Here is a 114686-nt window from a genome sequence, read left to right on the forward strand (position 1 = left end):
CGCGGCGAGTAACCAGAGCTCGAGGCAACCTGTCCATTCGGCCTGGCACTACCCCGCTTCCACCGCCCCCGAGGCCGGATCAAACACCCATGGTTCGTCGCCGAGGCGGAACCGAAGAGTTCCCTCCACCCAGCCCAGCGCCTCGTAGCGTTGCGCCTCCGGATCCAGCTCCCCGTGGTGCTCAACACGCACTGGGATCGCATTCGCTTCCACCGAGTCGCCCAGCGATTCGCGATCCACGACCGTCAGGGTACGGTTCCCTGCAGGTCCTTCCTGCGCGAACACCACATGGCGCCCATCGTCGCTCCAGGGCCCGATCGTGACGCGGCCCCCGTACTGAAACGCCGCCGGGCTCGCCGCGCCGCTGTCCGCCCGCACCAGCCAGCCGGCGCTGTGGGCCGCACCGCTGGTGACCACCGCTACCCAGGCATCGTCCGGGGATGCCCTGGCCTCCCGGAATCGCGTTGTCGCACCGAAGGCGTTCTGCGCGTCCACCTGGATATCGCCGGGCAGGTCTTCAATGCCAAGGAGCGTGGCACCCTCCGCCGTCCGAACAGACGCCTCACGGATGTCGAGCGGCGCCGGAACGGACGCCTCGCCGTACCCGGACGGATGCTCTTCCTCCCCCCACGGCGTGCAACCACTGATCACGAGCAACGTGACCACCACACCCGCGGCGACCCGGGGCGCGAAGCGTCGAACCGAGCGGCCGCGTCCAGGCCAGAACGCGCCCACGCCCGACCGCTCCGCCAGCACATCCTCGCGTTCTCGACTGTTCGCGCGCTCCCGCATCACCTCTCCAACGACACGCACCTGCACCCGCATCTGATCGATGGCTTCCCCCACATCGATGCTCGAGGCGTGGGCCTGGTGGGCCAGTGGCAGCTCATCCGTGCCGTAACCAACCTGTTGGCTCGGCGGGACAACTGACCTGCGACAGGGGCACCTTCTCGCCCGGTCACCGCCTACTGGACTGACCTCGTCCCGCGGCAGCCGGGATACTGCGTGCACCCCCAGAACTCCTGCCCCATATTGGAGCCCCGACGGGCCTTGCGCTTCACCATGGCGCTGCCGCACTTCGGGCAGTCCGGAATAGCCGGCGCCGCGTGTCGCTCACGCAAACCCTCCACGTGTGCTCTGCGGGTCTGGCGCGAACGCTCGAGTCCGCAATTCTCCAGCGTTGCGAGCATGGCGTGGACCTCGTCTTCGCTCCACACCTCATCCCGGAATGAGCGGATGTAGCTCACCAGCCCCAGCCCATGGACCACGTTGTCCGGCATCCGTGTCTTGAAGGTGCTGCCACCGACGAAAACCACTACCGAGTGAATCTGCTCCGGGTCTACCCCCAGCGCCTCGGCTACCGCGCGTTCATGGCGATAGTTCTGGCGCAATGGATTCTGGAAACGGAACGACCGGCGGTAGATCTTCTGTGTCCACTGGGCCTGGCGCTCACTCCCGAAAATCCAGCCCCGCATATTCTTCGTCTCGATGACGAAGACCCCGAACCGCGACACCAGCACATGATCGACCTGCGTAGTCCCGTCCGCGGTCTGGAGCATAACGTCGTGAACCACGCGGCCGGACTTTCCATCCAGGCCAACCGCCAGGATCAGGCGAACCCACAGCTCGCCAAGCCAGCCCTTCACCTTTGGAAACCGAGCGATTGCAACCAGCGCCGCCAGTACCCAGGCCCACCAGAACTGCAGAGCCGCGTTGACCAATACTGCGCCCAGATCGATATCCATCTCGATTTCCTGCTCCGCTCCAAGGATCCCGCATCGCCGACTGCGCGGGATCAACGAAATCGCGGCTGTCCTCTCGTCGCTCTTCCCGCCGAGACCGTTGTCCTCAAATCAATATGGGACAGGGCCCCACTCCCGGCGCAACCGCGTCAGTGTCGGATCGAATTGGCAGCCAATCCGCCGGTCCACCTGCTCGAAATGGCGTGTCAGTTCCGGCATGGCCTGGCGCAGCTTTTCGACTTCGTCCGGAGGAATTTCCGGATCCCCCTCCTCCAGGCAGATTCGCGCCAGGTCATAGCCCCAGGCCTGACCGAAGTAGTTCACCTTGTGGTGATCACAAACGTCTTCCGTACCCCGCGCTACCTGCATCAACTGCCGCGTGAACTCATCGTATTGCCGACGCTTGATGGCACATTGCTCGCCCCCACCGGGCGCGCCCGCGACACCGTCGGCCACCGACTCCGGCGCGACCCCCGTCAGGGTCGGGTCATACTCGCCGTCCAGAACCGCGGCCAGCAACGCGTCCGCCGTCTCGCCAGTCTCCAGCCATTCCTCGGCAGCCGCAGCCAGCTGACCGCGTTCCTCGTGAAGCTCACTGTACTGCTCCACAGAAGCTTGGACCTCGTCATCGAGACGCCAGTAGGCCTCCAGGGATGGTCGCGCGTCCCGGTTCAGTTCCGCTTCGCACCGCTCTTCCATCCGCCAGGGATCGTTCTCCCATGCGCGGCGCCCATACTGTTCAAAGCAGTACCCCAGCGCCGACCGGGTAATCGTGTCGTCTATATCCGGGCCCGTGAAGGGTGGGCGCACTTGCCACCGGCTTTCCAGTTCATCCCGGAGATCGTCTTGCTGCCTTACCAGCGCTTCGTAATGCGCGCGCCGACGATCCAGCTCTTCATCCTGCCGCTCCAGGGCCACCCGCACCCGCTCACCGTCACCATCCAGCCTCGCATCATTCCGAGCGATGGCGGGCTCCTCGTCGCCGTCTTCCGTCCTGGTGTCCGCAGCCAGCTGCTCCCCGCTCTCTGCCTCCGGCTTTGACGCTGACTCCGAATCCGGCGCCTCTATTTCCACCTCTGCCTGCGCCTGCCGGCTCACCGGCACCAGTCGAGCGGCCTCCGGATACGCCTCCAACAGCTCTTCGTAGCGCGCCTCGGGGGCGTCCGACTCTTCAATGCGGTCCACCATGCGCTCGAACACCGCCTCCCGCAGTGGCGTCGCGGGATAGGTTTCGAGAAACTCCTGATACGCCTCCAGCGTGTCGCGCTCCCGATACGGCGCGAAATCGTCCTCATCGCCACGAGGTGCCAGCTCCAGGTGAATCGCGATGGGCTCGCCCCCCATAGCCGACGTGGGCTGTTGATGAAGCTCCGAGTCGTGATACCCCTCCTTGCGCGCCAGGAAGTACATCCCGGACCATCCCTCGGACCGCGAGGTCGTCAACCGGAAAGGCGTGGTCGTGTAGTGATAAAGGCGATCCGGACGATCGCCCCGATAGATATCGGCTCCCGGCGGATCCGACGTCAACACATACTGGGTAGGCCCATGCTGGGGTCCAGCGCAACCCGCCATGGCCCCGACCAGCCATAGCCCAACCGCCGCCAACCCTACCCGCCTCAGCCCCATGATCATCCTGCCGCTCCCTGACCCGTCGCCCAGGCCAAGCGAGCCTGAGCCAGTCCTACCGAATATGCCAACGGCATCTTCGGAGCCTGCCTTTGGCGAGACGCATTTGTAAGCAATCCTGAGTGCCCTCTTCCCTGCCCCTCAACTAGCAGCCACCACCCCCGCCGCCTCCGGGGCCTCCACCGCCCCCGGCGCCTCCCGACCCCCCAACGCTTTCTTCCAGCCACATGGCCATGTGGCTAGCGATTGCGATCGCGGCCACGGGGAGGGGCCGCGACGCCTCGACGAACCAGCCGCGTTCGGATAAAAACCCCGTCTTCGGGTCGAATGTGGCGACAGGCCCTTGGGCATCGTAAAGGGTATAGGCGAAATGGTAATGCCAGTCCGCCTGCTGGCCATTTAACACGTAACCGACATCACGCAAGCGAAATCCGCCACTCAGGGTCTTGCGATCTTGGCTGTTTTCCTCGATGCGGGTCACCGTGCCAGCTCCCGCTCGCCACTCCCGTTGACGCCGGGGCATCGAACCAAAGAAACTGACCTCCTGCCGCAGGGTTTTCAGAATCCCACAGTCCGAGCGTCGTGCCAGCCGCATACGGGTCGTGGCGAAGTGCAGTTCGGGTTCCCCGAACAAGGCTGCGAATGTCCCGGGCGGGCGTCGAAGTCGCGCGATCGTGGTGCCGGACCTGTTCAGTTCAGCGACCGTGCGGCCATCGTTCTTGCCCACAAACGGCAGCCGCTTCAGGGACGACAGCAAGACAAACTCCAGCGCCCCCTCCACCGTGGTCTGTTCGCCCGGAGGTGGCGCGGTCCCGGTTCCCGATCCGGTTCTCTTGCCCGGGGTCCCAGCGGAGGAACGATCGATCGATTGCCAACGACTAGCTGGTCCAAAACCACGCTTTGCCATGCTGGGCTCCTTTCCCTGCGTTGAGACCGAGGTCAAACCTCGCTAACCGCCGGTTCTCGCGAGCAAGAATGATGGGTACCCTGTTCTCGCCCACCCCTGAAACCTAGACAGCCCGCCTCAGACCGTCAAGAAATCATGCGTGTCCGCTATTTGCAGCCACACGCCTTTGTAAGCAATCCTGAGTTCCTCTTTTTGCTATTTTTTCTCTGGCTTTTACCTTGGGGGTACTCGAATCACATCGAAGCCAACAGCGTCCGGGGCTAGTCGAAGGGAGATTGCCAGGCGAAAACCGCCGACTCTGCTTGCCCGGGTCGCCTCAGGCACAGATGCAGTTCCTGATCATTGCGCCATTGCATGGCGTAGACGGCACCGCTGAGTAGTTGCACGGGCTCGGCATCGACAGCCGTCAGCCAGGTATGCGACAGCCCACCCCAGCTTCCGCGCAGCTCGCGAACCACGTAGGCAAGCTGCGTCTGGTCGGGTGACCAGGCGTGGTCGGATACCATCAGCGAGCGCGTACTCCAGCGAACGGGTCGATGTTCACCCAGCACGCGACCACCCGATAGTTCCAGCCTGATCAGGCGCGGATCCACCTTCTTGACTTGCTCCTTGCCCAGTTGGGTCCAGTCATCCTGATACGGCGCCTGAAATCGCCAGTGACCGATATCTTCGGCACCACATGCAGCGGTATCGGCACGTTCCATTCGATCAGGCCGGTCAAGGTCGATTGCGTGAACCACAGCCGGTCGTTGCTGGCCACGCGGTTTCACTCTCAACGATGCGGAGGACGGCTGTACGGGCGTCGCCTCGTTGGCGTCGGGAGGCAACACACCGGTCAGGAGGCGTTGTCCATCACGACTCCAGCAAAGCTTGTCGATTCGTGGTGCGGCGGTTGCCGCGTCACCGCTGCTGTCGCGCCCATCGGGTTCCGGCAGATGGCGGATGCCAGTGTCCAGATCGAGCAAGGCCAGCCGATGCTTGGGAGGTGCATTTTCACCGCGATTGGTCCATAGCCAGAACGCCAACCATTGCCCATCGGGCGAATAACTCAGCGGCAGATGATCGCCGCAATCGATGCCCTCGGTACCGGCTACCATCTCACCGCCGGTGCTGGCAGGTTCAGTGTTCGGGTGACATCCTCCCAGGCCAACAATCAGCAAACCGCCCAGTGCCAGCCCCGCCAACGCCCGTTCGAAACACCACATAGACAACTCCACCAAAAGCCCCCGGCCACAAAGCCGCCCTGAACGGCGTGCGTGACTCTCGAAAACATGCGCTCAAGTAGCTGGCGCCTTCCTGCGGCACCCACTTCTGTTGCTACATCGCCATTTCCCTGGCTCCGCTACGTTGGGTCTCGGCTTCGCCGGATCAATCTTACCCAAACAAGACATCATAGGTGTCCTCTTCTTCCCATCTTCGACCTGGCCCGACAGCCCGGCCGGAGAACGCGGCGCCGCGCCCCGGTCAGGCCAGTAGACGCGCCCCAGATCTTGGGTATGCTGCAAGCCTAGCCCCGGCTATCGCTCGCGATCGGCAGCGGCCGGGATTCCGGCACCCGCACGGGCGTCGGGGCGCGTCCCGAACCACGCGGCGCCGCATCCCGATGTCGCGTGCGTTAACCAGGAGCCTCACCGTCATGGGCATGGCCTGTTGTGCACCGCACGGCGCGAACGCCGGCATCAACCCCTGCCACTGTGGCGCGGCCCATACCCAGGCGGCCCTCCGGCGCATCGAGGCCGACCTGAACCGGCGCCAGTTCCTCGGCGGTGCCGCCGCCGTGCTGGGCATGTTCGCGGGCTTCGGCCTCGCCCCGCGCGAGGTCAAGGCCGGTGAACCCGGGCAACCGCTGCTACTCACCCACCTGCGACTGTTCGACGGCGAGACCCTCGAGATGCGCGAGGACGTGGACATCCTGATCGAGGACGGCCGCATCGCCACGCTGCCCCGGCGCGGCGAGGGCCCGACCGCCGCACGCACCATCGACTGCGGCGGGCGCGCGGTCATCCCCGGCCTGATCGACGCCCACTGGCACAGCACGCTGGTCGGGGTTAGCCAGATGACCGCCATGACCGCGGACATCGGCTTCCTGCACCTGATGGCCGGGCGCGAGGCCGGCGCGACCCTGATGCGCGGCTTCACCACCGTGCGCGATCTCGGCGGCCCGGCCTTCGGCCTGAAGATGGCCATCGACCGCGGCGCGGTGGCCGGCCCGCGCATCTTCCCCTGCGGCGCGATGATCTCCCAGACCTCCGGGCACGGCGATTTTCGCCAGCGCCACGAGTTGCCACGCATGCCGAGCACCCCGCCGAATTACATCGAGAGCAGCGGTGTCGCTGCGATCGCCGATGGCGTGGACGAGGTGCTGCGCCGCACCCGGGAACAGCTGATGCAAGGCGCCAGCCAGATCAAGATCATGGCCGGGGGCGGCGTCTCCAGCCTGTACGACCCGCTGGACACCGCCCAGTACCTGGAAGAGGAGATGCGTGCCGCCGTGCGCGCCGCCGCCGACTGGGGCACCTACGTATGCGCCCATGTCTACATACCGCAGGGCATCCAGCGCGCGATCCGCGCCGGGGTGCGCTCCATCGAGCACGGCCAGCTCGCCGACGAGGAGACGGCGCGCATGATGGCGGACGCCAACGTGTGGTGGAGCATCCAGCCCTTCCTGGACGACGAGGACGCCAACCCGAAAACGGACCCCGTCTCCCGGGCCAAGCAGCTCCAGGTGAGCGCGGGCACCGAGCGCGCTTTCGAACTGGGCCGCCAGTACGGCGTGCCCATGGCCTTCGGCACCGACATCCTGTTCAGCCCCGAGGGCGCCGCCAGCCAGGGCCGCCAGCTGGCCAAGCTGACCCGCTTCATGTCCCCGCTGGAGGCCCTGCACATGGCCACCGGCGCGGCCGGCCAACTGCTCGCCCTGTCCGGCGACCGCGCCCCCTACCCCGGCCGCCTCGGCGTCATCGCCGAAGGGGCCCTAGCCGACCTGCTCGTGGTCGATGCCGACCCGGCAACCGGCCTGGACTGGCTGGATGCACCCGCCGACCACCTGGACCTGATCATGAAGGGCGGCAGCATCGTCCGGAACCAGCTGGACCACACTCGATAGATCAATATCCGCCGGTCCGCCTCATATTCCATTCTCCGGATCGCCACTACCCGCCATGGAGTCATGCACGAATGATCGAGAGAATGTTCACCACCAGCCGGCTGCTGGTACTGGTGACGGTCGTGGTCAGCACCATCGCGGCTCTCCTGCTTTATGCCGCCAACGTATACATCGTGTTCAATATCGTGGTCGATTTTGTCCAGCAGGTTCCCAGCTCGGTCGATGAGGGCAAGAGCCTGGCGGTGAGGTTCCTGAAGGTCCTCGACATGCTGCTCATCGCTGTGACTTTCCAGATCATCGCGGTTGGCTTGTTTCGGCTGTTCATCAAGCCGGATTCCGGCAGCAAAAGCAGCTTGCTCTCCGTGTTGGAGATCCGGCATTTCCACGACCTCAAAGTCACGATCATTCAGGTCGCGATCGTGATCCTGGTGGTGCTTTTTCTGGAGCAGGCAGTGGAGGTTGGCGCATCACTGGAAACGCTCTACTACGGCCTCGCCATCGCGGTGATCATCGCCAGCGCTGTGTTTGCGTTCCGGAATATGACACATCGCGGGGACTGACTCACCGAACGCACAAACCATGTGACTCCCTAACGTCGGCCTCACGCTCGTGCCGCCAAACGCTCAATCGGGTCTGTGCCAGCAAGTAACCTGAGGTCTATCCCGTACACGCCAGTCTGGGGCTCGCGGCTGCCAGCCAGCGCCGGCTGCCACTAGCCATATACCGTACTCGAGGACGGCTATCCGCCATGATGCTCTCTCGCCTTCGCCGATGGTTCAGTCGCGTGGGCGACAACAAACATCTGCCACCCAGCGACCCGCCTCCATCCAACAAAGAGTTCGCCAACAGCCCTCGGGAACAAGAACACGACGGCATGGAGCAGCTTCTCTCGGAACGAGAGCTCTCCTCGCGCTACTGTGCGGGCCTATTCGAAATAGGGCTCGATTCCCGGGACGAGCCCTCCCCGGAAGAACGAGCCTGGCTGCGTGGCCTCCGCGACCGGCTTATGGAGAATGCCACCTCATTCAGTGCCAAAGTGCCGCGGCTTCCCCGAATCGCACCCCGGCTCATGGCCACGCTGCGCGACCCCGAGCAATACCGGTCAAAAGAGATCGCGAAAATGCTGGAAAGCGATCCGGTTCTGGCCGGAAACATGCTCAAGGTCGTCAATAGCCCGTCCGTACGCCCAACCCGGTCTGAGATTTTGAGCATCGAACAGGCCGTTACGATCCTCGGCAATCAGCGCATGAGGGAAGCAGTCGCAGCGGCCATCGTAAGCCCCATAGCCCAGTTCGAAAGGGACAATCGTCTGAGCCCCGCGGGGATCCAGAAAATCTGGCCAGAAACGCTGCAAACGGCCATGAATGTCAAAATTGGTGCCCAGCATTTAGGCGGAGGGTGCGAAGGATTCGCACTCTATCTATCCGCCCTGGCACATAGCAGCGGACTCATGGTTCTTCTGCGGGAACTACAAACACTCAGCGCATCCACCCTCTCCCGAGGCTTCATCGACGAGTTCGAGGGACTGACACGCAACGTCTCTGTTGCCATCGCTCGCCACTGGGAGTTCGATGAAAGCGGTGTTCAATTGCTTCAGGCCTGGGCCAAATCAGATCGTTCTACGCTCGAATCCGCACTCCTAATGGATGCCATCGGATTCACTCGAATCAACAACCTGTGCAACCGCGGCGAACTGGAATCCGGTTCCTGTAAGGTCTTCCGCAAGACCCTGCCCCGCTATGCGAACGAGTGGACACCCGAACCAAGTGCCAGATGACGCCAAAGGCGGACCACAGCGGGTTCCATTCGCGCGGCCCCAAGTCGCATGCCCCAACCCCCTACCCTTGTTTTCTTCTGGTTTTAACATATGCTTGTAAAAAGCCCGTGGGCCTGCCGCTGCGAGTCAGTGGGCACCGAACGCCATGGTCTGGGGGAGCATTCCTGTCGCTCCCAGCAAGGAGACACCGCCATGAACATCCGCTTCACCCTTGCCCTGCTGTTCCTGATCTCGCTTCCGCTCGCCGTTAGCGGCTGCGCATCCACCTCCCAGCCGAACACACCGGAAGCACTCGCTTCCGAAGATGCGCTCGCCCAGATCCTGTTCGATTACGAGGCGGACGCCTTCACCGCCTACAACATGCGCCGCAACGGCACCGTCGATATCACCTTCGCACGCGACGTCCCGGACGGCCTGTACAGCCAGATGGTGGATGACCTGCGAGCCCACCCGGACATCCGCAACGTCCGCTCGGCACGCACCGGCCCCGCCTGCGGCCTGTTCTAGCCCAATGCGTCGGTGCCCCCGGGCGCCGGCGCTATGGGCGCACCGACCCACGAAGCCACATCGCATCAATCCAGGCTGTCTCCATCGTCTGTCGCAAGAAATCATGGCTGTCCCTTTCTTCGGTCCCCTTCCTGGCTCGCGTCATCTCCGGACCCTCCCTGGTCCATGCACTCCCCCTGAAACCTAGACAGCCCGCATCAGACCGTCAAGAAATCATGGGTGTCCTCTTCTTCTGTCAAGAAATCATGGGTGTCCTCTTCTTTCCCCATTTCCGAGCCTTCAGCCTGCTGGAGCATCTGAATCTGCATCGCAACAGCGGCAATGCCCTGAGACATAGTTAATAGAGTGCCCTTAGAAGGCCCGCCGAAGAATCCCATACCCCCTCCTTTGCATATAACGCTTTGCACAGCGGCGCGAGGAACGAGCGTCCGGCGCCGTAGGCGCGAACTGCTGCAACTTGTTATGAATTTACAACCCCCTGGATGAACAAGTACGCGCCTACTGTATAAGCTAAGATTTGTAGCCAAAAAAAGCCCCACGTAACCGGGCCGCTCCATTTCGCCATGAAAGTGTTGAAACACCCTCCGTCCTTGATCTTCTTCGCGGTGTAACGGTAATCAAGGAGCCGCGATACAGTTGCTGCACAGCCAAGCGCTGCCGAAACAGACCACAAAATAATTACACAATCCAGAGGCACCGCATGAGAAGCACCTTCCCCTAGCTTCAGGTTGATGGCATAGGCTAATGACGCAACTGCAAATCCAAGGAACAGGTTGATCGAAAATGACAACTGTGTGATGCGGTAATTCTGCCACCGCACGTATCGTTCTTTCTGGTCCTGGTTCATGGGCTCCCTATGCATAACGCCCGGCTTTGCGGCGTGCCGGAGCGCAGCGTAGGCACGTCCGACAACAGCCGATTGTTATGCCAACCCTCTTGACTACGCTACACAGGTGCAAATAGTGTTCGAGGTGAAATTTTCGACTCAAGCGCATTTAGGATTTGCTGTAGTTCAACTTTTGCTTCGGCCTGTAACCCCAAGCATTGGCCAATCCCATCTGCATCTGTACTCAGCCGGCTTTCCATTGATATTGCATATTCTGATGATTCTTGCTCAGAAATGCTGTAAGCATGAAAATGCATAGGGTCGCCAATCTTTGCTGGACTGCTTAAATGCGCAAAATTGAACCCCTTTGTCATATAATCCAATAAGTTATCCTGGACGATCAAAACAAGTTTTTTATTCACATGCTCGAACGTGTGAATTTTATGGTGCATCTGAACCAAAATAGTCTTTGCCGTCATTTTCCAGTTCATGCCAAAAGACTTTTTGGAATCCTCACCATTTCCTTCTTGGTCTATATCCAAGTCTTTCAGAAGGCGCTGCCGTTCAGGCCAAACTGTGCCAGATGTATCAAGTGTTTGTAGTTCAATTCCGACGAAATCCTTCACCTTTCCGCTTTTTACAGAAACCAAGAAGTAATCAACGCTACCGCCTGGAATTGATACTTCCGGGACAATATGCAACTCATTTCCCGGCTCATGCGTAGTCAATAAGTGAAGGCAATCAGTAAATATCTTACGTTTGTCAATTAACCGCGTAGGGCAAATAATGATTGGATTCTCTTCTCTGCCATACAAAACAGTACAAGTTCCAATCGAAATTTCCGGATTACTTTTTCTAACCTTGTAACAGGTCTTACCTAGAAATGGGCATTGTTGCTCATCCACAATAGTCTGCCAGTTTTCGTTGGCGACTTTAGTGGAATGGCCAAATAGTTCCAAAACCTTACTCATAAAAGCGACCAACTCCGTTCTTCTGACATATCAAGATATTGTTTGGATATATCAATACCAATGGATTTCCTATTTAGCTGTTTCGCTACCAAAAGAGTCGTTCCGGTGCCACAAAACGGGTCTAACACAATTCCATCTTCTGGGCATGTAGCTAAAATGGGAATCCTGCACAAATCCTCTGGGTACGGCGCAAAATGCGCATCTCGTTTTTGCGTATCCTCTGGAATAATGTCCCATACATCTGTTGGTTTGCTTCCCTTTGGATGGTATTTAAGGAAATAAAAACCCTTGTCCCGAAGCTCTTTTGCACGGCCAGAAACCTTCTCTTTGTCCGAGTGCGTAGATCGCTGTTGCCCCCGAATAACCATTCTAAAGTCTGACAGCCTGCCTTCTGCAACATCAGATAATACGCTATCTAGGGCTTCACGAGCCAATAACTTTTCTTCATCGCTTAACGCTGTTGATAATTCTATTTGTCGCTTGTAGCGGACTCCTGAAACACCTGTTGCTGAAACTACCGCCCCGTTTACAACCTTTGTTTGGCGAGATTTAGATCTTATCGAGTCAGCGTCATAGTAGTACTTATTTTTTTTAACAAAATGAAATACATTCTCATGAACATTGCCAAGGCGATCTTTAGTGTTGTCCATACCGCTCTTTACTTTGTTCCATATGACGCTATTCCTAAGAATCCATCCTTGGTTATCGGTAAGCTCAAATGCCACACGCCAAGGAATCCCAAGTAACTTCTTGGCTTTGTACGAGTCACCCATGTTGAGCCAGAACGACCCATCATCTTTTAGAACACGCTTTAGCTCTAGAAAAATAGCGCATAAATCTTTAACGAAGTCTCGATAATCCGACTCTAAGCCAATCCCGCCGTTGTCGTACTCTCTTTTGCCCCAGTAAGGGGGTGAGGTTACTACACAATCTATTGATGAATCTGGGAGTTCTTTAAGAACACCCAGTGCATCACCAAGCATCAGCAATGGCGATGTCGTTGAACTGCTCTTGTACTCTTCAAGTCTCTCCGAGAAACCATTTTCGATAATTCCTCGTTCACTAAGAAAAGGTGATTCTTTTGCTTTCTGCATAATTCTCTCTGTTAAAGCCATTTAGGCCGGAATCTATTCTTTGCCTCAAAGGGGCATAACAGTGATTGGGTAGCGCGCACGGATATGAAATGAACGTGCGCGCGTGTTCATTCGGATATTGGACCGTGGCAGGAATCCGGGATTCTCCCCGATAATCCGGTTCTTGCGGTTGTTCGGTGCGACCTACGCCGTGGATATCTCGCAGGGCCGTTGCGCCACATGGCAGGTTACTGTATAGCTAGACAGTATACTGTTTGAGTGGAGGCGTGGCATGGACGCCACTTCGAAGGGACTCCGGTTGATGGAGAGGGTACGGACAACGCTGCGCACCCGGTGGTACAGCCCGCGGACGGAAAAGATGTATTGCTACTGGATTCGGTACTACATTTGGCGATGAACGCGACGTACTGGCATTTGCCGTTTCGCAGGGGTAAGCGCTGCCGAGGAAATATCCCAACGCAGCACCGCGCTGGCTTCGCAATGGATAAGGGCGCCGAGCCGACCGGAAAATCACGGACGCGCCCTTCCCCGCGTTTTTGCTTATTTGGTATGGCACGCAGGTGAACAGTAAAAGCAACCGTCCACGTTCGCGTAGTGCCTGCGAGCCTCACGAATGGCTGACTGACAAGTGCTGTGCACGCCAAGGTCAATATAGTCCCGCGGGTAATGCACGCATCCACGTTTATGCACTTCGCGCTCACCGGACGACTGAGGGTTTTTGTTTACGCAATACCGGCCCATAGTAGCCTCCACATCAGTTAACTCGGCAACGTAACAGTGCACTCGCCTGCCTCACCGCTGACGGTATTGTTAGCGACGAAGTCCGACTTCTTTTAGTCGGATTGCCATGGTGGCAATTGAGACGCAAAAGGTTGAGGCCAAGGGTTCGAAGCGATCTCCGCCGAAAGACGAAGCACCTGCAAGGGCGGCCGCATATTCCAGAGAGTCGTCAACAGCCTCCATCAGCTGCCCAGGATTCCCCGGGCTCAGGAAGAACGCGGTAGTATCGTTCAAGCGGAATTGGTCGATATCTCCAAAACGCTGACGGAAGTGTTCGAGAAGCAATTTGCTCGGGACGCAGAAGCAGGCCGCGTAGTAATCAGCTTCACGCTCCATGGGTATACGAGTGCGATTGCGTGCAGGATAGCCTTCAATCGGTCGATCACGATGCATATGCGTATGGTCAGGATGAAGCTGCCAGTGCCCGACCTCATGGGCACCGGTAAATCTCTCGACGGTTAATCCGAATTTTGTAGAGACCGAAATGCGCTCCCGATTTCGATCGATCGACCCCGCCACCTCATATCGACCTTGAGGTCCTCCGAAACGGCCAAGATCTGGAACGCGGTCGTACTGAAACCCCAAGATTTGGGATGCAACGGACGCACTGAACAATTGTGGCAGGGGCGGAATCGGTTCATTTCCCCACAGGGTATTTCGGGAGCGCCAGATCTCCTTCTGAAGGTCCCTCGCCTGTTGTTCAATCCGCTGCTTATTCATAGCTCACCTAAGGCGTTAATTCATATAGAGGTTCCGATTCATGGAAGATTGCTCCTAAACGCTCAATCCCAACTCAACGCCCCACCCGTTTGATACTCCGTAACCCGCGTCTCAAAGAAGTTCTTCTCCTTCTTCAGATCGAGCACCTCGCTCATCCACGGGAATGGGTTGTCGGCCCCCGGGTACAGCTCGGCCAGGCCGATCTGGGCGCAGCGACGGTTGGCGATGAAGTGCAGGTATTCCTCGAACATCTGCGCGTTCATGCCGAGCACGCCACGCGGCATGGTGTCGCGGGCGTACTGCGCCTCGAGCTCCACGGCATCCGAGATCAGGGTGCGCATCTCGTTCTTGAAGTCTTCGGTCCACAGGTGCGGATTTTCGAGCTTGATCTGGTTGATCACGTCGATGCCGAAGTTCATGTGCATGGACTCGTCGCGCAGGATGTACTGGAACTGCTCGGCCACGCCGGTCATCTTGTTGCGCCGGCCCATGGAGAGGATCTGCACGAAGCCAACATAGAAGAAAATGCCCTCGAACACGACGTAGAAGGCGATCAGTTCGCGCAGCAGCTTCTGGTCCGCCTCCGGCGTACCGGTGCGGAAGTTCGGGTCCGCCAGGTGCTTGGTGAACGGCAGGGCCCACTCCGCCTTGGTGGCCACGGAGGGCACCTCGCGGTACATGTTGAAGATCTCGCCCTCGTCCAGGCCCAGGGATTCCACGCAGTACTGGTAGGCGTGGGTGTGCAGCGCCTCCTCGAAGGCCTGGCGCAGCAGGTACTGGCGGCACTCGGGGTTGGTGATGTGGCGGTACACGGCCAGCACCAGGTTGTTCGCCACCAGCGAGTCGGCGGTGGAGAAGAAGCCCAGGTTGCGCTTGACGATGGTGCGCTCGTCCTCGGTCAGCCCATTCGGGTCCTTCCACAGGGCGATGTCCGCGTTCATGTTGATTTCCTGCGGCATCCAGTGGTTGGCGCAGCCGTCCAGGTACTTCTGCCAGGCCCACTTGTACTTGAAGGGCACGAGCTGGTTGAGGTCCGCGTGGCAGTTGATGATCTTCTTGTCATCCACGCGGATGCGCTCGGCACCCATCTCCAGGTCTTCCAGGCCGGTGCCGGTCAGGGCGTCTTCGTTCGGCTCGGCCAGCGGCTGGCCGGCGTTTTCCGGCTCCGGCGAGACGCTGGGCGCGGCGCCGGCGGTGCTCATCAGCGCTTCGTTCTCCTGAAAGCCCATGCCGGGGCGGACGGCGGGTTCTTTCTGGCCTTCGCCTTTGATGGCTGCGATCGGATCGTCCCAGGAAAGCATAGTGTCCCCTCTTGTTTTCGGTGGCGGCCCGACGCGGTGGCCGGGCCTTTTGTTCAGTGCGTTGTGATCAGTGTGTGGTGCGTATTCGGTGCCCGTGGGCGGGCCCGCCTTACTGGCAGGCCTCGCAGTCCGGGTCGAGGATGGAGCACGCCTTGGGCGCTTCCGGCTCGGCCGCCTGCTGGCCGCCGGAGACGGCGTTCAGCTTGTTGGCGCGCGAGGAGTCGGCCACGGTGCTCTTTTCCACGTGGGTCGCGCCCATGGAGCGCAGGTAGTAGGTCGTCTTCAGGCCGCGCACCCAGGCCAGCTTGTACAGGGCGTCCAGCTTGGGCCCGGAGGGCTCGGCCATGTAGAGGTTCAGGCTCTGCGCCTGGTCGATCCACTTCTGCCGGCGCGAGGCGGCCTCGACCAGCCAGCGGGTGTCCAGCTCGAACGCGGTGGCGTACAGGGCCTTGATGTCCTCCGGCACGCGGTCCAGCGGCTGCACGGAGCCGTCGTAGTACTTGAGGTCGTTGACCATCACCTCGTCCCACAGCTCGCGGTCTTTCAGGTCGCGCACCAGGTACGGGTTGATCACGGTGAACTCGCCCGACAGGTTCGATTTGACGAACAGGTTCTGGTAGGTCGGCTCGATCGACTGGCTGACCCCGCAGATGTTGGAGATGGTCGCGGTCGGCGCGATCGCCATGGTGTTGGAGTTGCGCATGCCGACCTTCTTCACCCGCTTGCGCAGCTTGTCCCACTCCAGGCGCTGGGTGGTGTCCATCTGCAGGTAGTCGCCGCGGGTCTCGGCCAGCTTGTCGATCGAGTCGATCGGCAGGATGCCCTGGCTCCACAGGCTGCCGGGGAAGCTCTCGTAGCGCCCGCGTTCTTCGGCCAGATCGGTCGAGGCCTTGATGGCGTAGTAGGACACCGCCTCCATGGAGGTGTCGGCAAACTCCACCGCCGCCTCGGAGGCATACGGCACGCGCAGCTTGTACAGCGCGTCCTGGAAGCCCATGACCCCCAGCCCCACCGGGCGGTGGCGCAGGTTGGAGCGCCGCGCCTGCGGCACGGAGTAGTAGTTGTAGTCGATCACGTTGTCGAGCATGCGCATGGCCGTGTTCACGGTCTGCTCGAGCTTGTCCTGGTCCAGCTCGCCGGCCTCGTTCACATGCGCGGCCAGGTTGATCGAGCCCAGGTTGCACACCGCGATCTCGTCATCCGAGGTGTTCAGGGTGATCTCGGTGCACAGGTTCGAGCTGTGGACCACGCCGGTGTGTTGCTGCGGGCTGCGCAGGTTGCACGGGTCCTTGAAGGTCATCCACGGATGGCCGGTCTCGAACAGCATGCCGAGCATCTTCCGCCACAGGTCCACGGCCTTCATGGTCTTGTGCACGCGCAGCTCGCCGCGCGCGGCCTTCTCTTCGTATTCGCAGTAGCGCTTCTCGAACTCGGCGCCGACCAGGTCGTGCAGGTCCGGGGTCTCGTTCGGGGAGAACAGGGTCCAGTCGCCGTCCTCGGCCACGCGCTTCATGAACAGGTCCGGGATCCAGTTGGCGCTGTTCATGTCGTGGGTGCGGCGGCGGTCGTCGCCGGTATTCTTGCGCAGCTCGATGAACTCCTCGACATCGATGTGCCAGGTCTCGAGGTAGGCGCACACGGCACCCTTGCGCTTGCCGCCCTGGTTCACGGCCACGGCGGTGTCGTTGGCGACCTTCAGGAACGGGACGACGCCCTGCGACTTGCCGTTGGTGCCCTTGATATGGGCGCCCATGCCGCGCACGCGGGTCCAGTCGTTGCCGAGGCCGCCGGCAAACTTGGACAGCAGCGCGTTGTCGCGGATGGCGCTGTAGATGCCGTCCAGGTCGTCCGGCACGCTGGTCAGGTAGCAGCTGGAGAGCTGCGGGCGCAGGGTGCCGGAGTTGAACAGGGTCGGCGTGGAGCTCATGAAGTCGAACGAGCTCAGCAGGTTGTAGAACTCGATCGCGCGCGCCTCGCGGTCGATCTCGTTGATCGCCAGGCCCATCGCCACGCGCATGAAGAACGCCTGCGGCAGCTCGAAGCGGGTGCCGTCAGAGTGGATGAAGTAGCGGTCGTACAGGGTCTGCAGGCCCAGGTAGGTAAACTGCAGGTCGCGCTCGGGCTTGATCGCCGCACCCAGCTTGTCGAGGTCGTAGCGGGTCAGCTCGCTGTCGACCAGCTCCAGGTCGGCGGCGCGCCGGATGTAGGCGCCGAAGTACTCGGCGTAGCGCTCGGCCAGCTGCGCCTGGGTGGCCTCTTCCGGGCGACCGTGCACGAAGCTCAGGGCCTCGCGGCGCAGGGCGTCCATCAGCAGGCGCGCGGTGACCTCGGAGTAGTTCGGCTCCTTCTCGATCATCACGCGGGCGGCCATCACCAGCGCGGTGGCCACATCCTTCTCGGCGACGCCGTCGAACAGGTTGCGGCGCGCCTCGGTCAGGATCTTCTGGCCGTCCACGTGCTCGATGCCGTCACAGGCCTCGGCGACAACCGCCTGCAGGCGCGCCTCGTCCAGCGGGGCCTGGGTGCCGTCGGCGCGGGTCACGTTCAGGCTGGCGGCAGCCTCCTGCTCTTCCGGGGACTGCTCGGCGGCCTCGGCGGCGCGCTTCTGCGCCTGCTGCTCGCGATAGATCACGTAGGCCCGCGCGACCTTGTGGTGGCCACCGCGCATCAGGGCCAGTTCCACCTGGTCCTGGATATCCTCGATATGCACCGTCATGCCCTGGGTGCCGGCGCGGCGGAACAGGCTGTCCACCACCTGCCCGGCCACTTCCTTCGACACCTCGTGGATGCGGCGGCTGGCCGCGGCATTGCCGCCCTCCACCGCGAGAAAGGCCTTGGTCACCGCCACCTCGATCTTGGAGGCATCGAAGCCCGTGACCTTGCCGTTACGGCGAATCACCTGATGCTGGCCCGGGCTGGTCGCCAGGACCTCGGCCGACGGTTCGGCCTGCGGCGGGTACTGGGTGCCCTCGGGGGCTTCGGCGGTGTAGGGTTCGCTGTTCATGACGGCCTCGCGCTGGTGTTGGATCGAACGTGAAGTACTATAGATCGGGGATCCGGAACTGCATAGCCACTAGATATAGTGGTTCGCGAAAGAACAAGCCGCGCACAACCCGTGAGCAAGCTGTGGATAAAAACGGCGATTCCCCGTCCTGCCGCCGTTCCCGGAGGGGCGCCCGGGTTATCCACCAAACGCCGATGTAGTGACTGCCCGGGCCGCGATCCGGCCCGCGCGATCATGAAAATGTTTTATCGACCGCGATTAACCAAATGCGTCCCGCCCTCCCAGCCGGCGCGGCGTTCCCCCGGTGCCCGTGACCGCGTTGGACAAAGCCGTCCGGCCTCCCAATAATCCCCGCCATATCGATCCCCGATCCGGGATGGCCCGCCAGCTGTGGGCGCACCCCGGATCCCGCTACCCGATTCATGGAACCCGGGCCCACGCCCGACGATCCGGTATCGTGTGCAGCACTCGCAGGGACGGCCCCGCCGCCCCCGCCACGGAATTCATTGTTGCGAGATGGAGAGCGCCATGAGCGACGCCAAGAAGTCCAAGAAAGACAAGAAGAAGAACGCCTCCGACAAGGCCCAGGCCGAAACCCCGAAGATGGCCAGCGCCACCGGGGCCGTGCAGGCCGCTACCGGCGCCGTCCAGCTGGGCGGCGCCGCCGAGTCCGAACCGAAAAAGGGGGACAGCGGCAAGGAAGCGCGCCACTGTCCGCTCTTGATCCTGGGCTCCGGCCCGGCCGGCTGGACCGCCGCGGTCTACGCCGCGCGCGCCAACCTGAATCCGGTCGTGATCACCGGCCTGGAACAGGGCGGCCAGCTGATGACCACCACCGACGTGGACAACTGGCCAGGCGACAACGAGGGCGTGCAGGGCCCCGAACTGATGCAGCGCATGCAGAAGCATGCCGAGCGCTTCGACACCGAGGTGATCTTCGATCACATCCACACGGTGCAGCTGAAGGACAAGCCCTACCGCCTGATCGGCGACTCCGGGGAATACACCTGTGATGCCCTGATCATCTGCACCGGGGCCTCCGCGCAGTACCTGGGGCTGGAGTCCGAGACCACCTTCGCCGGCAAGGGCGTCTCCGCCTGCGCGACCTGCGACGGCTTCTTCTACCGCAACCAGAAGGTCGCGGTGATCGGCGGCGGCAACACCGCCGTGGAAGAGGCCCTGTACCTGTCGAACATCGCCTCCGAGGTCGTACTGGTGCACCGCCGCGATGCCCTGCGCGCGGAGAAGATCCTGCAGGACAAGCTGTTCGAGAAGGAAAAGAACGGCAACGTCACCATCGAGTGGAACCACACCCTGGACGAGATCCTCGGCGACGCGACCGGCGTGACCGGTGCCCGCCTGAAGCACGCCCAGAGCGGCGAGACGAAGGACATCGACGTGATGGGCGTGTTCATCGCGATCGGCCACAAGCCGAACACCGACATCTTCCAGGGCCAGCTGGACATGGAAGGCGGTTACATCAAGGTGCAAAGCGGCCTGGAGGGCAACGCCACCGCCACCTCCGTACCGGGCGTGTTCGCCGCCGGCGACGTGATGGACCATGTCTACCGCCAGGCGGTCACCTCCGCCGGCACCGGCTGCATGGCCGCACTGGACGCGGAGAAGTACCTGGACAAGCTCGGTTGATCACGTGAGCGCCGAGGGCGATACCCAGGCACCGCACCCGCCGGAGGACGACTCGGGCGACACGCCGGAACGTGTCGAACTGCGCGACGGCCTGGCCGACGTGGACCCGGCCGCCTGGGACGCCCTGACCGGCGGCACCGAGCCGTTCCTGCGCCACGCCTTCCTGGAGGGCCTGGAACGCCACGAGTGTCTGGGGCGCCAGTTCGGCTGGTTCCCGCAGCACGTGCTGATCTTCCGCGACGACCAGCTCGTCGCGGCCGCGCCGGCCTACGCCAAGACCAACAACTACGGCGAGTTCGTGTTCGACTTCGCCTGGGAGAGCGCGTGGAACCGCCAGGGGCTTAACTACTACCCCAAGCTGGTCGTCTCCGTGCCCTACACCCCCGCCACCGGCCCACGCCTGCTGGTGCACCCGGAGGCGCCGGACTTCGATCACCTGCGCACCCTGCTCGTGCGCGCCCTGGTCACCCGCGGGCGCGAACTGAATGCCTCGGGCGTGAACATCCTGTTCCCCAACCAGGATGATCTGGACGTGACCCGCGAGCTGGGGCTGGCCGAGCGCATGGGCTGCCAGTACCACTGGACGAACGCGGACTACACAAGCTTCGACGACTTCCTGGCCGCGCTCAGCTCGAAAAAGCGCAAGAACATCAAGCGCGAACGCCGCCGCGTCAATGAGGCCGGCATCGAGTTCCGCACGCTGACCGGGGCCACCGGATCGCCCGAGGACTGGGCGCGCTTCCACCGTTTCTACGTCGACACCTTCGAGAAGCACATGGGCATCCCGACGCTGTCGGAGGCCTTTTTTGTGGAGACGGCTGCGGCGCTGGGCGACCAGGTGGTGCTGTTCGAGGCAAGACGCCCAGGCGATGCGGGCGACGACGAGACCATCGCCGCCGCCCTTTGCTATCGCAGCCACGACACCCTTTACGGGCGCTTCTGGGGCTGCACCGAGGAGCTGGCCGACCTGCACTTCGAGACCTGCTACTACCAGGGCATCGAGTTCTGCATCCGCGAAGGACTGGCCCGCTTCGAGCCCGGTGCCCAGGGCGAACACAAGATCCCGCGCGGCTTCCTGCCCACGCCCACCTACTCCGCCCACATGATCCTGACCGAGGGCTTCGACCAGCCCGTGCGCGACTTCTGCGAACGCGAGGCCCAGATGATGCAGGCCCACTGCGAACGCCTGCACGAACACTCGCCCTACCGGCAGGTCCAACCCAACGATGCACCTCGCGCCTGAACCATCCCCTGTAGGAGGCCAGCCCTCTGGCCGATGGGGGCCATCCCTACGCCCCATCGCGCAGGGGGCTGCGCTCCTACAACACCCCGCACGCCGGACCCAACCCGTAGGAGGCCAGCCCTCTGGCCGATGGGGGCCATCCCCACGCCCCATCGCGCAGGGGGCTGCGCTCCTACAACACCCCGCACGCCGGACCCAACCTGTAGGAGGCCAGCCCTCTGGCCGATGGGGCGTAGCCAATGCCGCAATCGCCGAGAGGGCTCGGCTCCTACAAGGCTTGGCATACCACCGGGGCCCGGGTCGCCCCGCAGAGACGATCTTCGTGGGAGCGGGCTCGCCCGCGAAGCCCCTGCCCGCGCGGGGCGCCGCCACTGGCCCTTCGCCTGCAAGCAGGCTCCTACAGAACCCGGGCCTCCAATCTCGGGTCATGCACGGAAGCGCCCCATGAACTCCAGCCCGCAGATCACCCTGCCCTGGCTGGACCCGGAGCACCCGGAGGCCCCGTTCCCGGACCCGGCGCATGCCCTGGCCGAGCCGAACGGCCTGCTCGCGGCCGGGGGCGATCTGTCCGTGCCACGTCTGCTGAATGCCTACCGATCCGGGATCTTCCCCTGGTTCGAGGCCGGGCAGCCGATCCTGTGGTGGAGCCCGGACCCGCGCGCGGTGCTGGAGCCGGGCCACTTCCGCCTGCACCGCAGCCTGAAGAAGGCGATCCGCAACCGTGGCTACACGGTCAGCTTCGATCGCGCCTTCGAGGCCGTGATCGAGGCCTGCGCCGCGCCGCGCGACTACGCCGACGGCACCTGGATCACCACCAGCATGCAGCGCGCCTACATTGCCCTGCATCGAACAGGCCACGCGCACTCCGTGGAGGTCTGGGACGGCCCGCGCCTGATCGGCGGGCTCTATGGCGTGTCCGTGGGCCGGCTGTTCTGCGGCGAGTCGATGTTCTCGCGCGAGCGCGACGCCTCCAAGATCGCCCTGGCCTGGCTCTGCCGCCACCTGGTCGCCTGGGGCTGGCCGCTGGTGGATGTGCAGATGGAGACCGCCCACCTGCTCAACCTGGGCGCCATCACTCTGCCCCGCCACGAATTCATCGCCCGCATCCGCGACATCGCAAACGAACCCGTCGAACCCGGCCCATGGCAGACCGACCCTGCCCTGAGCCCCCTCGACCCCGGCTGGAACACCGCCCCATAGCAGAGGTCTCACAAGCGCACCTTGTGGGAGAAGACTGTGGGAGCGGGCTCGCCCGCGAAGCCCCTGCCCGCGTCGGACATTGGCAAGAGCCATTCGCGGGCAAGCCCGCTCCCACAGGTCACTGCCACAGACCCCGCCACGGAGCTCCCTCCCCGCTCGCCCCCGCGCCCGTCACTGCGAGGCGCCGCAGGGGCCGGGGCAGCCTCCGAAACCGGGCACGTCAGCCGGCGCACCCTTGGCCCCCGTTGCGGGTGCTTTATACTCCCGGCCACTGGGGAACCGAGCGGGAGATTCGGGTGGGCAAGGCAGATCAGGGGGAATGGCGGGCCATGGCGCTCAACGGGCTGCGCGCGGGCCTGATGCTGGCGCTGGCCGCAATCACGGCGGGCTGTGCGACGCTGGCGCCATCGCCGCCGTCGGATCAGAGCAATATCTGCGAGATCTTCCGCGAGCAGCCACGCTGGTACGACTACGCGCGTGATTCCGAACGCGAATGGGGCACGCCCATCGCCACGCAGATGTCGTTCATCCAGCAGGAGTCCTCGTTCCGCAGCCACGTCCGTCCGGACCGCGAGCGGCTGCTGGGCTTCATCCCGTGGAGCCGCCCGTCCTCCGCGCGGGGCTACGCGCAGGCGCAGGATCCGGTCTGGGGCGAATACCGCGAGGATGCCGGCAGCCGCTTCGCGCGGCGCACGCACATGAAACACGCCACCGACTTCATCGGCTGGTACAACGATCGCACCCGGCGCATGACCGGCGTACCGCTGCACAACGCGGAGCACCTCTACCTCGCCTACCACGAGGGTCAGGGCGGCTACAGCCGTGGCAGTTATCAGAACAAGCCGCAGGTGCGGGCCGCGGCGCGCCAGGTCGCCCAGCGGGCCGACCGCTACGAGTCCCAGCTGGCGAGCTGCGAATCCGAGTTCCGCTGCCGCCGCTTCTACCAGGTCTGGCCCTTCTGCCGCGGGTAGCCCGGTCGATGACGCGGGCTCCCGACCGGTAGATCCGGAATTACCGGTGCGCGGTTTCCGGGGCGACGATCCTTGTAGGAGCGGGCTCGCCCGCGAAGCCCCTGCCCGCGCCGGAGTCCATCGCAAGCCCTTCGCCTGCAAGCAGGCTCCTGCGCGGCCAGGCATGCGACCGGGGTCTGGTGGTCCATCATCCCGGCCGCAGCGAAGCGCCGGGATTTCCCACCGCAGCCTCCAACGTCGGGGCAACCCGACAGACTGCCGCGTCGGCGGCGCCTCCTCGCAGTGACGGGGGAGTCGCGTTCCCGACCGCTCGATCTCAACACGTGACGGCGGCACTTGAGGGAACCCGGCCGGCCGTGTTCCAGTCTCCGGAGTACCCTCTTACGGACTACAAGGACGCACCATGAGCGACAATCCCACGGCCGGCTTTCGCTTCAACCACACCATGCTGCGCGTGAAGGATCCGCAGAAGGCGCTGGACTTCTACCAGCGCGTGTTCGGCATGCAGCTGGTGAAGACGCTGGATTTCCCGGAGTTCGAGTTCACGCTCTACTTCCTGGCGCAGATCGGCGAGGACGAACCGCAGCCGCCGAAGGACGCCGGCGAGGCCACCCGCTGGATGTTCAGCCAGCGTGGCATCCTGGAGCTGACCTACAACTACGGCACCGAGAAGGACGCCGACTTCCACTACCACGACGGCAACGAAGAGCCACAGGGCTTCGGCCACATCTGCTTTTCGGTCCCGGATCTGGACGCGGCCGTGCGCTGGTTCGACCAGAACAATGTTGAATTCGTGAAGCGCCCGGACGAGGGCGGCCTGAAGGACATCGCGTTCGTGAAGGACCTCGACGGCTACTGGATCGAGATCCTCGAACCCAGCCGTCTGACGGGGCTGGGGCGGTAGGCCCCACCGCCAACCGAGCTGGTGGCGCCGCCAGGTGTTGCCCGCCACCGGCGCTGGCTGGGGCTTCGCGCGCGAGCGCGCTCCTGCAGGGGTGGGGCTAGCCCCGGCTCATCGGGCAAGACCAGCGATTCACCTCAACAAGCGCTGTACCCGGACATAAGAAAGGGCCCCGTTGCGGGGCCCTTCACTACCCAGAGTGTTCCGGCGTTTGCGGCCGGTGCGATCGTCGCCCGATCGCTTAGACCTGGGTGTAGCGCAGGTAGGAGCGGATCTCCTCGAAGCCCTGCGGGAACTTCTTCTGCGCATCTTCGTTGCTGACCGTCGGCGGGATGATCACGCGAGCACCCGGGGTCCAGTCGGCCGGCGTCGCGATGCCGTGCTGGTCACCGGTCTGCAGCGCGTCGATCACACGCAGGATCTCGTCGAAGTTGCGGCCCACCGACATCGGGTAGGTCATCATCAGCCGGATCTTCTTGTTCGGGTCGATGATGTAGACCGAACGCACGGCGGCGGTCTCGCTCTCGCCCGGGTGAATCATCTCGTAGAGCTCCGAGATCTTCTTGTCGGCGTCGGCGACGATCGGGAACTCCAGCGTGGTGTTCTGGGTGTCGTTGACGTCCTCGATCCACTTGTTGTGCTCCTCGACCGTGTCGGTCGACAGCCCGAGCGGCTTGGTGTTGCGGTCCGCGAACTGCTTGGCCAGCTGCGCGGTACGGCCCATCTCGGTGGTGCACACCGGGGTGAAGTCGGCCGGGTGGCTGAAGAAGAAGCACCAGGAGTCGCCGATCCATTCGTGGAAGTCGATCTTGCCCTTGGTGGTGTCAATCTGGAAATTCGGTGCGGTATCGCCCAAACGCAGTGCCATGATGTACTCCTTGCTTTGAAAGTTTGATCGGGTCGTTCATGGGGTCGTGCCTCCATGTACGTCTTACTTTATCTGTCGACCCGAATATAGTGAATTACTTATTTCTTAACGCAACGATAGTTTTTCACTAAAGCGGGCCAGGCAAGACGGCCCCTGCCCCAGCCCGCTGACCACGGGCCTACATGCGACGGAACAAGTCCACCAGGTCTTCACGCATGTCCTGACGACCCATCTCCTCGGTCGTGAAGCCGTCGCCATCGAAGTTCACGCCCAGCATCACCGCCTGACCCGCCTCCAGGTCGGGCTGGAGCGCCACCATGCGGAGCCCTTCCAGATAGTCAGCCACCGCTTCGTCGGCCTCCGCGACAGCCTGGACCTGCTTCTGCATCCACGAGGAGATGTGCAGCACCAGGGTGCCGTCCCACTCCGAGGCGGCGAGCTCCTGCAGGTAGGCGTGGGCCAGCGCCACGTTCTCATCGCGATCCAGCTCGCCCCCCAGCGCCAGGTAGGCCACGTCCTTGTCCGCGGTCACATGCACCGCGGCGGCGGCATCCTCGCCGGAGCGCAGCGTCGCGATCTGGAAGCCCGCCCGCGGATCGGCCGAGAGCATGGATGCGCCCAGGCCACCCGCCAGGGCACCACAGATGGGTGACGGATTATTGATCACGGCCATCGAACCGGCGCCCATCTGGTTGACGATGGCCTGCCCGACCCCGGCACTGGCCATGGAGCGGATGGTCTGTTGCTCGCCAAACGAAAGGGGCTCGGCAGCGGCCAGCATCGGGGTCGCCAGGAGGGCGGCGGACAGGGAGAGGGTCATTGCGGTCTTTTTCATCAGAGACTCCGGTCTTTAAGCTGTATTGGAATATCGTGTTTTACTGATGCTTATGGCGGTATCTCACCACTCCCGTGCCTTGTGACAGGCAGTGGCCGGACGTCCGACCGCCCACGCGGACGTCGTTCAAACTCGGGCGAGACGCGTTACGCGGCCCGCCCGGGCACTTTCAGTCTTGCTCGTCGGCGTCGCCCTCCAGCTGGCTCAGACGGCGGTACAGGCTGCGCTCGCTGATCCCGAGGGTCCTTGCCAGCGCACGGCGGTCCCCGGGGTACACCGCAGCCGCGTGCCGCAGGTATTCGCGCTCGACCTCGTCCAGCGGGCGCAGTGACTGCGGATGCAGCAACCCTTCCAGTCCGCCAGTCCTGGCCCCGACCGGGGACGGACCGCCTTGCCGCACGCGGTCCGGCAGGTGTTCCGGACGGATCGCCTCGCCGTCTGCCAGCAAGGCCGCGCGCTCGAGGATGTTGCGCAGCTCGCGCACATTGCCGGGGAAGGAATACTGCTCGAGAACTCTCAGGGTCTCGTCTTCCAGGCGCGGTGGCACGACCAGATCCAGGCGCTCGCCAAGGGCCTCCAGCAGTAACGGGATGTCCTCCACCCGCTCGCGCAGCGGGGGCACCTCGATCGGAAAGGTGTTGATGCGGTAGTAGAGGTCCTCGCGAAACTCGCCGGCACGCACCATGGACTCGAGGTCGCGGTGGGTCGCGCAGACCAGGCGGAAATCCGCCCGCCGCGACTCGACGCCTCCGACCCGGCGATAGGCATGGGTCTCCAGCAGCCGCAGCAGCTTGACCTGCTGGCTCAGCGGGATATCCCCCACCTCGTCCAGAAACAGGGTGCCCCCGGCTGACGCCTCCACCAGCCCGGCCTTGGCCGACGCGGCGCCGGTAAAGGCACCGCGCTCGTGGCCGAACAGCTCGCTTTCGAACAGGGTTTCGGTCAGCCCCGAACATTCCACGGGCACGAACGGCGACTTGTGCCGCGGACTCGCCTCGTGAATCGCGCGGGCGATGAGTTCCTTGCCCGTGCCGGACTCGCCAAGCAGGAGGGCCGACGCATTGCTCGGCGCCACCCGGCTGATCATCCCCAGCATGGCATTGAAGGCCCTGGAGCGACCGACCAGCCCGCCGCTGCCCGCCTGTGGCGCGGACACCGGCAGGTGATGCAGGCGTTCGATCAGGTACCGGATCTCCCCGTCAGCATCCCGGATCGGCAGCAACTCGACGTCCACGTGCTCGCGCCCGGCCTCGGTGTGATGCACGTGCAGCACGCGTTCGCGGTGGCCACTGCCCAGCGCGGCCCGCAGGGGGCAGGACTCCCCCGCCTCGTCGCAGGGGCGGCGGAAGCCATGGGAGGCCTCGAAGCAGGTGCGACCGGAGCCATCGCGATCAGTCCCGTAGATGCGCTGGTAGGCGCCATTGGCCGCCAGGATCCGATAATCCGGGGACAGCAGGATGGCCGGTTCACGAAATACCTCCAGCACCTGGCGCAGGGTCCCCACGTTGGGGTCCAGGGGTGCCGACTCCTTCTTCGGGATGCTGGTCACGTCGCCTCGCAACAAGGGGTCCTGGAAGGCGTATCCGACGCCGGAACCGACGCCGTCACGCTGTCCCATAGACACGTTCAGCCGAGCGATGTTCAACACCATGGCATCACCCCTTACTGGTGACCTGACGGCCCGCCATCCGGACCCTGCCCCGCCGCCGGCTCCCTGCAGCCGCGAGGATGGGTGCCCTGAATGGCGGACTCGCGCATTCCCGAACGGCCCTGTGGCACGCGCCGGACGCTCGCGCCTAGTGATACCCGGTCTCCGGGGTCACCTTTCCGCGGAAGACCCAGTAGGTCCAGGCGGTGTAGCCCAGGATGATCGGGATCACGAACAGCGCCCCCACCAGAATGAACAGCTGTGCATCCGGCGAGGAGGCGGCATCCCAGAAGGTGTAGTCCGGCGGCACCACGTACGGCCACTTGCTCACCAGCAGTCCCAGGTAAGTGGTGATGAACAGGGCAATCGTGGCGACGAACGGGATCCCTTCATCTCGCCGGCGCACCGCGCGGATCAGGACCCAGGCGGAGAACAGCGCCAGCGCCGGGAGCACCCAGAGGTACTGCCAGGTCCCCATCCAGCGCTCCATCACCTTCGGGTCGATGAACGGGGTAATCAGGCTCACCGCGCCGAACACCAGCAGCACGACCGCCAGCATCCAGGGTGCCACCCGATAGGCAAAGGCCTGGGTATCACCCTCGGTCTTCACAATCAGCCAGGTCGCGCCCAGCAGGGCATAGCCCGCCAGCAGCCCGATGCCGGTGAGGACGGTGAACGGCGTCAGCCAGTCGAGCGGACCGCCGGCGAAGCTGAAGCCGTCCATCTCGAAGCCCTGGATATAGGCACCCACTACCGCGCCCTGGGCGAAGGCCGCCACCGCCGAGCCGACCGCGAAGGCGGCGTTCCACAGGCCCTTGGAGCGGTGCGCCTTGAAGCGGAACTCGAAGGCCACGCCGCGGAAGATCAGCCCCGCCAGCATCAGGAAGACCCCGATATAAAGCGCCGGCAGGAACACCGAGTACACCAGCGGGAAGGCGGCCAGCAGGCCCGCGCCGCCGAGGATCAGCCAGGTCTCGTTGCCGTCCCACACCGGGGCGACGGAGTTCATCATCACGTCGCGCGAGGTCTCCCCCGGGGCAAAGGGGAAGAGGATCCCCACCCCGAGGTCGAACCCGTCCATCAGCACGTAGGCGATCACGCCCACGGCAATGATGACGACCCAGATCAGCGTGATATCAATCGTGGTTTCCATCACTTAGCTCCTTGCACCGCTGACCGCGGCGTCATCGACGAAGGTGTCAGCGGCCGACAGCGGACGCTTGGCGTGCGCCGGCGCATGCACGGCATCGGCCGGTTCCGGGCCCTGACGCACGATGCGCACCAGGTAGTAGACGCCCCCGGTGAACACCGCCGCGTAGACCGCCACATAGCCGATCAGGGTGAACAGGGCCATGCCACCGGTCAGGGCCGGGGTAATGCCCTCGGCATGATTCATCACGCCGTAGACCAGCCAGGGCGCGCGCCCGGTCTCGGTCACGAACCAGCCCGCGACCACCGCCAGGAACGGCGCCGGGATCATCCAGGCCAGCCCCTTGAGGAACAGCGGCGAGGCATACATCCGGCGGCGGAAGCGCAGCCAGGCGCCCGCCAGCGCGAACAGGATCATCACCATGCCAATCGTGACCATGATGCGGAACGACCAGAAGGTGATGCCCACCGGCGGACGTTCCTCGGCCGGAACCTCCAGCAGACCGGGCACTTCACCGTCGAGGTCGTGGGTGAGGATGAAGCTCGCCATCTTCGGGATACCGATCTCGAAGTGATTGGTCTCGTTGGCCGAGTCCGGGATCGCGAACAAGAGCAGCGGCGCCCCGCGCTCGGTCTCCCACACGCCTTCCATCGCCGCCACCTTGGTCGGCTGATGCTCGAAGGTGTTGAGGCCGTGGATGTCACCGACCACCAGCTGCGCCGGGGCCGCGAACAGCAGCACCCACATGGTGGTGCCCAGGGCCTTGCGGTTCATCACCACGTCGCGCTGGCGCAGCAGATACCAAGCGGAGACCCCGGCGACCACGAAGCCGGCGGTAAGCAGAGAGGCCAGCCCCATGTGGAAGAAGCGCGGCCAAAAGCTCGGGTTGAAGATCGCCGTGATCCAGGACGTGACATGGAACACCCCGTCCTGCAGCTCGAAGCCGACCGGCGTTTGCATCCAGCTGTTGGCCACCAGGATCCAGAACGACGAGATGAAGGTGCCCAGCGCGACCATCAGGGCCGAGAACAGGTGCACGCCCTGCGGCACCCGGTCACGCCCGAACAGCAGCACGCCCAGGAACGCCGCCTCCAGGAAGAACGCGGTGAGTACCTCGTAGGACAGCACCGGCCCGAGGAAATTGGCCGTGGCATAGGAGAACGCACTCCAGTTGGTCCCGAACTGGAACGACATCACCAGGCCGGAGACCACGCCCATACCGAAGACCACCGCGAAGATCTTGATCCAGAACTTCGAGATCTGGGTATAGATCGTGTCACCGGTCTTCCAGGCGCGAAATTCCAGAAACGCGATAAACGAAGCCAGCCCGATCGTGAACACCGGGAAGATCGCGTGAAACGAAACCACGAACGCGAACTGGATTCGCGAGAGTAGTATGGGGTCGAGCTCCATGGCCTTTCCTCCGTTATCAGGGGCACGCCGGGATGACGTATCGATGAACCCCTAACAAGTACCGTGCCAGAGTTCCGGTCCGGACCCCGGCGGCGCGCTGCAGGCGACTGGCCCGTGTCTTGGCGCCTGGCCAACGCCCGCCAATGCCGCCCCGGTTGTGCCATTTTTGGCAGCCAGGCCACAGGTGACTGCCATTTATGGCAGGCCATCACCGCCAGCACGGTCGCCCAGGCCCCGACGGGGCGGTCTGCCGGTGTTGGCATGCAACTTGTAAGCATTCCGTCACACGAAGCGCCCGGCAGACGGCGCGACCCTCAGAACTGGCCCGCCCGGTCCCCGGAGCGGCAGACGGATACGCGGAGAGAGCCATGCATCAGCCCGAAGACCCGAAGCACCCCGAGATTGACCAGGCCCTGGCCCGGCAGGCCCGGGAGACCTTGCGAGGACTGTCCCGGCGCGATTTCCTGAAGATCGCCGGTGCCGCCGGCCTGGTGTCGGCGACTGGCGTGCAGGCCGCCCCGGCCCGCGCGGCGGTCTCCAGCCAGGCCCGCATCGTGGTGCTCGGTGGCGGAGCCGCCGGCATGACCATGGCCGCCCGCCTGCGCGACCTGCTTGACGGCGCACGCATCACCATCGTCGAGCCCAGCGAGATCCATCATTACCAGCCCGGCTGGACCCTGGTGGCCGCGGGCGTTTATTCCGTGGGCGAGGTCCAGCGCCGCAATGAACGCTATATCCCGCGCGGCGTCGACTGGGTGCGCTCCGCGGTGGCGGCCATCGATCCCGAATCGCAACGGGTCGAGACCACCGACGGCGACCGGCTCGACTACGACTTCCTGGTGGTCGCCACCGGGCTGCACCTGGACTTTGAAGCCATCGAAGGGCTGCGCCGCGAGGATATCGGGCGTCCCGGCCTGACCAGCCTGTATGCCAGCGCCGAGGCCGCACGCGATGCCTACGAACAGATCCATGCGTTCGGCGAGAACGGCGGGGTGGCGCGGTTTACCATCCCCAATACGCCGATCAAGTGTGCCGGGGCGCCGATCAAGGCGACCTTCATCGCCGATGACCTGCTGCGCTCGGCCGGTCAGCGCGCCGGGGCCGATTTCCACTATCACACGGGGTCGGACACCCTGTTCAGCGTGCAGCGCTTTGACCACATGGTGCGCGACCTGTATGCGGAACGCGGCGTGAGCGTGAACGACGGAGGTGCCCTGGTGGCGGTGGATGTCGACGCCCGCCAGGCCCAGTTCGAGACCCGCGACGGCGGGCGCGAGACGGTGGACTACGACTATCTCCACGTGACCCCGCCGATGCGCGCGCACGACTTTGTGCGTGACGCCGGGCTGGCGGTGGAGGACGGTCCCCTGGCGGCCGGAGGCTGGCTGGCGGTGGATGACCGCACGCTGCAGCATACGGATTACCCGAACATCTTCGGCGCCGGCGACGTCGTCGCGACCGCGATCGGCAAGACCGCCTCCACCGTGCGCTCGCATGGCGCGGTGATGCCGGACAACCTGGTGGACGTGATCCAGGATCGCGAACCGTCGCGGCAGTTCGACGGCTACACCTCCTGCCCGCTGATCACCGAAGTGGGCAAGGCCGCACTGGTGGAATTCGATTACACCCTGCAGGAGGTGCCGACCTTCAGCTTCCTCGACCAGGGGGAACCCAGCTGGATGTGGTGGCGCCTGAAGGTGCATATGATCAAGCCGCTGTACTTCAACATGCTGCGCGGACGCTACCTGCGCTAGTCAATGCCGCAACCGGGCGAAACAGGCGCCCCGCCGCCGGACCACCGTGCCGCGCCGGGGCCATGGCTGCGCGCACGGCAACGGCCACACCGCCACTGGCTGGTGCTCAGTGCCGCCAGCACGCTGGTGGCCACGCTGGCGACCATTGCGCTGGCGGGGCTCGTGGCCTGGGCGGTGCACGGCACGCTGTTCGCCGCCGACCCCCCGTACCTGCCGGGCATCCTGCTGGGCGGCCTCGCCTTGCTCGGTCTGCGCTATGCCGCCCAGGCCCTGCGCGACCTGGCGGGACACCGCCTCGCCTTTGCGGTCAAGCAGCAGCTGCGCACCGATCTCCTGCAACAGGTCCGGCATGCCGGACCCGCGCGCCTGGCCGGACAGACCACCGCGGGCGCCTGGGCGGAGCAGTTCCAGACGCGGGTGGATGACCTGACCGGCTACTATGCGCGTTACCTGCCGGCCCGCCAGGCGGTCATCCTGACGCCACTGGCCATCCTGGCTGCGGCCTTCTGGCTGGACTGGCTCGCCGCCCTGCTGTTGCTGCTCGCCGCCCCGCTGATTCCGGCGTTCATGGCGATCGTCGGCATGGGTGCGGAACAGATCCACCGGCGTCAGCAAGAGGAGGCCAACCGTCTGGCGGGGCACTTCCTCGACCGCATCCGCAGCCTGGACTGGCTGCGCCGGGCCCGCGCCATCACGGCCACCGAGATCGAGGTCGTCGAGCGCAGCCACCAGCAACGCCGCCTGACCATGCGCACCCTCCGGGTCGCATTCCTGTCCTCGGCGATCATGGAGTTCTTCAGCGCGGTCGCGATCGGCATGGTCGCGATCTACATCGGCTTCGCCCTGTTCGGCGCCATCGACTATGGCCCGGCCGGGGACATCACCCTGTTCACCGGGTTGTTCATCCTGCTGCTGGCGCCGGAGTATTTCCTGCCCCTGCGCCAGTTCGCCCAGAGCTACCATGACCGCGCCGGTGCGCTGGCCGCCGCCGAGAGCCTCGCTCCCGCGCTTGCTTCGCCCAACGGGGCCGAGGCTTCAGCCGCGGTCACCGAGGTCACCGGCGGGGACGAGACCGACCCCTTGCTGAAACTCGAGGATGTGATGGTGCACTACCCGGGTCAGCGCACACCGGTCCTCAATCATCTCGACCTCGAGATTCAAGCGGGGGCGCATCTCGCACTGACCGGCCCCAGTGGCAGCGGAAAATCCACCCTTCTGGCGGTATGTGCCGGCTTTCTGCCCCCCACCGAGGGCCGCATTCAACGCCATGCCCGGGCCCGCCACTTCGCCTGGATCGACCAGGATGCCCATCTGTTCCACGGCAGCCTGCGCGAAAACCTGCAGCTGGCCCGCCACGGAATGATCCCCGATGCAGAGATGGCCACGGCACTGGAACAGGCCGGGTTACCCCTCGACGCGCCCGAGCTCCCCGACGGCCTGGACACCGCCATCGGCGAGGCCCGGCACGGCCTCTCCGGCGGCCAGGCCCAGCGGGTCGCCGTCGCGCGCGCACTGCTCTCCGGGCACCGCCTCTGGCTGCTCGACGAACCGACCAGCGCGCTCGACGTGGAGACCGAAGAGGCACTCCTGGACACGCTGTTCCGGCTGGCCGACACCCGTGGCCTGACGCTGGTGATCGCGAGCCATCATGCCGCCATCCACCGGCGCTGCCCGCAACAGCTGGAGCTGGCGCCGGTCACGCCGGAGACACCCCATGCGTGACGAAACCCGCGCCAACCTCGCCTTTCTGCACCGCGTCTTCCGCCGGCGCCGCGTCTGGTACTGGGGCGCCTGGGGCCTGCTGGCATTGACCTGGATCGCCGGGATCGCCCTGCTGGCGCTGTCCGGCTGGTTTATCACCGCGACCGCGCTGGCCGGCGCCGGACTTCTGGCCACCCTGGACCTCTACGTACCGTCCGGTGGCATCCGTACCGCCGCGATCAGCCGCACCCTGGCACGCTATTTCGAGCGTCTGGTCAGTCACGAGGCGGTGCTGCGCAGCCTGGCCGATCTGCGCGGCCACAGCTTCCGCGGGCTCGCCGCACTGCCCATGGCACGCGTTCGCGCCTACCGCAGTGGCGACCTGCAGACCCGCCTGACCAGCGACATCGACACCCTCGATGGGATGCCCCTGCGGGTGGTCGGACCGATGGTCGCCGCGGCCATCAGCCTCGTGGTCACGCTGGTCATCGCCATTTGGCTGGCGCCCTGGCCCGCCGCGGCCGTGCTCGCCGTCTCCGGTCTTGCAACACTTGCCGTCTCCGCGCTGCTTGCACTGGCCGGGCAGCGCCGCAGCCACGCGCTGGTGCAGGCCCGGGCGCGCGAACGCATCGGGCTGTTCGACTACCTTGGCGGCCTGGCCGAGCTTCTGGCCTACGACCGCGCGCGCGGACACGAGGCCTCGCTGCGCCGCGAGAACGCGACCTACGCGCGCCAGCAACGCGCCCAGGAGACATTTGGCGTCGGGTCCGAACAGGCCGTGCAGGCCGTGGTCGGCGCATCCGCGCTGCTGATGCTGGTTCTCGCGCTGGGCTGGTACCGCGACGGGACCCTGAGCGCGCCTGTGGCGGTACTGCTACCGTTGATGACCCTGGGATTGGGCGAGGTCCTCGGCAGCCTGCCCGGGGCGTGGTGGCGTGCCGGCGAGAGCCTGAAGGCCGCAGGGCGCGTGCAGCATCTCGAAGCAGCCGGGCAGGCCCCGGCAGGGGCCGCACGCCCGGCCCCTGCCGACCACGCCCCCGTGCTGCAGGCCCACGGCCTGACCATCGGCTTTCACCGCGAACGCCCGCTGCTCGGCCCCCTGGACCTCGCCCCCGCGCGTGGCCGTCCACTGGTGATCAGCGGGGCCAGCGGGCGCGGCAAGAGCACGCTGCTGGACACCCTCGCCGGCGAACTGCCGCCCCTGACCGGGCGCATCGCGCTTGGCGGCGACGATCTCGATCGAATCTCGGCCGACAACCGGTACCGCCATCTCAGCTACCTGCCTCAGGGAGTGCAACTGCCGGACACCACCCTCCGCGACATCCTGGAGCCGCGTCACACATATCTCAGCAATGCGGCCCTGTGGGAGGCTCTGGAGCAGGTGGATCTGGCGGATGCCGTGCGTGGCACGGGAGAAGGTCTGGACTACCGCATCGGCGAAGCTGGCTCGTACCTCTCCGGCGGCCAGCGGCGCCGGCTCGCCCTGGCGGCGATCCTCCTTCAGGACCGTCCCGTCGTCCTGCTCGATGAACCCTTCGCCGGCCTCGACCCGAGGACCCTCGAGCGCGTCCTGTCCCGCATCGGCCCGTGGCTGAACCAGCGCCAGTGCCTGCTCGTGACCCACGCCCCGGAATCCCTGCCGCGCGACTGGCCCCGCCTCGATCTCGGCCGCCCCGCCCTCTCCTGAACCCGGACCGAAGGGATACCCCGCAGTCGAAATGCGAACAGCGCCGCGCAGACCTCGTCGCCGGGGACTATAGAGAGTAAGGGGGTGACGGCCGGCTCCGGCGTGCTGGCGCCGCAGGGCGCCAATGGTCGAACCATCGTTCTCATATCTCGGGTTCGAATCCCGGAAACCTCGGGGGCCAGACGTGCAAAAGGGGCCACTTGGGCCCCTTCACAGGATTTGGCGGAGAGTGAGGGTTACGCCCGGCTGCGCCGGTCGCCCTTCGGGCCGCCTTCGCTGCGCTGCGGCGTTCCGGTGTCGCTGCGCGCCACCGGTCGAACCATCGTTCTCATATCTCGGGTTCGAATCCCGGAAATCTCGGGGGCCAGACGTGCGAAAGGGGCCACTTGGGCCCCTTTGCGGGATTTGGCGGAGAGTGAGGATTACGCCCGGCTGCGCCGGTCGCCCTTCGGGCCGCCTTCGCTGCGCTGCGGCGTTCCGGTGTCGCTGCGCGCCACCGGTCGAACCATCGTTCTCATATCTCGGGTTCGAATCCCGGAAATGCTGGGGCCAGACGTGCGAAAGGAGCCACTTGGGCCCCTTCACAGGATTTGGCGGAGAGTGAGTCCGCGCGTTCGCGACCCTAGGCAACCCCCAACTACCGTATAACCCTCTGTTCCTGCTTCACTCCTTCGTTTCCCTTGTCGTTTACTGTAGTCTAGCGTAGTGTTGAATTGCAACCGCTTTAAGGGGATGGATAAGGGGATGCCACGTTTGGCGGAGGAAAAGACAGCGCTGGCTGTGCGCCGACTGACCCGGCCGGGTGAGCACTCCGTTGGCGGTGTTGCCGGGCTCCGGCTTCGGATCACTGAAACCGGCCGAAAATACTGGCTGCTCCGGACCCGCATGGCTGGCCGCTACCGGGAAATCGGCCTGGGTCCATACCCCGAAGTAAGCCTGGCCCGTGCGCGCGAGACCGCAAGCGACATGCGCCAGGCGATCCGGGAAGGCCGCAACCCCCTGGCTGAGCGGCAGGAACGCCAGAACGCGCTTCTGGTTGCCAACGCCAAGGCCCTGACATTCGACGAATGCGCAGCGCGCTACCTCACCTCGAAAGCCGCAGAGTTCCGCAACGCGAAGCATGCCGCGCAGTGGAAATCCACGCTTTCCTCCTACGCATCCCCGATCCTGGGCCCGCTACCTGTCGACACCGTGGAGCTCCCCCACGTCCTCCAGGTACTTGAACCGATCTGGCGCGAGAAACCCGAGACCGCGAGCCGGCTGCGCGGACGCATCGAAAAGGTGCTGGACTATGCAACAGTGTCGGGGTTCCGCCAGGGGGACAACCCAGCCCGCTGGCGCGGCAACCTGGACGCCATCCTTCCGGCCCCATCGAAGCTGAAGAAGGTGAAACACCATCGGGCGCTTCCCTGGCCGGAACTCCCGGCCTTCATGGCCGCGGTGCGGGATCGCGAAGGGATCGCCGCGCGGGCCCTGGAGTTCACAATCCTGACGGCCGCCCGCTCCGGTGAAGTCCGCGGTGCGGTATGGGATGAAATCGACCTCGCCGCCGGCACCTGGACTGTGCCGGGGGAACGGATGAAGGCGGGCAAAGAACACGTTGTTCCCCTGTCCGGACCCGCTCTGGCGCTGCTCGAACACCTACCACGCATGGAGGGAACGCCGTATGTGTTCCCGGCGCCAAAGGGCGGCTCCCTTTCGGACATGGCCCTTTCCGCCCTGATGCGCCGCATGGAGGTCGACGCAACACCGCACGGCTTCCGCTCGACCTTCAGGGACTGGGCCGCCGAAGCCACCAGCTACCCGAACGAAGTTTGCGAGATGGCTCTCGCCCACGTCATCCCCAACGCGGTGGAGCGCGCATACCGCCGCGGAGACCTGCTCGAGAAGCGCCGCGCGCTGATGCAGGAATGGGCCGAATTCGCGGCCTGGGGTGGCGCATGAACGCTCGGACCGACATGGAGCGCGCCGCACAGTGGGGCTGGCCGATGCTGGAGGAAGTCACGAAACACGCGAGCTTCAAGAGCGAGCGGGCCATCGCACGGAAGATGCGGGCCGACCGTAACCGCCCGGATATGGTCCGCGTGTTCGCGAACCTCGCGAAGGGGATTCCCCCGCCCTTTCATCGGCAGATATTCCTGCTGGACGGAATTCTGGTGCCGATGGGGTTGGCAAACCGGAGGGAGATCGAGGCAACTGAGAATGCGGCCGCGGAGGTAGAACATATCGAACAAGCTATAGAGTTGAAGCTGAGGGAAGTGGCAAACCTCATCGAACAGCGCGATGCCGTTGCCGCGGAGCACGGGATTTCAGTGAACTCCGCCGGCAACCCTTGGGATTGGTTGATGGCCGGTTTGACTCATTCGGACCCACAAACCCGCTTTCTCGCGGAAGCTCACACGCTGCCCCCCATTGAACACCTGGACCACAGGTACGATTGGAAATACTGGCCCGCCCTCTCTGAAGTGCTTCAGGGCTTGGCCGACCGCTTCACAGAAACCTTTCCGGAACCCGACCATCCGGATATGCGCGCGAGCGCAGAAGGATACCGCGGCCCTCGACGACTCCTGCGCATCCTCTGGCATGCGCAGTTTCGGCAAGCGGGTCGCCATCTCCCCCTTGAATCCGATGCTGACCCGCGGACCGCACCCATCAAGGCCTTCCGCCTTGATGACACAGACATGGCAACTCTACTGCGCTTGGTCGCAGAACCGATCGATTACACGCCTGACACGATCAAGAAGGCCCGGCACTATCTGCGTGACCAGGCCGAAGGCAACGATCCCAAATGGTCCCGGTTCCTGGCGGCCCGGTAACGTTGCAATTCAAGACCGAGGGGGGATATTTCACCCTCCGAATTCCAGTCCAACCGTCCCCGACAAGCCCCGCCCGCAACCGCGAATGTACCCGTCACAACACAACGTGACGAGGTACACAGATGGCCGACCAGACTCAATTCCTTTCGGAACGCGACCTCGCTCGCCGGTACAACATCCACCCCAAGACCCCGTGGTACTGGATTCACTCCCGGGGGTTCCCACAGCCGATACGGCTGGGTCCGCGCTGTACCCGCTGGCGACTTGAAGACCTGCAAGCCTGGGAAGCTGATCGCGCCCGGGAGAGCGTCTGATGGTTGCCGCCAACAGAAACGCCCCGGCCGGTGGGACGGCGCGGGGCGCGGGGGATGAGCACAGGGGTGCGCTCGCTAACGATTATAGCACCCGAGGCCGCCGGCTACCGCCCTACGCGAAGCGGCAAGCCGCTCGACTGCGTGACCCGAACGCCACCGTTTGGGTGGTGACGGGCCCGGCTGCCTGGCGGTGGGCCCACGAAAGGATCAATGGTAACGGCTATACCTGGAACGGGCCCGAGGCGACGCAACTGGTGGTGGTCGCTCCTGTAGACAATGACCCCACCGCAATGGACTGGCGATGCATAGCAGGCCACGACCCGGTGCTTCTGGTCCGTGAGGGTGACGTTGACGGGGCATTCCTGCGGGCGCTGGTGGAAGCCCTGATGCGCGACGGCGTGCGCCGGGTCCTGGGGCAGGATGGCACCTTGTTTGAGGCGGTGCGTGCATGAGTGCGCCAACCATTCCTGTTCCGGTGCCTGATGACCCGGTTTCCCGTTCCGTGCGTCTGGTCCTCGCCAAAGACCTCGAAGCCCGCTCACCCGAATACCTGATAGGCGATGTTCTGGAAGCCGGCACGCTGGCCCTGATCTTCGGTGATCCTGGTGCCGGCAAAACCTTCTGCGCCCTCGCGTGGGCTTTTGCTGTTGCAATCGGCGGGTCGTGGTGTGGTCACGCGGTCGAGAAATCCGGGCCCGTGATCTACGTCGCCGGCGAAGGGCACGGAGGTTTCGCCCGCCGCATCCATGCAATTGCCCATGACCAGGAGATCGCGCTGGATGATGTGCCCTTGGCTGTCACCACCGGCCCCGTTCCGCTCGGTGATGCCGAGAAGGTACAGGAGCTGACGGCCAGCATTGATGAGCTGGTCACCAGCACCGGCGCCCCGGCCATGATCGTGGTCGACACCGTGGCCCGTAACTTCGGACCCGGCGATGAGAACAGCACCATGGATATGGGCCGCTTCATTGCGGCGTGCGACGAACTGATCCAGCGCTACCAATGCACGCTTTTGCTGGTGCACCACACTGGCCACGGCGACAAGACCCGGCACCGGGGCGCGATGGCGCTCAAAGGTGCCCTGGATGCCGAATATCGCCTGTGCCTGCATGAAGGCGGCCAAATCGAATTGCGGGCGCAGAAGATGAAGGATGCGCCCCTTCCTGATCCTGTAGGCCTGCGATTGCGAGAGGTTGACCTTCCCGGTCTACAGATGGCCGACGGTTCAGCGGTGACCTCGGTGGTCCTGGATCCCAGCGACGTCGACCCTGCCCACTCCACACCCGCGCTTGGGGCCAATCAGCGCAAAGCCCTTCAGGTGCTCCGAGAGCTTGATGCAAAGCAGCGCGCCAATATCGAAGCGGCAGGCCGTGAGCCTGATGCCGTGCGGGTGCTGCTGGACGATTGGCGCGCGGCCTGCGTGCCCGAGCTGATGCCGAGGAACCGCTGGTACGAGGTGCGCACAGCGTTGAAGCGGGACGGCCACATTGAGACGAATGAGCTGCATGTGTGGCTCACATGACCGTCCGGCGCGGGGCGCATGTGACTGCGGACGGACACCCGCTGTTCGGGGTGACTTTACTCCGCACCGGGCTTTCGGGGACTTGCCCCTTTTACCAGGGGACCCGAACCAGCCTTGCCCGAAGCCCCAATGGTGGGTGCCCGGTGTCCGTCCGTCCGGTGTCTAAAGACACACCGGACGGACGGACACCCGGACAGGTAAACCGGAGCGGACGGAATCGGACGGTTTCGGTCGGTTCGGACGCTCTAGATCGGACAAACCAGGGCGGCGCGGGTCCTTCTGGCAAGTGCAGAGGTGCGGGTGCATTGAGGCGCGATCTTTCGCTAGTTAGAGGGCTTGGAATAAAGGCAACCAATCGGGTTACACCATGACAACCGAAGACGAAACAACCGCCGAAGATGGCCACGGGGCGGACCTGTCACTTTTGCCAGAGCCGGACCTTGGCGTCCGCGTTCGGCCTGCGCAGTTCGCCAGGATGCTGAACGTCTCCCGGCAGACGGTATCCCGGTGGGTCAAGGAGGGCCGCGTGCTGCTGGACCCGTCCGGCCGCCTGGATCCGGTGAAGGCCACCGAGCGGGTGCTACAGCATGGCGACCCGGCCCGTCTGCGCGCCACGCTGCTGAAACCCGTCATGGATGACATGGCGGGGCTGCGGACCGAGCTCCGGGAGGCCCTGGAACGTGCCGAGGCGGCCGAAAACCGAGCCGAACGCGCCGCCGCTCGGGCGGACGAAGCCGAGGCGAATGTGGCGATGCTAGAGGCGGCCGGGGATCGCTTGATGGATGCGGTAGTCACTCGCCTGGAGCACCTGGTGGAACTGGAGGCCCCGGGCACGATCCGTGCCGAACTGGACGAGCTCTACATGGATGCCCTGGCCGCAGCGCTGGAGGCACAAGAGGCGGCTGCCGAAGCGGCCGGGGCCGCTGCGGGCGCTCCGGACGATGGCACCGATCTTGAGGACGGCACTTCCCTGGATATCAGCGACCTGGACCTGACCCCGGAACCGTTCGAGTCCGACGCCGCCGCCCTGGTTATCGGGGATGTTCCCGTGGAACCGGAAAAGGGGGAAGGGGATTCCGCTGCCCAATCGCCCCCAGCGGGCCAAGGGTGCGCGAGTGAGTCTTGAGCTGCTACAGCAGGCGGTGCGCGCCCTTGAGACTGAATCGGGCGAGATGCCGCCCGAGGCGGCCCGTTGGCTGCGCACCGGCTTACGGCGCTACCTGGACGGGGATGCCCTCGAGAATGCCCTGCACCTGACCGGCACGGACCTTCTACGCGTGCGCAATCGTGCCCTAAAGCAAGCGGCCATGATCCTCGATCCGGATTCGGAGCTGTCTGCCTGGGATCGCGCCGGGCGCCTCGCGCGGGACCTGAAGCGGTTTGAGGCAAGCACCTGGCCGCGTGTGCGACATACGGACGGCACAGACTTGGCGCCGTACCGGCGCGCGCTGTTCGATGTGCTGCGATCGGGGGCACCGCCGGCACGCTCGCAGCGGCGCATCTACGATCTGGCCACGCGCGGCTACTGAAAAATTGGCGGCGCCGTTTCAATGCTCCAGGTATATCGTCTTTCGTATACCCATAGCCGGAGCCTACCATGTCGAACAAAACCCCTTGGATTAACGACGCGCTGGACGCCTTGCCCGACTGGATCGCCATTCGCGCCGGTCTGGCCCCGAAACGGCCGCACCCGGTCGCGGAGCGTATGGCGCGCGAGGACGTCAAGCTGCGGGATCTTGCCGAGGACTATGCCCTGGTGCAGGGCCTCGAGCAGAACCGCCCCTTGGGCGATGACCGCCGCAAGGCGCTGGCCGCCGGCCTGAAATCCAACGCCTTCGGGTTCGCCCTGGGCAAGGCCATTGCCACCGTGACCGGCCTGCGGTACGACCAGCAGGCTGCTGAACACCGGGCCTTCACCGCGCCCGTGCCGATGAAGAACTTCCTGCCTGCGGAGTTCCCGCACGCGGATGTTCTGGACGATCTGCCACGGACACCCGAAGGCGCGGAGTTCAAGCAAGGCGACGTGGTGACGGTCTCCGGTGGGTTGCATGCGCAACTCCACACCTACGGCCGCAAGATCCTGGTATCGCGCGAGGCGATCATCAATGATGACGTGGACCTGGTGGCCAGCGTATTCGGCAACCTGGGCGCCGCCACCGGCCGCACCGAAGGGAAGCTGGTCTATTCGATGCTCGAGGATAATCCGGACCTGGGCGATGGCGAGCCGATGTTCCACGCCGCGCATAACAACGTGGTGGGCGATCCCCTGGATGCCTCCAGCCTGGGTGCTGCCATGGCCGCCATGCGCAACCAGCCGACGCCCTCCAAGAACAAGTCCAACCTCCGCCCGGCCTTTCTGATTGTAGCCCCGGATCTGGAGTACGCCGCCCTGAAGCTGATCCACGACATTGGCGCGGATATCCAGGTGATCGGTGCGCCGTGGCTCGCATCTGGCCGCTGGTATCTTCTGGCAAGCCCCGCCGTGGCCCCGGTCGTCGGTCGCCTGTTCCTGGAGTCGAGCGAAGGACAGCGCCCCACCGACGTATCCCCGGCGCGTAATGACACCACCATGGACGGGACCCCGTTCACCGTTCGCGCGGATATCGGCGTGGTCCCCATGGGGCGGCTGGGTGCCATTCGTGGGGGTGCATGATGAGCGTCAAGGACTACAACGCCGCCATGAAACGGCTCGCCAAGGTTGAGCGGCAGCTCGAGAACGCCCTCGACAAGCTGAAGGCGGCCCGCAGCGACCACCGCCCCGAGGACGTGACCCGCTGGCGTGTCGAGGCCGAACGACTGGAAACCGAAGTCGAGGCCGCGCTCGAAGCGGCAACCGATGCGCACGCCGCCTACTGGAAGGGCATGGCCGCCGAAGTCGAGCAGACCCTGCCCGAGGCGATCAAGCCCTTTGTGCGGTATCGGCATTGCGTGCGGGCCGCGGGTGGCCTCGCCACGCTCGAAGCGGGACTGACACCGCAGCTACTCGCCACGGCCAACCAGGAGCCGCCGCAGGACCTTGGGGACCTTCCCGTTCACCGGCCGCACTCCGAGACGCTGGAGCGCGCGGGCGATGAACTGTAACGAGGCGACCCGCAGTGCGACGTGGCCCCGGTATCCCCGGGACCGCCGGACCATTGCCACCCATGAGGCCGGGCAGCATGCAAGCGAGTTGCTTACGGGGCATTGGCGTTGGGTGCAGCGGGTCGCGGGAGAGATTGAACGGACCGGCCATTGCTCGGGTGAGCAGGCGGTGGCGCTGAAGTAACCAAGGAATTCAGCGCGGCTTGGGCTTTTCTGGCTTCCTCCCCACGTTGCGCTGATCCTCCCGAGTGCGACCACTGACGCACTCCAAGGGGCCGCCGGTCCCCGGGGAGAAACCGGCCCTAATTCTTCACCGAGGAACAAACGATGTTCATTGAAACCGTAGACCGCCATCGCCGCAACGCCATCTATATCCGCGCGGACCGCGTGTGCGGCCTGAAGGAGTGGCCGGGAACCGGAGATGCCTTGAGTGATTCCGAGGTGTTCCTGCTTGGGGCTCCCGAAACGCTGATGGTCGGCGAGAATTACAAGGATCTGATGGAGCGCATCGAGAGCACGCTCCGGGGAGGAACACAGCAATGATTCATCTCAAAACCGAAGGCGCCTCCCTCGACAGGCTCGAGGACCTGGCCATGGAGATGTCGGGGAACATCCTCCCCGACAGCATTACCCGTGCGCTCAACAGGGCGGTGACCGCGTCCCGTACCGAAGCCAGCAAGTCGATTCGACGCACCTACAATTTGTCGGCTGCGGAAGTCAAATCGACCTTTCAGGTCCGTCGCCCGACGCGGCAGCGACACGAGGCGATGATGATCTCGAGCGGCGAACGGATACCACTATCGCGTTTCGGCGCCCGCCAGACCCGCCGTGGCGTCTCGGTTAATGTGCGCCATTCGACCGGCCGCAAACTTCTTTTCGGAGCGTTCTTCGGTGATGGAGAGGGACTTCCTTCCAGCCGCGTATTCATCCGGTCGGGTGCCAAGAAACGCCCCGGCAAAGGCAGCTACGCGGGCCGCAAGATTCGCCGGGGACCGCGCAAGGGCCAACAAATCCTTCGCCAACCGATCAAGGATCTCTACAGCTTGTCTGTTCCGGATATGCTTCGTCAGGCAGGGGTGCAGGAGCAGGTGATTAAGCGCGGTGAGGAAGTCTACCTGCGCAACCTTGAGTCTGAACTTCGCTTCCGGATTGACCGCGCGATCGCGAGGGTTCAGAAGTAGAAAAGGGCCACCTCCGGTGGCCCTTTTCGGTGGGGCTCACACGGTAACTGTCTTCAATCCTGACGCTTCCCGGCACGCGTCCCACAGGCGCCCAATCAGTTCGTCCGCTGCGGCCGCTTCGTTGGCGATCCAGAACCAGATCGCCGATGGCGCTTCATTGCATTCCACGAGCATGCGCCCGGCCTCGATTATCGTCTGGAGGCGAAGGGTGCGCTTGTCTAGGTCCGTCAGCACCTGTTCCGATCCGGGGTTTCCCTTTTTCCTCGCCCCGAACTCGCGATAGAGACTATCCAGGTATTCGCGAGCTGTGCGGATCTCGTTCTCAACCCACCAGTACATGCAGTGGTTATCGTCCATCGCACCTTCCGCGATCAGCCCGGAGAACTGTTCGATAGTCTGAAGTCGCTGGAGACGTTTCGAGACCTCATGGTTCCAGTCCGTGGCGGGGGCGGTTTCGTTAATCGGCTCCGGTGCATTCATGCGAACACCTCCCGGGGCTGGGATTCGCATACGCGCAACCGGCCTTCCCGCGCGTGGCGCTGGTGCTCCGGGCACAGCAGGGACTCGGTTTCGTGATTCAGTGCGACCCATTGGGTGCCGGAGTTCCGGCAGCGGGTGCCGTGCGTGGTGGCCGCCTGGCAGCGGTGGGGTGATGCTTTGTACTGAGACATAGCGCTTTCTCCTTTCGTGGCTGGCTAGAAAGGGGAAACGCAAGAGCCTCGCGAATCAGGGGATCAATGAGGGGACGGATCTTATATCCACCCCTAACTCACTGATTTTATTGAATAGGTGGCGGAGAGTGAGGGATTCGAACCCTCGATGGGCTTTTGACCCATACTCCCTTAGCAGGGGAGCGCCTTCGACCGCTCGGCCAACTCTCCGGAAACGCGGCACAGGATACGTTCTTGGGCGGCCAAATGAAAGGCCCGCAGGCGGTGATCCGCCTCCGGGCCCTGACATTGCCTGCCGAGGGTTCAGTCGTCGCGTGCGCCTGCGGCCACACCCCCGGCCCCGGTACTACCACCGCCACCGGAGTTCTCCCCGCCGCCGTCACCGCCGGCGACGTTCGATTCGCGCTGGATGCGCTGAAAGATCTCCTCGCGATGGACCGCGACGTCCTGGGGCGCGTTGATGCCGATGCGGACCTGATTGCCCTTGACCCCCAGGACGGTGACGGACACATCCTCGCCGATCATGAGGGTCTCGCCCACACGTCGAGTCAAAATGAGCATGCTCTTCTCCGCAGTGCCTGTGTCGGACGGAGTCGGTCGTCCGGTAACCGTTTTACGGTCTGTCATCCTTAACCGTCCTCCTGTTGACCGGCTGGGTCGTGTTCGAGTTCAAATGCATCGTGCAATGCACGTACCGCAAGTTCGAGATACTTCTCATCCACCACCACGGAGATCTTGATTTCCGAGGTGGAGATCATCCGGATGTTGATGGTTTCGCGCGACAGGGCCTCGAACATCTTGCTGGCGATGCCGGCGTGCGAGCGCATGCCGACGCCCACCACGGAGATCTTGACGATGTGGGTGTCGCCGGCGACCTCGCGGGCGTTGAGGTCCCTGGCCGCCGCCTGCAGGATCTCGAGGGCCTTGTCGTAGTCGTTGCGATGAACCGTAAAGGTGAAGTCGGTGGTCTGATCCGCGCCCACGTTCTGCACGATCATGTCCACCTCGATATTGGCCTCCGCGATCGGGCCGAGGATGCGATGCGCGACCCCCGGCTGATCGGGGACGCCCTGAATCGTCAGCTGGGCCTCGTTCTGATTGAACGCGATACCCGCAACCAGCGCCTGTTCCACCTGCGCATCCTCCTCCGTGGTAATCAGGGTCCCCGGTCCTTCCTCGAACGAGGACAGCACTCGTAACGGGACGTTGTACTTGCCGGCGAATTCCACCGCCCGGATCTGCAGCACCTTGGAACCGAGGCTTGCCATCTCCAGCATCTCCTCGAAGGTGATGCTGTGCAACCGGCGGGCATTCGGGACCAGGCGCGGATCGGTGGTGTAGACGCCGTCGACATCCGTGTAGATGCGGCACTCGTCGGCCTTGAGCGCCGCGGCCAGCGCGACTGCGGTGGTATCCGAGCCCCCCCGGCCCAGGGTGGTGATCGCACCGTGTTCGTCCACGCCCTGGAAACCGGCCACGACCACCACGCGCCCGGCGTCCAAGTCGCCCCGCACGCGGGCATCGTCGATGCTGCGGATGCGCGCCTTGTTATGCGCGCTGTCGGTGCGGATGGTCACCTGCGCGCCGGTGTAGGAGCGCGCGTCGCAGCCGCGCGCCTCCAGCGCCATCGCCAGCAGCGCGATGGTGACCTGCTCGCCGGTGGACAGCAGCACGTCCAGCTCGCGGCCATCCGCCCGCGGGTTCAGCGCGTGGGCGAGCCCCAGCAGACGATCGGTCTCGCCGCTCATCGCGGAGACCACGATCACCAGCTGGTGCCCTTCCTCGCGCAGTTTCAGGGCGCGTTCCGCGACCGCCTGGATGCGTTCGGGCGAGCCCACCGAGGTGCCGCCAAATTTGAGTACCAGCAACGCCATTTGAAGATTCCGTTCCGTGCCCGGCCCTTGCGGCCGTCCGGACAGGGCGCACCCCATCCATTAGCGTTTACTTAAAAGGCCACCATTAGACAACAAAATATCCGTCGTTGCGAGGCCCGTCAGCGGCGGCGCTATCCCCCGGAGATCGCCGCGGCGCTACGCGCCTCGCGATGACAAGACCACCGTCGTTGCGAGGCCCCGTCAGGGGCCGCGGCAACCGCCGTCCGAAGCCACCGGAACCACCCGCCTTCCAGCGCCGGGGCCACCGCCTGGAGATCGCCACCGCGCTGCGCACCTCGCGATGACGGGCGTGCTAGTGACGGAAACCGTCAGGCCCGTTCGCGCACCCAGTCGGCGACCGAGGCCAGCGCCGCATCCAGTTTGTCCGGGCTCTGGCCACCGGCCATCGCCATGTCCGGGCGGCCGCCGCCCTTGCCGTCCACCTGCGCGGCGACATGACCGACCAGGTCGCCGGCCTTGAACTGGCCGGTCTCGGCCTTGGTGACGCCCGCCACCAGGCTGACCTTGCCCTCGCCGGTGGCGGTACCCAGAACCACGACCGCCTTGCCAAGTTTCTGCTTGAGCTGGTCGACCATGTCGCGCAGGGCCTTGGGCTCCACGCCTTCGACCTTCGCGGCCAGCACCTGCACGCCGCCGACCTCCTGCGCCTGCGAGGCCAGATCGCTGCCGGCCTGGCTGGCCAACTTGCCCTTGAGCTGTTCGATCTGCTTTTCCAGTTCGCGCGAGCGCTCCTGCAACTGGGCGACCTTGTCGGCCGCCTCGCCACGCCCGGCGCGCAGGCGATCGGCGATCGCATCCAGGTACCCGAGCTGCTGGTCGACCCAGCGCAGCGCCACCTCGCCGGCCACCGCCTCGATACGGCGAATACCGGCCGCCACCCCGCCCTCGGAGGTGATGCGGAACAGGCCGATGTCGCCGGTACGATCCACATGCGTGCCGCCGCACAGCTCCACGGAGGTGCCAATCTTCAGCACCCGGACCTGATCGCCGTACTTCTCGCCGAACAGCGCGACCGCGCCGGACTCCATCGCCGACTCGATGTCCATCACGCGGGTATCGGTGGCCTCGTTGGCCAGGATCTCGGCGTTCACCTGGGCCTCGATGGCACGCAGCTGCTCGTCGGTCAGCGGCTCCATGTGGGTGAAGTCGAAGCGCAGGCGCTCCGGGTCCACCAGCGAACCTTTCTGCTGGACGTGGTCGCCCAACTGGTCGCGCAGGGCCTTGTGCAGCAGGTGGGTCGCCGAGTGATGGCGACGGATGTTCTCGCGGCGCGGGCCTTCCACCGCGGCCTGCAGCGTCTGGCCGACCTCCAGCGTGCCGGCGCGGACCTGGCCGACATGGATGTGCGCCGCGCCCTGCTTGCGGGTATCAGCGACCTGGAAGCGCACGCCGGAGCCACTGAGCGTGCCGACATCGCCCACCTGGCCGCCGGACTCGCCGTAGAACGGCGTGCGGTCCAGTACCACCAGGCCTTCGGCGCCGACCTCGAGTCGTTCGACCGGCTCGCCGTTCTGGTACAGCGCGACCACGCGACCCTCGTCGTCGACGGTCTCGTAGCCGGAGAATGTGGTCTCGAGATCGACCTGCGGCAGGCCGCCGTCGTCCATGGAGAAGTGGCTGGCGGCGCGGGCCCGGGCGCGCTGGTCGGCCATCGCGGACTCGAAGCCCGCCATGTCCAGCTCCAGGCCGCGCTCGCGGGCGATATCGCCGGTCAGGTCCACCGGGAAGCCATAGGTGTCATACAGCAGGAAGATGGTCTCGCCCGGGATCACCGTGCCCTTCAGGTCACGCAGATCGTCTTCCAGGATCTTCATGCCCTTGTCGAGCGTCTCCAGGAACTTGCGTTCCTCCTTCTCCAGCACCTTCTCGACCTGCGCCTGCGCCTCGGCCAGCTCCGGGAAGGCCTCGCCCATCGCGCGCACCAGGTCGCCGACCATCTGGTAGAGGAAGGCGTCCTGCGCGCCCACCTTGAAGCCATGGCGCGCGGCGCGGCGGATGATGCGGCGCAACACGTAGCCGCGGCCCTCGTTCGACGGCAGCACGCCGTCGGTAATCAGGAAGGCAATGGAACGGATGTGGTCGGCGATCACGCGCAGCGAGGCGGAATCCTTTTCCCTCGCCCCGGTCACGCGCGCGGCGGCCGCGATCAGGTCCTGGAACAGGTCGATCTCGTAGTTGGAGTGCACGCCCTGCAGCACGGCGGCCAGGCGCTCCAGTCCCATACCGGTATCGACGGACGGGCGTGGCAGCGGGTTCAGCGTGCCGTCCGCGTCGCGGTCGTACTGCATGAACACCAGATTCCAGATCTCGATGTAGCGATCGCCGTCCTCGTCCGGGGAGCCGGGCGGGCCGCCCTCGACCTCCGGACCGTGGTCGTAGAACACCTCGGTGCAGGGGCCGCAGGGGCCGGTATCGCCCATCTGCCAGAAGTTGTCGGAACCGCCATCGGGGTCGTCGCCTATGCGGATGATGCGCTCGGCCGGCACCTGGATCTCGTTCGCCCAGACGCTGTAGGCGTCGTCGTCGGTCTCGTAGACCGTGACCCACAGCTTCTCCGGCGGCAGGCCAATGGACTCGGTCAGGAACTGCCAGGCGTAGTGGATCGCGTCGCGCTTGAAGTAGTCGCCGAAGCTGAAGTTGCCCAGCATCTCGAAGAACGTGTGGTGGCGCGCGGTATAGCCGACGTTCTCGAGGTCGTTGTGCTTGCCGCCCGCGCGCACGCAGCGCTGCGTGGACACCGCCCGGGTATACGGACGCTTCTCGCGCCCGAGGAACACATCCTTGAACTGCACCATGCCCGCGTTGGTAAACAGCAACGTGGGATCATTGCCCGGTACCAGCGGGCTGGACGGCACGATCGTATGGCCATGCCCTTCAAAGAATTCGAGGAAACTCCGGCGAATGTCGGCGCTTTTCATGCGGTTCCGGTGAGCGTTGGGGTCAAACCCGGAATGCTATCACGCAAGCGCCCCAGCCGCGTATTGCCGGGCCCGCCTTCGGGCCATGTTGCCCCTCATTGCGAGGCCCCGAAGGGACCGTGGCAATCGTCGGTGGGTCACTCGACGCCTGGATCAGGTGGCCGTGGATGCAGATTGCTTCGTCGCGTTGCGCCTCGCAATGACGTCGTCTTTGTCCCGTCATTGCGAGCGTAGCGAAGCAATCGCTTTACGGAACCCCCCGATCCCGATTCCGGCCAGGCCTGGCCGAGTGCCACGCCCTCTTCGCAGCCTCGCAATGACGCACCATGATCGCCGTCATTGCGAGGCGCGCGGCCACGAAGCGATCGGCAAGGACCTCCCCAGTCGCGTTCAACCCACGATGTCGTCGAACAGATCCCGCCACCCGGGGTTCACCTGCTCGATCAGCGCAACCTTCCTGCGCCGCGGGCCCGCCTTCAGCTGCTTTTCGCGCTCAATCGCGGATTCCATCTCCACGCATTGCTCGAACCATACGAGCCGATGCAGACCGTAGCGGCTGGTGAACCCGGATACCTCTCCCGAGCGATGCTGCCAGACCCGCTGCACCAGGTTGCTGGTCACACCCACGTAGAGGGTCCCGTCACGACGGTTGCTCATCATGTAGACACAGGGCTGTTTCATCGCTCCCTCCCTGGGCGACTGCACATTGGTACTCAGCGGCCGAGAATCCTTTCGGCCATTCACCACCGAGATACTAGCGTGCCCCCTACACAAGGACGTTATTGCGAGGCCCCGAAAGGGCCGTGGCAATAGCTGGTGGATCACTCGGCGTCTGGGTCGGGTGGCTCTGGACACAGATTGCTTCGTCGCGGGGCTCCTCGCAATGACGGGGTCAGAAATACGTCATTGCGAGGCCCCCAAAGGGTCCGTGGCAATCGGCTGGGTCCGGCCAGACCCCGGATCTGGTGGTTCTCTCGGGGATTGCTTCGTCGCTTCGCTCCTCGCAATAACGTTCCTCCAAACCCGTCATTGCGAGGAGCGAAGCGACGAAGCAATCGGTCAGGAGATACCAGCGTCGTCTTTCCAGGCGGCGAGGGCCTGGTGGGCGACGCCGCCGGGGAAGCCGCGCCCCGCCAGGTGGCGGAGCATGCGGGCCTCGTCCTCACGGGTCTCGGGGGGGTGGCGGAAGTGGCGTTCGAGCTGGCCGCGGGCCTGATCGGTCCAGTCGACCTCCAGGGCCTCGAGGGCGGCATTGACGGTATCGCTGCCGATACCGTTGTGGGCGAGTTCGGCGCGGATGCGCTGTTCGCCGTAGCCCTGCTCCGTGCGGTGGCGGGCGATAAAGTCCGCGTAGCGGGTGTCGCTCAGGTAGTCGAGCTCGCGCGCGCGCTCGAGCGCGGTATCGACCGCTTCCCGCTCGAAGCCGCGTTCGGCGAGCTTGCGGCTCAGCTCCAGCGCGGAGTGTTCGCGCCGGACCAACAACCGGAGGCCCGCCTCCAGCGCGGCCTCCGGGTCGGCCGGGTCAGCCTTGCTCCTCGACCGGGGCATCGACCGGCGCGTCCTCCGCCGCGGCCTTGTTGCGCTTCGGCAGCAGGCGGTCGCGCAGGGTCTTTTCGACTTCCTCGGCGATGTGCGGGTTGTCCTTCAGGTACTGGCGGGCGTTCTCCTTGCCCTGGCCGATACGCTCGCCGTTGTAGCTGTACCAGGCGCCGGCCTTGTCGATCAGGCCTTCCTTCACGCCCATCTCGATGATCTCGCCGACCCGCGAGATACCCTCGCCATAGAGGATCTCGAAGTAGGCCTCCTTGAACGGGGGCGCCATCTTGTTCTTCACGACCTTTACGCGGGTCTCGTTGCCGATCACCTCGTCGCCCTTCTTGATCGCGCCGATACGGCGGATATCCATGCGCACGGAGGAGTAGAACTTGAGCGCGTTGCCACCGGTGGTGGTCTCGGGGCTGCCGAACATCACGCCGATCTTCATGCGGATCTGGTTGATGAAGATGACCAGCGTGTTGGAGCGCTTGATGTTGGCGGTCAGCTTGCGCAGCGCCTGCGACATCAGGCGTGCCTGCAGGCCGACGTGGGAATCGCCCATCTCGCCCTCGATCTCCGCCTTGGGCGTGAGCGCGGCCACCGAGTCGACGATCACCACGTCCACCGCGCCGGAGCGCACCAGCATGTCGGCGATCTCCAGCGCCTGCTCGCCGGTATCCGGCTGCGAGACCAGCAGGTCGTCCACGTTCACGCCCAGCTTCTCGGCGTAGGTCGGGTCCAGCGCATGCTCGGCATCCACGAACGCGGCGGTACCGCCCACCTTCTGCGCCTCGGCCACCACCTGCAGGGTCAGGGTCGTCTTGCCCGAGGACTCCGGCCCGTAGATCTCGACCACGCGCCCGCGCGGCACGCCGCCGATGCCCAGCGCGATGTCCAGCGCCAGGGAGCCCGTGGAGATCGCGGGGACGTCGACCGCCTGCTGATCGCCCATGCGCATCACCGCGCCCTTGCCGAATTGGCGTTCGATCTGCCCCAGTGCGGCGGTCAGGGCCTTCTTGCGATTCTCGTCCACGGTTTGCCTCCCGATACTTGCAGCGATGGTTTCCGACCCGTTGCGGGCCGGATACGGGGCCGCAGTATCCCACAGGGCGGGGAACGACCCAACCCGGGATCCTGCGCGGATCAATGCCGGGCACGAAACCCGCCCCGAGCGGCGTCAGGCCGCCTCGTGGGCGAGCAGTTCGCTCAGGGCGTGGAGCATTGACTGCAGACGAACGGCGTGGCGTTCGCCGGGGAAATGGCGGGTCGCGACGCGCACCTCCTGGCCGCGCGTCTGCCAGCCGAAGCAGACCGTACCGACCGGCTTGTCCGCGGTCCCGCCACCGGGCCCGGCGATCCCGGTGACCGAGAGCGCATGATCCGCGTCGCAGCGGGCCAGCGCGCCTTCGACCATCGCGCGGGCCACGGCCTCGCTGACCGCGCCGTGTTCCGCGATCAATTCGGCCGGGACCCCGACCATCGCCGTCTTGGCCGCGTTGGAGTACGCCACCCAGCCGCATTCGAACCATTGCGAGCTGCCCGGAACATCGGTCATCGCCTGGGCGATGCCGCCACCGGTGCAGGATTCCACGGTGCATAGACGCTCGCCCCGTGCCATCAGGCGCTCGCCCAGGTCGTACACCAGCGCGGAGAGGCCGGGGGCGTCGGTTTCCCCCGAAGTCAGGATCGTGCTGCTGGATGCGGCGGTCATGGCGCGATCATCCCTCCGTATCGAAGGCGACCGCAACCCGCCAGCCGCCGCCATCGGCTGGATCGACGGCGTCGCAGCGCACCACGCGGCCGTGGCGTTCCAGCCCCGCCAGGCGGCCATCGGGACTTGGCACCACCACGCTGACATCGACCCCCGGGTCGGTCTCGCGCTGGATCACGAACGCACAGCCCGTCGCCGACAGGTCCTCCAGCCGCACCGCGACCGACTCGCCGCTGGAGCGCCAAGTCATGCGCGCCTCGCCCTGCACCTGCATCCGCCGGTGATTGCGCCGATCCTCTTCCCCGATCATGTTCGCCCCTCCCTGACGTGGCGTCCGCCGCACGGCCTCGAGTGTGGCACAACATGCCAGGCCAGACCCACCTGCCATGTGGCGCGCTGCATCCGTATACTGCGCGTTTGCCCGGATCGAGCGCAGCCGAACCGATGAGCACCGCCGAACCCCTTTCCGCCCATACCCCGATGATGCAGCAGTACCTCGGCATCAAGGCCGAGTACCCGGACACGCTGCTGCTCTATCGCATGGGCGATTTCTACGAGCTGTTCTACGACGATGCCGAGCGCGCGGCCTCGCTGCTCGACATCACCCTGACCCGGCGCGGCGAGTCCGCCGGGCAGCCGATCCCCATGGCCGGGATCCCGGTGCACACCCTGGAGAGCTATCTCTCGCGCCTGCTGAAGCTGGGCGAGAGCGTGGCCATCTGCGAGCAGACCGGCGCGGTAGGCGCGCAGAAGGGCCCGGTCAAACGCGAGGTGGTGCGCATCGTCACCCCCGGCACGGTTACCGAAGAGGCCCTGCTGGAGGCCCGCAGCATCAACCGGCTGGTCGCCGTCTGCCCCGCCGGCTCGGCCGCAATCAAGGGCCGCAAGGAGGGCTACGGGATCGCCAGTCTGGAGTTCGCCAGCGGCCAGTTCCGCCTGCTGGAGGTGCGCGACGCGACCGAACTGGCCGCCGAGCTGGCGCGTCTGGACCCGGTGGAATGCCTGATCCCCGATCAGGCCGCGCCGATCCCCGGGATCGACGGATTCGCGCCACAACGCCACGCGGACTGGCACTTCGACGGCGTCTCCGCGCGGCGCGTGCTCACCACACACTTCGGCACCCGCGACCTCTCCGGCTTCGGCTGCGACGGCCTCGACCTCGGCATCGCCGCCGCCGGCGCCCTGCTCGCCTACGTGCAGAACCGCTATCGCGGCGATCTCGCCCACATCACCGGTCTGGCGCACGAACTGCGCAGCCAGATGCTGGTGCTCGACCCGGCCACCCGCCGCAACCTGGAACTGACCCGGACGCTCGGCGGCGAACGCCAGGGATCGCTGCTGGCCCTGCTGGACACCACCCGCTCGGCGATGGGTTCGCGCCGGCTGCTGCAGTGGCTGCACCAGCCGCTGCGCGACCGCGCCATTATCCGCGAGCGCCAGACCGCCATCACCGCGCTGCTGGAGGCCGGCGCCACCACGCCGCTGCGCGAGGCCCTGGCCGGTAGTGCGGATGTCGAACGCATCCTGTCGCGCATCGTCCTTGGCAGCGCGCGCCCACGTGACCTGACCGCCCTGCTCGCGAGCCTCGAACGCCTGCCGCCGCTGCACCAGGCCCTGACGCCCGTGGCCGGGAACAGCGACGCCCTGCAGGCCCTGCATGAGGCCCTGGCCCCGGAGGCCGACCTGAGCGCCACTCTGGCCGCCGCGCTGGTCGAGGAGCCCCCGTTGCGCGTCACCGACGGGGGCATGATCCGGCCAGGCTTCGATGCCGAGCTGGACCGCCTGCGCGCACTGGAGCACGACGCCGACTCGTTCCTGCGCGAGATCGAGGCACGCGAGCGCGAGGCCACCGGCATCCCCACCCTGAAGGTCGCCTACAACCGCGTGCACGGTTACTACATCGAGGTCTCGCGCACGCGCTCGGCGGAGCTGCCCGGACGCTTCATGCGCCGCCAGACCCTGAAGAACGCCGAGCGCTACACCACCGAGGAACTCAAGCGCTTCGAGGACGAGATCCTCTCCGCCCGCGAGCAGGCGATGGCCCGCGAGCGCGCCCTGTTCGAGGGCCTGATCACCGAGCTTCAGGGCCGCGCCCCGCGCCTGCGCACCATCGCCGACGCGCTCGCCGAACTGGACGCCCTCGCCTGCCTGGCCGAGCGCGCCCAGCGCCTGGACTGGCACTGCCCGGAACTGGTGGAGAACCCCGGCATCCGCATCGAGCAGGGCCGCCACCCCGTCGTGGAGGCCGGTCTGGACGCGCCGTTTGTCGCCAACGACACCGAACTGGACCCCGAAGAGCGCCGCCTGCTGGTGATCACCGGGCCCAACATGGGCGGCAAGTCCACCTACATGCGCCAGACGGCCCTGATCGTGCTGCTGGCCTGCATGGGCAGCTTCGTGCCGGCCGCGCGGGCGCAGATCGGGCCGGTGGACCGCATCTTCACCCGCATCGGGGCCTCCGACGACCTGACCTCCGGGCGCTCCACCTTCATGGTGGAGATGACCGAGGCCGCGAATATCCTGCACAACGCCGGTCCCGAAAGCCTGGTGCTGATGGACGAGATCGGGCGCGGCACCAGCACCTTCGACGGGCTGGCGCTCGCGCTGGCCTGCGCCGAACGCCTGGCGCGCCACAACCGCGCGCTGACCCTGTTCGCCACGCATTACTTCGAGCTGACCGCGCTGGCCGAACGCGAAGCGGCCGTGGCCAACGTGCACACCGACGCCATGGAGCACGAACACAGCATCGTGTTCCTGCACCAGGTCCGCGAGGGGCCGGCCAACCAGAGCTACGGGTTGCAGGTCGCGCAACTGGCCGGGGTACCGGCCGACGTGCTGAAACTCGCCCGCACCCACCTGCGCGAGCTGGAGGACCGCGCCGCGGCCGCCGACTCGCCCCAGCTCGGCCTGTTCACCGCGCCGCCCGGGCCAGCGGCCGCCGAGCCGGAGCCCGAGGCGCGCCCCGCGCCGGCCCCGGAAGAACGCGCCCTGAAGGCCCTGTTCGATACCCTGGACCCGGACGAGATGTCCCCGCGCGAGGCCCTGGACGCGCTCTACCGGATGAAGGAGGCCCTGCGCAACCCGGATTGACGGGCTCGTTACGCGGTCCTGAAGGGGCCGTGGCAATCACTTTCGGAACCATCGGAATTCACCGAGTGACCCCGCGCCGGGGGTGCCTCGAGAGATCGCCACGTCGCTTCGCTCCTCGCGATGACGGTTAAGGCGATGGCCGCTCCTGGCGATGATGGATTAAGGGGAGGGTTGCGCGCTGCGGTGAGGGGTTGAGGAGTGGCCACTCCTTGCGGTGACGAGATGGTTCCCCTGTCATTGCGAGGTCCCGGAGGGGCCACGGCAATCGGTCCGCCGCTGGCGCGAGGCCCCCGAATGTGGCCAGGGTTCGCCCGGGATTCCCGACAGCCGCGGGTGAGGCGTTACAATGCGACGAAATCCTGCCGGCTGGCTGTGCCACGGCCGGTTCACGCTCGGCCAGGGCGGTCAGCGGAAACGACCGGTCATAAGACTGAATGAAAAGGGAGAAACACCATGACGTTCGTCGTTATCGATAACTGCATCAAGTGCAAGTACACCGACTGCGTCGAGGTCTGCCCGGTCGACTGCTTCCATGAAGGCCCGAACTTCCTGGCCATCGATCCGGACGAGTGCATCGACTGCACCCTGTGCGAACCGGAGTGTCCGGCCGAAGCCATACTGCCAGAGGACGACGTGCCAGAGGACCAGATGCATTTCATCGAGCTGAATGCCGAGCTCTCTCGCACCTGGCCGGTAATCACCGCGCGCAAGGACCCGCCGGAAGACGCCGAGGAATGGGACGGCGTCGAGAACAAGTTGCAGTACCTCGAACGCTAGCCTCGAGCGCCAGCCCCGCTCGCGAGCCCCGGACGCAGCCCCGGGGCTCGTATTGGGAAGCCACTGCCACTGCAGCTGCAGCTACCGCTCATTTCCCTTCTACGGTGGCGCCCACACGGCCGAACACGCCCCCTGCATGATCCGCCTCGCGCGCGCAGCTCCTCGCTGAGCTGACCCTGCGCGCCGCGCGGCCGTCGAGGCGCCAGCCGTCCGGCGTATCGGGGCATTCCCGTCACCGGGCCATAACCTCGCCCCCCTGCCCGATGCAGGACCTCCGCATGGCCACGGGCCAGCGTCCGCCCCCGCAGAGCTGTCTCGCCTGGTAGCCACCTCGTTCCATCCGGTTTTTCCCCGCGATTTCCGCAAGTTGCAACCGGTTTTCCGAAAAGCCGTGCGCGAACTGTTTCAACGGCGGTACATCCGCAACCCCGATCCTGACGGTTCATCACAACCATCCCATTGTTTTCACGATCTATTCCGGTTTTGGCGCGACTCCTGCTACCGGGTTTGGTCGTGGCGCCCGTGGCGCAAAGGGCCCGGTCGCCACGCTGCCCTCGGGCGCAGTCCAACCAGCCAAAAGGAGATTCATGATGAACTTCAAGAAAACGCTTATCGCTTCCGCGATCGCACTTGCCTTCGGCCTGAGTTCCGGTCTGGCACTGGCCAATCCGACCAACACGGCGGAAGGCGAGGTCGGCGATCAGACCGCTACCGCCTCCTCGACCGCCGACAATGGCGGCGCATCCGCGAACGAGAACTCGCTGGCGGTGGCGATCAATGACTCCGATCTGTCCGACAGCTCCGACAACAGCACCAGTGTGGCCGACTCCGGGAACACCACGGTCTCGGATTCGGGCAATGACAGCTCCGACAACAGTCTGAACATCGCCGACTCCGGCAATGACAGTTCGGACAACAGCACCAACGTGGCGGATTCCGGAAACACCACGGTCTCCGACTCGGGCAACGACAGCTCCGACAACAGCCTGAACATCGCTGACTCGGGCAACGACAACTCGGACAACAGCCTGAACATCGCCGACTCGGGCAATGACAACTCGGATAACAGCCTGAACGTCTCCGACTCGGGCAACGACAGCTCCGACAACAGCCTGAACATCTCCGATTCAGGCAACGACAGCTCCGACAACAGCTCGGCCAGTGCCGACGACAACAGTGCCGCGGCCAACAACGGCTCCACTGCCAGCGTGACCCGCGATCAGAGCGACAACTCGGACAACAGCCTGGCGGTCATGGATTCCGGCAACAACACCGCCACCGACAGCTTCAACACCATGCTGCAGGTCAACGCGGTGGTGAGCCAGAACGAGCTGTCCGGCACGGTCACCGGGAACTATGTGGACATCGCCGAGGGTGCGCGCAACATCGCCCGCAACTCGATCGGTTCCGACTCCTTCGTGGCCCCCGCCGGCATCACCCAGGTCTCGCAGAACAGCGGGGCCAACAGCCTGACGCAACAGCAGGTATCGGTGCAGGCACACCTCAATCTGGGCAACTAGTTCGTGCCACGCGGCGGGTCCGAGACCCGCCGCGTCACGGCCCTGCACTGGAGAATCCGGTCATGCGCCTCCATCCGAGATATTCGCAATCCTTGTTCACCCGATCCTTGTTCGCCGCGATGCTGGGCACGCTGCTCCTGGCGGCCGGTTCCGCCAGCGCGGCCGACCCTCGCGACAGTCAAACAAACCTCGCCGCATCCGGCACGCTGGACCTTCAGGGCCTGACGACGGTGGATGCCGACACCCTGAACCAGCAACGGGCGCGCCAGGGGGTCAGCAACATCCAGCTGGGCCAGGTCCACTCCCAGATCGCCCTGCATGACAACGTCGTCATGGGCGGCCATGGCGGCACCAACCTGATCGCGCCGGGCGCCTTCGACAATGCCCGCGGGTTTTCCACCGTCATCCAGAACACCGGCCATAACGTGGCCATCCAGGAATCCATGATCGTGAACGTCACGATCCACCCGTGAACATGCGGCACCACTACCTTCTGCTTGCGCCGGGGATCCTGGGGCTTGCCCTGCTTGCACCCCAGGCGCTTCAGGCCCAGGCGGGCGGGGCGCAGGTTCCCGGGATGATTGGCAGCTTGAACGTCCCGGTCGAGAGCATGAAGGCCCTGCGCTTTCGCTCGGTGGTCCCGCAGCAATACGACTTCAGCTGCGGCTCCGCCGCACTGGCCACCCTGCTCAGTTATCACTACGACCGGCCCACGGTGGAAACCACCACCTTTGACGGCATGTTCCGCCGCGGTGACCAGGACCTGATCCGGGCCCAGGGCTTTTCGCTGCTGGACATGAAGAACTACCTCGGGGCGGAGGCCGGCCTGGCGGCGGACGGCTTCCGGATCAGCCTGGATGATCTGGAGGGGCTCGGCGTGCCCGCCATCGCGATGATCGAGACGCGCGGCTATCGGCACTTTGTGGTCATCAAGGGCCTGCGCGAGGGCGAGGTCCTGGTCGGGGACCCGGCCCTCGGGTTGAAGAGCTACCGCCGACCCGAGTTCGAGGCGGTCTGGGTAAACGACATCCTGTTCATCATCCGCGAAGAGGTCGAGCGCGCCCGCGCGAACTTCAACGCCCCCCAGACGTGGGCCGCCATCACCCGCGCACCCGTCGAGGACGGCGTGGTGCGCCGCGACCTGGCCAGTTTCACCCTGAATCTGCCACGGGCCCGGGAATGGTAACGCCCATGATCCCCATATCCCCGCAGCGACCCGATCCCTCGCCCCCCCGAGGGCCGCGGACCGGTTCGACGCTTGCCCGCCTGGCGCTTTGCATCCTCGCCGTCGGCCTGCCCGTCGCGGCCCAGGCACTGGAAACGCTTCCCGGTGCGGGTGACCCGCGCGTGGTCGCCGATGCGGTGCTGGCCGAGCAGCGCGGTGGCTTCTTCGGCCGCGACGGGCTGCAGATCGCGATCGGCCTGGAACAGATCACGGCCCTGAATGGCGAGATCCTGCACCAGACCACGCTGCATCCACTGGGAACCCTTGGCGCCGCGACGAGCCACCCCTCCGCCGGTCGCATCACGATTCTCAACACGACGGCGGGCCTCCCGGCACAGGCGTTCGTCTCGGAAACAGCCAGCGGCCAGGGCTGGGTCACGACCATCCAGAACCAACTGGACGGTCAGGCCATCCAGCACCAGACAATCCTGCAACTGGAGCTGGGCAACCTGCAGATGCCGCGCAGCGACCTTGGCCGGGCCCTGGAGCAGCATCTAACCGACGGCGGTCGCGGCTGGTAGCCCCGCCGCCGCCGTTCGCCGCAGCGATCTCAGAAACGCATCGGCACCCGCACGGTCATCTGCACATCGGGCGCGGACTCGGTCACCCCCACCCCCAGCGAGAAGTTCAGGCTGGTGCGTTCGGTCAGGCGATGCGACACCCCCCACAGCAGCGTCCCCACCTGGCGCCGCCCGAACACGGGCTCCAGCCCGGGATCGTTCTCCACGCGGGTCCGAAACACCACGCTGTGGTCATAGCCCAGGCTCATCGAGGTACGGTCGTTCAGGCTAATGGCCATGCCGAGGCTGGCGCCGAAGGCGTCCCCCGGATCCACCGTGCCGTAGTCCGGACCCACATCCCGCTCGATATTCCACAGATAGCTGACGTTCGCGAACAGCACGGCGGGATCGGTCGGGTAGATCATGGTCACGCTGGGCTGCACGGCCCAGAAGCCGGATCCGGTGGGCTGTTCCAGGAAGATCTCGCCGAGCCGGTTCCCGTCCTCGTCCACGATCCGGCGTCGATCCACCGAGAACGGGTCCGTCCCGGTGCGGCTCTTTGCCTTCAGATTGCCGATAAAGAAAGGGCGCCCGCGATCGGCGGTGTTGAACTGGTAGGACAGCCCGAACTCGACATCCCCCAGGCCGCTGCCGGTGGACCCGGTCACCCGCTCCAGCTCCGTTCCTTCCAGGATGTCGCGCCGGCGCACCTGCTGTTCGCGGTAGACCCAGGGAATCTTGAGCCCGACCTCGAGCCGGTCGGTGAGCCCGTACCGCAATGCCACCGCGGCCGTCAGCGTGTCCCGTTCCGTCTCGCTGACATCGATCAGCCCGATCGCCAGGGCCGGGATGATGGTGAAGCCCTCGATCGAGACATCCAGCGCGCTGCTGTGCACATAGGCGAGCGAAGGCTCGATCACCCATTGCCCCTGCGGCGTAAGCATGCCGCGCTCCTCGAAGACCGTAACCTGCGGGCCCTGGTCCCGTGGCGCGTCCCCGACCGCCTCGCGGGGCTCCTGCGCGGCGACCGTGGCCGACAACCCCAGAAACAGCGGGACCAGCCCCGCCCCCCACCTCCCGACCCGGATCTTGTTCACGTGCGTTCTCCATGCCCCCTCGGGGCCGTGCAAACGGGAACACACCGGCCGCGCGCCAGACGGCGCACCGCGGCGTGCCCCCAGAACCGGGACCGCTCCATCGCGCCTGAACCCGGGGTTCAGTGCTTGGACGGACGCATCCCGTACTTGTCGAGCAGGCGATAAAGCGTCACCCGCCCTACTCCCAGCTCGCGTGCGGCGCGCGACAGGTTGTTGTCGCACTGCCCCAGCGCCCGCATCACCGTCTCGCGTTCCGCGCGGGCACGGGCCTGCGCCAGCGTCTCCCGGCCGCTGCCCTCGAGCGGCGCCGCAAGCCCCAGATCCTCCGGCCGGATCAGGCGCCCGTCCGCCATGGTCACGGCCCGCTGAATACGGTTGACCAGCTCCCGGACATTGCCCGGCCAGCGATGGCTGTAGAGCGCCTGGATGGCCGCGCGGGTAAATCCGCGCAGACGCGGGTTCTGGCCACGAAACCGGTCGAAGTAGAAATGGGCCAGCTCCACCAGGTCGGCCCCACGCTCCCGCAACGGGGGCACGTCCAGCTGAATCACATTCAGGCGGTAGTAGAGGTCTTCCCGGAATCGCCCGGCCTCTACGGCCTTGAACAGATCGACATGGGTCGCGGCCAGGACACGCACATCCACCTGGATCGGCTGCAGGCCACCCAGACGCAGCAGCGTCCCCTCTTGCAGGAAACGCAGCAGATTCACCTGCAGGTCGAGCCCCAGATCCCCGATCTCGTCCAGCAGCAGGGTCCCGCCATGGGCCAGCTCGAGCTGACCGATCTTGCGGCGGGTCGCTCCGGTGAATGCGCCGGCCTCGTGACCGAACAGTTCGGACTGGATCAACTGCGCCGGTAAAGCCCCGCAGTTGACCGCGACAAACGGACCCTCGCTGCGCCGCGACTGACGGTGCACCGTGCGAGCCGCAAGCTCTTTTCCGGTTCCACTTTCACCCTGGAAGAGCACCGGGGCGTCCGATCCCGCGACCCGGCTCAATTGCCGCGCAAGGGCCTGCATCGGAGCGCTGTGGCCGATAATGGGTCGGCCTTCGTCCCCCGATGGCAGGCCGGCGGCGGGCTCCGCGGGTGTCTCCAGAACGGCCATCCCGCAGGCGCGGCCCAGGGTCACTTCCAGGCGGGCCTGATCCAGCGGCCGGGTATGGAAGTCGTAGCAGCTGTCCCGGATCAGGTCGCGCAATTCCGGGCTCGGCAACAGCACCGGATCGACCAGGGCGATCCACTTCACGTGCTGGTGTACGTGGACGAAGTCGACGAGCTGCGATGGCAGGGAGCGTCCCAGATCCAGAAGGCCGACCCGAACCCCGCCCAGATCGGGCCAGGGCCGGGGCATCGGGAACGTCAGGCGGCGCAGATGCCAGGCACTCGAAAGCTGCGGCACGGGAGTCCCGGGATGCCCGCCCATGTCCAGCCAGGCGACTTCACGGGGTGTGTCCGAGGAACACATCCGGTAGATCTCCGCACCAAAGTCCCGCGCGTCTCCTTCAGCGACGAGGATCCCGCTGCGCCTTACGGGCCACAAGGCCCCGTTGATCTTTCCTGATCCGGACATGGTCTTCCCCGCGTGTCCGAAAAAATCCCTGGCTCCCCGGTCCCGGAGAGACGCCCGTCACGTTTCGGAGTATAGGCCGGCATCGTCAAAAAACCGTGACAAACAGAAAACAGCAGGCCGCCGCCGCAGAAACCTGTCGAATTCACGACACCCGCGCCCTCGCCACGGCCGGCTCAACGCCTTCCCTCGGGCCGCGACGATCATCCAGACACAACCGGCATGGACCGCATGACGATGGCTTGCGGGCGGGCACACCCGCCCGATCAAGGCGCCGGCGCCCGGGCGGGAAACAGGTGCCGAGGGACCCACCACAGGTACAGGGCCATGCCGACCAACTCCACCAGCGACTGGAACACCACCACGACCACCGCCAACTCCAGTCCCTGCGGCAATGCCAGTGCGATCGGGAGCACAACGAAGGAGTTGCGCGATCCCAGGCTGAAGGCGAGCACCCGCCCCTGTGCGACCGGCAGGCCGAACGCTCGCGCCAGCGCCCGCGCCAGCAGCGCCGCAACCACCAGGAAACCGGAAAAGATCAGCAACAACGGCAGCAGGACACCGACCCCGTCGAGCACCGTCTGGACCTGGGATGCGGCGACGATCAGCACCACCAGGGCCAGCAGCGGCACCGGCAACCACCCCAGGCCGGCGATCACGTGCCCGCGACCGGGATCTTCCCCGGCCCAGCGTTCGGTCAGATACGCCAGAACCAGCGGGACCAGGATCAGGCCGGCAAAGGCCTTCAGCACGTCTCCGCCGGCCAGAACCAGGGTGAACTCGCCACCGAAGAGCCACCACAGGTAGAGCGGCAACAGGGCGAGCTGCAGCAACAGCGAAAGGGGAGAAAAGGCGATCGCCCGGCGCGTGTCACCCCCACCCAGATGGGTGAAAGTAATGAACCAGTCGGTGCACGGCACCAGCAGCACCAGCGCGATACCCAGCAGGACCGCCGGACCGCCCGGCGCGACCTGAAGGATCGCCCAGACCAGCAGCGGGATCACCACAAAATTACCGATCACCGCCGCCGCGAGCAGGCGCGGCTCGCGAAACGCCGCGCCCAGATGGTTTAGCGGCGTCTGCGTGAACGTGGCGTACAGCAACAGCCCCAGCACCGGCCAGAGCACGGCATCCAGCATCGCCCCGAACTCCGGCTCGGACAGGCCCAGACCGAGCCCCAGGGCAATGGCCACCAGATAGATCAGTACCTGGTATTGCTCCAGGCGCGCGCGCATTCGCCAACGCCGCTCAAGGGCGGCGCACAAGAACTACCAGAGCCAGGTCTCGGGCTGCTCGATGGCGCGGTTATCGTTGTTGGCCAGCAGGCCCTTGATGCAGCGCACCAGCAGCCAGATGATCAGGGCCAGGAAGATCAGGAAGCCGATGCCGATGGGCGTGGTGATGGCTCCGATCACGGCAAACAGCAACCCGATCCAGAAGGTGCGGATCTGATAGGTGAAGTGGGAGACGCTGACGCTATCGGCCTCGCCACGCTTCATATAAGCGATGATCAGGCCGGCGATCGCGGTGAGCGCGGTCAGGAAGCTCACCAGGTACAGCACGTACACCACGGTGACCATCGTAACGTCCTTGCGCGGCCCGGCTGCGGGCTCGCTGACGTCGCTGCGCACGACTTCCGGCTTGGGATCTTCGGACACCTGGCACCTCCTGTGGGTTGGGTCACGCCGCCAACTTAACAGACTTGCCGGTTCCCTACCCGGGCCCGCCGAGCACGATGAGGACGATGCCCGCCAGGGCGAAGACGAAACCGGTCAGTTGCACCCGCGACATGCGCTCGGCCTGGAAAAAACGCGCCATCAGCGCGGTCGGGGCCGGCGACAGCGCCCCGGCCACCGCGATGATCGACAGCAGGCCCATGCGCACGGCCACGACAAAGGCGAGCGTCGCCGCGGCCTGGAACAGACCGGCCAGCGACAGCAGCACCAGCGTGGAGCGGCTCATCCCGGTCTGCGGCCGGCGCACCAGCATCACCGCCAGCAGCGCCAGCGCGCCCACCGCCGAGGTCGCCACCACCGGCCACAGCGGCGAGCCCGCCTCGGCCTCGTTCAGGAACACGAAGACCAGCCCGAAGCAGACGCCGGCGATGGTCGCGTCCACCAGCCCGCGCACCGGGTGCGCCCCCCGGGCCAGCGCCATCAGGCCACGCACGGGCTCGTCCAGGCGGCGTGGACTCGCCTTGCGCGAACCGCCGGAGATCATCCCGATCGCGATCACGATGGCCGCGATCCCGGCCAGCGCCAGCGGGCCCGGCTGCTCGCCCATCACCAGCCCGACCAGCAGCGGCACCAGGGCCGAGATCACGCCGGTCACGGCGGCGACCAGGCCCATCGAGCCCTCGGCCAGGCCGTGGTAGTAGGCCAGCAGCCCGAGGGCCAGGGCGAGCCCCGAGGCCCCGCCCCAGATCAGGGCCTGGGTCCCGGGCAGGCCCGCCAGCGGGAGGGCGATCACCAGCAGGACGACGGTGGCCAGGATCTGCGAATAGCAGGCGACCACCAGCGCCGGGATGCGCCGGGAGGCCAGGCCGCCAAAGAAGTCGCCAGCGCCGAAGCCCAGGGCCGTCAGCAGGCCGAGGAAAAAGGCCATGTCAGCCCCGGCCCGGGCTCGGAAGCCTCATGCGCGTGGCTTACTCGCCGGCCTCGTCGAGCAGGTCCTTCAGGGCCTCTTCGCTGCCGGCATGGCCAACACCGGTCACCACGCCCTCGCCATCCAGCAGGACCACGGTCACCTGTTCGCGCTCGTGCGGCAGGAAGCCGGCATCGGCCTCGCTGGAGGTCACCACGATGGAGTAGTCCCGCGCCTGCATGCGCGGCAGGACCACGTTCTGCATCGGCTGCGGCGGCATCTCGTGGATGTCGGCGATGTAGACGATCCCCTCGCGCTCGGCGGGGCTCATCTCGCTCAGGACCGCGTTGGCGACGCCGGCCGGGGCCGCCTCGACGGTCTTCAGGATTACGCGGGCATTGCCCGGCAGCTCGACCGGGTTCCCGTGCTGGTCATTCAGGCTGCGCTCGGGAAACGGCTGGCCCTCGGCGAACTCGGGCTCCGGACCGCCCCCGGACATGCAGCCGGCCACCAGCCCGGCGGCGAGCAGCAGGGCGGCGGGCAGAAGGGATCGGGCAACAAGCGACATGGCAGTTCTCCTGCGGATCGAGACATGGGATCGAAACACACGCGGGTGCGCGCGACAGCGGCGCCGATGGTAACGCATCGAGCGCGTCAGTAGACTGCAACCACCTTCACGGACGACCGCCCGCATGCTGCATTCGCTGATCAAGCTGCTGCGCCCGCACCAGTACATCAAGAACGGTTTCGTGTTCCTCGGCGTGGTGTTCGCGCACGAGTGGGGCGAACCCGGGACGGTGCTCGCCGCCAGCGTCACGTTCCTCGCATTCTGCGCGATCGCCAGCGCGGTCTACGTGCTGAACGACATCGTCGACGTCGAGGCCGACCGCCGCCACCCGACCAAGCGCGAACGCCCGATCGCCAGCGGCGCGATCGCGATCTCCACCGCCTGGGCGATCTTCGCCACCGCGGTCATTGTCGCGCTGGTCCTCGCGGCGCTGGTCAGCACCTGGGTGATCGCGCTGATCCTGACCTACCTGGTGCTGAACGTAGCCTATTCCTGGTCGCTCAAGCACATCGTGATCCTCGACGTGTTCAGCATCGCCGCCGGCTTCATGCTGCGCATCCTCGCCGGCACCCTTGGCCTGGGCATCGAACCCTCGCAATGGCTGCTGCTGTGCGGGCTGATGCTGACGCTGTTCCTGGGCTTCTCCAAGCGCCGCGCGGAGCTCGCCGATGGCGCCATCGAACACACACCGGATCAGGACGGGACGCGGCGCGTGCTGCACGACTACAGCGTCAGTCTCCTGGATCAGTTCATCGCCATCAGCGCCGCCTGCACCGTGCTCGCCTACGGGCTCTACACCGTCAGCGCCGAGACCATCGCGCTGCACGGCACGGATGGGCTGATCTACACCCTGCCGTTCGTGATCTACGGCATCTTTCGCTACCTGTTCCTGCTGCACGCGCGCGGCGCCGGCAACGACACCTCGCGCGACCTGGTCACCGACCCGCACCTGCTGGCCACGGTCGCGGTATGGATGGGCGTGACCCTCGCCGTACTCGCATGAGTGCGGTCCTGCTCTCCGGCTGGCGCCTGCGCGCGGTGATGCTCTCGATCATCGTTGCCGTCGCGCTGTATCTCGGGGTCGTGCTGTGGGCGGGGGCGGACGAGGTCTGGCGCGCCCTGAAGCTGGTGGGCGTCGGCGGCGTCCTGCTGGCCCTGGCGCTGTCGCTGGTGAACTACAGCCTGCGCTTCACCCGCTGGCAGCTCTACCTGCGCACCCTGGGCCATGCCGTCCCGACGCGCGCCAGCCTGCATATCTATGTGGCCGGCTTCGCCCTGACCACCACCCCCGGCAAGGCCGGCGAGGCCCTGCGCGGGGTGCTGCTGAAGCGCCGCCGGGTGCCCTACCCGGACAGCTTCGCCGCCTTCGTCTCCGAGCGCCTGTCCGACCTGATCGCGGTGGTGCTGCTGTCCATGCTGGGGCTGACCCTGGTGGCCCAGGGCACCTGGCTGATCGCAGCCGGCGCGGCCTTCATCCTGGCGGCGCTGGTGATCCTGTCGTGGCGACGCCCGCTCGCCTGGTTACAGACGATCAGCGACCGCCCGGGGCAGCGCGTCTGGCGCAGCCTGCACCATGTCGCCACGATCCTGCTGCAGGCACGGCGCTGCCACCGCCCGGCCCTGCTGGCCGGGGCCACCGCCCTCAGCGTCATCGCGTGGAGCGCGGAGGCCCTCGCCTTCTGGTGGATCCTCAATGCGATGGGCTTCGAGGCCGGCTTCGCGTTTGCCGCCTTCGTCTTCGCCCTGGCCATGCTGGCCGGCGCGCTGAGCTTCCTGCCCGGGGGACTGGGCGGTACCGAGGCGGTGATGGTCGCCCTGCTGCTGTGGGCCGACATGCCGCCGGCCGACGCCATCGCGGCGACCATGCTGATCCGCTTCACCACCCTGTGGTTCGCGGTGATCCTGGGCCTGATCGCGCTGGCCACCAACCTCGAGGCGCGCGGCCGCGAACACCCGGACGAGCACCATGCGTAGGCGCCCCACGCGAACCCCGTCATTACGAAGCCCTGTAGGAGGCCAGCCCGCTGGCCGATCGGGCATGGCCAACGCCGCCATCGCCGAGTGGGCTCGGCTCCTACAGGTACAGAGCCAGAAAGCCGCAGCGGTGGCAACCCCCCGATGCCAGCCCGACCGCGTCATGCGCGACCGACATTCCACAACCCCGTCATTGCGAGGCCCCGCAGGGGCCGCGGCAATCTCCCGAAGCGGTTACCGGCTCTGGGGCCTAACGCGCTGCGGGCGCCCTTCAGGCCGGCCTGTAGCCGTTCGGCGCGCTTCGCACTTGCGCGCCACGGCCCCTGCGGGGCCTCGCAATGACGGGGACGGGTCACCCGTCGGGGCCCGGGCATGACGACCAGCTGGAACCGCATACCGCAGGTGGAGCACGCCGCCGAGGTCGCACTGGACCGGCGCGGGCGGGGCCTGCCCGACGGGCCCCGCCCCCTGCTCGCCCACGGCCTGGGGCGCAGCTATGGCGACGTCTGCCTGAACCCGGGGGCCACCCTGCTGCATACGCCGGGGCTGGATCGCTTCGTGGCCTTCGACGCCACCACGGGACGGATCACCGCGGAGGCCGGACTGTCGCTGGATGCCCTGCTGCGCTTTGCGGTGCCGCGCGGCTGGTTCCCGCCGGTGGTGCCGGGTACCCGTTTTGTCACCCTCGGCGGCGCGGTGGCCAACGACGTGCACGGCAAGAACCATCACCAGGCTGGCAGCTTCGGCGACCACGTACTCGGGCTGACCCTGCGCCGTTCCGACGGCCAGGTCCTGGAGGTCAGCCCCCAGGCCAGCCCCGACTGGTTCGCCGCAACCGTGGGGGGGCTGGGCCTGACCGGACTGATCGAGACCGTGACCCTACAGCTTATGCCGGTGCGCTCCGGCTGGATGCGCGCCTGGTCGCAGCGCTTCGACTCGCTGGATGCGTTCTGGGAGCTGAATGCGCAGGCCGAGCGCGAGTGGCCCTACACCGTCGCCTGGATCGACTGCCTGAACCCGGGCCCGAACGGCCGCGTCGGGCGTGGCATCTACGGCGCGGCACGCCACGCGGCCACCGCGCCTGTGCGCGGGGACTACCGCGAACGCCGGCGCAGCATCCCGCTGGACCCGCCCGTCTCGCTGGTCAACCGCCTGACGCTGCGCGCCTTCAACCACATCTACTACCGCCAGCCGGTGCACGCGACACCCCGTGCCGTGCACCACCAGCCCTGGCTGTTCCCGCTGGATGCGATCCGCCACTGGAACCGCATCTACGGGCATCAAGGCTTCTACCAGTATCAGTGCGTCCTGCCCCCCCATGCCGCACGGGACGGCGTGCAGGCCCTGCTGGATGCCATCGCCGCCAGCGGCCAGGGCTCGTTTCTCGCGGTGCTCAAGACCTTCGGCGACCGGCCCGCGCCGGGCATGCTGTCCTTTCCCCGCCCGGGTGCCACCCTCGCGCTGGACTTCCCGGAAAAGGGCCACGACACCGAACGGCTGTTCGCGCGCCTGGACGCGATCGTGCAGGAGGCCGGCGGTGCCCTGTACCCTGCGAAGGACGCGCGCATGCCGGCCGATGTCTTCCGCCAGGGGTTCCCCGGCTGGGAGGCCTTCGCCGAGTATGTGGACCCCGAATTCTCCTCCGGCTTCTGGCGCAGGGTGACTGCATGAACCCGATGAAAAACGTTGTCCTCTTTGGTGCCACCTCGGCCATTGCCTCCGCGGTGGCGCGGGAGCTGGTAGACACCGGCGCCCGGCTGTTCTGCGTGGCCCGCGACGGCGACGCCCTGGAGGCCCTGCTGGCCGACCTGCGGGTGCGCGCCGACGACCCGGAGGGCACCCGCATCCTCGGTGCCCGCGCCGATCTGGCCGATATCGACGGGCACGCGGCGCTGTGGCAGCAGGCGCAGGAGGCCCTGGGCGAGGTGGACAGCGTACTGCTCGCCTGGGGCACCCTGCCGTACCAGGCCGCGTGCAACGCCTCGGTGGACGCGACCCTGCAGGCGATCCACGTCAACGGCACCAGTGCCATCGCCCTGCTGGGCCGCATCGCCCCGGACTTCGAAGCCCGGGGCCGCGGCGTGATCGCCGCCATCGGCTCGGTGGCCGGGGATCGCGGACGCCAGAGCAACTACGCCTACGGCACCGCCAAGGGCATGCTCGCGATCTACCTGCAGGGGCTGCGCAACCGGTTGTTCTTCAGCGGCGTGGACGTGGTCACGCTCAAGCCCGGCTTCGTGCGCACCCCGATGACCGAGGGCCTCAACCGCGCCGGCGCCCTGTGGGCCGAACCGGAAACGGTGGCCCGCGGCATCGTCCGCGCCATGCGCCGTGGCCGCGACGTCGCCTACCTGCCCGCCAAGTGGTGGGTGATCATGACTATCATCCGCCTGATCCCCGAATACCTGTTCAAGCGCCTGAAGCTATAACCCTGAAGCCATAACGATGAACCGGAATGACACGCGGCAGATCGTGCTGTTCGACTTCGACGGCACCCTGACCCGGCGCGACAGCCTGTTCCCCTTCCTGCGCCACGCGCTGGGGACACCGGCCTTCCTCCGCCGCCTGCCGGACTGCCTCCCGGCGCTGACCGGCCTGGCGCTGAAGCGCCTGTCCAATCAGGATGCCAAGGAGGCGGTGCTGACCCATATGCTCGCCGGCGAGACCCTCGCCCACCTGCAGGCCAGGGGCCGTGAATTCGCCGACCGCGGCCTGGACCGCCTGCTGCGCCCGGCCGGGATGCGCGCCCTGCGGGCCCATCGCGACGCAGGCCATGACTGCGTACTGGTCTCCGCCTCGCTGGATGTCTGGCTGCAACCGTGGGCCGAGCGCTACGGGCTCACCGGCGTGGTCAGCTCGCGCCTCGCGGTGGATGACGCCGGTCGCGTCACCGGGCGCCTGGACGGCACCAACTGCCGGGGCGCCGCCAAGCCGGCGGCGGTCGCCGCCTGGCTGGCCACCCTGCCCCCGGACGAACCGGTCGATCTGGTCGCGGCCTACGGCGACAGCGCAGCTGACCAGCCGCTGCTGGCGATGGCCGGCAGCGGTTACCGCCTGCGCCGGGGCCGCTTCCGGCGTGTCCACGGGCCGTCGGTAGAGGGGGCCCCCGAGTGAACCCGACAACCACAACCTGGCCCTGGCTCGCGCGTCACTACGGCGCGATTATGCTGGCCGTGCTGCTGGTCAAGATCGGCATGGCCTGGGCCCTGCCGATCACCGGCGACGAGGCCTATTTCCTGATCTGGGGACAGAACCCGGATCTCGGCTACTACGACCACCCGCCGATGATCGGCTGGTGGCTGGGCGCCATCCTGCCCCTGTCGGAGCACCCGCTGGCCATCCGTGCCCTGGGTATTTTCGTCTCCATGGCACCGGCGCTCGCGATCTTCCTCTGGTGGAGGCATACCGATCCAGTCCGCGCGCGCCTTGTGTCGCTGCTGGCGCTGTTCATGCCGCTGTTCTTCATCGCGGTGATCACCGCGACGGACACCCCGCTGATCCTGTTCAGCCTGCTGGCCACAGCCCTTGCCTGGCAGGCCCTACGCACCGGCGCGGCGCACTGGTTCCTGCTCGCCGGCCTGGCCCTGGGGCTGGCGTTCCTGTCCAAGTACTTCGCGGTCCTGCTGGGGATTGCACTGGGGCTGCATATCCTGCTGTTCGCGCGGCAGCACTGGCGCGGCCTCCTGCTGATCATCCTCGGCGTGGTGCCGGCGGTGGCGCTCAATCTGTACTGGAACTGGGGCAACTGCTGGTACAACGTGATGTTCAACATCGTGAACCGGCACGGCGACGGCGGCTTCGACCCCGGCAACTGGCTGACCTACGCGATCCTGCTGCTCTACCTGTTCACGCCCTGGCTGCTGTGGTTCTACGCGCGTCAGTGGCGGGCGCTGGCCGCCGGCATCCGCGCGCACCAACTGGGCGTGTTCCTGTCCGCCGGACTGATCCCGCTGCTCCTGTTTGCCCTGCTCGCCCCGTTCAAGAGCATCGGGCTGCACTGGCTGGCCGCCTTCGCCCCCTTCCTGCTGCTGCCGGCGCTGTTCCTGAATGTGCGTGCACTGACCATCAGCGCCTGGCTCTCCGGGGCCCTCGCCGTGCTGCACGCGATCGCGATCCTGACGATCGCGCTGATGCCGGTGGAATGGCTGAAGGGCCAGGATCGCTACGCCGACGCGGTGTTCTACCTAGCGCCGGAATCGGTGGCCGCGGTGGTCAACGAATACGACGCCGACTGGCACGTCTTCACCCGCAGCTACTCGCGCTCGGCGGTGCTCGCCTACTACGCCGGGCGCGAGGTCGGCGTGTTCGGCCCCGGGTCCCACTACGGCCGCCAGGACGACCTGCTGACCGACTTCCGCGCCCTGGACGGGGCCAACCTGCTCTACGTCCCCACCCGCGGCGTGCTGGACCCGGCGCAGGTGGAGCCCTTCTTCGACGAGGTGCGCGTACGCGAAGTGACCATCCGCGGCGTCGCCTGGACCCTCGCCGAAGGCCGCGGCTTCGACTACGCCGCCTACCACGACCAGATCCTGGAACCGGTGCTCGCCCGCTACTACGACTTCCCGGACTGGCTACCCGAGGGCCGCTGCGCCTTCACCGACCGCTACACGAACCGGGAATAAGACCCTGCGTTGACCAGGGAATCGTCCCCCCGGATACTGTTGTCCGTGAGCCATCGACTTCATCCAGGGAGGGGCGAGCGATGATCGCACCCGGAGCGGCGATCCCTGCCCGCCAGCGTCAAGCGAGCGCACGCACCCGCTGGCGCTGTGGTCTCGCCGTGGTCGTTCTGCTGCTGCCGCTGTTGCTGCTCGGCTGTGGTGGCTCCCAGGAGACCCCGCTGCGGGTGGCCACCATCGAGTGGATCGGCTACCAGCCCCTCCACCTGGCCGCCTCCGAGGGCCGGTTTCCCACCGACGAGATCCGCCTCGCCCGCTTCGGCTCGAACGTGGAGTCACTGCGCGCCTTTCGCAACGGCAATGTCGATGCCGCCGCCCTGACCCTCGACGAGGCGCTGCTGCTGCGCGCCGACGGCCACGATATCCGCGTCATCCTGCTGCTGGACTACTCGCATGGCGGCGACACCATCCTGGCGCAGCCCGGCATCACCCGCATGGCCGACCTGGAGGGCCGCCGCATCGGGGTCGAGAATGACGCCGCCACCGCCTACCTGCTCGCTCGCGGCCTGGAACACGGCGGCCTCGACCGCGAGAGAGTCGATATCGTGCGTGTGGATGCCGGGCGCCACGAGGAGGCCTTCCGCGACGGGGAGGTCGACGCCCTGGCGACCTTCGAACCGACCCGCACCCGGCTGCTGAATGCCGGTGCCGAGGAGTTGTTCGACAGCACCCGGATCCCGGGCGAAATCGTCGATGTACTGGTAGTTCAGCGCCAAGCGCTCGACGACCACCCGCGACATCTCCGGCAGCTGGTGGATGCCTGGTTTGGCACGCTCGAGTATCTGAATGCCGAGCCGGAACCGGCCAGGGCCACCATGGCCCGGTACAGCGACCTCAGCGCGGAGGAACTGGAGGGTGCGCTGGCCGGGGTCCGCTTCCCCTCGCGAGCGGAAAACTGCACAGCCCTGGCCGACGGCGGCGAGGCCCTGCGCGCCAGCAGCGAGCACCTGGCCACCCTGATGCAGCAGCAGGGACTGCTGGAGCGCGAGGTGAACCTCGATCGTCTGTTCGATGACCGCGTCCTGCAGGCGGCGGGCTGCCCGCCATCGGAAGACGGCTGATGTGGCAGGGCCTGTTCCGCTATCCGATCAACACCACGCTGCCGCTTTTCCTGCTGGTGGTGGCACTCATTCTCGGCACCCTCTACACCCTGACCCTGATCCACAACCAGCAGCGCAGCATTCTCGCGAACGCCGAACGCGAACTGGCGACCGAGATCAGCCGCATGCAGCGCATTGTCCAGAACCGCCTGGCAAACAACGGCACGCAGGCCATTCAGGACGAGATCGCGGCGCTCAATGTCGATATCCGGGTTCGCCTGGCCGGGGTGGTCGATGAACGCCAGCACTACGTTGCCGCCCTGAACCGCGGCGAGCGCGAACGTCCGCTCGCGGAGACCCTGGACACCGAACCCATGGCCGCGCTCGCCGACCCGCTGCGCACGCTGCTGGCCGACGCCCGCGAACGCCGCGCGGCCAAGGTGCGCCATGTCGCGGCCGAGAACACCCTGATCGCGGCGGCGCCGCTGCAGTTCACCGGCCCCGTGGTGGACCTGGGGCGCAGCCCCTCGGGCGCGGTCATCCTCGCCTGGGATCTGTCGCTCCCCTTTCGGCAGGCACGCAACGCGGCCCTGAACTCGGCGCTGCTGCTCGCGCCGGTCCTGATCGCGGCACTCGCCGCGCTGTGGTGGCTGATCTACCAGGCTCTGGGGCGCCGCCTGAGCCGCCTGAGCCGGACCGCGGCGCAGATCGCCGGGGGCGAGCACCACCAGCGTGCCGGGGTCACCGGGCGCGACGAGATCGGCCGCCTGGCACGCGCCTTCAACCGCATGGCGGATGGCCTGGTGCAGGAACAGGCGCGCCTGCGCGAGAGCGAGCAGCGGCTGTATCTGGCCCAGGCCTTCTCCGGGGTCGGCACCTGGGAATGGGATATCGCCAGCGGCGACCTGGTCTGGACCCGTCCGACCTACCAGCTCTTCAACCTGCCGGAGGACACCACCGAGGTCACCTTCGAGCATTACCTGGAGCGGATCCATCCCGACGACCGCGCGCGGGTCCAGGCCGCGGTAGAACAGACCCTCGAGCAGGGTACCGCATACAGCATCGAGCACCGCGTACTCACGCCGGACGGCGACGAACGCTGGCTGCTCGGGAGTGGCGACGTGCTGCGCGACGAGAACGGCGAGCCTCGGCGCATGTACGGCATCGTGCAGGACATCACCGCGACCAAACGGGCCGAGGCGGCGCTCTTCCGCGAGAAGGAGTATGCCCAGGTCACCCTGGCCTCCATCGGCGACGGCGTGATCACCACCGATACCCGGGGCCGGGTCACGTTCCTGAACCCGATCGCGGAATACCTGACCGGCTGGACCACCGACGCCGCCGCCGGCGAACCGCTGACGCGGGTCTTCAACATCCTCAACGAGGTCACGCGCAAGCCAGCGATCAACCCCGTCGAACGCTGCCTCAAGGAAGGTCGTATCGTCGGGCTGGCCAACCACACCGTGCTGCTGCGCCGGGACGGGCAGGAATTCGCGATCGAGGACTCGGCCGCACCGATCCGCGACCGGGACGGCGAAATCGTCGGTGTCGTACTGGTGTTCCACGATGTGACCGAAGCCCGCGAACTCGCCAACCAGCTCAGCTGGCAGGCCACCCACGATGCGCTGACCGGACTGCCGAACCGCCACGCCTTCGAGCAGCGCCTGGAGCAGCTGGCGCGCCAACCGGAAAGCCAGAAGGGGCACGAAAACCATACCCTGCTGTACATCGACCTGGACCAGTTCAAGGTGGTGAACGATGTCGCCGGCCACGTCGCCGGGGATCAGATGATCCGCCAGGTTGGCGAACTGATGCTGGACCAGGTGCGCGAGACCGACCTGCTCGCCCGCCTTGGCGGCGACGAGTTCGGCATCATCCTGACGCACTGCGACATCGCCCACGCCGAACGCATCGCCAACACCATACACACGGTCCTGGACGACCTGCGCTTCGCCTGGGAAGACCGCGTATTCCGCATCAGCGCATCCATCGGCATCATCGAGTTCCAACCCGGCGAGCGCAGCATGAACCAGCTGCTCGCCGATGCCGACATCGCGGTCTACGCGGCCAAGAACGCCGGCCGACGGCGCTCGCATATCTTCCGCCCGGAGGACCAGGACCTGCAGCAGCACCGGCGCGAGATGGACTGGGCCACACAGATCTCCGACGCCGTCGAACAGGGGCGCCTGGTGCTGTTTGCCCAGATGATTCACCCACTGGCCGAGCCCGACTCCGGCGCACCGCCCGCGGGACTCTCCTTCGAGGTGCTCGTACGCCTGCGGAGCCAGGACGACGAGTTGATCCCCCCCGGGGTCTTCCTGCCGGCCGCCGAACGCTTTGACCTGATCTCCATCGTCGACCGCTGGATCATCACCCGGACCTTCTCCATGGTGGCTGACCACATCCGCCTGCACGGCCCGGCGAGCATCGAGCATTGCGCGGTCAACCTCTCCGGCGCGACCCTGAGTGACGAGACCCTGCTGCCATTCATCCGCAACCAGCTGAGCCTGCACCAGCTGCCTGGCGAGATTTTCTGCTTCGAGGTCACCGAAACCGCGGCGATCTCCAACCTGCAGGCGGCAATGCGCTTCATCCGCGAGTTGCGCGGCATGGGCTGTCGCTTCGCGCTGGACGACTTCGGCTCCGGGCTGTCGTCGTTCGCCTATCTGAAGACCCTGCCGGTGGACTACCTGAAGATCGACGGCAGCTTCGTGCGCAACATCGCCACCGACCCGGTCAATGACGCCCTGGTCGGCAACATCAACAACATCGGTCACCTGCTCGACAAGAAAACGATCGCCGAGTTTGCCGAAGACGAATCGACCATCGCCCGCCTGCGCGAGCTGAACGTGGACTTCGCCCAGGGCTACGGGCTGCACCGCCCGCAGCCCCTGGAGGAACTGTTTGCAATGCACAACCCACCGCGCTGACAGCGAGGCCTGCGAGACGCTCATCGGGCCCCTGTGCGGGGAACATGCATCAGTCAGGACGGTCTGTAGTTCTCCCGGCCACGGTTGCGACCGAGGGCCGCCATTGGCCATTCTGTACGGCTGAATACAAGTTCCGGAGCACACCGAATGACTATCCGCCCCCTGCGCGCGGGCCTGATCCCGGCCCTGTTTCTTCTCCTGCCCGGCCTGGCGCTGGCCCAGCAGGCCGACCCGCAGATGCAACAACAGATGCAGCAGCAGGAGCCGGAGACCACGATCCACCAGGACTGGGAGGTCGCCTGTATCGAGACGCCACAGGGCGAGCGTTGCCGGATGCAGCAGACGCTGGAGATCCAGGACGAGCAGGCGCAGGGGCTGTTCCTGCAGGCGACCGTACGCCGCGAGGGCGACCAGCACATCATCGAGATCCTGGTACCGCTGGGCGTCGACCTGCGCCCCGGCATCCGTATGCAGGTGGACGATGCGGGCGAAGAGATGGATGCGGGCTACGTGACCTGCGTGCAGCAGGGCTGCGTCGCCGGGCGCGAACTGAACAGCGAACAGATGAGCGCGCTGCGCGGCGGACAGGCCCTGACCGTCGCCTTCCGTGCCCTGCACCAGGAACAGCCGTTCGTGTTTGACGTATCCCTGATGGGCTTCACTGACGCCAGCAACCAGCTGCAATAACCGGCGGCGTCACCAGCGACCCCACCCAGCGATCACGCGATGGCGCGCGCCTCGGTCCCGTCCCATTCCGGCCGCAGATTTGCCGGTCGCGGCCGGTCGCGGGCACGGCGGGCACTGGCCACCGCCGCGGCCGCCGCACTGCTCTGGTGGGTCCTGGCCGGCAGCGCCGCCCTGCTGGAACCCCTGGCCCTGCTCGCAATCATCCTGGCCGCGGTCGCGAGCCTGCTGCTGCCGGCCGGGCGGCCGCTGCCGTTGCGACCCGGCGCGCTTCCGGGCCTGCTGGGGTTCTTCCTGCGCAGCTCGTTCCTCGGCGGGCTGGACGTCGCCCGCCGCGCCCTGCACCCGCGCCTGCCGATCCGCCCGGACTTCCTGAGCTACCGCACGGAGCTGGCCCACGGCCCGCCCCTGACCCTGTTCATGGCGGTCGTCAGTCTGCTGCCCGGCACGCTCAGCGTACGCCTGGAGGGGCGCCTGCTGACCCTGCATGTGCTGGACCGTGACGCCGATACACGGGCGGCACTGATCGCCCTGGAACAACGAATCCGCAAGGCATTCCACGACCCGCGTGACCGCCGCGCCAGTGACGACGGAGCCGCTCCATGAGCCTCTTCTATTTGGCCGCCGCCCTGTTCCTGCTCGGCACCATACTGCTCGGACTGGTCCGCGTGCTGCGCGGTCCGGGTTCCGGCGACCGCATGCTGGCTGCACAACTGTTCGGCACCACCGGGGTCACGATCCTGCTGCTCCTGTCGCTGGCACTGGACGCATCCGCCCTGGTGGACGTAGCGCTGGTATTTGCCCTTCTGGCGGTGGTTGCGGCCGTGGCCTTCGTCCGCCAGCACGGCCTGCCGGAACCCCCGGATACCCCGATCCACCGCCAGCGGCCGGATACCCCCGGCCCCAAGAGGCCCCACGATGATCGCTAATGCCCTGACCGTGATCCTGATCCTCGCCGGACTGGTGTTCTTCGCGGCCGGCACCGCCGGGCTGCTGCGCTTTCCCGATGTCTATTCGCGCCTGCACGCCCTGACCAAGGCCGACAACGTCGGGCTCGGGCTGGTGATACTCGGACTGATGTTCCAGGCCGGCGGACCGGCGGACATCCTGAAGCTGCTGCTGATCTGGGTGCTGGTACTGGCGGCGGGGACCACGGCCGCGCACATGGTCGCGCAACGCACCTGGACCCACGGGGAGTTCGAGTCGGACCGATGAACGTCCTGCTGGTCCTCTTCGATCTGGTCCTGCTGGCCGGCATCGTCGGGGTCGCCTGGCGCTGCCTGGCGAGCACCGACCTGTTCCGGGCCGTCGTGCTGTTCATCACCTTCGGGCTGCTGCTCGCGCTGGCCTGGGTGCGGCTGGAGGCGCCGGACATCGCGCTGGCCGAGGCGGCGATCGGCGCGGGCATCACCGGCGCCCTGCTGCTGGTCACGCTGGAGCGCCTGCGCAGCATCATGGCCGAGCGCCGCAGCGGGCGGCCGCATACGCCACCGCCCGACCCCACCGGGCCCCATGCCCTGCTGCGCGCCCTGCATGACCCGCCGCCGGAGCGCCGGACCTTCCTCCCTGCGCTGACCTTTGCCCTGGTGGTCGGCGGGTTGCTGGTGACCGCGCTGTGGCACCAGCCGCAGTCCGTCGGGCTGGAGCCGGTGGTGGATGCGCACATGGACATCTCGGGGGTCGATCACCCGATCACCGCAGTGCTGCTGAACTTCCGCGCGTACGACACCTTCCTGGAACTGGCGATCGTGCTGATCGCGCTGCTGGGCGCATGGTCACTGGGCCGGCACGACCTGATCCCGGCCCGCCCGGCCCCGGGCCCGATCCTGCCCGGCGCCCTGCGGCTGCTGGTACCGGTCGCGATCGTCACCGGGGTGTACGTGCTGTGGGCCGGGAGCCACGCCCCCGGCGGGGCCTTCCAGGCCGGGGCGATCCTCGGGGCGGCCGGCATCCTGCTGGTGCTGGCCCGGCCGCGGCAACTGCCGATGGCCCCCGGGGCGCCGCTGCGCCTGGGGATCACCGCGGGTGTCTCGCTGTTCCTGCTGGTGGGGACCTATGGTCTCGTCGCCGGGCACGGCTTTCTCGGCTACGCCGACGCGTGGGCCTATCCGCTCATCATCCTGATCGAGGTGGCGGCGACGCTGTCCATTGCCCTGACCCTGGTGGCCCTGTTCGTGGCCGGCCGCCCGGCCGGAGACGACACATGAACGGGCTGGCGGAGACGGTCGCGCACACCCTGGTCCCGGGCCTGCTGTATCCCACCGGGGGTGCGATCCTGTTCGCCCTGGGCCTGTACGGGCTGATCCGCCGCCACCACCTGGTACTGCGCATCCTGGCCCTGAACATCATGGGCTCGGGCGTATTCATGGTGCTGCTGGGTGTCGCCGCCCGCGGCGAGGGTCCGCCGGACCCGGTGGCGCAGGCGCTGACCCTGACCGGGATTGTGGTCGCGGTCAGTGCAACCGCCTTCGCCCTGGCCCTGGTGGTGCACCTGACGCGGCTGACCGGCCACGCAGTGATGCTGCCCGGGCCGCCCGATGACGACGCCCCGGTGGAGGACATCTCGCGCGAGGCGCATCACGCCGACGGCGGTCCGGCCGAATCGTCCGCCAGCGAGGACCGGTCGGCGTGATCCCGGCAAACCCCGAATGGCTCCCGGCGGGGACCGCCGGACTGGTCGCGCTGTCACTGGGAGTGGCCGTGCTGGCAACGGCCTGGCCGCGCCAGGCCCACCGGATCGGCCTGCTGGGCGCGCTCGCGGTGACGGCCTGGGTGCTGGGTCTGAGCGCGACCTTCCTGCACGCCGGGCCGGACCCGGAGACCGCCGCGACGCGGGTGGCCCTGGGCGGCTGGGAGGCCCCGCTGGGGCTCATGCTGCAGCTGGACGGATTGTCCATGACCCTGCTGGTGCTTACCGCCGTAGTGGCCCTGGCCACCAGCCTCTACAGCCTCGGCTACGTGCACGACCGCATCGAGCGTCGCCAGTTCTGGCCCCTGTGGCTGTGGCTATGGGCCGGGCTCAACATGCTGTTTCTCTCCGGCGATGCCTTCAACCTGTACATCACCCTGGAGGTGGTGTCGCTCGCGGCGGTCGCCCTGGTGGCCTTCACCGGCACGGCCGCCGCGGTGTCCGGCGCGGTGCGCTACCTGCTGGTCAACATCCTCGGCTCGCTCAGCTTCCTGATGGGCGTGGTTCTGCTGTTCGGGGAACACGGGGTACTCGATCTGGTGCTGCTGGAGGCCCGTACCGAAGCGGGCCCGACGGAACGCATGGCGGCGGTGCTGATGACCGCGGGCCTGATGCTCAAGGCCGCCCTGTTCCCGCTGCATGTCTGGCTGGCGCCGGCCCATGGGTCAGCCCCGGCACCGGTCAGTGCGGTCCTCTCCGGGCTGGTGGTCACGGGATCGTTCTACCTGATCCTGCGGCTGTGGATGGGGGTGTTTGCCCCGCTGGCGACCCCGGCCTTCGGCATCCTGGTCGGCCTGCTCGGGGTGGGGGCGCTGATCTGGGGCTCGCTGCAGGCGCTGCGCGCGGGGCGGCTCAAATCCATCGTGGCCTATTCCACGGTCGCCCAGTTCGGCTATCTGCTGGTCGCCTTCCCCTTGATGCTGGTGGACCCGGGCGCCTGGCGGGTGGTGGTGTTCTTCGCGGTGGTCCATGCCCTGGCCAAGGCCTCGGTATTCCTCGCCGCGGGCACCCTGCAACACGCCGCCGGGCATGACCGCCTGGCCGAGCTGGGCGCGGTACTCCGGGCCCGGCCGCGCACGGTGTTCGCCCTGGGGCTAGCCGGGGTCAGCCTGATGGGGCTGCCGTTCACCGGTGGCTTCATCGCCAAGTACCTGCTGCTGGAGGCCGGCCTGGGCACGGTCCTCGCCGGCAGCCTGATCGGCGTGCTGTGGGTGCTGGCGATCGCCGGCGGCGGGCTGCTGGCGGCGGCCTACGTGCTGCGCATGGTGGCCCCGGCGTTTCATCGCGGCCGCCGCGACGCCGGCGAGGCAGTGTCGCCGTGGATGGACTGGGTCCCGCTGGCTCTGGCCACGGTCGCGGCGCTGGCCGGGCTGGCCGGCGTGCTGACGCTGAACACCCTTGCCCTGACCCCGGGGGCCCCGTGATGGACGGTGGCTGGCTGCTGCTCGCGATCCTGTTCAGCTCGCTGGGACCCGGCATCGCGATCTTCTTCCTGCCGGAGCACCGACAGGGCCTGCGCACCGCGCTGAACCTGGGCGGCGCCGGCACCAAGCTGGCGCTGGTCGGGGTGCTGCTGGCGGGTGTACTGCGCGGTGACGAATACCACTTCAGTCTGCCGCTGATGCCCGGCATCGACCTGGTGCTCGCGGCCGATGCGCTGTCGCTCCTGTTCGCCAGCCTTTCGGCCGTGCTGTGGTTCGTAACCACGGTCTACGCCATCGGCTACCTCGAGGGCTCACCGCGACGCAGCCGCTTCTTCGGCTTCTTCTCGCTGTGCGTCAGCGCGACGGTGGGGATTGCCCTGTCCGGGAACCTGATCACCTTCCTGATCTTCTACGAGATCCTGACCCTCGCGACCTGGCCCCTGGTGGTCCATCGCGGCACGCCGGCGGCCCTGCGGGCCGGACGCCTCTATCTCGGCTACACCCTGACCAGCGGACTGGTACTGTTCACGGCCATCGTCTGGCTCACGCTGCTGGCCGGGGCCGAGGGCTTCACCCCGGGCGGCTACCTTGAAGGCCTCGCGGAGACTCACGCGGTCACGCTGCAGGTCCTGTTCGTGCTGCTGATGGTCGGCTTCGGGGTCAAGGCCGCGCTGGTGCCGCTGCACTCCTGGCTGCCCATCGCCATGGTCGCGCCGGCGCCGGTCAGCGCGCTGCTGCACGCGGTGGCGGTAGTCAAGGCCGGGGCCTTCGGCATCATCCGCGTGGTCAACGATGTCTACGGGGCGGAACTGGCGATCGAGCTGGGCCTGACGGCCGGGCTGCTGGTGATCGCGGCGGTCACGATCATCTATGGCTCCATTCAGGCCCTGCGCACCGACGACCTGAAGCAGCGCCTGGCATTCTCCACCGTGAGTCAGGTCTCCTACATCATCCTGGGCGTCGCGCTGGCCGGGCCCCTGGGGGTCATCGGCGGGCTGGTACACCTGGTGCACCAGGGCATTACCAAGATCACACTGTTCTTCTGCGCCGGCAATTTCGCCGAGACCCTGGGCATCCATCGCATCAGCGAGCTCGACGGCGTGGGCCGGCGCATGCCGCTGACCATGCTGGCGTTTACCGCGGGCGCACTGGGCATGATCGGCCTGCCGCCCCTGGCCGGTTTCGTGACCAAGTGGCACCTGGGGCTGGGGGCGCTGGAGGCCGGCATGCCCTGGATCCTCGGAGTGCTGGTCCTGTCGAGCCTGCTGAACGCGGCCTATTTCCTGCCCCCGGTGATCCGGGGCTGGCTGGGCGAGCGCCGCGAGCCGTGGCATGAACCCCTGCAGGCCCATGCCGGCCCGACCCGCTTCGAGACCCACTGGATGCTGCTGTTCCCGGTGGTCTTTACCGCCGCGCTGGGGCTCCTGGTCGGGCTGTTTGCCGGGCTGGGGCTGAGCCCGCTCGGCTGGGTCAGCCTGATCGTCCAGCGTGACTATGCGCTGCCGGAGTTCGGGCTGTGAGCGGGGCCGCGCTGCTGACCGTCCCGCTCGTGCCGCTGCTGCTGGCGGTGTTCATTGGCCTGCGTCCGGGGCGGGCGCGGCTGAACCGCCTGGTGCCCTGGGCGGCGCTCCCCGGCCTGGCGCTGGCCGCCCTGGCCCCGCCCGGGCTGGAGGCGACCCTCTCCGGCCTGCTGATGGGCACCCACCTGGCGGTCGACCCGACCGGCCGGGCCTTCCTGGGCCTGACCGCGGGCCTGTGGCTGGCCGCCGGGCTGTTCGCGCTCTCCGATCGGCGCGACGATCCCCGGCGGCATCGCTTCTATGTGTTCTGGTTGCTGGCCCTGGCCGGCAACCTGGGCCTGATCCTGGCGCAGGACGCGATCGCCTTCTATCTGTTCTTTTCGCTGATGAGCCTGTCGGCCTACGGACTGGTGATCCATTCCGGCAAGCCGGAGGCCTGGCGGGCCGGACGGGTGTATCTGATCCTCGCGGTACTGGGCGAGGTGTTGCTGTTCGCGGGTCTGGTACTGGCTGTCCATGCGGCGGGGCAGTCCAGCCTGGCGGCCGTGGCCGCGGCGCGCCCCGAGGGCTGGGCATTGGTCCTACTGGTCCTGGGGCTCGGCATCAAGGCCGGCATGCTGCCGCTGCATTTCTGGCTGCCGCTGGCCCACCCGGCCGCTCCGGTACCCGCGAGCGCCGTGCTGTCCGGGGCGATGATCAAGGCCGGCCTGCTGGGCTGGATGCGCCTGCTGCCAATCGACGCCGCCGGCCACGCAGTGCTGGGCGAGGCGCTGGTCCTGCTGGGCCTGGCGGCGGCCTTCCTCGGCGTACTGGTCGGGGTGCTGCAGGTACGGCCGAAGACCCTGCTCGCCTACTCCAGCATCTCGCAGATGGGGCTGATGACCACGGGTATCGGCCTGGCCCTGCTCCTGCCCGAGGCGCGCGGCTGGCTGCTGGCAGCAGTCACGCTGTACGCCGTACATCATGGCCTGGCCAAGGGGGCGTTGTTCCTGACCGCCGGCATGCAGCGGCAGTGGCCGGTCACCCGCCCGGCGCGGACCGCCTTTGCACTGTTCACGCTGTTGCCGGCGCTGGCCCTGGCGGGCCTGCCCTTCACCAGTGGCGCGCTGGCCAAGAACGCGTTGAAGGAGCCGCTGGCGGCGGAGGCCCTGTCGGGCTGGCTGGCCCATACCGAGTGGCTGCTGACCCTCGCGGCGGCCGGCACCACGGTGCTGCTACTGCGCTTCCTGTGGCGCTGGCGGGCGGATCTCGAGACCGCGGCCGACGGCCTCGACCGACCGCGCTGGTGGGCCTGGGGCGGCCTTTCGCTGATGGCACTCCTGCTCCCGCTCGCAACCTTGCTGGCCGGCCCCACGGCCCTGCCCCTGAGCGTCCATGACCTGTACGGCTCGTCCCTGCTGTGGCCGGTCATGCTGGGGCTGGGCCTAGCCCTTCTGGCCTGGCGCGGGGTTCGCGACCGCGAGACCCCGCGCGTGCCGGAGGGGGATCTGGCCGTGCTGGCCGAGGCCGCCTGGGACGGCGCCCGCCGCACTCGACGCCGCCTGGCATTGCCGGGGCCCTGGCCACCCCGGATACCGGCCCGCATGCGTGCGCTGCGCCTGGGCGCGCGCCGTCGCCTGGAGGCCGCCGAGCGCATGTTGACCCGCTGGGAGACCATCGGGCTGCTGTTTTCCGCAGCGATGCTCGGGCTCTACCTGACGCTGCTCGCCGGATAAGGCCGCCCTCGAGCGAGGCACGAAAAAGGCCGGCCCGGGACTGCCCCGGGCCGGCCTTCAGGCGCCGTTCCTATTGCGGGCTGGAGCTCAGTTCTGATCGATGAAGTCCGCGGTGAAGTCGGCCACGTCGTCCGCGAAGAAGTCACGGAAGAAGTGCCCCGCGCCGTCCACGGTCATCAGGGTGATGTCACCGCTGTCCTTCACCGCCTCGACCTTCTCCGGCAGGTCCGGCACCACGTCGTCCTCGGAACCCGTGATCACCAGCGTCGGGATCTGCATCCCGCGGATCACCGTCGGGGTGTCGTTCTGGCGGGTCGGCTCGTAGTAGCCGAGGAAAGCGCGCGGGGTCACGTCCAGCTCCTCGCAGTAGAGGAAACGCACATCCTCCATCAGGGTCTCTTCCTGGCCCATGCGCTGGAGCTCGCGGGCCTGATCCAGGAGCACCTGAAGCGGCATACCGCTTTGTTCCTCGTACTCGCTCGCAGCCTCGTCCTCGTCGAAGGTGGACGCGGCCACCAGCACCAGGGCGCGGATGCCGTCCGGGTCATGCTCGGTCAGGTAGCGGGCCACCTGGTTGCCACCGCGCGAGTGGCCAAACAGGGTGACCGGACCATAGCCCTCGTCCTGCAGCCATTGATGCCACAGGCTCAACTCCTGCAGATGGTCATCCACGCCGTGACGCACCGGGGCATCGCATTCGAACATCCCCTCGCGCGCGTCGATGCCGTAGCTCAGATTGACGGACAGCGTATTCAGGCCATGGTCCGCCAGCAGATCCTGCACCGCGGCCATCACCTCCATGCGCCCGTGCGCCAGGGTGCCGTGCAGCATCAGGACTACCCCGTCGGAGGGGCTCGCCCCCATGCCTTCCTTCATATGACCGATCAGGGTTCGGTCATCGTGTTCCAGCGTAACCTTCTCCGCCGCCATCACGTTCGAGGCCGCGACCAATCCGGCCACTGTCAGGGCAGCCGTGGCAATCCAGCGAGACATGGGAACCTCCTGTTATTGAGTCGTCCGGAAATAGACTCGTTCGCGCCGGGAAAATTCCACCCCGGCTGAGCGCCATGGCCTGACAGCGCGGGCCGCGCCGGCGCATGATAAGCAGGTCCGGATCCACTGGGTGATACATCTCCGGGAGACCCATGAGCGATCGCGACCCGTCACGCGACTGGCATGCCCTGAAGACCGACGAAGTGCTCCGGCGTCTGGAGACGGACGCGCACGGACTCGCCTCGTCCGCCGCGGAACAGCGGCTTCAGGATGTCGGCCCCAACCGCCTGCCGGAGGCCGCGCGCACCGGCCCCGTCCGGCGCTTCCTGCTGCAGTTCCACAATGTGCTGATCTACGTGCTGATCGCCGCGGCGGTGGGTACCGCGTTCCTTGGTCACTGGCTGGATACCGGCGTCATCCTGGGGGTGGTGCTGATCAACGCCATCATCGGCTTCATCCAGGAGGGCAAGGCGGAGAAGGCGCTGGACGCGATCCGCGGGATGCTCTCGCCCCGCGCCCAGGTCCTGCGTGACGGCCAGCGCCACAGTATTCCCGCAGAGACGCTGGTCCCCGGCGACATCGTGTATCTGCAGGCCGGGGACCGCGTCCCGGCGGACCTGCGCCTGACCGGGGCGCACAACATGCGCATCGACGAGGCCGCGCTGACCGGCGAATCGGTCGCCAGCGACAAGCAGAGCGAGCCGGTGGCGGCCGCATCCGACCTCGGCGATCGCCGTTCGATGGCCTATTCCGGCACGCTGGTGGCCTTTGGCCAGGGGCGCGGGGTCGTGGTCGGCACCGGGGCCGATACCGAGATTGGCCGCATCTCCACCCTGATCGGCGAGGTGGAGACCCTGACCACCCCGCTGCTGCGCCAGATCGCCCAGTTCGGCCGCTGGCTGTCGGTGGCCATCGGCGTCCTGGCGGCGGCGACCTTCGCCTTCGGCTACTGGGTGCGCGACTACGACCTGGTGGAGACCTTCCTCGCCGCGGTCAGCCTGGCGGTGGCGGCAATCCCCGAGGGCCTGCCGGCGATCATGACCATCACCCTGGCGATCGGGGTGCAGCGCATGGCCGCGCGCCACGCGATCATCCGCCGCCTGCCGGCGGTCGAGACCCTGGGCTCCGTCACCACCATCTGCTCGGACAAGACCGGCACCCTCACCCGCAACGAAATGACGCTGAAGAGCATCATCACCACCGAGGCGGAGTACGAGCTGGGCGGGGTCGGCTACGAGCCGCACGGCGGCATTACCCGCGACGGCCAGGAGGCGGACCCGGAGGCCGATCCCCTGCTGGCCGAGATCCTGCGCGGCCTCCTGCTGTGCAACGATGCCGAGGTCTATCTGAAGGAGGACCGGTGGACCATGGAGGGCGACCCGACCGAGGGGGCCCTGATCGTCGCCGCGATGAAGGGCGGACTGGAGCCGAAGGCAATCAACGAGCGCTTCGTGCGGGATGACGTGATCCCGTTCGAGTCGTCCTACAAGTTCATGGCCACCCTGCACCATGACCATGAAGGCGGGGCTTTCGTCTTTCTCAAGGGGGCGCCGGAACGCGTGCTGGCCGTATGCAGCCAGCAGCGTACCGCCGATGGCGAGGCGCCCCTGGACGCCGAGCACTGGCAGCAATGGATGGACGGCGTCGCCGCGCGCGGCCAGCGCCTGCTCGCCCTGGCCACCCGGCGCATGGAGGATCACCGCCAGGAACTGGAGTTCTCCGACATCGAGGATGGCGGGCTCACCCTGGTGGCGGTCTGCGGGATCATCGACCCGCCACGCGAGGAGGCGATCGAGGCGGTGGCCCACTGCCAGGAGGCCGGCATCCGCGTGAAGATGATCACCGGCGATCACGGCGTGACCGCGCGCGCGATCGCCGACGAGCTGGGCATCAGTACCGAGGGCGGTGTGGTGGTCGGGCACGAGCTGGAAAGCGCCAGCGACGCGGAACTCGCGGAGCAGGTCCGCCATGTGGACGTGTTCGCCCGCGCCACGCCGGAGCACAAGCTGCGCCTGGTGCGCGCGATCCAGAGCCACGGCGACGTGGTCGCAATGACCGGCGACGGTGTCAACGATGCCCCCGCCCTCAAGCGCGCCGATGTCGGCGTGGCCATGGGCGTGAAGGGCACCGAGGCCGCGCGCGAGGCCTCGGAGATGGTGCTGGCCGACGACAACTTCGCCTCCATCGCCAACGCGGTGGAGGAAGGCCGCACTGTCTACGATAACCTGAAGAAGGCGATCCTGTTCCTGCTGCCCACCAACGGCGGCCAGGCCTTCACCATCGTCGCCGCGATCCTGCTCGGCCTCACCCTGCCGCTGACACCGGTGCAGGTGCTGTGGGTCAACATGGTCACCGCGGTCACCCTGGCCCTGGCACTGGCCTTCGAGCCCACCGAACCCGGCACCATGCAGCGCCCGCCGCGGCCACCCAACACGCCGCTACTGTCCGGCTTCCTGCTCTGGCGCATCGGCTTCGTCTCCGCGCTGCTGGTGGCCGGCACCTTCGGCCACTTCCTGTGGCTGGAGCAGCAGGGCGTGGCGGAGGAATTCGCGCGCACCGTGGCCATCAACACCCTGGTCATGGGCCAGCTGTTCTTCCTGTTCAACAGCCGCTACATCCTGGAGCCGGCGCTAAACCGGGAAGGCCTGTTCGGCAGCCGCCCCGTACTGATCGCGGTCGGCGTGCTGATCGTGCTGCAGGGCCTGTTCACCTACGCCCCGCCGCTGCAACTGCTGTTTGGCACCACCGCCATCGGGCCGGAGGAATGGCTGCGCATCCTCGCCTTCGGCCTGATCCTGTTCACCCTGGTCGAACTCGAAAAGACGCTGCTGCGCCGACGCGGTTTCAACCCCCACCAGTAGGGTATTCCCGGGAGGCTGCCCATGGCCGCGACAGACACGCCCGTAAATCGATACCCCGCCCCCAACGCCAGCGTTCATACGCCCCCTGCGCTGCACCCGACCGGGGCCTCGCTGGCCCCCCTGTGCGCGCTCGCCCTTGCCCTGTGGGGGCCAGCGGCCCTGGCGGGAGACGCACCCGAATCCCGGGTCGCCTGGGAGGAGCCGGTCGAGGTCGCGCGCGGCGAGGCCTTCCGCGGCCCCTGGCGCATGAACGCCTCGGATTTTCGCTATGTCGACGATGCCTCGGTGGCGATCAATGACCATGGCGACGCGCTGGTCGTCTGGGCCGACCAGGCGCAGCAGACCCTGTTCCTGCAGCGCTACGACCGCGACGGCCGGGCGGTCTTCGAGCGACCGACCCGGATCGGCGGCGTGCCGGGCACCTTTTCCTGGCTGCCGCGGGTCGCGGTCGAACCGGCGCCGGACGACGCCGACGCCTTCGACGTGCACCTGCTGTGGCAGGAGATCCTGTTTACCGGCGGCGACCACGGCGGCGAGATCCTGTACGCCCGATCCCGCGACGGAGGCCGCTCGTTCGAGGGACACCAGAACCTGTCCCGTTCGCGCGACGGTGCCGGCAAGGGCCGCATCACCGCCCAGCGCTGGGACAACGGCAGCCTGGACCTGCTGCTGACGACCGCCGGCGAGGTGGTCGCGGCCTGGACCGAGTACCAGGGTCCGCTGCGCGTCTCCTATTCCGCGGATCGTGGTGCGTCCTTCGCCAAACCCGTGACCGTCAACCCGGAGCGAGCGGGGCCGGCCCGCGCCCCGACCCTGGCACAGGCGCCATCCGGTCGCGTGCTGCTGGCCTGGTCGGAGGGTGCCAGTCCGTACGCAGACATCCGGATCGCCCGCTCGGACGATATGGACGCCGGCTTCTCCGAACCGACCACCGCGCTGGAACATCCCGGCCATGCTGACGCCCCGACGCTGGTGGTGGCCCCGGACGGCATCGTTCATCTGGCCTTCGGGGCGATCCCGGCCAACGCCCTGGAGGACTACCGACAGCCCCATTTCCGCCGCCTGCATGTCAGTCGCGCAGATGCCGACAGCCTGGACTTTGCTGCGCCCACCCGGCTCGGCGCGGATCCGTGGCCGGGCAGCTTCCCGACCCTGGCCCGGGACGACCGGTGTCTGTATCTGGTCTGGCAGCGCTATCCCCACCCGACCGATCGGCCCTGGGGCCTGGCATTCGCCCACGCGCCGCTGAAATCCGCGCAGTTCGGGCCGGTCGAGGCAGTCCCGGGCACGCTCGAAACCCCCTACAGCGGGGGCCTGCAAGGGCAGTTGAAACGACGCATGGCGGTCAACCGCCACGGCGCGATCGCGATTGCCCAGAGCCGCTTCATCCCGGGAAGCCACAGCGACATCCTGCTGATCCGTGGCCAGATCGAGGAAAACGGATGCCATCCGAACCCTTCTCGCTGATGATTCACGGCGGCGCCGGGCAGATCCGCGAGGCCGGGGATCCACAGACCGCCGGCCGCTATCACGCCGCGCTGCACGCGGTACTAGAGGCCGGTCGCGAGCGGCTGGCGCGGGGCGATACCGCCCTGGATACCGTGGAGTACTGCGCGGCGCGGCTCGAGGACAACCCGCTGTTCAACGCCGGCACCGGTGCCACCCTGACCCGGGACGGGACCGTGGAACTGGATGCCGCGATCATGGATGGCGCGGCTCTCGCTGCGGGGGCCGTCGCCGCGGTTCGCGGCATTGCCAACCCGATCCGGCTGGCGCGAGCGGTCCTCGACGACGGGGAACATGTGCTGCTGGTCGCGGACGGCGCCGCCAGCTTCGCCCGCGAGATCGGGATGCCGCAGGTGGACGAGGAGACCCTGATCACCCCGCAGCGGCGGGAACAGCTGGAGCGCGCCCTGTGCCAGGGCCGGGTCACACTGGATCATAACGAACCCGCGCCCGGGACTATCGGCGCGGTCGCGCGCGATCGCCACGGCCATCTGGCCGCGGCCACCTCCACCGGCGGGATGACCGGCCAGCGCTCGGGCCGGGTCGGCGACTCGCCCATCCCTGGCGCGGGCGTGTACGCGGACGATGCCACCGCCGCCATCTCCGCGACCGGGCATGGCGAGCATTTCCTGCGCAGTGTGTTTGCCCGGGAACTGGCTGACCGTGTCGAGTATCTTGGCCTGAGCGCCGCCGAGGCCCTGAACGCGAGCCTGCAGCGCCTGCGGGAGCGGCTCGCGGGCTACGGCGGGGCCATCGTGATCGACCGCAACGGGCGCTGCGCGGCCGGCACCACCACCCCGCGCATGCTCCATGGCTGGATCGAACACGCGGGTCCGAGCCGGACCCGCATCGAACCACTCATCCTCCCGCCGGCCCGTTGACCGGGCCGCGTCAGCGACCCCGGAATCACCCGACGCGCGGGTCGTGAACCGGCGCTCGGCCCAGTGCCGCCATGGGGTTCAACCCCGCGCCGCCGCGGCGTTCAGGCGCCGCCCCATGCGGCTGCCCAGCCACACCCCGGTAATCCACAACACCAGGGAGACGGCGACATAGAGCGCGGCCCGGCCGGGATCCCCGGTCTGCACCAGCCACAAGCTCTCCAGGCTGAACACCGAGAAGGTCGTAAAGCCGCCGCAAACACCCGCCAGCATGAAATGACGGAACACCGGGTCGGCCGGGCGGCGGCCCTCGGCGGCACTGATCACCGCATACAGCCCGATCAGCCACGATCCGGCCACGTTCACGGCCAGCGTGTCCCAGGGAAAACCGGTACCGGCCAGGTGCAGCCCGGTCCAGGAGACGCCATACCGCGCCATGCTGCCAAGGGCCGCCCCCAGCGCCACGAACAGCGAGAGCCGCAGCGAATACCCGGTCACGCCGCACCCCCTGCCAGGCGGCCCAGCGCGTGCCCGATGGCCACCAGCACCAGTCCCCCGCCCAGGGTCAGCAGAACGTAGACCAGCGCCCGGCGCAGCCCGTCGTCCTGCTCCGCGACCCCCAGCACCTGCAGGCTGAACGAAGAGACCGTGGTGAAGCTGCCGAGTACCCCCACCACCAGCAGCAGCCAAAGCCAGGAGGTCCACGCCGGCCCCGAGGTCCAGCCCAGTGCCAGTCCGATCAGCAGCGCACCGAAGGCATTGACCGCCAGCGTCCCCCACGGAAAACGGCCGCCCCCGGTGCGGTTGTCGATCCACTGCGACAGCCAGAAGCGCGCCAGCCCCCCCAGCGCACCCCCGGCTCCCACCAGCAACAGGCCCTCCCACCACGCGATCATGGCGCCATTGTCAGTGGCACCGGCGAGGCTGTCGAGCGCACCGGGCGGCCAGCACGCGCGGACGGCCGCCGAAATCCCGCGCCATTCGGGCTTCACCCTCGTCGGAATGGTAAAGTGCGGGCGCAGCGCGGGCGTCAGAGGCCCGCCCCTCATTCAAACCGTATGGGTCGCAGGAGCATCATGGCGCAGTACATCTTCACGATGAACGGCGTGGGCAAGATCGTCCCGCCGAAGAAGTACATCCTCAAGGACATCAACCTGAACTTCTTCCCGGGCGCCAAGATTGGCGTGCTGGGCTACAACGGTGCGGGTAAATCCACCCTGCTGCGCATTATGGCCGGCGTGGACACCGAGATCGTCGGCGAGGCGCGGCCGCAGCCGGGCATCCACATCGGCTACCTGCCGCAGGAGCCGCAGCTCGACGAGAGCAAGGACGTGCGCGGCAATGTCGAGGAGGCCGTGGCCCCGGTCAAGGAGGCGCTGGCCGAGCTGGATCAGGTGTATGCCGCCTACGCCGAGCCGGACGCCGACTTCGACGCCCTGGCCGCCAAACAGGGCGAGCTGGAGGCGAAGATCGAGGCCGCCGACGGCCACAACCTCGAGCGCAAGCTGGAGGTCGCCGCGGACGCCCTGCGCCTGCCGCCGTGGGACGCGGACGTGAAGACCCTGTCCGGGGGTGAACGCCGCCGCGTGGCGCTGTGCCGCCTGCTGCTGTCCAGCCCCGACATGCTGATCCTCGACGAGCCGACCAACCACCTGGACGCCGAGTCCGTGGCCTGGCTGGAGCGCTTCCTGCAGGAGTTTCAGGGCACCGTGGTGGCGGTCACCCACGATCGATACTTCCTCGACAACGTGGCCGGCTGGATCCTCGAGCTGGACCGCGGCCAGGGCATCCCGTTCCAGGGCAACTACTCGCAGTGGCTCGAGCAGAAGGAAAAGCGCCTGAAGCAGGAAGAAAAGGCCGAGGCCGCCCGCGTAAAGGCAATGGAGTCGGAACTGGAGTGGGTACGCTCCAACCCGAAGGGCCGTGGCGCCAAGAGCAAGGCGCGCCTGAAGCGCTTCGAGGAGATCGCCTCGACCGACTACCAGAAGCGCTCCGAAACCAAGGAGATCTACATCCCGCCGGGCCCGCGCCTGGGCGACAAGGTGCTGGAGGTGGAGAACCTGTCCAAGCACTTTGGGGACCGCGTGCTCTACCAGGGCCTGTCGTTCTCCGTGCCGCGCGGTGCACTGATCGGTGTGATCGGCCCGAACGGCGTCGGCAAGACCACGCTGTTCCGCATGATCGCCGGGCAGGACCAGCCGGACGACGGCTCGATCGAGCTGGGCGAGACCGTGCAACTGGCCTACGTGGACCAGAGCCGCGATGCGCTGCAGGACGAGAAGACCGTCTGGGAGGAAATCTCCAACGGCCAGGACATCATCCAGGTCGGCAACTTCCAGATGCCGTCACGCGCCTACGTCGGCCGCTTCAACTTCAAGGGCACCGACCAGCAGAAGCGCATGAAGGAACTGTCCGGGGGGGAACGCAACCGCGTGCATCTCGCCAAGCTGCTGCAAAGCGGCGGCAACTTCCTGCTGCTCGACGAACCGACCAACGATCTGGACGTCGAGACCCTGCGCGCGCTGGAAGAGGCCCTGCTGGACTTCCCCGGCTCCGCGATCGTGATCTCGCATGACCGCTGGTTCCTGGACCGCATCGCCACCCACATCCTCGCGTTCGAGGAGGACGGCAACGTGGTGTTCTTCGACGGCAACTACCAGGAATACGAGGAAGACCGCCACAAGCGCCTGGGCGCCGAGGCCGACCAGCCGCACCGGGTCAAGTACAAGCGACTCGCCTCCTGACCCGCCCCGAAGGCCCGGCACCCGCCGGGCCTTCGTCTTTCCGCCCCCGGAGCATTGACCATATGGTCACCGCCAATGCCTGCTGCATCGGGCCGGCCCGCGCCGAGGCTACGGGCTAATCGGCCGGGTCTGCTCCAGGAATGCCTCCGTAAAGCCTTCCAGCTCTGCATCTTCGATCAGCCCTTCGCGCCGCATGCACAGGAACTGATCCAGCGCCTTCGAGCGGGCATGGCCATCGAAGATGAATGCAAGCCGCTCGTTCGCTTCGTTCAGCTGCTGATAGAGATCCAGAAAGCGTTCGTGATTCGAGCGGTCTTCCTGTTCCATGGTCGCCCGGCAATCGGCCAGGGCGCGCTCGCAGTAACGATCCAGCGCGGTTTTCTTCAACTGGCTGAACCGTTTCCAGTCCGACTCCTTGATCATCCCGGAGGCCTCCTGAAATTCGACACGTCAGGGCGTCAGGCGGATGCACGCCCAACAGCTGGGAAATGATGCAGCGGCCGCAGCCGCTCCGCCAACCTTATCGGCGATCGCAGCTCGCGGTCAGGCGCCCGTCCACTGGCTCGGCGGTCATCCCGGTATCGACGAACCGGCCTTCGGCATGCAGTTCACCGCCATCAATCCGGATCAGCGGCTCCGACGCACCACCGGCGACGCTGATCCACTGCTCGCCCATGCGCGTCCGATTGGCCTCCAGCACCTCGCCCCCCGCACGGACATCGCCAAACTGGGCCGAAACCGAGTGGGTCAGCATGCCGGCAACCGCGTTGCGCGAGGCGAACACCCGCAGTGGGCCGCGATCGGTATCGGCGCGCGCCACCAGCGTCTGGTAGCGATCATCCGCATCACCCGAGAAATCGCAGACCTCCATCTCCAGCACGTATTCCTCGCCCTCCAGAATCAGGGTCGCGGCCTCGGTCGCATGCGCATTCACGGAAACCAGCGAAACGGCCAGCAACGACAGCAAACCACCAGGCACTCCCAGCGCAAGACGCATGCGGCAACTCCTTTGCAGAGATGGGTACGGAAGGGAAGCTTACCCCATTCCCCTAGGGAAACACTGATCCATGCACACGCTCGCGTTGGCACCCCAGGTTTTCCGAGACAAGGCGCGTCGCGCAGCGGGTAGTGGTTCTACCCGCAAGCGGCGCAACGCAGGATCGGGGAACCTGGGGTGCCAACCCCACAGGCCATTCAAAGCCGGGGCTCGGCCGCTTTTGCGTGCGCACCGCGTTGCGGCTCCCTTGTGCAGAATGACTGCACGGCGGTCACCGCGCCTTGTTCGCACGCAAAAGCGACTCGAGCGCGAGCGTGTGCATGGATCAGTGTTTGCCTAGGCACCACGCGAGGTCCGGCATGGGACCGATTCCACCCGCTGACCCGGCGCCGATCGATTCTTGCGGCCGGACGTGCATTCCCTTCCCCCGGAATCTGGTCCATATTCAGATGACGCAGTCGCTGAGCAGGGCCCCGTTCGCGGGCCGGTCGGGCGTCGGGGCGGAGGGCGATGCAGAATTCCTTCGGCAGCACAGCAAGCGCAGACGCCGCCGAGTGCCGCGAAGGGCAGCGCGTGCAGCCCGAACGCATCGCGACCTGCCGCCTGCAGCTGCACCCGGGCTTCACGCTGGACGACGCCGCCGAGGTCGTCCCCTATCTGGCCCGGCTGGGCATCTCGCACGTCTATCTCTCGCCGATCCTGCAGGCGGTGCGCGGCAGCACCCACGGCTACGACGTGGTCGACCCCTCCCGGGTCAACAACGAACTCGGCGGCGAACCGGCGCGCCAGCGCCTGTGTGCGGCGCTGGAGGCCGCCGGGATGGGGCTGGTGCTGGACATCGTACCCAACCACATGGCGGTGGCCGGGGACCAGAACCCGTGGTGGTGGGATGTGCTGGAGAACGGCCCATCCAGCCGGTTCGCGATGCATTTCGACGTGGACTGGGAGTCTTCGGAAGAGCGCTGGCCCAACAAGGTCCTGCTCCCGGTGCTGGGCGATCATTACGGCCGCGTCCTCGAGGCTGGCGAGATCCGGCTGCAATACGAGGGCGGACTGTTCGACCTGGCCTATTACGAGCACCGCTTCCCGCTGGATCCATCCTCGCTCAATGACCTGCTCGACCGCGCCGGTCGCGCCACGGGCATCGATTTTCTGGGCTTTCTCGCGGAATCCTGTGCCCGCCTCCCGCAGCCCTGGCTCACCGGGCCCGATTCCGCAGAACGCCGGCACCGCGACCAGGGCGTCATTCGCCAGTTGCTGGACGAAATCACCCGCGACGACCCGGCGGCCGGCGAGGCCATCGCGGCCGAGGTGGCCCGGATCAACGCCGACCCCGATGCCCTGGACGCGCTGATCGAGAAGCAGAACTACCGGCTGGCTTGGTGGCGCACCGCCGGGCGCGACCTCGGCTACCGCCGGTTCTTCGACATCAATGACCTGGCGGGGCTGCGCCAGGAGCGGGAGGACGTCTTCCAGGCCGTGCATGCACTGCCGGTGCGCTGGGTGGCGGAAGGCTCGGTGCACGGCCTCCGGGTCGACCATCCGGATGGCCTGCGCGACCCCGGGCAGTATTTCAGCCAGCTGCGCCGCGCCTGCCCGGACACCTGGATCGTCGCCGAGAAGATCCTCGAGCCCGGCGAGCGGCTGCCGGGCAACTGGCCGATCGCCGGCACCACCGGCTACGACTTCCTCAACCGCGTACAGGGGCTGTTCGCGGACCCGGCCGGCGAGGCCCCTCTGACGCGGCTGTTCGAGGAGCTCACCGGCGAGGAGGCCGACTACCCGGGACTGGTCTACGAATCCAAGCGCCAGGTGCTCAAGGACCTGCTCGGCAGCGAACTCAACCGCCTGAGCTCGCTGTTCGTGGACATCTGCGAACGCCACAGGCGCCACCGCGACTACACCCGCCACGAGCTGTACCTCGCCCTGCTGGAGGTGGCCGCCTGCTTTCCGCTCTACCGCACCTACGTATGCCCGCGGGACGACGGCGTGACGGCGGCCGACATCGCAAGTGTCGAGACCGCGATCGAGCTGGCCGGCACGCGCCGCCCGGAACTGGACAACGAACTGCTGCAGTTCCTGCGTGACCTGCTCCTGCTGCGCATCCCCGGCGAGCACGAGACCGAGCTGGCCCTGCGCTTCCAGCAGCTGACCGGTCCGGCGATGGCCAAGGGCGTGGAGGATACCGCGCTGTACCGCTTCCACCGCCTGACGGCCCTCAACGAGGTCGGCGGTGATCCCGGCCGCTTCGGGATATCGGTGGACGAATTCCACGAGGCCAGCGCCCGCGCCCGGACGCTTCACCCGGAGGCGATGCTGGCCACCTCGACGCATGACACCAAGCGCAGCGAGGACGTGCGCGCCCGCCTGCTGCTGCTCTCGGAAATCCCGGAGACATGGGCCACGGGCGTGCGCGGCTGGATGCGCCAGAACGCGCGCCACCGCACCGGTGAATGGCCTGACCCGGCGATCGAGTATCTCTATTACCAGACCCTGGTGGGCGCCTGGCCGATCGACGTCGAGCGTATGACCGCCTACATGGAAAAGGCCGCACGCGAGGCCAAGCAGCAAACCAGCTGGACCCAACCACAGGAGGGCTACGAACAGGCCCTGCGCGCGTTCGTGGCCGGGACCCTGAGCGACCCCGGGTTTCGCGAGGCGCTGGAGTCATTCCTGCGGCCGCTGGTCGCCCCCGGCCGCACCAACAGCCTGGCGCAGACGCTGATCAAGCTGACCGCGCCCGGGGTCCCGGACCTCTACCAGGGCAGCGAACTGTGGGACCTGAGCCTGGTCGATCCGGACAACCGCCGCCCGGTGGACTTCGCCACGCGTGCCCGGCTGCTGGAAGAACTCCAGCACCTGACCCCGGCGCAGATCCAGGCGCGGGCCGACGAGGGCCTGCCCAAGCAGTGGTTGGTACACCAGGCCCTGGCGCTGCGCCGCAGCCACCCGGAATGGTTCGGCCCGGATGCCGCGTACACCCCACTGCGCGCCAGCGGCGAACGCGCCAGTCACGTGGTCGCCTATCTGCGCGGAGATGGGGTGCTGGTGCTGGTACCGCGTCTGGTGCTCGGGCTGGGGGGCGACTGGCGCGACACTCGAATGACGGTACCCTCCGGCACCTGGCACAACCGCCTGTCCGGCATGACGCTGCAAGGCGGCGAACACCCGGTCGCGGAGATTCTGGCTGCGTTTCCGGTCGCCCTCCTCGCACGCGAGGAGGCCACGCCATGACGACCGTGCGCGTGTGGGCCCCTGAGGCCAATCGGGTCGAACTGGAGTGCGGGGACAATCGCATGCCGATGGACCACCGGGCAGACGGGTGGTGGTCGCTGTACACGGAACAGCTGGTTCACGGTAGCGACTATGCCTTTCGCGTCGACGGCAACGGTCCGTTCCCCGATCCGCGCTCCGCCTGGCAGCCACAGGGCGTGCACGGCCCGTCGCGCTGGCTGGACCACGCTCGCTTCGTCTGGAATGACGCCGGCTGGCAGGCGCCGCCGCTGGCCGCGGCGGTGATCCAGGAGATCCACGTCGGCACCTTCACCCCGGCCGGCAGTTTTGACGGTGTGGCCGAGCGGCTGGACCATCTGGCCGAACTCGGCGTGACCCATCTGGAACTGATGCCGGTGGCGGAGTTCCCCGGCGCGCGCGGCTGGGGCTACGACGGTGTGAACCTGTATGCCCCGCACCACGCCTACGGGGGCCCCGAAGGTCTCAAACGCCTGGTCGATGCCTGCCACCAGCGGGGCCTCGCGGTGCTGCTGGACGTGGTCTACAACCACCTCGGCCCGGACGGCAACTACCTGGCGCAGTTCGGCCCGTATTTCACCGACCACTACCAGACGCCGTGGGGCGACGCCGTGAACCTCGACGGGCCCGACAGCGACACCGTGCGCCGCTTCTTCATCGACAACGCCCGGATGTGGCTGCGCGACTATCACCTCGACGGCCTGCGCCTCGACGCGGTGCACGCGATCGTCGATACCTCGGCCACCCATTTCCTCGAGCAGCTCGCCGCCGAGGTGCAGCGCCTGGGGCGGGAGCTCGGGCGGCACCTGGTGGTCATCGCGGAGAACGACCGCAACGACCCGCGCGTGACCCGGCCGGTGGAGGTCGGCGGTTACGGCCTGGATGCGCAGTGGAACGAGGACTTCCACCACGCCCTGCATGCCCTGCTGACCAGCGAATCCGACGCCTACTACGCGGACTTCGGACAGCTCGCGGATCTCGCCCGGGTGCTGAACCGGGGCCTCGCCTACGACGGCCGCTACTCCCACTATCGCCGGCGTACCCACGGCCGCCCGGCATCCGACCTGCCCGGGCGGCGCTTCGTCGGCTGCCTGCAAAACCATGACCAGATCGGCAACCGGGCGCGCGGCGACCGCATCGGTACGCAACTCGCCCCCGGCCTGCTGGAGATCGGGGCCGCGCTGGTACTGACCAGCCCCTTCGTGCCCCTGCTGTTCCAGGGAGAGGAATGGGCAGCCACAGCCCCGTTTCTGTATTTCACCGATCATGTCGACGCCGACCTCGGGCGCGCGGTCAGCGAAGGCCGCCGGCGCGAGTTCGCGGCCTTCCTGCGCGACCCCCGGGACATCCCCGATCCACAATCCCGCGAGACCTTCGTACGCTCCCGGCTGGACTGGGACGAGCGGGAACGCGCACCCCATGCCCGGATCCTGCGCTGGTATCGCGCGCTGATCGCCCTGCGCCACACCCACTGGACCTTCGCCGATGACCGCCTGGAGTCGATCGAGGTGCGCTTCGACGAAGCGGCGCGCTGGCTGGAGATACAGCGGCCGGGGCTGCTGCTGGCCTGCAATCTGACCCCGGCCCCGCAGCGCCTGCACTGCCCGGGGGCCCGGGGGCTGCACAGCCTGCTGTGTTCCGATGCGGGTATCGTGGTGGACTCGGATCGCCTGACCCTGCCCGGCGAATCCGTGGTCATCCTGGGGACTGACCGATCCACTTGGGCCACCTTGCGTGGCGAGGGAGTGATGCAGTGACGCTGTCCGACCGCCCCGTACAACGCATCGACGGCTACCTGCCCATCGAAGACCACGGCCTGATCGGGAATTGCACCACCGCCGCGCTGGTCGGCCGCGACGGCGCCATCCCCTGGATGTGCGTGCCCCGCTTCGACTCCGAGCCCCTGTTCTGCGCCCTGCTGGACCAAAAGCGCGGTGGTGCCTTCCGCTTGGCCCCGGAACAGCTGATCGCCTCGCACCAACGCTACATCCCGGACACCGCCGTCCTGATTACCGAGATGACCGGCCCGGAGGGGCGGGTTCGCATCACCGACTGCCTGCCCCTGCGCGCAGGGGCGGACCTCTCCGAAGACGCCCCCGCCGGGCGCAACGAACTGCTGCGCCGGATCGAGGTACTGGAGGGCCGGGTACGCCTGCGGGTGCAGATCACCCCCCGCGGCGGCGCGACCGTCGCGCCGCATGGTGCCGGCCTGCGTCTGGCCCTGCATCGCCAGCCGGACCTGGAACTGGCGCTGAGCGCCTCCCTGCCGCTGGAGGCACTGGACAGCCTGCATGAACTCGAGGCCGGGGAGCAGCATCACCTGCTCCTCGGTTGGGGGCCGCATACCCACCGGTTCCAGGCCCGCACCCCGCAGGAACTGGTCGAGGCCACGCTGCTGGTCTGGAGACGATGGATGCGGCATTTCGATTATGAAGGCCCCCGGGAAGAGCTCGTCCGCCGCTCGGCGGTCACCCTCAAGCTGATGGACTACACCGCCACCGGGGCGATGATCGCGGCCCCCACCTCCTCCCTGCCGGAGGCGATCGGCGGCCCCCGTAACTGGGATTATCGCTACGCCTGGATCCGAGATGCGGCGTTTTCGGTCTATGCGATGAGCGATATCGGCATGACCCACGAGGCCGCCGGGTTCATCGGTTGGGCCCTGGACGCGGTCGATCGCGCAGGCTGGCCACGCGTGCTGTACGACGTAGATGGCCACCTCCCGCAACCCGAGCGCAGCGACCCCGAACTGGAGGGCTACCGCGGCTCGAGGCCGGTGCGCTGGGGGAATGGCGCAGTCGAGCAGCGCCAGCACGACGTGTTCGGGGAGATCCTCGACTGCGCGTGGCGCTGGGTCCGCTGGGGCGGCACGCTGGACGATCATCTGTGGGCACGCCTGCGGCGCCTGATCGAATCCGCCAACACGGAGTGGAAAAACCCCGACCACGGGATCTGGGAAGTGCGCACGGCCGGGCGCCCCTTTACCTACTCCGCCGCCCTCTGCGCGGTGGCGCTGGAGCGCGGTGCCGCGCTGGCCGAGACCAATGGCATGGAAGGCAACAGTGCCGTCTGGCGGGCCGAGGCGCAGGAGATCCGTGAAGCGATCCTGGAGCAGGCCTGGGACCCCGCACTCCAGAGCCTCACCGAGCATCTGGGTGGCGGCGGCATTGACGCAAGTCTGCTGGCCCTGCCGGGACGCGGTGTCATCCCCGCGGATCACCCGAAGATGATCGCCACCACCGAGGCCGTCGTCCGGCGCCTGGGTGCCGGCAACGGCCTGCTCTACCGCTATCTGCCGGAGGAGTCCCCGGACGGGCTGCCCGGACACGAGGGTGCGTTCGTGCTGTGCAGCTTCTGGCTGGTGGACAACCTGCTGGGACAGGGTCGCCTGGATGAGGCGCAGGCCCTGTACGACTCGCTGTGCGAGCGCACCAACCACCTGGGCCTGCTGCCGGAACAGATCGACCCGGCCAGCGGGGCCTTCCTCGGCAACTTCCCGCAGGCCTTCAGCCACGTCGGCCTGATCGCGACCGGCATCAAGCTCGCACGGGCATTAAAGGACAACGACGAGCCCTGAGCCCCGGGCCGGATGCGGAGCGGAGCAGCGCCGGGCCCGGCTCAGTCGGTCGGCATCATCGACGAGTGGTGGTGGACGATCTTCCACTCGCCGTCGCGGTTCTCGTAGACGAAGGTGTAGCGCGCAGGGACGTCCTTGGTCTCGCCGCCGTCGGTGACGCGGAAGGTATAGGTGCCGGCGTCGGTCAGCTTGTTGCAGCCAAGCTTTACGTTGCGGGTGTTGATCGTGCCGAAGGGCTTTTTCTCGAGGAAGTGCTCGAAGTAGTCCTGGATCTCGGCGTGCGTGGTGCGCGGGACGTTGGAGACCGTCGGCAGCAGGACCGCGTCCTCGGCATAGCGCTCGGCGACCTTGCGCGCGTCACCGGTCTGCAGGGCGTCGTTCCAGCCCTCGAACAGTTCCTCGGCCAGGCGGCGGGTCGCCGGGGCGCAGACCACGCAGCTCTCGTTCGGCGGGGTGTCGATGGCACCGAACGCCGGATCGCCACCCGTACCGGTCACCGGGTGATGCTGGTCGCGATGCGAGGCACTCAGGCTCAGACGTGAGCGCGGCGACTCGTCGGCATTGATGAACTGGGTGCCGCTGATGCGCGGCCGGCTGCTCGTGGTCACTGACTGATCTCCGCATGCGGCCATTGCCGGCCGGAAAAGACGTGAATTATAAGCGACCCTGGAGGGGCTGTCAGGGCGCCGGACGAGGGCCGCTTGGTCAACTCGCCTGCGCCTTGAACGCGGCCAGCAGATCCTCGACCTGACCGCGCACCCGCGCCTCGTCCTGGATGGCAAAATCCAGGAAGGTCTGGGCTACAACTGAGAGCACCTTCTGCCTGGGGTGGACGATGTGCCACTGGCGGTGGATCGGGAAGTGCTCCACATCCAGCAGCGCGACCGGCCCCCCGGCCCCTTCTGCGCTGAGGGTATGCAGCGACAGCACCGCGATCCCCAGGCCCCCGATGACCGCCTGCTTGATCGCCTCGTTGGAGCCCAGCTCCATGCGCACGGTCGGGTTGATGCCGTGTTCCTGAAATAGCTTCAGGGTTGCCTCGCGAATGCCGGAGCCCGGCTCGCGCATCAGGAAGGTCTCCTGCTCCAGGCGCTCGATCGGGATGTTGCGCTGCCCCGCCAGCGGGTGGTCGCGGCTGGCCATCACCACCAGGGGGTTCGGCGCGAACGGATACACCGCGATATCGGTCAACCGCTCCGGCACGTGCCCGATGATGTAGAGGTCATCATCGTTGCTGGCCAGCCGATCCAGCACCCGGTCGAAGTTGCTGACCTCCAGCGACAGCTCGATATCCGGATAGCGCTTGGCGAACTGCCCGAGGATCGTGGGCGCGAAGTACTGCGCCGTGGTGATGACCGCCAGGCGCAGGCGCCCGCGCTTCAGCCCGTGCATCTCCGCGAGCTTCATCTCGAGATTGGTCAGCGCCCCCAGCATCTCGCGGCAGGTGTCGTACAGCAGCAGCCCGACCTCGGTCGGGAAGGCCTTGCGTCCGACGTATTCGAACAGCGGCAGGCCGAGCGCACCGGAGAGCTTCTTGATCTGAATGGAGACGGTCGGCTGGGTCAGATAGAGCTCTTCCGCCGCCCGGGTGAAACTGCCCAGACGCACGATCGCCTCGAACACCTGCAACTGGCGCAGCGTCGCATGCCGGATCAGATGCGCGGGCAGCTCGGACTTCAGCATCACCTGCGGAAGGCTGGACTCCTTCGGTGGTGTCGAGCTGCCCCCCGTCTTGGCCATGCGAGTACCGTGCGCCCTAACGCGTCAGGCCGGCGTACAGCATGGGCAGCTTTTCCGGGAGCCGCTCGATGTGGTCCAGCACCATGAAGTGCTGCGCGCCGAAGATGCGTTCCACGTACTCGTCGGCCTGCGGATCCAGGCTGATGCAGAAGCTGTAGACACCGTTCTTGCCCACTTCTTCCACCGCGCGCTTGGCATCCTGGCGCAGGTACTGCGGGTCGCGGACATCGGTATCCGCCGGCTCGCCGTCGGTGACGATCAGCAACAGCTTCTTCTGTGTGCCCTGCTGGTGCAGCAGGTGGCCGGCATGCCGGATCGCCGCGCCCATGCGCGTCGACAGCTGGCCCTTCATCCCGGCCAGCCGCGCCCGGGCGTGGTCGTCGTAGGGGGCATCGAAATCCTTGAAGCGGTAATACTCGACATCGTGGCGACCGTCAGAGGCGAAGCCGTGAATCGCGAAGGGATCGCCGATCTTCGAGATCGCACCCCCCAGTAGCGCGGTGGCCTCGCGCGCCAGCTGCACGACGGTCGTCTCGCCATCGGCGAGGGTCTCGTTGGTCGACTCCGACAGGTCCAGAAGCACCAGAACCGAGAGATCGCGCACCTGGCGGACGTTGCGCACGTAGATCCGTTCGTCCGGCTGGCGGCGCATGCGCAGATCGATCTGCGCCTCGACCAGCGCGTTGACGTCCAGTTCGTCGCCCTCGGCCTGCTTGCGCATGCGCTGCACGCCCTGCGGCTGCATCGCCTCGATCAGGAACTTGAGACGCGAGATCAGCGGCTTGTGCTTCTCGTTGATGGCGTCGATCTCTTCCACGTCGCCCTTCTTCGGACGCCGTTCCAGCAGGGTGACCCAGTGCGGGCGTTCCAGCTGCATCTGGTAGTCCCACTCGTGGTAGTGGTACGGCAGCGAGATCGGCTCCTTGCCCTCCTGCTGGTTGATGCTTTCGTCTTCGCCGTCCCGGAACCATTCGGTCGCCAGCACCATGATCATCTGGGCATCATCCCCGGCACCCGGGACGTCCAGGGTGTTGATCATCTCCATGGGGGTGACGTATACGCGCTCCTGGCTCGAACCGCTAGCCATCAGCGTCTCGAAGTCGTCTTCCTCGCGGCCGAAGGCCCAGATATAGCGGTTGTCATCGCGGTAGAGCACATCCGGCGCGACCTGCCGCGGGTTCATGTAGCCCTTTTCCGGAAACTCGGGCGCCAGGGCCTCGGCCAGCTCATGCGCCAGGCCCGGGGCCTCGAGGTCCTCCGCACGTTCCGCAAAGGCCGCACGGGCCCTGCCCACGAACGCATGATCGTCGCGATAGTCCGGATCCAGCAGGGCCCGGGCGGTGCGCGCCAGCAGCGCCTGCGGGGTGTCCCCATCCTCCGGGGTCGCGGTGTGCAGGGGGATCCACAGGTTGCGCAGGCCGGGGAAGCCGCGCGTCGCCAGGCCCTCGACGCGTGCATCCTCTAACAGCTCCGTCAGCACCCCGATGACGCCGCGCGGGGCCTCCTCCGGCTGCATCTCGCGGGTAAAGACCACGTGCGCCGCCGCATGCGCCGCCGCAGCACGATAGAGATCCAGGCCGGTCAGCCCCTCCCAGTCGTCGAAGGCGTCCGGCAGGAAGATCGTGAAGCCCTCGATGTAGGGCTTGTAGCCCTCGCGCGACTCGAAGTCGCCACTGGTGGGGCGCATGAAGAAGTCGCGCGCCCACAGCGAGCGCAGATAGAGGTTGATGCGGCGCTGGACATCCACGAACAGTGTCCCGCGGCGTTCCTTCTGGAACACCGAACGGGACTCCGGCGACTCCAGGCCGAAGTAGGCGATCTGAGCCTCCAGGTCCGTGCGGTGGGCCTGCGCCCCCCAGCTCGCCCAGCGACGCAGCCCCCCCAGCGTGAGGTGGGTGAGGAGTTCGTCGAGGTGTTCCAGCATCGGGCGTACGCCGCGCGGCGCCTGCCCCAGCAGGTTGTCCACCAGGCGCAGATAGCCCGAGAACAGACCCTGGTCCCCCAGTCGCCGCGCGGCGATGGGGCTGGTGGAGATCAGCAGGGTGATTACCGCGGCACTGGTTTTGGAGTACATCTTGATCGCCGAGCTGACCAGCTCGCCGACCGCGTCCTCGCCCAGTTCCTGCGCCACATCCGGCGTCTCCTGGACGAAGGCGATCACCATCTCCGAGCCACGCCCGAGAGAATGCAGGCTGCGAGCCCCTTCCAGGTAGTAGCGCTTGAGGCCCGCGGCACTGAACGCACGCGAGGCCTCCTGCCACGAGGCCTCGAGCACCTCGGCTGCCTGTCCCCCGAGGTCTTCGAGGAGGTCCTGGTAGTCCTCCAGATGGATGCTCATCGTATCCCGCGCGGGTGTCTAGAAGAACGTCGTGACGGCGGAGTCGAGGGCGTCGCGCATGTCCGGGTCATCCGTGATCGGGCGCACCAGCGCCATACGGCAGGCGGCCAGCGGGGCCACCCCGTTGGCAATCAGCGATGCCGCGTACACCAGCATGCGGGTCGAGATGCCCTCGTCCAGACCGTGCCCCTTCAGGTTGCGGGCGCGCTCGGCCACGCTGACCAGTTTCCCGGCCATGTCCTCGTTGATCCCGCCCTCATGCGCCACGATGCGCGCCTCGGTCTCGTGATCGGGGTAGTTGAAGTCCAGCGCGCCGAAGCGCTGCTTGGTGGACTCCTTCAGATCCTTCATCAGGCTCTGGTACCCGGGGTTATAGGAGATCACCACCTGAAAGTCCGGGTGCGCCTCCACCATCTCGCCCTTCTTCTCCAGCGGCAGGACGCGGCGGTTGTCCGTCAACGGGTGGATCACCACGGTCGTGTCCTGACGCGCCTCGACAATCTCGTCGAGATAGCAGATCGCACCATGCCGTGCGGCCTGGGTCAGCGGCCCGTCCTGCCAGCGCGTTCCGTCGGCGTCCAGCAGGTAGCGCCCCACCAGATCCGACGCGGTCATGTCCTCGTTGCAGGCCACGGTGATCAGGGGCTTGCCCAGCTTCCACGCCATGTGTTCGACAAAGCGCGTCTTGCCGCAGCCGGTCGGTCCCTTGAGCATCATGGGCATGCGCACCGAATAGGCCGCCTCGTACAGCTCCACCTCGTCCGCGGTCGGCTGGTAGTACGGCTCTTCGGTGATCAGGTGATCGCGTAGTTCGTCCTGCATCTTTTCGACTCCTCAATCAGAAAGGCCGGGGCAAGCCCCGGCCGCCGGAACGCAGCCCTCAGTCGGGCCAGATCCGCTCGGGATGCAGTTCGGTTCCGGTGTTGTCCGCCTTGGGCGTCTTCTTTGCCGCCGGCTTTTTCGCTGCGGCCGACTTCCGGCTGGTGGACGTGGACTGCGCCGATGCGCCGGACTTGGGCGTGGCGGCCGGCTTCTTCCGCGTGGTCGTGCGCTTGCGCGCCGGTGCCTTGCGGGTTGTGGTGGCCGCCTTCTTGGTGGCAGCGGTCTTGGTGCTGGCCGCGGCCCGCGGCTGGCTGCTCGCCGGCTCCTGGCTGGTGTCCTTCTGGGCCGAGGCTTCGGGCTTGGCGGCCGCGTCCTGGCTCTTATCCTTGTCCTGATCCTCGCGTGCACTGCGCACGCCGGCTGCCAGCTTGTCTTGCAGATTGCTCATTGCGACACCTCCTCGATGATGGCTTCGATCTCCGCCGCCGCGGCCTCGCCGGGCTTGCCCAGATCAAAGACGGAACAGCCCTCGAGCGCCGAGCGCCGATAGATGGCCCGCCGGCGCAGCGTCTGCTCCAGGGCGGGGATATCGATCTCCATCAGTGCATGCTTCATCGCGCGCGACAGCGCACTGCGGACCTCGAGCTGATTGACCACGATAAACGGGCGCAGGCTGGGGTTCTTGAGGCGCGCCTCTTCCAGCCCCCGGCCCATCCGCACACTGCCCCACAAATCGACCGGAGACGGCAGCACGGGGATCAGCACCTCGTCGGAGGCTGCAAGCGCGCCATTGACCGCACCGCCCTCCAGGGTCGGCGGGCAGTCCACCACGATGTGCTCGTAGTCCTTGCGCAGCGCTTTCAGCTCCCGATCCAGGGGCCCGGCTACCGCGAAGACCGATGCGGGGAACGGCCGTTCATCCGAGGCCATGCGGGCCCACTGTGCGGCCGAGCCCTGCGGGTCGGCATCGACCACCAGGGTGCGACCCCGGCGCGCCAGCCCGGCGGCCAGATTCATGGTCAGGGTGGTCTTGCCGGTACCGCCCTTCTGATTGACTACCGCGATTACCCTCGAACCCACGCAACAGCCTCCTGCGGAAGGGGCCGGGACGGCCCGGCCCGTCAAGTATGCCCCCGGCTCAGCCGGTGGTGGCAGCAGCCAGGCGATCGACCTCCAGGGCAAAGGCCTTGTCGCCCTCTCCCAGTTGCTCGCCGTCTCGGGCGTCAATCGTGATGTTCACGTACGTGGTTCCGAAGCTGATGTTCGGATGATACCCGTCCTGTTCGGACAGCTCGGCCACGCGGTCGAGAAACTCCCGGGTGATGCCGTAGCGCTCGAACGTGAACTGCTTGCTCATGGACGCCGAGGTCCCCTTGCCGGGCTCCCACCCGGCCGGAACCACCAGATCGGTATCCGCCATTGCCTACTCCGCTCGTCTTGCCGCGTCCGCGTGCATCACGCGGGACTGCCCTGGGCGTCGATCTCGCGCACGTGTTCCAGCTCATCCTCAAGGATGCTCTCGAACAACGCGGCATCGTCCACCGCGCCCACGCGCCGGCAGTAGACAGCGGCCTCGTCGTACAGCCGTACCGCCTCCATCTCCAGCTCGCGGTTGCGGGCCATCAGCTCGGCCATGGAGCGGCCAAGCCGGACCGGCGCCAGCTGGCTGCCGTTCGGGGCGACCCCGTAGTGAAACATGCGGGTCATGAAGCGATCCGCATGATCCAGCTCTTCCTGGGCATCGCGACGCAGGCAGTCGCTCACGTCATTCATGCCCCACATCGCGGTCAGCCGCGCCTGGGCCAGGTACTGCTGAACCGCCGACAGCTCGTGTGCGACCGCGCGGTTCAGGTATCCCACGATCCGTGGATCGGACATGGATGTCGCCTCAGCTGGCCGAACCGCTGGCGGTCGGGGCCGTCGGCAGGATGCCTTCCACTTCGGAATGCACACGCGCAATGATGTGCGCGGCCACCAGGCCGTCACCCACGCGTTCGCAGGAATCCGCACCGGCACGCACGGCGGCGTTCACGGCACCGGTCTCGCCACGGACCAGCACGGTCACGTAGCCACCGCCGACAAACTGACGACCGATCAGGCGCACTTCGGAGGCCTTGGTCATCGCATCCGCGGCCTCGATCGCCGGAACCAGACCGCGGGTCTCGATCATGCCAAGGGCCACACCAGAAATTTCGCTAGCCATCATCTACCTCTTCTTGAAAAAAGCCGCCGGGACCCCCAACCGGGACCCGACGGCGTTCGACTACCGCGAGTTACGGCTTTTCCGGGAGGATGTTTTCCACCTCGGAATGGACGCGAGCAATGATGTGCGCGGCCACCAGGCCGTCACCCACGCGCTCGCAGGAATCCGCGCCGGCACGCACCGCGGCGTTCACGGCGCCGGTTTCGCCACGGACCAGCACGGTCACGTAACCACCGCCCACGAACTGACGACCAATCAGGCGCACCTCGGAGGCCTTGGTCATCGCGTCGGCGGCTTCGATCGCCGGCACCAGACCACGGGTCTCGATCATGCCGAGGGCCACACCAAAGTTTTCGCTAGCCATTACTCAACTCCTATCAAGCGTTACAGATGAATTACTTTTCAACCTGCTCGGGCAGGATGCTTTCCACTTCGGAATGCACGCGGGCGATGATGTGCGCGGCCACCAGGCCGTCACCCACACGCTCGCAGGAATCCGCACCGGCGCGCACGGCGGCGTTCACGGCACCGGTTTCGCCACGCACCAGCACGGTCACGTAGCCACCGCCCACGAACTGACGACCGATCAGGCGCACTTCGGAGGCCTTGGTCATCGCATCCGCGGCTTCAATCGCCGGCACCAGACCACGGGTCTCGATCATGCCCAGCGCCACACCAAAACGTTCAGTTGCCATTGTCTTCTCTCCTGGAGTTACAGTTTTTCAAAAAATGACGCTCACGCCGCCTTGCGGGAACCAGCAGAGCGCTGTGCATCGGTCTGGTCTCGTCCTGCCTCGTCCTTCGACCCTTCCGTCTTCTTTCCACCATCGTCCCAGTGGTCGATGATGCCGCCGATCGTCAGATCGGTCTGAATACTGTTGTCGTCCAGCGCGTAGCGCGCGGCCGAGCCACTGATGGTGAACACCCAGTTGCCCGGATGCGCCCCGACGGTGTCCACCGCCACGTTCAGGGCCCCTTTCTGGTCCACCAGCACGCGCAGCGACATGGTCTTGAGCCCGTCCACGCGACGGGTCACCACCAGTTCGTCCTGCACCTGCATGATTTCCATGGAGCTACTGCTCCTCCCAGTAATCGATGATCCCGACGATCGTCGCGTCACTGGGATAGGACTTGTCACCGGCCGCCTCACGTGCCGCCGAGCTACCGACTACGATCACCCAGTCACCCGGTACGCAGCCGACCGCGTCCACCGCGACGGTGCGCGGACCACCGGCCTTCTCCTGGACCACCAGCAACGGCCGGTGCCCCAGATCGCGGATGCGGTTGGTCGAAACCAGCGTCTTCTCAACCTTGCAGATCTTCATTCCCGTTCCCGTGTGCGTCAGGCGGCCAGCGGTTCCAGACGGCTTCCGCTACGCTTGTCGCGGATCACCATGTGGCAGCCAATCAGGCCCTTCTCGGCGAGGTCGCGATAGCGATCCATGATCTGGTCGCGGATGCGACGGCAGCGTGCCTCCACCCGCTCCCGCGATCCCGGCACCTTGCGGTCATAGCGGTAATGAATCACCACCGGCACCGGCAGGCCGCGCTCGACATTCAACTTCCGAAAAATCTTGTTCACCCCGACGTCCGTACCTTCGGAGCCCTCTTCCATCGTCTCCAGGTGCGCGAAGTATGCGAAGTTCCGCACCTGCATCTCCTCGATCTCCTGGCCGACGATGATCACCCGTTCCCGGTGGCCCACGTCGGCGTAGTGCCCCCCGTGGTAACGCGCCACATAGTCGAGCTGCGAAATATTGTTCAGCAGCAGCCGCGAGATCAGCCGCAGCATGCCCTCGTGCGGGGCGCCGTTCCCGCGTCCCCAGCCCTGCTGGTGGATCGCATCCTGGATCGCCTGGTACACCCGCAGCGACGCCGCCTGTTCGTCCAGTCCCTGCGTCTCGCGGTACAGCTGCGCGCTGTCCACGAAGCGGTACAGGCTCATCCGCGTGTCGGCGTCCGGGATGTGGATCTTCACCGCATCCGTGTCCGTATCCACGCCGATCAGCAGCGTGTCCACCGAGGCCCCACAGCAGTAGGTGTTCTCGATCGCCTGGCGAAACGCGCGCAGCTGGTGCAGCGCGCCATCGGCCGCGTCGCGTTCGCTGTTTCCGTGCGCCGCGCAACCCTGATGCAGCGGATCCGCGCCACTGTAGTGGTAGGCCGCGATCTTCAGATAGCGGCTGGGGACATCGGCCGTCGTCGGCCGCCCCTCGCGGAAGCGCAGCAACTCGCGCTTAGTCCAGTGGCGCACATCCTCTTCGATGTCGAACTGCGCGCCGGCATAGCTCTTCACCCGTACCGCCAGATCCGGAAGGCGCAGGATGAAGCGCCGCAGGCCCAGCAGACGGCCATCGGAACAGGGCGAGATGTCCACCTCGTGAAAGTCGCAGTCGAGGAAATACGCGATCGCGCTTTCCGCCTCCGCGACCAGGTCATCCCGACCCGCCCAGTACTCGTTCACCACCTGGTCAAACAGCTCGAACGTCCCGTGCAGGTACAGCTCCCGCGTGTCCAGGTCGTTGATCCAGGCATCTTCCAGCGCCTTCTCCGGCAGGCGGTAACCCAGCTGCTCCTGCACAATCGCCTGGGCCCGTTCCTCGAAGTCGCGCTCGTGTTGCAGCGCGTGCACTTCCTTCAGGACCGGCACCAGCTGCGCAAAGCGCTCGCGGAACCCCCGCTCGAAGGCATGCAGGCGCTCGTTCATCGCCACATCCGCCAGCGGATGGCCCGGCCGCAGCTCCCGGGTCGCCTCCATACCGGACGAGCCGGTAGGGGCCGCCGGTGGCACCGCGGAAACCGGTGCCGCCGGGGCCGGGGCCGCCGCGCGCGCAGCCACCGCCCGGGACTTCGCGAACCGCGAGCCCGGGCTGCTGTTCTTGCGACGACCTCGCACCATGGCGTCCTGTGCCCTCGCCCGGCCTTAGCCGCGCGCCCCGCCGGACAGCGTCACCAGGGAACCGGCGTCGCTGTTCCCGGAGGAACCCGTGATCTTGCTCGGCGGCACGTCCTTGCGTTCGAGTTCGCGATTCACGTAGGCACTGCGGCCTTCGCCGCGCGGATTGCCCTTCTGGGTCGCGTTACGGCGCGTGGAAAAGCCCTCGGTGCCGGTCACCCGGTCGCCGCGCTGCCAGTCATCGCCGGTAATGGAGACTCCATTGCTGCTGCCGTTCACGGTCACTCGGTCGGCACCGACCTTCTGGCCTTCCTCGACCGGGGCCGCCGCGACGGCCTGCTGGCCCCCGTTGTAGCGGAACTCCTCGGTACCGGACACCAGCCCCATGGCCTTGTTGATCGAGCCGGTCAGGCGTCCGCTCGTGCCATAGGCAGTGCCGGTCACACGCTCGCGGCGTTCCGCTGCCGACCGTGCCGGCGTCGCCACGCTGAACCCGGCATTCGGCATCGGACGCTCGGCAACCTGCGGTGCCGATTGCGCCGGAGCCGCAGCCTGCATCCCTTCCGGGCGCAGACGCGGGTGCAGACTGCCGGCCACGCTGGCGCAGGTCTGGGCGAACTCGTTGGCACCCACATACGGGGCACCGGAGACGTCCTGACAGGCACCGCGCTCGGTTCCGGTCACGCGTTCGTCGTAGCCCGGCTGGCTGCCGGAGACCGGATGGGCCGGCGTCGAATGACGCTCCGCCACGCGGGTCTCGGCGACCCGTGCATCCTGCGTCTCGCAGAACTGGTCGTACTGGTCGGGCCCGATGTACGCCGTGCCGCTGACCGGCTTGCAAGCACCGTATTCGTCACCCGTCACCCGGGCGGAACGACCCACCGCAGTGCCGGACACCGCCTGCTGATTCCAGGTGCGGCCGACCGTCACCTTTTCCGGCGCCGCATCCGGACGCTGGCCGCCGCAGAAGGCGTCATAATGCTCGGAGCCGGCGTACTCGGTGCCGGTGATCGGCTTGCAGCCGCCGTACTCGTCACCCGTCACGTGGATGGAATGATCCACCTGGGTACCGGACACCTCGCGACCGCGCAGGGTATGCATCACGCCGACCTTGGGTACGCCTCCGGCTGCCGGACGATCACAAAGATCCCCGAAGTCGGACTTGTTGTAGTACGGCGTACCGGTCAGCGAGGCACAGGAGCCGCTCTCGTCGCCGGTGACCTTGGGGCTGCGGCCCACGGCCACCCCGGTCACGCTTTGGTCTTCCATGGTGTGCGACTCCTGGACCTTGGCCGGCGCCGGTTCCGGGCGGGTACCACAAAACCCCTGGAACTGTTCGGTGCCGAGATATTCGGTTCCGGTAACCGGCTTGCAGCTGCCGTATTCGTCACCCGTGACCTTGACGGAGCGCCCGACTTCGGTACCGGTCAGTTCACGACCGCGAAGGGTATGCATGACGCCGACCTTCATCGGCGCTCCGTTCGGCTTTCCCGTGTTGCAAGGGACCTCGCTGGCGGCGGTGTTCAGGTACTCGGTACCGGTGACATCGCGGCAGGACCCGGACTCGTCGCCCGTCACCTTGGGGCTGCGCCCGACCGACGTCCCCGACACGCCTTCACCATGCCGCGTCACCATCACACTGGTGCGCGCCGGACCCGCCTGCGGACGGGTGCCGCAGAAGCCTTCGTACTGCTCGGTACTGAGGTATTCGGTACCGGTGATCGTCTCGCAGGAACCCCGCTCGTCACCCGTTACGCGGGTCGAACGCCCGACCTCGGTCCCACTCACGGACTGGCCATGGGAGGTATGCGAGGTGCCGACCTTGGGCGGATTGCCCGCCGGGCGCACGCCGCAGTAGCGCTCGTAGTGCTCCAGGCCCAGGTACTCGGTACCGGTGATCGACGAGCAGCTGCCCGCCTCGGTGCCGGTCACATGGGAGGTACGCTCCACCTGGGTGCCGCTCACGTGGCTGCCGGCCAGCGTGGTGCCTTCCTCGACCTTCGGGGGCGCGTCGCCCTCCGCCGGACGCGGACGTCCGCAGGGGCGGCCCGGCTCGGAGGAGCCACGACCCAGCTTGCAGAGTTCCTCGCGCCGCTGGCGCGCCACTTCGCGCGTGGACATGCCCTTGCGCTTGGCGGCCTTCCAGGCACCTTCCTGCGGCAGCGCGCCACGGGCCTGGCCACTCTTGAAGCGGCGGCGCAGGGCCTGTTTGCCGTTCTGCGCCATGGCATCGCGGCGGGCCATGCAGATCGCACGGACCTCGGAGATCATCGGGTGCGGACCGGCGGCCTCGCCTCCGGACTCGACCTTGTCGCACAGCTGATCGAGACCGCTCTCGACCACGGCGTTCTCCTGGGACGGGGCCGTGTCGCGGGCCTCTTCACGCCCGGACTTGTCACCCTTGCAACCGCAGCCGCAGTCTTTCTTCGCATCGCTGCGCTCGGACGCGGTCGGCTCGGTGCCCTTGATGCGGTCTTCCCGCCGGGGCTCCGGCGCCACGGCCTTCTTGCCGTCGGTCGACAGGGCCTGGCGGCGCAGGCGGCAAATCTCGCGACCGCTCATGTTCGAGCAGTCGACCTCTACGTTCTGCGACTGGGCCAGTGCTTCGAGCTGGCGCGAACGCTCGGCGCCGGCGCGGGCCATGCCGCCGGATACCTGCGCTCGCGTGTTGGTGCGGCCTACGGCCTTCTTGCCCTGGCGCGCCATCTTCTGGCGGCGCTCGAGGGCGGCCTGGCGGCCGTTGGAGGCACCCGCGTGCGCGCCCGGCTCGGGGCGGCGCTCGGGGGTGGTGTCGCGGGTCTCGAAGGAGACCGGCGACGACGATTCGCTGGTGTGCGTCTCCGGCTCCCGCGCCTGGGGTGCCGGGGCGGGTTCCGCTTTCGCCTGGCGCGCCTGTTGCGCAGCCGCGGCGGAACGGCTGTTCCCCTTGTTTTGGCCGGTCGACTTCACGGCAGCCTTGCCATTACGAGACATGGCCTTGCGCCGTTCCAGGGCACGTTCGCGCCCCGAGAGACCTTCAGACGCAGATGTCGGATTACTCATGGCACTTCCTTACAGTTGGCGGCAGCAACGGTAAATAACGCTGAACTGAACTGCCGGGCCCGCAACCGGGCCCGGCAGGCACCGGGGCCTCTCTTAACGACCGCGGTCGACCACGAAGGCCATGCCCTGGCTCTGGGCGTAGTTATCGTAGGCGATGAAGCGAACCATCATGCCCGGATTGGAGCGGCGGCATTCTTCGATTTCCTGAAGGACCGCTTCCACGGACTGTT

General features: G+C 66.7%; 108 protein-coding genes and 1 tRNA gene (2 of these 109 cut by a window edge). 54 read left to right on the top strand and 55 right to left on the bottom strand.

Features of this window, described 5'->3' with window-relative positions; genetic code table 11:
- Window positions 1-12: the 3' portion of a c-type cytochrome gene (locus F614_RS0106880; RefSeq protein ID WP_018876333.1), read on the top strand. 663 nt of this gene lie to the left of the window's left edge; 12 of the gene's 675 nt are visible here — the last part of the coding sequence; its start codon lies beyond the left edge, outside the window; its stop codon occupies window positions 10-12.
- Between the two features lie 36 nt (window positions 13-48).
- Here F614_RS0106880 and F614_RS0106885 read toward each other — a convergent pair whose 3' ends face one another.
- The 5 genes from F614_RS0106885 to F614_RS14970 form a co-directional block, all read right to left on the bottom strand.
- Complete coding sequence (locus F614_RS0106885; protein ID WP_038037278.1) at window positions 49-792, bottom strand: hypothetical protein; 744 nt, start codon at window positions 790-792, stop codon at window positions 49-51.
- Window positions 793-965: 173 nt separating this feature from the next.
- Window positions 966-1745 carry a nuclease-related domain-containing protein gene (locus F614_RS0106890; RefSeq protein WP_019558581.1) on the bottom strand — a complete coding sequence of 260 codons (780 nt, stop codon included), beginning with the start codon at window positions 1743-1745 and terminating at the stop codon, window positions 966-968.
- A 108-nt stretch (window positions 1746-1853) separates the two neighbouring features.
- Window positions 1854-3152, bottom strand: coding sequence for a hypothetical protein (locus F614_RS14895; protein ID WP_231378033.1), 1299 nt, complete (start codon window positions 3150-3152; stop codon window positions 1854-1856).
- A 361-nt stretch (window positions 3153-3513) separates the two neighbouring features.
- Window positions 3514-4149 (bottom strand): hypothetical protein, encoded by a 636-nt coding sequence (locus F614_RS0106900; RefSeq protein ID WP_019558583.1) that lies wholly within the window; start codon window positions 4147-4149, stop codon window positions 3514-3516.
- 386 nt (window positions 4150-4535) lie between these two features.
- Window positions 4536-5480 (bottom strand): hypothetical protein, encoded by a 945-nt coding sequence (locus F614_RS14970; protein WP_231378034.1) that lies wholly within the window; start codon window positions 5478-5480, stop codon window positions 4536-4538.
- A 431-nt stretch (window positions 5481-5911) separates the two neighbouring features.
- Here F614_RS14970 and F614_RS0106910 point away from each other — a divergent pair, with 431 nt between their 5' ends.
- The 4 genes from F614_RS0106910 (at window position 5912) to F614_RS0106925 (ending at window position 9665) form a co-directional block, all read left to right on the top strand.
- Window positions 5912-7381 (top strand): amidohydrolase family protein, encoded by a 1470-nt coding sequence (locus tag F614_RS0106910; RefSeq protein ID WP_019558585.1) that lies wholly within the window; start codon window positions 5912-5914, stop codon window positions 7379-7381.
- Window positions 7382-7464: 83 nt separating this feature from the next.
- Entirely contained in the window at window positions 7465-7941 is a 477-nt protein-coding gene (locus F614_RS0106915; protein ID WP_019584045.1) for a YqhA family protein, read from the top strand.
- A 188-nt stretch (window positions 7942-8129) separates the two neighbouring features.
- The gene (locus F614_RS13950) at window positions 8130-9158 is read left to right on the top strand and encodes an HDOD domain-containing protein (protein WP_231378035.1); all 1029 of its coding nucleotides are present in this window, start codon (window positions 8130-8132) and stop codon (window positions 9156-9158) included.
- Between the two features lie 192 nt (window positions 9159-9350).
- A complete protein-coding gene (locus F614_RS0106925) occupies window positions 9351-9665 on the top strand; it encodes a hypothetical protein (protein ID WP_017940341.1) in 315 nt (104 codons plus the stop codon).
- A 197-nt stretch (window positions 9666-9862) separates the two neighbouring features.
- Here the strand turns inward: F614_RS0106925 and F614_RS0106930 are convergent, their stop codons facing one another.
- The 7 genes from F614_RS0106930 to F614_RS0106950 form a co-directional block, all read right to left on the bottom strand.
- Window positions 9863-10042 (bottom strand): hypothetical protein, encoded by a 180-nt coding sequence (locus F614_RS0106930; protein ID WP_019558588.1) that lies wholly within the window; start codon window positions 10040-10042, stop codon window positions 9863-9865.
- Window positions 10043-10125: 83 nt separating this feature from the next.
- Window positions 10126-10512 (bottom strand): hypothetical protein, encoded by a 387-nt coding sequence (locus F614_RS14825; protein ID WP_155986835.1) that lies wholly within the window; start codon window positions 10510-10512, stop codon window positions 10126-10128.
- A gap of 98 nt (window positions 10513-10610) precedes the next feature.
- Window positions 10611-11462, bottom strand: coding sequence for a NotI family restriction endonuclease (locus F614_RS14425; RefSeq protein ID WP_081619692.1), 852 nt, complete (start codon window positions 11460-11462; stop codon window positions 10611-10613).
- A complete protein-coding gene (locus F614_RS14430; RefSeq protein WP_196800284.1) occupies window positions 11459-12556 on the bottom strand; it encodes a site-specific DNA-methyltransferase in 1098 nt (365 codons plus the stop codon). The genes F614_RS14425 and F614_RS14430 overlap by 4 nt, the downstream gene beginning before the upstream one ends.
- 810 nt (window positions 12557-13366) lie before the next feature.
- Window positions 13367-14056 carry an ImmA/IrrE family metallo-endopeptidase gene (locus F614_RS14445; RefSeq protein ID WP_081619694.1) on the bottom strand — a complete coding sequence of 230 codons (690 nt, stop codon included), beginning with the start codon at window positions 14054-14056 and terminating at the stop codon, window positions 13367-13369.
- 62 nt (window positions 14057-14118) lie between these two features.
- Window positions 14119-15357, bottom strand: a complete 1239-nt coding sequence (locus F614_RS0106945; RefSeq protein ID WP_018137604.1) for a ribonucleotide-diphosphate reductase subunit beta — start codon at window positions 15355-15357, stop codon at window positions 14119-14121.
- 109 nt (window positions 15358-15466) lie between these two features.
- Complete coding sequence (locus tag F614_RS0106950; protein ID WP_019558590.1) at window positions 15467-18361, bottom strand: ribonucleoside-diphosphate reductase subunit alpha; 2895 nt, start codon at window positions 18359-18361, stop codon at window positions 15467-15469.
- Window positions 18362-18889: 528 nt separating this feature from the next.
- Here F614_RS0106950 and trxB point away from each other — a divergent pair.
- The 5 genes from trxB to gloA all read left to right on the top strand — a co-directional run bounded on the left by trxB (window position 18890) and on the right by gloA (window position 24326).
- The gene (trxB, locus tag F614_RS0106955; RefSeq protein ID WP_026329823.1) at window positions 18890-20008 is read left to right on the top strand and encodes a thioredoxin-disulfide reductase; all 1119 of its coding nucleotides are present in this window, start codon (window positions 18890-18892) and stop codon (window positions 20006-20008) included.
- 4 nt (window positions 20009-20012) lie between these two features.
- A complete protein-coding gene (locus tag F614_RS0106960) occupies window positions 20013-21251 on the top strand; it encodes a GNAT family N-acetyltransferase (RefSeq protein ID WP_019558592.1) in 1239 nt (412 codons plus the stop codon).
- Window positions 21252-21695: 444 nt separating this feature from the next.
- A complete protein-coding gene (gene aat / locus F614_RS0106965; protein WP_019558593.1) occupies window positions 21696-22451 on the top strand; it encodes a leucyl/phenylalanyl-tRNA--protein transferase in 756 nt (251 codons plus the stop codon).
- A 296-nt stretch (window positions 22452-22747) separates the two neighbouring features.
- On the top strand, window positions 22748-23422 hold the full coding sequence (locus F614_RS0106970; RefSeq protein WP_019558594.1) for a hypothetical protein: 675 nt from the start codon (window positions 22748-22750) through the stop codon (window positions 23420-23422).
- 403 nt (window positions 23423-23825) lie between these two features.
- On the top strand, window positions 23826-24326 hold the full coding sequence (gene gloA, locus F614_RS0106975) for a lactoylglutathione lyase (protein ID WP_019558595.1): 501 nt from the start codon (window positions 23826-23828) through the stop codon (window positions 24324-24326).
- 238 nt (window positions 24327-24564) lie between these two features.
- Here gloA and F614_RS0106980 read toward each other — a convergent pair whose 3' ends face one another.
- The 5 genes from F614_RS0106980 to F614_RS0107000 all read right to left on the bottom strand — a co-directional run bounded on the left by F614_RS0106980 (window position 24565) and on the right by F614_RS0107000 (window position 30237).
- Window positions 24565-25191, bottom strand: coding sequence for a peroxiredoxin (locus tag F614_RS0106980; RefSeq protein ID WP_018866042.1), 627 nt, complete (start codon window positions 25189-25191; stop codon window positions 24565-24567).
- Between the two features lie 178 nt (window positions 25192-25369).
- Window positions 25370-26026, bottom strand: a complete 657-nt coding sequence (locus F614_RS0106985; RefSeq protein WP_018876315.1) for a hypothetical protein — start codon at window positions 26024-26026, stop codon at window positions 25370-25372.
- A gap of 169 nt (window positions 26027-26195) precedes the next feature.
- A complete protein-coding gene (locus F614_RS0106990) occupies window positions 26196-27677 on the bottom strand; it encodes a sigma-54-dependent Fis family transcriptional regulator (protein WP_026329824.1) in 1482 nt (493 codons plus the stop codon).
- A gap of 145 nt (window positions 27678-27822) precedes the next feature.
- Window positions 27823-28827, bottom strand: a complete 1005-nt coding sequence (cydB, locus tag F614_RS0106995) for a cytochrome d ubiquinol oxidase subunit II (RefSeq protein ID WP_018876313.1) — start codon at window positions 28825-28827, stop codon at window positions 27823-27825.
- Between the two features lie 3 nt (window positions 28828-28830).
- Complete coding sequence (locus tag F614_RS0107000) at window positions 28831-30237, bottom strand: cytochrome ubiquinol oxidase subunit I (RefSeq protein ID WP_018882803.1); 1407 nt, start codon at window positions 30235-30237, stop codon at window positions 28831-28833.
- A gap of 368 nt (window positions 30238-30605) precedes the next feature.
- On the opposite strand from F614_RS0107000, the gene F614_RS0107005 reads away from it, so the two are divergent.
- From F614_RS0107005 to F614_RS0107070, 14 genes are all read left to right on the top strand, one after another.
- A complete protein-coding gene (locus tag F614_RS0107005; RefSeq protein ID WP_019558597.1) occupies window positions 30606-31991 on the top strand; it encodes an NAD(P)/FAD-dependent oxidoreductase in 1386 nt (461 codons plus the stop codon).
- A gap of 102 nt (window positions 31992-32093) precedes the next feature.
- On the top strand, window positions 32094-33713 hold the full coding sequence (gene cydD / locus F614_RS0107010; protein WP_019558598.1) for a thiol reductant ABC exporter subunit CydD: 1620 nt from the start codon (window positions 32094-32096) through the stop codon (window positions 33711-33713).
- Window positions 33706-35379: a thiol reductant ABC exporter subunit CydC gene (cydC, locus tag F614_RS0107015; RefSeq protein WP_019558599.1), complete on the top strand. Its 1674-nt coding sequence runs from the start codon at window positions 33706-33708 to the stop codon at window positions 35377-35379. The genes cydD and cydC overlap by 8 nt, the downstream gene beginning before the upstream one ends.
- A gap of 744 nt (window positions 35380-36123) precedes the next feature.
- Window positions 36124-37323 (top strand): site-specific integrase, encoded by a 1200-nt coding sequence (locus F614_RS0107020; RefSeq protein ID WP_026329825.1) that lies wholly within the window; start codon window positions 36124-36126, stop codon window positions 37321-37323.
- On the top strand, window positions 37320-38195 hold the full coding sequence (locus tag F614_RS0107025) for a hypothetical protein (RefSeq protein WP_019558601.1): 876 nt from the start codon (window positions 37320-37322) through the stop codon (window positions 38193-38195). Before F614_RS0107020 ends, F614_RS0107025 begins: the two co-directional genes overlap by 4 nt.
- 122 nt (window positions 38196-38317) lie before the next feature.
- Window positions 38318-38509, top strand: coding sequence for an AlpA family transcriptional regulator (locus F614_RS14455; protein WP_081618381.1), 192 nt, complete (start codon window positions 38318-38320; stop codon window positions 38507-38509).
- A complete protein-coding gene (locus tag F614_RS13960; RefSeq protein ID WP_019558602.1) occupies window positions 38509-38961 on the top strand; it encodes a hypothetical protein in 453 nt (150 codons plus the stop codon). Before F614_RS14455 ends, F614_RS13960 begins: the two co-directional genes overlap by 1 nt.
- On the top strand, window positions 38958-40031 hold the full coding sequence (locus F614_RS0107035) for an AAA family ATPase (RefSeq protein WP_019558603.1): 1074 nt from the start codon (window positions 38958-38960) through the stop codon (window positions 40029-40031). The genes F614_RS13960 and F614_RS0107035 overlap by 4 nt, the downstream gene beginning before the upstream one ends.
- A 526-nt stretch (window positions 40032-40557) precedes the next feature.
- A complete protein-coding gene (locus F614_RS0107045) occupies window positions 40558-41157 on the top strand; it encodes a hypothetical protein (protein WP_019558604.1) in 600 nt (199 codons plus the stop codon).
- Window positions 41147-41560 carry a hypothetical protein gene (locus F614_RS0107050; protein WP_231378036.1) on the top strand — a complete coding sequence of 138 codons (414 nt, stop codon included), beginning with the start codon at window positions 41147-41149 and terminating at the stop codon, window positions 41558-41560. Before F614_RS0107045 ends, F614_RS0107050 begins: the two co-directional genes overlap by 11 nt.
- A 68-nt stretch (window positions 41561-41628) precedes the next feature.
- On the top strand, window positions 41629-42684 hold the full coding sequence (locus F614_RS0107055; RefSeq protein WP_019558606.1) for a hypothetical protein: 1056 nt from the start codon (window positions 41629-41631) through the stop codon (window positions 42682-42684).
- On the top strand, window positions 42684-43112 hold the full coding sequence (locus F614_RS0107060; protein ID WP_019558607.1) for a hypothetical protein: 429 nt from the start codon (window positions 42684-42686) through the stop codon (window positions 43110-43112). The genes F614_RS0107055 and F614_RS0107060 overlap by 1 nt, the downstream gene beginning before the upstream one ends.
- A gap of 327 nt (window positions 43113-43439) precedes the next feature.
- Window positions 43440-43655 (top strand): hypothetical protein, encoded by a 216-nt coding sequence (locus F614_RS0107065; protein ID WP_019558608.1) that lies wholly within the window; start codon window positions 43440-43442, stop codon window positions 43653-43655.
- Entirely contained in the window at window positions 43652-44293 is a 642-nt protein-coding gene (locus tag F614_RS0107070; protein WP_019558609.1) for a hypothetical protein, read from the top strand. The genes F614_RS0107065 and F614_RS0107070 overlap by 4 nt, the downstream gene beginning before the upstream one ends.
- A gap of 36 nt (window positions 44294-44329) precedes the next feature.
- On the opposite strand, the gene F614_RS0107075 is transcribed toward F614_RS0107070, so the two are convergent.
- From F614_RS0107075 to F614_RS0107120, 11 genes are all read right to left on the bottom strand, one after another.
- On the bottom strand, window positions 44330-44773 hold the full coding sequence (locus tag F614_RS0107075) for a hypothetical protein (RefSeq protein ID WP_019558610.1): 444 nt from the start codon (window positions 44771-44773) through the stop codon (window positions 44330-44332).
- Complete coding sequence (locus F614_RS14830) at window positions 44770-44964, bottom strand: hypothetical protein (RefSeq protein ID WP_155986836.1); 195 nt, start codon at window positions 44962-44964, stop codon at window positions 44770-44772. Before F614_RS14830 ends, F614_RS0107075 begins: the two co-directional genes overlap by 4 nt.
- A gap of 119 nt (window positions 44965-45083) precedes the next feature.
- Window positions 45084-45174 (bottom strand) — tRNA-Ser (locus F614_RS0107080).
- A gap of 93 nt (window positions 45175-45267) precedes the next feature.
- Window positions 45268-45525 carry a carbon storage regulator CsrA gene (gene csrA, locus F614_RS0107085; protein WP_026279180.1) on the bottom strand — a complete coding sequence of 86 codons (258 nt, stop codon included), beginning with the start codon at window positions 45523-45525 and terminating at the stop codon, window positions 45268-45270.
- A gap of 68 nt (window positions 45526-45593) precedes the next feature.
- Window positions 45594-46838: an aspartate kinase gene (locus F614_RS0107090; RefSeq protein ID WP_018866033.1), complete on the bottom strand. Its 1245-nt coding sequence runs from the start codon at window positions 46836-46838 to the stop codon at window positions 45594-45596.
- 329 nt (window positions 46839-47167) lie between these two features.
- Entirely contained in the window at window positions 47168-49777 is a 2610-nt protein-coding gene (gene alaS / locus F614_RS0107095; protein WP_019558611.1) for an alanine--tRNA ligase, read from the bottom strand.
- A 390-nt stretch (window positions 49778-50167) separates the two neighbouring features.
- Entirely contained in the window at window positions 50168-50458 is a 291-nt protein-coding gene (locus F614_RS0107100) for a GIY-YIG nuclease family protein (RefSeq protein ID WP_018138519.1), read from the bottom strand.
- 378 nt (window positions 50459-50836) lie between these two features.
- Window positions 50837-51325, bottom strand: coding sequence for a regulatory protein RecX (locus tag F614_RS0107105; protein ID WP_026329826.1), 489 nt, complete (start codon window positions 51323-51325; stop codon window positions 50837-50839).
- Window positions 51300-52346, bottom strand: coding sequence for a recombinase RecA (gene recA, locus F614_RS0107110; RefSeq protein ID WP_018876294.1), 1047 nt, complete (start codon window positions 52344-52346; stop codon window positions 51300-51302). The genes F614_RS0107105 and recA overlap by 26 nt, the downstream gene beginning before the upstream one ends.
- Window positions 52347-52490: 144 nt before the next feature.
- Window positions 52491-53024: a CinA family protein gene (locus F614_RS0107115; protein WP_018877670.1), complete on the bottom strand. Its 534-nt coding sequence runs from the start codon at window positions 53022-53024 to the stop codon at window positions 52491-52493.
- Window positions 53025-53031: 7 nt separating this feature from the next.
- Window positions 53032-53334 (bottom strand): PilZ domain-containing protein, encoded by a 303-nt coding sequence (locus F614_RS0107120; protein ID WP_019558613.1) that lies wholly within the window; start codon window positions 53332-53334, stop codon window positions 53032-53034.
- A 134-nt stretch (window positions 53335-53468) separates the two neighbouring features.
- On the opposite strand from F614_RS0107120, the gene mutS reads away from it, so the two are divergent.
- The 6 genes from mutS (at window position 53469) to F614_RS0107150 (ending at window position 60157) form a co-directional block, all read left to right on the top strand.
- Window positions 53469-56114 carry a DNA mismatch repair protein MutS gene (gene mutS / locus F614_RS0107125; protein WP_019558614.1) on the top strand — a complete coding sequence of 882 codons (2646 nt, stop codon included), beginning with the start codon at window positions 53469-53471 and terminating at the stop codon, window positions 56112-56114.
- A 453-nt stretch (window positions 56115-56567) separates the two neighbouring features.
- On the top strand, window positions 56568-56891 hold the full coding sequence (gene fdxA, locus F614_RS0107130; RefSeq protein ID WP_018876291.1) for a ferredoxin FdxA: 324 nt from the start codon (window positions 56568-56570) through the stop codon (window positions 56889-56891).
- A gap of 590 nt (window positions 56892-57481) precedes the next feature.
- Window positions 57482-58411, top strand: coding sequence for a hypothetical protein (locus tag F614_RS0107135; protein WP_019558615.1), 930 nt, complete (start codon window positions 57482-57484; stop codon window positions 58409-58411).
- Between the two features lie 119 nt (window positions 58412-58530).
- Window positions 58531-58884 carry a hypothetical protein gene (locus F614_RS0107140; protein ID WP_019558616.1) on the top strand — a complete coding sequence of 118 codons (354 nt, stop codon included), beginning with the start codon at window positions 58531-58533 and terminating at the stop codon, window positions 58882-58884.
- Window positions 58881-59597 carry a C39 family peptidase gene (locus tag F614_RS0107145; protein WP_019558617.1) on the top strand — a complete coding sequence of 239 codons (717 nt, stop codon included), beginning with the start codon at window positions 58881-58883 and terminating at the stop codon, window positions 59595-59597. The genes F614_RS0107140 and F614_RS0107145 overlap by 4 nt, the downstream gene beginning before the upstream one ends.
- Before the next feature lie 161 nt (window positions 59598-59758).
- Window positions 59759-60157 (top strand): hypothetical protein, encoded by a 399-nt coding sequence (locus tag F614_RS0107150; RefSeq protein ID WP_019558618.1) that lies wholly within the window; start codon window positions 59759-59761, stop codon window positions 60155-60157.
- 29 nt (window positions 60158-60186) lie between these two features.
- Here F614_RS0107150 and F614_RS0107155 read toward each other — a convergent pair whose 3' ends face one another.
- From F614_RS0107155 to F614_RS0107180, 6 genes are all read right to left on the bottom strand, one after another.
- A complete protein-coding gene (locus tag F614_RS0107155; protein ID WP_018876287.1) occupies window positions 60187-61233 on the bottom strand; it encodes a transporter in 1047 nt (348 codons plus the stop codon).
- Window positions 61234-61352: 119 nt separating this feature from the next.
- On the bottom strand, window positions 61353-62699 hold the full coding sequence (locus F614_RS0107160; RefSeq protein ID WP_019558619.1) for a sigma 54-interacting transcriptional regulator: 1347 nt from the start codon (window positions 62697-62699) through the stop codon (window positions 61353-61355).
- 368 nt (window positions 62700-63067) lie between these two features.
- Window positions 63068-64036: an arsenic resistance protein gene (locus F614_RS0107165; protein ID WP_019558620.1), complete on the bottom strand. Its 969-nt coding sequence runs from the start codon at window positions 64034-64036 to the stop codon at window positions 63068-63070.
- A 33-nt stretch (window positions 64037-64069) separates the two neighbouring features.
- On the bottom strand, window positions 64070-64459 hold the full coding sequence (locus F614_RS0107170) for a hypothetical protein (RefSeq protein WP_018866018.1): 390 nt from the start codon (window positions 64457-64459) through the stop codon (window positions 64070-64072).
- Window positions 64460-64514: 55 nt separating this feature from the next.
- Complete coding sequence (locus F614_RS0107175) at window positions 64515-65405, bottom strand: EamA family transporter (protein ID WP_018866017.1); 891 nt, start codon at window positions 65403-65405, stop codon at window positions 64515-64517.
- A 40-nt stretch (window positions 65406-65445) separates the two neighbouring features.
- Window positions 65446-65952 (bottom strand): hypothetical protein, encoded by a 507-nt coding sequence (locus F614_RS0107180; protein ID WP_018877676.1) that lies wholly within the window; start codon window positions 65950-65952, stop codon window positions 65446-65448.
- A 124-nt stretch (window positions 65953-66076) separates the two neighbouring features.
- Here F614_RS0107180 and F614_RS0107185 point away from each other — a divergent pair, with 124 nt between their 5' ends.
- The 17 genes from F614_RS0107185 to F614_RS0107265 all read left to right on the top strand — a co-directional run bounded on the left by F614_RS0107185 (window position 66077) and on the right by F614_RS0107265 (window position 84607).
- A complete protein-coding gene (locus F614_RS0107185) occupies window positions 66077-66955 on the top strand; it encodes a decaprenyl-phosphate phosphoribosyltransferase (RefSeq protein WP_018876283.1) in 879 nt (292 codons plus the stop codon).
- Complete coding sequence (locus F614_RS0107190) at window positions 66952-67926, top strand: lysylphosphatidylglycerol synthase transmembrane domain-containing protein (protein ID WP_019558621.1); 975 nt, start codon at window positions 66952-66954, stop codon at window positions 67924-67926. The genes F614_RS0107185 and F614_RS0107190 overlap by 4 nt, the downstream gene beginning before the upstream one ends.
- Window positions 67927-68298: 372 nt before the next feature.
- Window positions 68299-69597, top strand: coding sequence for an FAD-binding oxidoreductase (locus F614_RS0107195; protein WP_019558622.1), 1299 nt, complete (start codon window positions 68299-68301; stop codon window positions 69595-69597).
- Between the two features lie 5 nt (window positions 69598-69602).
- Window positions 69603-70355, top strand: coding sequence for an SDR family oxidoreductase (locus F614_RS0107200; RefSeq protein ID WP_019558623.1), 753 nt, complete (start codon window positions 69603-69605; stop codon window positions 70353-70355).
- Window positions 70356-70371: 16 nt separating this feature from the next.
- Window positions 70372-71040, top strand: coding sequence for an HAD-IB family hydrolase (locus tag F614_RS0107205; protein WP_019558624.1), 669 nt, complete (start codon window positions 70372-70374; stop codon window positions 71038-71040).
- Window positions 71037-72548: a glycosyltransferase family 39 protein gene (locus F614_RS0107210; protein ID WP_026329828.1), complete on the top strand. Its 1512-nt coding sequence runs from the start codon at window positions 71037-71039 to the stop codon at window positions 72546-72548. The genes F614_RS0107205 and F614_RS0107210 overlap by 4 nt, the downstream gene beginning before the upstream one ends.
- A 158-nt stretch (window positions 72549-72706) precedes the next feature.
- Window positions 72707-73666 (top strand): ABC transporter substrate-binding protein, encoded by a 960-nt coding sequence (locus F614_RS0107215; protein WP_026329829.1) that lies wholly within the window; start codon window positions 72707-72709, stop codon window positions 73664-73666.
- Complete coding sequence (locus F614_RS0107220) at window positions 73666-76575, top strand: EAL domain-containing protein (protein WP_019558627.1); 2910 nt, start codon at window positions 73666-73668, stop codon at window positions 76573-76575. Before F614_RS0107215 ends, F614_RS0107220 begins: the two co-directional genes overlap by 1 nt.
- Window positions 76576-76722: 147 nt before the next feature.
- Window positions 76723-77262 (top strand): invasion associated locus B family protein, encoded by a 540-nt coding sequence (locus F614_RS0107225; protein WP_018866007.1) that lies wholly within the window; start codon window positions 76723-76725, stop codon window positions 77260-77262.
- A 39-nt stretch (window positions 77263-77301) separates the two neighbouring features.
- The gene (locus F614_RS0107230; protein ID WP_018866006.1) at window positions 77302-77865 is read left to right on the top strand and encodes a Na+/H+ antiporter subunit E; all 564 of its coding nucleotides are present in this window, start codon (window positions 77302-77304) and stop codon (window positions 77863-77865) included.
- Complete coding sequence (locus F614_RS0107235; protein ID WP_019558628.1) at window positions 77862-78188, top strand: monovalent cation/H+ antiporter complex subunit F; 327 nt, start codon at window positions 77862-77864, stop codon at window positions 78186-78188. Before F614_RS0107230 ends, F614_RS0107235 begins: the two co-directional genes overlap by 4 nt.
- Window positions 78178-78474, top strand: coding sequence for a monovalent cation/H(+) antiporter subunit G (locus F614_RS0107240; protein WP_018866004.1), 297 nt, complete (start codon window positions 78178-78180; stop codon window positions 78472-78474). The genes F614_RS0107235 and F614_RS0107240 overlap by 11 nt, the downstream gene beginning before the upstream one ends.
- On the top strand, window positions 78471-79466 hold the full coding sequence (locus F614_RS0107245) for a hydrogenase subunit MbhD domain-containing protein (RefSeq protein WP_019558629.1): 996 nt from the start codon (window positions 78471-78473) through the stop codon (window positions 79464-79466). Before F614_RS0107240 ends, F614_RS0107245 begins: the two co-directional genes overlap by 4 nt.
- Window positions 79463-79891, top strand: a complete 429-nt coding sequence (locus F614_RS0107250; protein ID WP_019558630.1) for an NADH-quinone oxidoreductase subunit K — start codon at window positions 79463-79465, stop codon at window positions 79889-79891. The genes F614_RS0107245 and F614_RS0107250 overlap by 4 nt, the downstream gene beginning before the upstream one ends.
- Window positions 79888-81372, top strand: a complete 1485-nt coding sequence (locus F614_RS0107255; RefSeq protein WP_019558631.1) for a complex I subunit 5 family protein — start codon at window positions 79888-79890, stop codon at window positions 81370-81372. The genes F614_RS0107250 and F614_RS0107255 overlap by 4 nt, the downstream gene beginning before the upstream one ends.
- Window positions 81372-82892, top strand: coding sequence for a complex I subunit 5 family protein (locus F614_RS0107260; protein WP_019558632.1), 1521 nt, complete (start codon window positions 81372-81374; stop codon window positions 82890-82892). The genes F614_RS0107255 and F614_RS0107260 overlap by 1 nt, the downstream gene beginning before the upstream one ends.
- Window positions 82889-84607 carry a complex I subunit 5 family protein gene (locus tag F614_RS0107265; RefSeq protein WP_018882679.1) on the top strand — a complete coding sequence of 573 codons (1719 nt, stop codon included), beginning with the start codon at window positions 82889-82891 and terminating at the stop codon, window positions 84605-84607. The genes F614_RS0107260 and F614_RS0107265 overlap by 4 nt, the downstream gene beginning before the upstream one ends.
- Before the next feature lie 87 nt (window positions 84608-84694).
- Here the strand turns inward: F614_RS0107265 and F614_RS0107270 are convergent, their stop codons facing one another.
- Entirely contained in the window at window positions 84695-85600 is a 906-nt protein-coding gene (locus tag F614_RS0107270; protein WP_018865998.1) for an alpha/beta hydrolase, read from the bottom strand.
- A 152-nt stretch (window positions 85601-85752) separates the two neighbouring features.
- Between F614_RS0107270 and F614_RS0107275 the strand changes: the two genes are divergently transcribed.
- The 3 genes from F614_RS0107275 to F614_RS0107285 are packed head-to-tail and all read left to right on the top strand — an operon-like array spanning window position 85753 to window position 90848.
- Window positions 85753-88461: a cation-transporting P-type ATPase gene (locus F614_RS0107275; protein ID WP_019558633.1), complete on the top strand. Its 2709-nt coding sequence runs from the start codon at window positions 85753-85755 to the stop codon at window positions 88459-88461.
- A 21-nt stretch (window positions 88462-88482) separates the two neighbouring features.
- On the top strand, window positions 88483-89928 hold the full coding sequence (locus F614_RS0107280; protein WP_019558634.1) for a sialidase family protein: 1446 nt from the start codon (window positions 88483-88485) through the stop codon (window positions 89926-89928).
- On the top strand, window positions 89904-90848 hold the full coding sequence (locus F614_RS0107285; RefSeq protein ID WP_019558635.1) for an isoaspartyl peptidase/L-asparaginase family protein: 945 nt from the start codon (window positions 89904-89906) through the stop codon (window positions 90846-90848). Before F614_RS0107280 ends, F614_RS0107285 begins: the two co-directional genes overlap by 25 nt.
- A 78-nt stretch (window positions 90849-90926) precedes the next feature.
- Here F614_RS0107285 and crcB (F614_RS0107290) read toward each other — a convergent pair whose 3' ends face one another.
- The gene (gene crcB / locus F614_RS0107290; RefSeq protein WP_019558636.1) at window positions 90927-91343 is read right to left on the bottom strand and encodes a fluoride efflux transporter CrcB; all 417 of its coding nucleotides are present in this window, start codon (window positions 91341-91343) and stop codon (window positions 90927-90929) included.
- Window positions 91340-91741 carry a fluoride efflux transporter CrcB gene (gene crcB, locus F614_RS0107295; RefSeq protein ID WP_019558637.1) on the bottom strand — a complete coding sequence of 134 codons (402 nt, stop codon included), beginning with the start codon at window positions 91739-91741 and terminating at the stop codon, window positions 91340-91342. Before crcB (F614_RS0107295) ends, crcB (F614_RS0107290) begins: the two co-directional genes overlap by 4 nt.
- Before the next feature lie 180 nt (window positions 91742-91921).
- Between crcB (F614_RS0107295) and ettA the strand changes: the two genes are divergently transcribed.
- Window positions 91922-93589: an energy-dependent translational throttle protein EttA gene (gene ettA, locus F614_RS0107300; protein ID WP_019558638.1), complete on the top strand. Its 1668-nt coding sequence runs from the start codon at window positions 91922-91924 to the stop codon at window positions 93587-93589.
- Between the two features lie 108 nt (window positions 93590-93697).
- Here the strand turns inward: ettA and F614_RS0107305 are convergent, their stop codons facing one another.
- Together F614_RS0107305 and F614_RS0107310 are read right to left on the bottom strand one after the other, a co-directional pair.
- Window positions 93698-94012, bottom strand: a complete 315-nt coding sequence (locus F614_RS0107305; protein ID WP_019558639.1) for a hypothetical protein — start codon at window positions 94010-94012, stop codon at window positions 93698-93700.
- Window positions 94013-94109: 97 nt separating this feature from the next.
- Complete coding sequence (locus F614_RS0107310; RefSeq protein WP_019558640.1) at window positions 94110-94586, bottom strand: hypothetical protein; 477 nt, start codon at window positions 94584-94586, stop codon at window positions 94110-94112.
- Between the two features lie 510 nt (window positions 94587-95096).
- On the opposite strand from F614_RS0107310, the gene treY reads away from it, so the two are divergent.
- The 3 genes from treY to F614_RS0107325 are packed head-to-tail and all read left to right on the top strand — an operon-like array spanning window position 95097 to window position 101415.
- Window positions 95097-97820, top strand: a complete 2724-nt coding sequence (gene treY, locus F614_RS0107315; protein ID WP_019558641.1) for a malto-oligosyltrehalose synthase — start codon at window positions 95097-95099, stop codon at window positions 97818-97820.
- Window positions 97817-99595, top strand: coding sequence for a malto-oligosyltrehalose trehalohydrolase (gene treZ, locus F614_RS0107320; protein WP_019558642.1), 1779 nt, complete (start codon window positions 97817-97819; stop codon window positions 99593-99595). The genes treY and treZ overlap by 4 nt, the downstream gene beginning before the upstream one ends.
- Entirely contained in the window at window positions 99592-101415 is a 1824-nt protein-coding gene (locus F614_RS0107325; protein WP_019558643.1) for a glycoside hydrolase family 15 protein, read from the top strand. Before treZ ends, F614_RS0107325 begins: the two co-directional genes overlap by 4 nt.
- Window positions 101416-101456: 41 nt before the next feature.
- On the opposite strand, the gene F614_RS0107330 is transcribed toward F614_RS0107325, so the two are convergent.
- The 16 genes from F614_RS0107330 to F614_RS0107405 form a co-directional block, all read right to left on the bottom strand.
- Window positions 101457-102023: an SgcJ/EcaC family oxidoreductase gene (locus tag F614_RS0107330; protein ID WP_017940805.1), complete on the bottom strand. Its 567-nt coding sequence runs from the start codon at window positions 102021-102023 to the stop codon at window positions 101457-101459.
- A gap of 97 nt (window positions 102024-102120) precedes the next feature.
- A complete protein-coding gene (locus tag F614_RS0107335) occupies window positions 102121-103098 on the bottom strand; it encodes a LysR family transcriptional regulator (RefSeq protein ID WP_018865985.1) in 978 nt (325 codons plus the stop codon).
- Between the two features lie 73 nt (window positions 103099-103171).
- On the bottom strand, window positions 103172-105493 hold the full coding sequence (locus F614_RS0107340) for a nitric oxide reductase activation protein NorD (protein ID WP_019558644.1): 2322 nt from the start codon (window positions 105491-105493) through the stop codon (window positions 103172-103174).
- 18 nt (window positions 105494-105511) lie between these two features.
- A complete protein-coding gene (locus tag F614_RS0107345) occupies window positions 105512-106315 on the bottom strand; it encodes a CbbQ/NirQ/NorQ/GpvN family protein (protein ID WP_018865983.1) in 804 nt (267 codons plus the stop codon).
- Window positions 106316-106373: 58 nt separating this feature from the next.
- Complete coding sequence (locus F614_RS0107350) at window positions 106374-106763, bottom strand: hypothetical protein (RefSeq protein WP_018865982.1); 390 nt, start codon at window positions 106761-106763, stop codon at window positions 106374-106376.
- A complete protein-coding gene (parA, locus tag F614_RS0107355; protein ID WP_018865981.1) occupies window positions 106760-107395 on the bottom strand; it encodes a ParA family partition ATPase in 636 nt (211 codons plus the stop codon). The genes F614_RS0107350 and parA overlap by 4 nt, the downstream gene beginning before the upstream one ends.
- A gap of 58 nt (window positions 107396-107453) precedes the next feature.
- Complete coding sequence (locus F614_RS0107360) at window positions 107454-107735, bottom strand: 4a-hydroxytetrahydrobiopterin dehydratase (RefSeq protein WP_018865980.1); 282 nt, start codon at window positions 107733-107735, stop codon at window positions 107454-107456.
- Between the two features lie 35 nt (window positions 107736-107770).
- The gene (locus F614_RS0107365) at window positions 107771-108193 is read right to left on the bottom strand and encodes a bacterioferritin (protein WP_018865979.1); all 423 of its coding nucleotides are present in this window, start codon (window positions 108191-108193) and stop codon (window positions 107771-107773) included.
- A 10-nt stretch (window positions 108194-108203) separates the two neighbouring features.
- Window positions 108204-108518: a BMC domain-containing protein gene (locus F614_RS0107370; RefSeq protein ID WP_026181393.1), complete on the bottom strand. Its 315-nt coding sequence runs from the start codon at window positions 108516-108518 to the stop codon at window positions 108204-108206.
- Window positions 108519-108588: 70 nt separating this feature from the next.
- Window positions 108589-108882, bottom strand: coding sequence for a BMC domain-containing protein (locus F614_RS0107375; protein ID WP_012982276.1), 294 nt, complete (start codon window positions 108880-108882; stop codon window positions 108589-108591).
- Window positions 108883-108913: 31 nt separating this feature from the next.
- Window positions 108914-109213: a BMC domain-containing protein gene (locus F614_RS0107380; RefSeq protein WP_012982275.1), complete on the bottom strand. Its 300-nt coding sequence runs from the start codon at window positions 109211-109213 to the stop codon at window positions 108914-108916.
- Between the two features lie 41 nt (window positions 109214-109254).
- A complete protein-coding gene (locus F614_RS0107385) occupies window positions 109255-109587 on the bottom strand; it encodes a carboxysome peptide B (protein WP_017940627.1) in 333 nt (110 codons plus the stop codon).
- A gap of 4 nt (window positions 109588-109591) precedes the next feature.
- Window positions 109592-109843: a carboxysome peptide A gene (locus F614_RS0107390; protein WP_017940626.1), complete on the bottom strand. Its 252-nt coding sequence runs from the start codon at window positions 109841-109843 to the stop codon at window positions 109592-109594.
- Between the two features lie 17 nt (window positions 109844-109860).
- The gene (locus F614_RS0107395; protein WP_051080440.1) at window positions 109861-111417 is read right to left on the bottom strand and encodes a carboxysome shell carbonic anhydrase; all 1557 of its coding nucleotides are present in this window, start codon (window positions 111415-111417) and stop codon (window positions 109861-109863) included.
- Between the two features lie 24 nt (window positions 111418-111441).
- On the bottom strand, window positions 111442-114387 hold the full coding sequence (locus F614_RS0107400) for a CsoS2 family carboxysome shell protein (RefSeq protein ID WP_019558645.1): 2946 nt from the start codon (window positions 114385-114387) through the stop codon (window positions 111442-111444).
- Window positions 114388-114549: 162 nt separating this feature from the next.
- Window positions 114550-114686 carry the 3' end of a ribulose bisphosphate carboxylase small subunit gene (locus F614_RS0107405; RefSeq protein WP_018865976.1) on the bottom strand. The gene runs 196 nt beyond the window's last position, so 137 of the gene's 333 nt are visible here — the last part of the coding sequence; its start codon lies beyond the right edge, outside the window; it ends in the stop codon at window positions 114550-114552.

It is taken from the genome of Thioalkalivibrio sp. ALE12, assembly GCF_000381105.1.
In the GTDB taxonomy this organism is placed as follows: domain Bacteria; phylum Pseudomonadota; class Gammaproteobacteria; order Ectothiorhodospirales; family Ectothiorhodospiraceae; genus Thioalkalivibrio.

Coding starts and splice junctions, on each gene's coding strand:
- F614_RS0107245 (WP_019558629.1), top strand. CDS start 78,471: ATGAACGTCCTGCTGGTCCTCTTCGATCTGGTCCTGCTGGCCGGCATC.
- F614_RS0107140 (WP_019558616.1), top strand. CDS start 58,531: ATGCTGGGCACGCTGCTCCTGGCGGCCGGTTCCGCCAGCGCGGCCGAC.
- F614_RS0107160 (WP_019558619.1), bottom strand. CDS start 62,699: ATGTGTTCCTCGGACACACCCCGTGAAGTCGCCTGGCTGGACATGGGC.
- F614_RS0106910 (WP_019558585.1), top strand. CDS start 5,912: ATGGGCATGGCCTGTTGTGCACCGCACGGCGCGAACGCCGGCATCAAC.
- F614_RS0107240 (WP_018866004.1), top strand. CDS start 78,178: ATGATCGCTAATGCCCTGACCGTGATCCTGATCCTCGCCGGACTGGTG.
- F614_RS0106990 (WP_026329824.1), bottom strand. CDS start 27,677: ATGGTGTTGAACATCGCTCGGCTGAACGTGTCTATGGGACAGCGTGAC.
- F614_RS0106950 (WP_019558590.1), bottom strand. CDS start 18,361: ATGAACAGCGAACCCTACACCGCCGAAGCCCCCGAGGGCACCCAGTAC.
- F614_RS0107035 (WP_019558603.1), top strand. CDS start 38,958: ATGAGTGCGCCAACCATTCCTGTTCCGGTGCCTGATGACCCGGTTTCC.
- F614_RS0107070 (WP_019558609.1), top strand. CDS start 43,652: ATGATTCATCTCAAAACCGAAGGCGCCTCCCTCGACAGGCTCGAGGAC.
- trxB (WP_026329823.1), top strand. CDS start 18,890: ATGAGCGACGCCAAGAAGTCCAAGAAAGACAAGAAGAAGAACGCCTCC.
- F614_RS0106915 (WP_019584045.1), top strand. CDS start 7,465: ATGTTCACCACCAGCCGGCTGCTGGTACTGGTGACGGTCGTGGTCAGC.
- F614_RS0107370 (WP_026181393.1), bottom strand. CDS start 108,518: ATGGCTAGCGAAATTTCTGGTGTGGCCCTTGGCATGATCGAGACCCGC.
- F614_RS0107020 (WP_026329825.1), top strand. CDS start 36,124: ATGCCACGTTTGGCGGAGGAAAAGACAGCGCTGGCTGTGCGCCGACTG.
- F614_RS0107350 (WP_018865982.1), bottom strand. CDS start 106,763: ATGAGCAATCTGCAAGACAAGCTGGCAGCCGGCGTGCGCAGTGCACGC.
- mutS (WP_019558614.1), top strand. CDS start 53,469: ATGAGCACCGCCGAACCCCTTTCCGCCCATACCCCGATGATGCAGCAG.
- csrA (WP_026279180.1), bottom strand. CDS start 45,525: ATGCTCATTTTGACTCGACGTGTGGGCGAGACCCTCATGATCGGCGAG.
- F614_RS0106890 (WP_019558581.1), bottom strand. CDS start 1,745: ATGGATATCGATCTGGGCGCAGTATTGGTCAACGCGGCTCTGCAGTTC.
- F614_RS0107100 (WP_018138519.1), bottom strand. CDS start 50,458: ATGAAACAGCCCTGTGTCTACATGATGAGCAACCGTCGTGACGGGACC.
- F614_RS14830 (WP_155986836.1), bottom strand. CDS start 44,964: ATGTCTCAGTACAAAGCATCACCCCACCGCTGCCAGGCGGCCACCACG.
- F614_RS13960 (WP_019558602.1), top strand. CDS start 38,509: ATGGTTGCCGCCAACAGAAACGCCCCGGCCGGTGGGACGGCGCGGGGC.
- F614_RS0107060 (WP_019558607.1), top strand. CDS start 42,684: ATGAGCGTCAAGGACTACAACGCCGCCATGAAACGGCTCGCCAAGGTT.
- F614_RS0107120 (WP_019558613.1), bottom strand. CDS start 53,334: ATGATCGGGGAAGAGGATCGGCGCAATCACCGGCGGATGCAGGTGCAG.
- F614_RS14455 (WP_081618381.1), top strand. CDS start 38,318: ATGGCCGACCAGACTCAATTCCTTTCGGAACGCGACCTCGCTCGCCGG.
- fdxA (WP_018876291.1), top strand. CDS start 56,568: ATGACGTTCGTCGTTATCGATAACTGCATCAAGTGCAAGTACACCGAC.
- F614_RS0107345 (WP_018865983.1), bottom strand. CDS start 106,315: ATGCAGGACGAACTACGCGATCACCTGATCACCGAAGAGCCGTACTAC.
- F614_RS0106985 (WP_018876315.1), bottom strand. CDS start 26,026: ATGAAAAAGACCGCAATGACCCTCTCCCTGTCCGCCGCCCTCCTGGCG.
- F614_RS0107230 (WP_018866006.1), top strand. CDS start 77,302: ATGGCGCGCGCCTCGGTCCCGTCCCATTCCGGCCGCAGATTTGCCGGT.
- F614_RS0107025 (WP_019558601.1), top strand. CDS start 37,320: ATGAACGCTCGGACCGACATGGAGCGCGCCGCACAGTGGGGCTGGCCG.
- F614_RS0107190 (WP_019558621.1), top strand. CDS start 66,952: ATGAGTGCGGTCCTGCTCTCCGGCTGGCGCCTGCGCGCGGTGATGCTC.
- F614_RS0107365 (WP_018865979.1), bottom strand. CDS start 108,193: ATGTCCGATCCACGGATCGTGGGATACCTGAACCGCGCGGTCGCACAC.
- F614_RS14970 (WP_231378034.1), bottom strand. CDS start 5,480: ATGTGGTGTTTCGAACGGGCGTTGGCGGGGCTGGCACTGGGCGGTTTG.
- F614_RS0107395 (WP_051080440.1), bottom strand. CDS start 111,417: ATGGTGCGAGGTCGTCGCAAGAACAGCAGCCCGGGCTCGCGGTTCGCG.
- F614_RS0107305 (WP_019558639.1), bottom strand. CDS start 94,012: ATGATCAAGGAGTCGGACTGGAAACGGTTCAGCCAGTTGAAGAAAACC.
- F614_RS0107285 (WP_019558635.1), top strand. CDS start 89,904: ATGCCATCCGAACCCTTCTCGCTGATGATTCACGGCGGCGCCGGGCAG.
- ettA (WP_019558638.1), top strand. CDS start 91,922: ATGGCGCAGTACATCTTCACGATGAACGGCGTGGGCAAGATCGTCCCG.
- F614_RS0106930 (WP_019558588.1), bottom strand. CDS start 10,042: ATGGGATTCTTCGGCGGGCCTTCTAAGGGCACTCTATTAACTATGTCT.
- F614_RS14895 (WP_231378033.1), bottom strand. CDS start 3,152: ATGTACTTCCTGGCGCGCAAGGAGGGGTATCACGACTCGGAGCTTCAT.
- F614_RS0107065 (WP_019558608.1), top strand. CDS start 43,440: ATGTTCATTGAAACCGTAGACCGCCATCGCCGCAACGCCATCTATATC.
- F614_RS0107000 (WP_018882803.1), bottom strand. CDS start 30,237: ATGGAGCTCGACCCCATACTACTCTCGCGAATCCAGTTCGCGTTCGTG.
- cydB (WP_018876313.1), bottom strand. CDS start 28,827: ATGGAAACCACGATTGATATCACGCTGATCTGGGTCGTCATCATTGCC.
- F614_RS0107280 (WP_019558634.1), top strand. CDS start 88,483: ATGGCCGCGACAGACACGCCCGTAAATCGATACCCCGCCCCCAACGCC.
- F614_RS0107390 (WP_017940626.1), bottom strand. CDS start 109,843: ATGAAGATCTGCAAGGTTGAGAAGACGCTGGTTTCGACCAACCGCATC.
- F614_RS0107385 (WP_017940627.1), bottom strand. CDS start 109,587: ATGGAAATCATGCAGGTGCAGGACGAACTGGTGGTGACCCGTCGCGTG.
- F614_RS0107090 (WP_018866033.1), bottom strand. CDS start 46,838: ATGGCGTTGCTGGTACTCAAATTTGGCGGCACCTCGGTGGGCTCGCCC.
- F614_RS0107135 (WP_019558615.1), top strand. CDS start 57,482: ATGAACTTCAAGAAAACGCTTATCGCTTCCGCGATCGCACTTGCCTTC.
- F614_RS0107235 (WP_019558628.1), top strand. CDS start 77,862: ATGAGCCTCTTCTATTTGGCCGCCGCCCTGTTCCTGCTCGGCACCATA.
- F614_RS0107250 (WP_019558630.1), top strand. CDS start 79,463: ATGAACGGGCTGGCGGAGACGGTCGCGCACACCCTGGTCCCGGGCCTG.
- F614_RS14825 (WP_155986835.1), bottom strand. CDS start 10,512: ATGAACCAGGACCAGAAAGAACGATACGTGCGGTGGCAGAATTACCGC.
- F614_RS14445 (WP_081619694.1), bottom strand. CDS start 14,056: ATGAATAAGCAGCGGATTGAACAACAGGCGAGGGACCTTCAGAAGGAG.
- F614_RS0107115 (WP_018877670.1), bottom strand. CDS start 53,024: ATGACCGCCGCATCCAGCAGCACGATCCTGACTTCGGGGGAAACCGAC.
- F614_RS0107220 (WP_019558627.1), top strand. CDS start 73,666: ATGTGGCAGGGCCTGTTCCGCTATCCGATCAACACCACGCTGCCGCTT.
- alaS (WP_019558611.1), bottom strand. CDS start 49,777: ATGAAAAGCGCCGACATTCGCCGGAGTTTCCTCGAATTCTTTGAAGGG.
- gloA (WP_019558595.1), top strand. CDS start 23,826: ATGAGCGACAATCCCACGGCCGGCTTTCGCTTCAACCACACCATGCTG.
- F614_RS0107005 (WP_019558597.1), top strand. CDS start 30,606: ATGCATCAGCCCGAAGACCCGAAGCACCCCGAGATTGACCAGGCCCTG.
- F614_RS0107360 (WP_018865980.1), bottom strand. CDS start 107,735: ATGGCGGATACCGATCTGGTGGTTCCGGCCGGGTGGGAGCCCGGCAAG.
- F614_RS0106980 (WP_018866042.1), bottom strand. CDS start 25,191: ATGGCACTGCGTTTGGGCGATACCGCACCGAATTTCCAGATTGACACC.
- F614_RS0107195 (WP_019558622.1), top strand. CDS start 68,299: ATGACGACCAGCTGGAACCGCATACCGCAGGTGGAGCACGCCGCCGAG.
- F614_RS0107075 (WP_019558610.1), bottom strand. CDS start 44,773: ATGAATGCACCGGAGCCGATTAACGAAACCGCCCCCGCCACGGACTGG.
- F614_RS0107260 (WP_019558632.1), top strand. CDS start 81,372: ATGGACGGTGGCTGGCTGCTGCTCGCGATCCTGTTCAGCTCGCTGGGA.
- F614_RS0107175 (WP_018866017.1), bottom strand. CDS start 65,405: ATGGCCTTTTTCCTCGGCCTGCTGACGGCCCTGGGCTTCGGCGCTGGC.
- F614_RS0106945 (WP_018137604.1), bottom strand. CDS start 15,357: ATGCTTTCCTGGGACGATCCGATCGCAGCCATCAAAGGCGAAGGCCAG.
- F614_RS0107270 (WP_018865998.1), bottom strand. CDS start 85,600: ATGTCTCGCTGGATTGCCACGGCTGCCCTGACAGTGGCCGGATTGGTC.
- F614_RS0107380 (WP_012982275.1), bottom strand. CDS start 109,213: ATGGCAACTGAACGTTTTGGTGTGGCGCTGGGCATGATCGAGACCCGT.
- F614_RS0107310 (WP_019558640.1), bottom strand. CDS start 94,586: ATGCGTCTTGCGCTGGGAGTGCCTGGTGGTTTGCTGTCGTTGCTGGCC.
- F614_RS0107180 (WP_018877676.1), bottom strand. CDS start 65,952: ATGTCGCTTGTTGCCCGATCCCTTCTGCCCGCCGCCCTGCTGCTCGCC.
- F614_RS0106925 (WP_017940341.1), top strand. CDS start 9,351: ATGAACATCCGCTTCACCCTTGCCCTGCTGTTCCTGATCTCGCTTCCG.
- treZ (WP_019558642.1), top strand. CDS start 97,817: ATGACGACCGTGCGCGTGTGGGCCCCTGAGGCCAATCGGGTCGAACTG.
- F614_RS0107400 (WP_019558645.1), bottom strand. CDS start 114,387: ATGTCTCGTAATGGCAAGGCTGCCGTGAAGTCGACCGGCCAAAACAAG.
- cydC (WP_019558599.1), top strand. CDS start 33,706: ATGCGTGACGAAACCCGCGCCAACCTCGCCTTTCTGCACCGCGTCTTC.
- F614_RS0107225 (WP_018866007.1), top strand. CDS start 76,723: ATGACTATCCGCCCCCTGCGCGCGGGCCTGATCCCGGCCCTGTTTCTT.
- F614_RS0107275 (WP_019558633.1), top strand. CDS start 85,753: ATGAGCGATCGCGACCCGTCACGCGACTGGCATGCCCTGAAGACCGAC.
- F614_RS0107200 (WP_019558623.1), top strand. CDS start 69,603: ATGAAAAACGTTGTCCTCTTTGGTGCCACCTCGGCCATTGCCTCCGCG.
- F614_RS13950 (WP_231378035.1), top strand. CDS start 8,130: ATGATGCTCTCTCGCCTTCGCCGATGGTTCAGTCGCGTGGGCGACAAC.
- F614_RS0106885 (WP_038037278.1), bottom strand. CDS start 792: ATGCGGGAGCGCGCGAACAGTCGAGAACGCGAGGATGTGCTGGCGGAG.
- F614_RS0107055 (WP_019558606.1), top strand. CDS start 41,629: ATGTCGAACAAAACCCCTTGGATTAACGACGCGCTGGACGCCTTGCCC.
- F614_RS0107165 (WP_019558620.1), bottom strand. CDS start 64,036: ATGCGCGCGCGCCTGGAGCAATACCAGGTACTGATCTATCTGGTGGCC.
- F614_RS14430 (WP_196800284.1), bottom strand. CDS start 12,556: ATGCAGAAAGCAAAAGAATCACCTTTTCTTAGTGAACGAGGAATTATC.
- F614_RS0107205 (WP_019558624.1), top strand. CDS start 70,372: ATGAACCGGAATGACACGCGGCAGATCGTGCTGTTCGACTTCGACGGC.
- F614_RS0107375 (WP_012982276.1), bottom strand. CDS start 108,882: ATGGCTAGCGAAAACTTTGGTGTGGCCCTCGGCATGATCGAGACCCGT.
- crcB (WP_019558637.1), bottom strand. CDS start 91,741: ATGATCGCGTGGTGGGAGGGCCTGTTGCTGGTGGGAGCCGGGGGTGCG.
- treY (WP_019558641.1), top strand. CDS start 95,097: ATGCAGAATTCCTTCGGCAGCACAGCAAGCGCAGACGCCGCCGAGTGC.
- F614_RS0107335 (WP_018865985.1), bottom strand. CDS start 103,098: ATGCTGAAGTCCGAGCTGCCCGCGCATCTGATCCGGCATGCGACGCTG.
- F614_RS14425 (WP_081619692.1), bottom strand. CDS start 11,462: ATGAGTAAGGTTTTGGAACTATTTGGCCATTCCACTAAAGTCGCCAAC.
- F614_RS0107185 (WP_018876283.1), top strand. CDS start 66,077: ATGCTGCATTCGCTGATCAAGCTGCTGCGCCCGCACCAGTACATCAAG.
- aat (WP_019558593.1), top strand. CDS start 21,696: ATGAACTCCAGCCCGCAGATCACCCTGCCCTGGCTGGACCCGGAGCAC.
- F614_RS0107105 (WP_026329826.1), bottom strand. CDS start 51,325: ATGCCCCGGTCGAGGAGCAAGGCTGACCCGGCCGACCCGGAGGCCGCG.
- F614_RS0107340 (WP_019558644.1), bottom strand. CDS start 105,493: ATGAGCATCCATCTGGAGGACTACCAGGACCTCCTCGAAGACCTCGGG.